Origin of the sequence: Vibrio sp. L3-7 (assembly GCF_963898195.1) — a bacterium.
Lineage (GTDB): Bacteria > Pseudomonadota > Gammaproteobacteria > Enterobacterales > Vibrionaceae > Vibrio > Vibrio echinoideorum.
In genome coordinates this window covers 173,014-288,356 of the sequence record NZ_CAWQUW010000034.1, presented here as the reverse complement: position 1 = coordinate 288,356, position 115,343 = coordinate 173,014, and the positions used below count along the sequence as shown (strand labels likewise).

Below are 115,343 nucleotides of genomic sequence, written 5' to 3'. Positions count from 1 at the left end.
ACCTGCCGCTTGCAAGGTGTCTTGCAATTCTTTTAGCGTGGCAGAGGTTTCTGATAGCAAAGCTTCACAGTTGTTGATCGCCTCTCGCCAATCCTTGTTTAGCAGGTCGGCAATTTGCTGTTTAACGGTTTGTTGCTGCTCATCCATAACACGTTGGTTAAGATCAATCTGGTCGAAAATTTCACCAACAGAGTATTTAAGCACGCCGTAAACGTTCTTTCTCCAATGTCCTGGCGTTCCGCCTTTCTGTGCTGCTTCAATGGCTTTGGCCATCTCGTCCGCAACCATAGAAAGCTGGATAGACAATTTTAATTTAGAGAACTGACGGTGACGTAAGTAATAATCGGAGATGCCAATCGCCAATGGTGATAAGCGATAAATGCTAGCACCATCGGTGATTTCACTCGTAAAGCGGCTAATGAGCTTCTGTTTAACCAGTTCATTGATAGCGTTATTCGCACGAAACGCAGACGCTTCGCCCGTATCTTCAAACAGTCGAGTGACGATGGTAAATGCATCATGCAATTCACCTTCGCCCAACTCTTCATCGAACCTTTCATTGCTTAACACTGCGATAGCAATCAAAAATGCTAAGCGCTCTGGTGGCAAGTTTAATGAAAAATCATGCTGCTTGACCCAGCCCACCAACTCATCAATTGGCTGCTCTTCGGCAGTTTGAGTCATTTCACTCATTGTGGTTCCTGTTACTGTTCTTCGTCATATCGAACGTATTAGATATGACGCCTATTTCTTTATGACGCGGGCTTCTTACTATTGCATAGCGCATGTTGTGGCTTCTTTTACCACATTCACTGCTGCTATTGCGCAGGTTTTTGAGCCCAAACGTGAATATAACGGCCTAGCGACAGATATGGCTCTTGGCGACATAGCTGTTTTTCTAGTTCCAATACATCTTCAAATTGGTAATCACCCATGTACTCCATATTACCTATGTAGTCACTGAATGAGCGAATGCCTGACTTACCACAGATTTCTAGACCAGCGTCTTCTATCCATTGATAAACCTCTTCAGGCTTCAAGCCTTTTTGTGGTTGCAGCTTAAACCGTTTTCGATGTGGCATCCCATTCAATACATGAGGAATGTTGCCACAAATCACATTTTTCAGGACTAATCCGTGATGGTTATAAAACATTATCGAGGCAATACCACCCGGTTTTACTTGTTCTAGTAATAAATCAAGCGCCTCTTTCGGATTCGCTAACCACTCCATCACAGCATGAAACATCACAAAGTCGACTTTATCATCGAGATGTTCTGCCACGTTTTGCACTGGAGAATGGATAAATCGATACTGATTTAACAAGCCCGCTTCGCTGATACTTTCTTCTGCTAGCTTCAACATTTCAGAGGAGAGGTCACACAGAGAAACGTTATGCCCAAGCGCCGCAATTTTTTGCGACATCTGCGCAAGGCCGCCTCCAGCATCAAGTACATGCAGCGGAGAAGTGAAGCGTTCAAATTTGCTCAAAGCTTGTTCTAAATCTTCCCATACGATGATCTGACGGATCTCTCCTTTGTCAGAGCCGTAAATGTTTTTTGCAAATTTGTGGGCAATATCGTCGAAATTACGGTCTTCAGTCACGGCTACTTGAGTTATTATGTCCTATCGTGCCTGCTATTCTGTCACAGGAATTTCAGGAATAAAGAGGCGATGTCTCTTTTTACTACTAAGTGATGTTTTTTCGGACTATTCGGATATGTTTGAGCTGAAAAAAGTAGTGTCTTCGTTACTGATGCCACTGCCAGCAATGTTAATTCTCGCTTTTCTGGGCTTAGCCCTAGTGATGTTTACTACCAAAAGGAAGACAGGTTGCCTAATTACCCTCTCAGCCCTGTGTGGTATTTTCCTAATCGCTTTCCAGCCAGTTTCTAGTCAACTTTTAATGCCAATGGAAAGGCAGCACACCGCTTTTTTACCCGTCGATGACACCATCGATTACGTTATGGTTCTTGGAAGTGGTCACGTCGTAGACGACCAAATCCCACCGACATCAGAACTAAGCCGAACTGGACTTATGCGTTTAAGTGAAGGTATTCGAATTTTGCGTCTTTACCCAGGTGCCAAACTTATTTTGTCAGGCTATGGCGCAGGCACTGAAGTCAGCAACGCAAGGATGATGGCTAAAGTGGCTCTAGCTCTTGGTGTAGCAAAGCCCGATATCATCCTGCTTGAAACTGCTAAAGATACGTGGGAAGAAGCACGACAAGCGGCAGCGTTTGTTAAGAATAAAAGAATGGTATTAGTGACATCGGCTAGCCATATGACGCGCGCACTCAATGAGTTCCATGCTGCAGGTATGAAGCCATTACCAGCACCAACAAACTACCTAGCACAAGAAGGGATTGTTGAACCTTGGAATAAGTACATGCCTAAAGCGCTCTATCTTGAGCAGACCGAACGTTATTGGCACGAAACGATGGGGTTAGTTTGGCAAAGTCTGCGCGATTGGCTAGACACAAGTAATGATAATGTTGAAGAGCCTATAGTCATCCCTGAACCTTCTATTTTAGAAGAAGACAATGATGCAGTTTCTGCGGCCTAGTATTAAATCGATATATCTTGATTTTCGAAGAATTAGTTCATAATCAAGAATGTGATAAGCAATAAAAAAGCCGAGACATAAACTGTGTCTCGGCTTTTTTACGCTTGCCACTCGTTGCTGATTAAAGCGCCCGAGGGAGGTTTAGTCACCAGCAAACATGTACCCTTCACCATGAACCGTCACAAAAATTTGTGGATTCTTAGGGTCAAACTCCATTTTTGCGCGCATACGACGAATGAGTACGTCGATCGTACGATCATTAGGCGCATCAACTCGGTGGCTAATCATGTTCAAAATACGCTCACGACTTAATACTTTATTAGGGTAAGAAGAGAGTGCGACTAGCAACTCATACTCAGCCTTAGTCAGTTTAACCGGCTCGCCATTTTTGCTTAGCGCACGACGAGGAATATCAAACGTCCATTCACCAAAACGAACAACAGACTCATCTTCTGTTTGTTCTACCGTTCCCGCCGCGGTTTTGCGAGCGGCAGCAATACGCCAAAGTAAGTTTTTAACTCGAACCAACAACTCGCGAAGTTCGAATGGTTTAGTAACATAATCATCTGCGCCCATTTCTAGGCCAACGATTTTGTCGATGCTATCCGTGCGTCCAGTAACTAAAATAATTCCAATGTCTGATTGACTGCGTAATTCGCGAGTTAGCATCAATCCATCTTCGCCTGGTAAGTTGATGTCCAGCATAATGAGATCAACGTTGTTTTCTTCCAACACCTTTCTCATTTGAGCGCCGCTTTCCGCTTCGCTCACTGTGTAACCTTCGTTCTGGAAATATCCAACCAGTTTACTGCGGGTTACCACATCATCTTCTACGACTAATACGTGATAGCTCATCTACACCACTTTTCTTATTTAATAGTTTCAGTGACTATTCTATTCATAACTAGTAACAATTCTAGTGGTACTGAAGATAAAAGCCAGAAACATGGATTTTTTTTGATACAAGACAATCTTAAACCTTGCTATTTATCGTCCATCGCAATTCAATATAGGCATTACTACTAACGAGTAACTTTGCGTTTCGCAAATAACCTTGTTATTCAGCCTTGGTGTGCTTATGCCCTAGTGACTTCAAGATGCTTATAAGTAACACCACAAGACTAAATCAGGATCTATGAAATGAAAGATACGAAAGCGTTCAACGAACAAAGAGCAGAAATATACTGGTGGCTATCAAGCTTATTTGCCAAAGAGCTAACTCAAGAAGAACTCGATCACTACCATTCTGTTGAAATTCGTTCTTTCCTTACTGGTTTAGGCGAAAATGAAACTCTGAAGCCTTCAATTGATAAGCTTGTAGACGCACTAAATCGTTTACAAACACGTGAAGATGCCCAACTGGAACTGTCTGCTGATTTCTGCGATCTTTTCTTAAAGACAGATAAACATGGTGCTCTGCCTTACGCTTCAATGTATATCGGCGAAACGGGTCTATTGAACGACAAGCCAGCTAAAGATATGGAAGACATCATGGCTAAGCACAACCTGGTCGTGAACAAAGATTTAAAAGAGCCCGCAGACCACATAGCTATCGAACTCGATTTCCTTGGCAACTTAATCATCCGTTCTAACGAAACTGAGCTTGAAGAAGAGTTAGAGAAATCGTTCGCCGTTCAACAACAGTTTGTCGAACAACAACTCCTTACTTGGGTGCCAAAGTTCAATGTGAAATGTCATGATGTTGACCAGTTTGGTTTCTACGCTTCCGTCTCGTCTTTGTTACTCGCATTTTGCAATTTAGACATTCAATATTTGGCGGGTGAATAAGCTAAGTGGATATCTAAGTAAATAAATTCAATAGAATGTGACAATTCACCCGGATTTCTGGGTGAATTTTATTGCGAGTCATTTCTAGTCAGTCTAAAATTGTGACCGCAAACGATAAAATATGAAACATTCACGAAATGCTATGCTTATTTAAGTTCAGAGCATTTCGGTGTTAAGACAGGCCGCTCAATAGCGGTTTTTTGTTTTTTAGCACTTTAGTACCCAAAGAGCCCTACAAATTTAAGCTCTTAGTTAAGTAGCTTAACGGCTACTTTATTCCGTACTTTGGGAAAGTAGCTTCTAATAGGATAAAACCATGGCCACTATTAAAGATGTCGCTCGCTTAGCAGGCGTATCAACAACCACCGTTTCTCACGTAATCAACAAAACACGTTTTGTTGCAGAAGCGACTCAAGAAAAAGTAAACAAAGCCGTAGACGAACTAAACTACGCGCCGAGTGCTGTTGCTCGTAGCTTAAAATGTAATACAACGCGCACTATCGGCATGCTAGTGACTCAATCAACCAACCTATTCTTCTCTGAAGTTATCGATGGTGTTGAGAGTTACTGTTACCGTCAAGGTTACACTTTGATCTTGTGTAACACTGGCGGTATCTATGAGAAGCAGCGCGACTACATTCGAATGCTTGCAGAGAAACGTGTAGATGGCATCTTGGTTATGTGTTCAGACCTAACTGAAGAATTAAGAGAGATGTTAGACCGTCACGCTGATATCCCTAAAGTTGTCATGGATTGGGGCCCTGAGACCTCTCAAGCCGATAAGATCATTGATAACTCTGAAGAAGGTGGCTACCTGGCAACCAAGTACCTTATTGAACGCGGTCATTCTAAGATTGCTTGCTTAAGTGGCCACTTAGACAAAGCAGCATGTGTAGAACGTATTGCAGGTTACAAACGTGCGTTGGGTGAAGCCAAAATAGCTACTGATGAGCGTCTAATCATTGAAGGCAACTTTGAGTGTGATACCGCTGTGATTGCTGCTGATCAAATTATTAAAATGGAAGATCGCCCTACAGCCGTATTCTGTTTTAACGACACCATGGCACTTGGCCTAATGAGTCGCTTACAACAACAAGGTATTCGTATCCCTGAAGATATTTCAGTGATTGGTTACGATAACATCGAGTTAGCTGAGTACTTCTCTCCACCATTGACCACGGTTCACCAACCGAAGCGTCGTGTTGGTAAGAATGCATTCGAAATTTTGTTAGAACGCATCAAAGACAAAGACCATGAAAAACGTGTATTCGAAATGCACCCTGAAATTGTTGAGCGAAGCACAGTTAAAACGTTAAATTAATTGATAAATTCAGTTTAGTTTAATCAAGCGCACCTTTAGGTGCGCTTTTTTTATCAACAACATCAATGAACCTGGTATCATACTGGAAAGATCATTAATTGAAGCGATATCACATTTTGAAATAACAAGTGTGAGCCTCATTCAACAAAAACTTTATTCTATTTAATCAGTCACGCACAGGGCAAACCACTCGAAAGAGTGAGACGCAAAGCTTCCGGCCTAAACCACTCGTTGGTATGGTAGCGGGGTTACCGATGGCAAAATGCAGTAGTTATTAATAATTTAGTAATTTACGGCTTATTGACAATTTAGTTGCAACATTTTGCTAATCTCTCGGACCTGCTTATTTGGTGGCGTAGTTCAAATACACCGAGATAAATAACATGGATAAACCGATACTAAAGGACTCGATGAAGTTATTTGAGTCCCTAGGAAAAATAAAATCACGCTCAATGTTTGGTGGCTTCGGTCTTTTTGCTGATGACACGATGTTTGCTCTGGTTGTAAATGACCAGTTGCACATACGAGCGGACAAATGCACAACAAAGCAATTCGAACAACAAGGGTTTCAACCTTACGTTTACAAGAAACGTGGTTTCCCCGTTGTTACTAAATATTTCGCTTTGCCTGAGGGCCTATGGCAGGATCAAGAGAAAATCTTAGAGCTTGCTACTACGTCTTTGGGTTTTGCTAAAGACGAAAAAGCTGAACAGTCTTCTGCTAAGCCAACTCGATTAAAAGACCTTCCTAACCTTCGACTCGCGACTGAGCGTATGTTGAAAAAGGCTGGGATAGATTCCGTAGAACGTTTATATGAATCTGGCTCTGTAAACGCGTTTAACGCCATCAAGGAATCTCATGCGTCCTCTGTTAGTATCGAGCTACTTTGGGCACTAGAAGGGGCTATCAATGGTACACATTGGTCTGTCATACCGCAGCAGCGTCGTGAAGAGCTTATCAGTCGCGTCAATTAACATTGTCAATTCAAACGATACATAACTAAGCCGCATTTTTGCGGCTTTTTTTATATCTGCTGAAAGTTAATCTATGCTTTACCTGTCTATCTATACTAATGGTATGCATTGAAAATTTGAGGAAGTATCAATGAGTAAGAAAATGATATTGGGTATTGTATTGGTCGTGACGATCATCTTGTTGGGCGTAAACTTCGGCCAATACCTCACACTTGAGAATGCAAAGGCTCAACAAGCCGTTTTAAATGAGTACATTGATAGCAACTTCATCGCTGCGGCTGCTATTTATTTCTCAGCTTACGTAATGATTACCGCTTTCTCGATTCCAGGCGCTGCTGTTGTGACACTCTTGGGTGCCGCGCTCTTTGGTTTTTGGAATAGTTTGCTTTTGGTGTCATTCGCCAGCGCCATCGGTGCAACTATTGCCTTTTTAAGTAGCCGCTACCTATTGCGCGACTGGATTCAAACCAAGTTTGGCGATAAGTTGGCAACCATAAATAAAGGTGTTGAAAAAGACGGGGCATTTTATTTATTTTCCCTACGTTTGATTCCTGTATTCCCATTTTTTCTCATCAACCTTTTGATGGGCTTAACACCGATGTCGATTAGCCGATATTACATTACGAGCCAAATAGGGATGCTGCCAGGTACTGCTGTTTTCTTGAATGCAGGTACTCAACTTGCAGAAATTGATTCACTGTCAGGTATCGTTTCCCCTTCCGTTTTACTTTCATTTGCCTTGCTAGGTATATTCCCAATTATTGCCAAGTGGTTGATGAACAAATTCCGTTCAACACCAGTTGTAGAATAAGGCGCTATCACAATGAAAATCTTTAGCGCATCAAATCCGACAGAAGCCCACATCATATGTGGGTTATTAGAAAGCGAGAATATTGCGTGTGAGGTCCGTGGAGAGGGTTTATTTGGCTTGAAAGGAGAAATCCCCTTCACAGAAGACACTGACCCTTACGTCTGGCTGTACGAGCCAGAATTGGCAAACAAAGCACGCACAGTTGTTAATGAATACCAAAAACAACAAGATTCCATTATCTATGAAGAATGGCGCTGTGGAGAATGCCACGAGGTAAACGAAGCCCAATTCGGTTCTTGCTGGCAGTGCGGTGCTGCCTCTCCTGAATAGAAGAGATTCAATAAAGGCTCAAATCAACTGGATCAGACACCTCCTCCAAACAAAAAATGGGAAGCTAAAATTAGCTTCCCATTTTTTTGGTAATCATGTTCTGTGGCAATAAAACTGAGATTTAATCATCAGCTATTAGCAACAAAATTTATCTCTCGGTCATTGAATTTGCTTTTGAATAAAGGCTATCGAACGTTGGTTAAACTCTTCAGGATTTTCCACGTTACATACGTGACCGCAATTGGCAATTTCGACCAGTTCACTCGACTCATGTGCTTCGACCATTTCTTTTACAGGCTTAATGAACATGTAGTCACGCTCTCCCATCAAGTACAGAGTCGGTATTGGTAGCTCTCTATCTTTAAAGTATTTCATCAATGGGTTTACATCTGCCGTTAAGATAAACCAGCGCTTGAACTCTTTCTGGCACAGTTTTTTGGCTTCACGTATAAACAGGTGACGAGACTCTTTTTGGCTTTTTTGCGGCATAACAACATAAGCAAAAAGGCTGTATAACCACATATAAGGGATTATGTGCTTACTCAAGTTACCCAGTTTTATTAACACTTGAGAGCGAGTGTTGAGCTTAGTGACAGCGCCGCCTAATACCATAGATCGTACACGCCCCGCCGCCAACTCTGCAACGTTACGTACAATAATCGTCCCTAAAGACATGCCGACGAAGTGCGCCGAACGAATTTTTAAGTGATCTAAAACTTTAAGAATATCGAGCGTTACCGATTTGAAAGTATAACGATTCGAGATCAGACCTTTAAGGATGTTATCTGACTTTCCATGCCCTCTTAAATCAATGAGAAGCAAATTGAAATGTTGTTTATACGCTTTGATCTGCTTGAACCAGATAGAGGAACTTCCTCCTGCGCCATGCACAAACACAACCCACTCGTCGCTCGTAGGGTGAGTAAATGTTTTATGAAATAATAAACTCTCAGACATACCTATCGCTTTAATTATTGAAATGGAGCTAGGCCTCATCACAAGGCGATGACTAAGGATATCACGCAATTAAGAACTTTAAGTGATAATAGTGTCAAACCTAACATTAGTCATGTGAATACCTACCCTCATTTTCTACCTGACTAAAATGAGTTTGCAAGTTTTGTCTTCGCAAACGTGATGTGAACAGACCAGAAAACAAAAAGGCACCCTAATATAAGAGTGCCTTCGAATGTTAATTATCGTTGTTGTTCATCAACACAACCGAGAAGCTAAAATGCCGTGTGGTACATCGTTAGGTACTCTTTGGCCGCGTCTTCCCAACTAAAATCTTGCTGCATCGCATAAAGCTGAACACGCTTAATTTCAGATGGATTTTGTGCATAAAGCAACAATGAGCGATGCAAGACAGCCAGTAACGCTTGTGGTGTCGGCTCTTCAAAAGCAAAACCAGTCGCTACCTCAGGATCTTGATCATAATCATTCACACTGTCTTTTAAGCCGCCCACAGAACGAACTATCGGTAAAGTACCGTAGGCCATGCTGTAGATTTGGTTTAAGCCGCAAGGTTCGAACTCAGAAGGCATTAAGAAAAAATCAGAACCCGCTTCAACCAAGTGTGCCAACTCATTGTTGTACGCTTCGACAAAAGAGAACTTATCTGAATGAAGTGCCGTTAACTCTTTCAGTTGACTCGCCAAAACTGGATCACCAGTACCGACAATCACAATCTGAAGATCGTTTTTCAAGAACTGTTCGATGATAGGCAGTAAGTAATGAACACCTTTTTGATTCGTTAGACGACAAACCATGCCATAGACCGCACAATCGGTGACGGGCAGTCCAACATCTTGTTGCAATTTTTGCTTACAAGCTGATTTACCACGAACCATGCTGTGTTTGGTTGCTTTATATTTGCGAGGAAGAGACGCATCTGTTTCTGGATTCCAAGCACCATAATCACAACCGTTAAGAATACCAAACAGGTCAGCCGACCGGTGTTGAAATTCAGCGGACATTCCGTGGCTACCGAGTTCAGTTTTCAGCTCGTTGGCATATGTTGGGCTTACAGCATTTACTTTATCTGCACACAACACACCCGCTTTTAGCATGGTGACGTGAGTATCACTCACCGCAGCTTCAGGTACGTTGTAGTTGTGCATTTCTGGCAGACACTGCAGTTCATCATAAGAGAACACACCTTTGAAAACCGCATTGTGAATAGAGATGACACTGCGTGTATGTTCAAAGAAATCGTGCTGTTGATAACGAGACTTAAGCAAGAAAGGTACGAAGCCGGTATGCCAGTCGTTCGCGTGAATGATATCCGGTTGGAAACCAAGCTTTGGTAACATATCCAAACAAGCTGCGCTAAAAAATGAAAAGCGCTCGCCGTTATCGGCGTAGGCTTGATTATTTTCTGCGTACATTTCTGGACGGTCGAAATACTGAGCACATTCAATACCAAAAACTTGAACGCCTTCCACACTCAACTTCTTAACTTGGTAAGCGGTATGAGGCCAATGATCGAGCTCCGTCGATAAAATGACGTCTGCCGAATCAATATTTGGAATGTTTCTATACGCGGGGATGGTCACTCGAACGTCCTGCTCGAGTGTTTGTAACGCTTTCGGCAGTGCCTTGGCTACATCAGCCAAGCCACCACTTTTAATCAAGCCTTCAACTTCAGACGCTACAAAAAGTACCGAGAGAGTCTTAGTAACCAACTCGCGCTCCTTTAGAAATAACAACTATACCATCGTCAGATACGTGGTAATGCTTCTTGTCTTCTGTCAGGTTTACACCAATTTGAGTGCCTGGTGCGATGTCTGCATCTTTATCAATGATAACGCGACGAAGTATACAACCCTCGCCCACCTTCACATCACCTAATAAAATACTCTCACTAATATCACATGCTGATGCGATATTACTGCGGAAGCCTAGTACACTCTTTTCAATACGCGAACCACGTACATAACTACCGCTACACACAAGGCTATCAATGATCTGAATTCGACCATTAGCCGAGTCAGTAAACGTAGCTGGTGGCAGTGGCGGATAGTAAGTGTGTAGAGGCCATTTACGGTTGTATAGCGAGAATGGTGCATCTTTCTTAAGAAGATCCATATGCGCTTGCCAGTAAGCATCAATCGTACCTACATCGCGCCAGTAAACTTCTTCTTTTTCACCTGTAATGCGGTTGGTGCTAAAATCATAAACAAACACATCACCACGTGGGAACATATTTGGAATAATGTCTTTTCCGAAGTCATGTGAAGATTCAGGCTTATCTGCATCTTCCGTTAGTTCAGCAAAAAGTTCCTTTGCTTCGAACACGTAGTTGCCCATTGAAACAAGCGCTGACTCTGGGTCTCCCGGAATCGACTTCGGATTTGCAGGTTTCTCTTCAAAGCCAATCATACGACCTTCAGCATCAACCTCAATAACACCGAAATCTGATGCTTCAGCAAGTGGCATGCGCAGGGCAGAAACTGTTAGAGCTGCTTTCTTCTCTTTATGGAAATCAAGCATCTGCTTGATGTCCATCTTATAAATATGGTCAGAACCAAAAATACAGACTTGATCAGGTTCTTCCAATTCCATAAAGCCCATGTTTTGGTAGATAGCATCTGCTGTGCCTTCATACCAACGCTTTCCTTTACGCATTTGCGCTGGAATTGGGTCGATAAACCGACCTGATAAGCCACTGATATTCCAACCTTTTTTCATATGATGAAACAGTGATTGTGACTTAAATTGTGTCAATACGTAGATCTTCATCAGATCAGCATTAACGAAGTTGTTCAAAGCGAAATCAATTAAGCGGTAACTACCACCGAAAGGAACCGAGGGTTTGCTGCGAGATTCAGTCAAAGGTCTTAAGCGAGAGCCTTCACCACCAGCAAGAATCATTCCCAATACACCAGCCATTTTATTCTCCATATATCTATAGCTTGTCGATGTCAGTACTCGTAGAGGTATCTTCCTCTGGGGGATGAGCACTAACACTTATTTCGGTACTTAACGAATATTCATTCACATACAGTGACAATATCCTAAGCCAAACGTTATTATGCGTGCACTATTCTTTGCACTTGGTTTTATATACGTTATCGACTTTTCGGCCGATTTCAATTTTTAATACGCCATTCTGTGTTATGCGGGCTGATTGCTTTCCTAAGACTTAAAGCAGCTCACACTACACCGTTCGGGTGAAACATTACATTAACACCCGCCACACATCAGGTATACAACTAAACACTGATCTTTGAGCTACAATATTTTAATTAAGTTACATTCTCGTTAAAGTTGCATAATAAGATATTATTAATTACATCCATTTATTTCGCATCGTGAATTTAATCAATTCTCACAAGCAACACACAACATCAATTGGTTGCATATTTAGTCATATTTTGAACAAAAAAAAGCAGCCTAATGGCTGCTTTTTCAATCAACGTGTTCCGTTACTTTTCTTTAGGCTTTTTACGCTTATCCGTAATTTCCCACTTACCGTCAATATACAAAGCGGTCCAACCTGAAGGTTTTCCATCGGCTTCAGTACGGACGTAATTCTCTTTTGTCTTACGGCTGAAACGTACTACCGCTGGCTTACCGTCCGGATCTGCAACTGGTGCAGATGCTAGGTATTGAAATTTAGGCGAAATACGGTCTTTAAAACGAACAAGCTCTTCCACTAGTGGCGCACGAGTTTCACGTGATTTAGGGAAGTTGCTTGCTGCCATAAACAGACCAGAAGCACCATCACGCAGCACAAAGTACGCATCTGAGTTTTCACATGGAAGTTCAGGGAAATGTACTGGATCTTCTTTTGGTGGAGCGACTTCACCGTTTTTCAGGATCTTACGAGTGTTTTTACAATCTTCACTCGTACAGTCCATGTATTTACCGAAACGACCGTTCTTCAGAACCATGTCAGAACCACATTTGTCACACTCAACAAGTGGACCATCGTAGCCTTTCACTTTGAATTCACCGTGTTCAACCACATAACCTTCACAGTTAGGATTGTTACCACACACGTGCATCTTACGCTTATCATCAATCAGATAAGCATCCATTGCCGTTTCACAAATAGGACAACGCTTTTTAGCTCGAAGTGCTGCTGTTTCAACGTCTTCTTCAAGAACGTTGATAATGCCTTCTTCATCACCAAGGTTAATTGTTGTCTTACAACGCTCTTTTGGTGGAAGCGCGTAACCAGAGCAACCTAGGAATACACCGGTTGATGCAGTACGAATACCCATTTTACGGCTACAAGTCGGACATTCAATATCGGTTTCCACGATATGGTTCGGCTTCATGCCACCAGCATCTTCGTCTAAATCTGCTTTTTCCAAATCGCCTGTGAAGTCTGTAAAGAAGTTATCTAACACACCCTTCCAGTTTGCTTCGCCTTCAGCAATTTGGTCTAACTTTTGCTCCATACGAGCAGTAAAGTCATAGTTCATTAGGTCATTGAAACTACCGTCTAGACGGTCAGTAACAATTTCACCCATCTTCTCAGCGTAGAAACGACGCTGTTCAACTTTCACATAACCACGATCTTGAATCGTCGAGATGATTGATGCGTAAGTTGAAGGACGACCAATACCACGCTTCTCTAGCTCTTTTACTAGCGCCGCTTCAGTGAAACGTGCCGGTGGCTTAGTGAAGTGTTGTTTAGGATCTAACGCGATTAGATCTAACTTATCGCCAATTTGTACTGCAGGAAGAATCGTGTCTTCATTCTTACCCATTGGGCGCTGAACACGAGTCCAACCATCAAATTTAAGAATTCGACCTTTCGCTTTTAGCGTGTATTCATCAGCTTTGACGCTTACCGTTGTTGAGTCGTATTGCGCTGGTGTCATTTGACAAGCAACAAATTGATTCCAAATCAGCGAGTAAAGCTTGTGTGCGTCTGCGTCCACGCCGTTTAGATCTTCCGACTTAACATCTACACTTGAAGGACGAATCGCTTCGTGGGCCTCTTGAGCGCCCTCCTTGCTGCCGTATACAAGCGCTTTAGGTGGTAAATATTGCTCACCAAACTCTGAACCAATGTACTCACGAGCGGCTTCTACAGCTTCTGAACTCAAGTTAGTCGAGTCAGTACGCATATAAGTGATGTAACCCGCTTCATACAGGCGTTGAGCCAGCATCATGGTTTTCTTTACGCCGTAACCAAGACGAGTGCTCGCCGCTTGTTGCAGCGTTGACGTGATGTAAGGTGCAGACGGCTTACTCTTCGTTGGGCGGTCTTCACGTTTACACACTTCATATTGAGCTTTTTCTAAAACATTAACGGCTGCTAGAGTTTGCGCTTCATTGTCTGGTCTAAACGCAACACCGTCTTTCTGTGCAACTTGCAGTCTGAAATCCGTTTTGTCGGTTGTTTTAGTATCAGCATGCACATCCCAGAATTCCTCAGGGATAAAAGCGTTGATCTCGCGCTCACGCTCAACAAGTAGTTTTACGGCTACTGATTGAACACGGCCAGCGGATAAGCCTCGCGCTACTTTTTTCCAAAGCAAAGGTGACACCATAAAGCCCACAACACGGTCCATGAAACGTCGTGCTTGTTGTGCGTTTACACCATCAATGTTCAGCTCACCTGGAGTTTCGAAAGCTTGTTGAATAGCATTCTTGGTGATTTCGTTAAAAACGACTCGTTTGTATCGCGTTTCATCGCCACCGATGATCTCACGAAGGTGCCATGCGATAGCTTCTCCTTCGCGATCCAAATCGGTTGCGAGATAAACATGGTCTGCGTTCTCAGCCAGTTTTTGCAATTCAGCAACGACTTTTTCTTTACCTGGTAGAATTTGGTAATTCGCTTCCCACTCTTGATATGGGTTAATGCCCATCTTTTTAATCAGAGCTTTGCGATCTTTTTCTTTCTTGATACGAGCTTTATCTTCTGGGCTCATATCCTTGGTTGAAACTGCAGTAGCCTTTTTGCCAGTACTTTGACCTGCCGTTGGCAAATCACGAACGTGACCTACACTCGACTTAACGACAAAGTCTTTACCAAGATATTTATTGATGGTTTTAGCCTTGGCCGGCGACTCCACTATAACTAGCGATTTACCCATATTGACTCTAACGTCCTTAATCACGATGCTTCAGCACCAACAATTTAACTTGTGGGCTTTTACGCATGATATTCTAAATTCATTGCTTCTTTTTTTACTATTGTGCGAGATTACTAGAAGATCAACCGCTTTTTTCAAAATTGGATCTGATCGGTCGACAAATCGACGACTCTGTAGATAAAAGGGGCACAATATAAAGAAGCTATAAAGTACTCACTAAGAATACTTGCAAGAGCCTGTTCATCAGGCATTACGTATAAACGCGGTCATACTAAGCTTGTCCACGAATCTAACGCGAGCCCCATTCAATTATTTTTGTCATAAATCACAAAATAAATTGTGGATATTTGAAAAGACTCTCTTAAATCGGTTGTGAAATCATTGAATTTCTAATGCCACACAATAAACTCAACGATATATTCAGTTATCAGAGATCGACTCATGACAAAGAAAGTAATAGCAGAATTTGATTTACTGCTAATCGCAAACCAAATTATCCAATCACATGATGACTACATTGAAGGCATGCGCGCAAACAGCGTAGTAGAGAAAGACGATGTGCTCATCTTCAAAGGTGAATACTTCTTAGACAGCAATGGATTGCCGACAGAAAACACAACCGCTGTATTTAACATGTTTAAATACTTAGCGCACCATCTTTCCAAAGAATTTTCGATTGAGCTATAACGAAAAAGCTTGCCATTTAGGCAAGCTTTTTTACTTCCTGTATCTCTATTGACTCAGCATTTTCAGCTTATCAAAGTAATCAGGGAAGGTCTTCGATGTACAACCAGGATCATTGATTGTCACCGGTGTATCACTTAGGGCGACCAAAGAAAAACACATTGCCATACGATGATCATCGTAAGTATCAATCGCCGCGTGTTTCAGTTCAGCAACAGGGTTAACAATGATGTAGTCTTCACCCTCTTCCACTTCAGCGCCCACTTTACGTAGCTCTGTAGCCATCGCTGCGAGACGATCGGTCTCTTTCACGCGCCAGTTGTAAACATTACGAATCGCCGTCGTGCCCTTAGCAAACAACGCAGTTGTAGCGATTGTCATTGCCGCATCAGGGATATGGTTATAGTCCATATCAATGCCTTTCAGCTCACCACAACGAGAGATAACGTAGTCGTCACCCCATTCAATTTCGGCACCCATTTTTTCAAGCGCATCTGCGAATTGGATATCACCTTGGATACTGTTTTTACCAATACCCGTTACCTTAATTTCACCACCTTTAATGGCAGCAGCAGCAAGGAAATACGAAGCAGATGATGCATCACCTTCGACTAAAAAGTCACCAGGTGCTGAATACGATTGTCCGGTAGGAATAACGAACTCTTGATAGTCGTTATTAATCACGTCCACGCCAAATTGTTTCATAATGTGTAGCGTAATATCGATGTATGGTTTAGAAACCAAATCACCTTCAATTTTAATAGTCACTTCGCCTTCAGCCAGAGGTGCTGCCATCAAAAATGCCGTTAAAAACTGACTAGAAATGGACCCATCGATAGAAACGGTACCACTTTTAAGGCCTGTACCTGTGATCTTCAACGGTGGGTAGTTTTCGTTTTCTAGGTATTCAACGTCAGCACCTGCTGCTCGTAACGCTGTAACCAAATGACCGATAGGGCGCTCTTTCATTCGAGGTTCACCAGTCAATACAAATTCACCACGACCTAAGCAAAGTGCAGCTGCAAGGGGACGCATCGCCGTGCCTGCGTTACCTAAGAAAAGCTCTAGGGCTTCATTACTTGAAAACGAACCACCAACACCAGTCACTTCACAAACTTTTTTATCTTCAGATAGCTGATAGTTAACACCCAATTGAGTCAGAGCATTCAACATATGGCGAATGTCATCACTATCGAGTAAATTTGTTAAACGAGTTGTTCCAGTTGAAAGTGCAGCCAAAAGAAGGGCACGGTTAGAAACACTTTTAGAGCCAGGTAGGTTAACTTCCCCGCTCACTTTTTGAATTGGTTGTAACGTAAGGCTTTCCATTAAATCTTATAGTCCTTGTACCACCCGAGGTCACTGGCGCGTATTTATTTTCGGGCGATTAATAATTCTTCGTACTTGCAGACTAACGAACTTTTCCAATGAACTCCAGAGCTAATCCCTTTGTTAAAGGCTATTAATTAGCCAATCGAACGCATTGATGTACTAGTATGCTAGATCGACACGAACGCCATCAGAAAAATAGAGAATCCGTACATCATCACCTCGGTTAAACAACATCGAATTATCGACGTCTTGGATGATATTAACCAACTTGTCATCTTTGGTTTTAACCAACAATTCAACAAGCTTGTATTCCACTCGGTATTGCGTATTACCTCGATTACGGGCAATCCCTGCGCCCGCTACAGCACCGACAGCCGTCGCGACTTCTTTACCGGTACCGCCACCAAACTGATTCCCTATCAAGCCGCCAATAGCCGCGCCCAACAAGGTTTCCCAACCATTCGCTTTAGACTCTACGATCTCTTGTTGGGTAATGTATCTGACCGTATCAATCTCACCATAAACGACCTCATTGACCGGTCGAGCTTGGTTTCTGTTATAAGCTGCATTTGCCAACATGGGCAAAACAAGTAAAATCCAAAGCAACTTCTTCATGGTAAAACTCCTAAAGACCTCTTGGTCAATGATTAATCGGTAACGCGGTACTTATGACTATATACCTAACTGAACTTGATACTACTAGTATAGAGTTTCCTTCGCCCTTCGACGCGCTTGATGAACCAAACGGTCTGCTCGCATTTGGTGGTGATTTATCGCCAATGCGAATTTTAAACGCTTACAGCCAAGGTATATTTCCATGGTATGGGCCAGGAGAGCCTATACTTTGGTGGAGCCCAGCACCCAGAGCAGTATTTGATCCTAAGACATTCAAACCATCAAAAAGTCTTAAAAAGTTTCAAAGAAAGCACAATTATCGAGTCAGTATCAACTATGCGACCGACAAAGTGATTGGTTATTGCTCATCATTGAGACCCGAAGAAGAAACTTGGTTAAACAGTGAAATGCAGTCAGCGTATCGCGAACTTGCTTCATTAGGATTCTGCCACTCCGTCGAGGTTTGGCAAGGCGACGAGCTTATCGGCGGCCTTTACGGCTTACAAAGAGGCCAAGTCTTTTGTGGTGAATCGATGTTCAGCCTGAAGACCAATGCCTCTAAAATTGCACTATGGTATTTTTGTAAACACTTTAAACAATTTGGCGGAAAGCTCGTCGATTGCCAAGTCATGAACCCTCACTTGAACTCGTTAGGCGCTATCGAAGTAAAAAGAGATGAGTTCCTTAGTGCTTTGAAAATACTTAAAGAAAATCAACTTGGCGATGGATGTTTTAAATCACAATGGCTAGAGGGAACGCCTTCATGAGTTCAGATTTACAACAAATCAGAATTGGATTGACCGATAACCATGCTTGCAGCTACCTGCCACACCTTCAAGAAAGAGTAGCGGTCACGCTTGATGAACACATGCACACTTCAGATAACTATGAAGTTCTGCTCGCAAACGGGTTTCGCCGCAGTGGAGCGACAATTTATAAGCCACATTGCGATAATTGCTCTGCGTGCCATGCTATTCGGCTCTCGATTCCCGAGGTCAAGTTTTCTAAAAGCCAACGCCGCGTCCTCAACAAAGCCAAAGCATTTCGCTGGGAACTGAAAGACGCGATGGATGATAACTGGTTTGATTTATATAGCCGTTACATAACCGCTCGTCACAGATCGGGAACCATGTATCCACCAAAAAAAGAAGAGTTCCTACAATTCTCTAAAAATGAATGGCTTGCTACAAAGTTCATGCACATCTATGATGATAGTCAGTTGGTCGGCATCGCTATCACTGATGTGATGTCTCACTGCACGAGCGCATTTTATACCTTCTTCGATCCTGATATCGACATCTCTATGGGAACACTCGGCGTTCTATTTCAGATCCAGCATGCCCAGAAAGAACAAAAACAATGGTTATATTTGGGTTATCAAATCGATGAATGCCCTGCGATGAACTATAAAGTACGATTTCAACGTCATCAAAGGCTAGTAAATCAGCGGTGGCAAGGGTAGAATACGCGACAACTTTACATATTTTGATTTTAACGGCACAATCAAGCCGTTGAAAACCGCCAAATTTCGAAAGAGGATTAGATGGCTAAAGAAGACGTAATCGAGTTGCAAGGCACTGTCCTTGATACTCTACCAAACACAATGTTCCGTGTTGAGCTTGAAAACGGTCACGTAGTGACAGCACACATCTCTGGTAAAATGCGCAAGAACTACATCCGTATTCTTACTGGTGATAAAGTAACTGTTGAGATGACTCCATACGACCTTTCTAAAGGCCGCATCGTCTTCCGTGCTCGTTAATTTTTAATTATCGAATACGATAAGAAGCGGAGCTTAATGCTCCGTTTTTTATCGCCAGAAGGAACATCAATACAGGGCTCATCTGTAGCTCTCAACACTTCCCTGTTTTACCCACCACTTATCTTCCGTAACAATGCCCTCATATACCTGATGACACTCCCGTTATAGCGACGTAAGCCTTCCTATTACCAGCTCCAAGTAAACACCTGATATCTTTCCCATGCTCTTTTAAATCTCCCCTTGCTTGTACCGTTACTCTTGTCTGTCTCGCGACTCCAGCTTTCTCGTAACTGTAGCTCTTTTATAACTACAGCTTTTCGTGTAACTACGACTTTTTTATGACAGCAGCTTGATGGCTTATCTCGTAGTCTCAGTTTTCAAGACACAGAGGTTTTCAATACTCCAAATAAAAAGTCTACATAAACAAAAAACGCACAACCGAAGTCGTGCGCTTTATTTTAGTTATGTGTCTTATTGAGAGCTAAACCGTAAAAATTAGGCCGTTAAGCAAGAGCGCTTAATGCATCACTTCTTCTTTAGCACCCACATAAACAAAGTCTAAGTCGTCTTTTTTCAGGGATACTTTAACCGTGCCGCCGTCCACTAAACTACCAAACAACAACTCGTTTGCCAGAGGCTTCTTAAGCTTATCTTGGATCACACGTCCCATAGGACGAGCGCCCATGGTCTTGTCATAGCCTCTCTCAGCTAACCAATTGCGAGCATCCTCAGAAACCTCTAGGGATACACCGCGAGCATCCAGTTGAACTTGAAGCTCAACAATAAACTTGTCGACAACTTGGCTAATCACACTAGGGTCTAGACTGTTGAACCAAATAATATTGTCAAGACGGTTACGGAATTCCGGAGTAAATACCTTCTTGATTTCGCCCATCGCATCTGGTGCATGATCTTGCTGGATCAGGCCGATCGATTTCTTCTCGGTTTCTGCAACACCTGCGTTGGTCGTCATCACCAAAATTACGTTACGGAAATCCGCTTTGCGACCGTTGTTGTCCGTTAACGTACCGTTATCCATTACCTGTAGTAACAGGTTAAAGATATCTGGGTGAGCTTTCTCAATTTCATCGAGCAAGACCACAGAGTGAGGGTTCTTGATCACGGCATCTGTCAACAAACCACCTTGATCATAACCAACATAACCCGGAGGAGCACCGATCAAGCGACTCACAGAGTGGCGTTCACCGTACTCAGACATATCAAAGCGTAGAAGCTCAATACCCATCAATTTAGAGAGCTGAACCGTAACCTCGGTTTTACCCACACCAGTAGGGCCAGCAAACAGGAATGAACCAACGGGTTTATTGTCTGCACCCAATCCAGCACGAGTTAGCTTAATCGCTTCGCTCAATACATCAATAGCAGGGTCTTGTCCGAATACCAACATTTTCATGCGGTCATCCAGTTTCTGCAGCGTATCTTTGTCTGAAGATGATACTGACTTCTCAGGAATACGAGCCATTTTCGCAACCATCGACTCAATATCAGCCACACCTACCGTTTTTTTACGACGGCTTGCTGGAGCCAAACGACTACGAGCGCCTGCTTCATCAATTACATCTATCGCCTTATCAGGAAGATGACGTTCATTAATGTATTTAGCTGACAGTTCCACAGCCGCACGCAACGCTTTATTGGTATAGCGAACTTCGTGGTGAGCTTCATATTTTGGCTTCAAGCCAATCAGAATCTTCGTCGTGTCATCTAATGATGGTTCAACAATATCGATTTTCTGGAAGCGACGAGCTAAAGCACGCTCCTTCTCAAAAATACTGCTGTACTCTTGGTATGTCGTTGAACCAATACAACGTAATTTACCACTGCTTAATAGTGGTTTAATTAGGTTTGCCGCATCAACCTGTCCACCAGACGCTGCACCAGCACCAATAATAGTGTGGATTTCATCAATGAATAAAATAGCGTCTTCTTCTTTCTCTAGTTGCTTAAGAATCGCTTTAAAACGCTTCTCAAAGTCACCACGATATTTAGTCCCAGCTAGAAGTGAACCAATATCTAAAGAATAAATTACACTGCTCTGGATGATTTCAGGTACTTGTCCTTCAACAATTCGCCATGCAAGACCTTCAGCGATTGCGGTTTTACCCACACCAGCTTCACCTACCAATAGAGGGTTGTTTTTACGACGACGACACAAAACTTGGACTGTACGTTCAAGCTCTTTGTCACGTCCGATAAGCGGGTCAATGTTACCTTGCTTCGCCACTTCATTAAGATTAGTAGCAAAATTTTCTAGACGATCTTCAGAGTTAGCTTCTTCAGCACTCTCTGCGCCACCAAATGAATCCGAAGGTGATGAGCCATCACCTTCGTTACTGGCTTTAGTAATACCATGAGAAATGAAGTTGACGATATCTAAGCGGCTAATGTCATTCTTCTTAAGTAAATATGCAGCGTGAGATTCTTGCTCACTGAAAATAGCGACAAGTACGTTTGCACCTGTTACTTCACTACGACCTGAAGATTGAACATGAAAAACAGCGCGCTGAAGCACTCGTTGGAAGCTCAGCGTAGGCTGCGTTTCACGAGTCTCATCGCTTTCTGGGATAAGTGGGGTTGTTTGATCGATAAAAATATCGAGTTCATTGCGGAGAGCATCGAGATCAGCCTGACAAGCTTGGAGCGCTTCCTTGGCCGCATCATTTTCTAATAATGCTAGTAGGAGGTGTTCGACAGTCATAAATTCATGTCGTTTGTCTCGGGCACGAGCAAATGCGCCATTTAAACTCGTCTCTAATTCTTTATTCAGCATAAGTACCTCCTAAGGGAACAACAGTGTTGTTCGAGCAATTTACACTTGCTCCATTGTACATAGTAGCGGATGCTCATTTTCCTTTGAGTACATCCTTACCTGCGCTACCTTTGTTTCCGCTATTTCAGCACTGTATGTGCCGCATATAGCTTTACCTTCATAATGAACCTTGAGCATCACTTCCGTTGCTTTTTCGATATCTAGTGAGAAAAACCGCTCTAGGATCTCGATTACAAAGTCCATAGGCGTGTAATCATCGTTATTCAATACAACGTTATACATAGCCGGTGGCTTTACTTTAGTTGTCTCTTTCTCCAGTAAATCTGAGCCTGGAGATGCCCATTCAAAGTTTCTGCTCATATCGCTTTGCTAAGGGTTACTTTTCGGAAGTCGTGAATGTTTAGTTAATTCAAATTTACCACATTCGCGCTTTGCGGTGTACTAAGAAACTGCACCAAGAAACAGTACCAAAAAATATTCCTCTATACTGAGCCTAATCCACCATTTCCATCGCTGCAAATAAAAGATCTCGATTAACAGGATTAACATATGTGATTGATTAAAAAGACACCGTAACTATTGATGTTAACGATAAGATCGCCGTTAAGTTACTATTTAGTTAATAGTTCAAAGGTAATCTCGAATGTGATTTGTTATTAAAATTGATCATTTTTATACCAATTTCCTATTGACTGTGCTCAATCATTAGCTACATTGGAGCTAAAAGGTTTTTATGAAACAACTTCGTAACACGATTTGAAAAATAGCAATACGCGTTAAAATCTAACAATAAGGAATAGTACGCAGGGTAGCGTTAATTTCCGTTAGCAATGTACGAGATTAAAAACTATCAACTGAAATTCTTTAGTTGGTAGGAATGATGTCGATAGCACTTGTACTAATTACAGTTAATAAATGAACAGAAGTGGCGCAAAAAAAGCTTGAGAGCAAGGCAAAATTTTTCGATAAGTAGATATTCTACAATCAAAAATTCTTACGACGTTATCGAGCCGTTTAATAAGCTAAGATGATCAGTTATTGACTATTATTGGTATGAAATCAATTGATATAACAACGTTAGTAACAAAATGCATGAGGGATGTATAGCATGGCTACAGGTACAGTAAAATGGTTTAACAATGCCAAAGGGTTTGGCTTTATTTGTCCAGAAGGTGAAGACGGCGATATTTTTGCACACTACTCCACCATACAAATGGAAGGTTATCGAACCTTGAAGGCAGGCCAGCAGGTCGACTATGAAGTAGAAAGTGGACCTAAAGGCTCACATGCCAGCTCCGTTGTTCCTGTAGAAGGTTGCGCCGCTAAATAGGCAATTACCAACATTACATTTACCTTAATTAGGCCTAGTTAAGGAACAACTTGGTAAAACAGAACATTAAGACCGCTCATTTACTCACTGTTATACAGGTTTGGATGAGCGGTTTTTTCGATCTATAACACTAACCATTTCATATGGAATACTCACATTAGCGAAGCTCAACCTCACAACGAGATAATCATCCATAAAAAAGACGCTTTAACGTTAAGCGTTAAAGCGTCTTAAATTTCACTTTAGCTAGTAAATACTAGAATTACGCATCAATAAGTGCGTTTAACGTAGCACTTGGACGCATTAGTGCTGACACAAGAGCATCATCAAGTAGGTAGTAACCACCTAAATCGCCTACTACGCCTTGTGCGCTGTTAAGCTCAGCAACAATAGCTTCTTCACTTTCAGCCAGTTGACTTGCAACACCAGCAAACTCAGCAGCAAGGTCAACGTCAGCCGTTTGCTCAGCAAGCGCTTTAGCCCAGTATGTTGCTAGGTAGTAATGGCTACCACGATTATCAAGCTCACCTACTCGGCGTGAAGGCGATTTGTTTTTATCTAGGAATTCACCCGTCGCTTTATCAAGCGCGTCAGCGAGAACTTGTGCCTTAGCATTGCCAGTGACTACGCTTAGGTGCTCTAGAGATGCCGCTAATGCCAAGAATTCACCTAAAGAATCCCAACGCAGGTGGTTTTCTTTCTCTACTTGTTGCACGTGTTTAGGAGCAGAACCGCCAGCACCTGTTTCAAACAGACCGCCACCGTTCATTAGTGGAACGATCGACAGCATTTTAGCTGACGTTCCAAGCTCTAGAATTGGGAACAAGTCTGTTAGATAGTCACGCAACACGTTACCTGTAACAGAAATAGTATCTAGACCTTCTTTAATACGAACCAGTGAGTACTGAGTTGCTTCGAGCGGTGCCAGAATCTTAATTTCTAGACCATTTGTATCATACTCAGGAAGGTAAGCTTCTACTTTCTTAATAAGTTGAGCATCATGCGCACGAGCCGCATCTAACCAAAACACAGCAGGGACACCCGCCGCACGCGCACGAGTAACAGCTAGCTTAACCCAGTCTTGAATCGGAGCATCTTTCACCTGACACATACGGAAGATATCGCCTTCCTCTACGTCTTGCTCAAGAAGCACAGAACCAGAAGCGTCAACCACTTGAACCTGACCAGCAGCTTCTAGGATGAAAGTCTTATCGTGAGACCCGTATTCTTCCGCTTTTTGAGCCATCAGGCCAACGTTTGGTACGCTACCCATAGTTGTAGGGTCGAAAGCACCGTTCTCTTTACAGAAATCAATAACCGCTTGGTAGATGCTTGCGTAGCTGCGATCTGGGATCATAGCTTTAGTATCTTTTTGCTTACCTTGTGGATCCCACATTTGACCTGAAGAACGCAGCATTGCAGGCATAGATGCATCAACAATGATATCGCTTGGTACGTGTAGGTTAGTAATGCCACGATCTGAGTCAACCATCGCTAGTGGAGGCTGAGTCTCGTACACCGCTTGTAGGTCAGCTTCAATCGCTTCTCTTTGCTCTTGAGGAAGCGCTGCAATCTTCGCGTATACATCACCGATGCCGTTGTTAACGTCAACACCTAGCTCGTCGAACAGTTGACCGTGTTTTGCAAATACATCTTTGTAGTAAACCTTAACCGCGTGACCAAAGATCACTGGGTCAGACACTTTCATCATCGTTGCTTTCATGTGAAGTGAAAGCAGTACACCTTGCTCTTTAGCCGATGCGATCTCTTTTTCAAAGAAGGCAACCAAAGCCGCTTTATTCATCACGGATGCATCAATGATTTCTTGATCTTGTAGAGCAAAAGCTGGCTTCAATGTTTTCTTAGCGCCATCTTTAGCTACAAACTCGATACTTACTTCAGTAGCACCGTCAATCGTTACTGACTTTTCGCTACCAAAGAAATCTTTATCATCCATACTTGAAACATGAGACTGAGAATCTGCAGACCAAGCACCCATTGAATGCGGGTTTTTCTTAGCGTAGTTTTTAACGGAAAGCGGCGCACGACGATCTGAATTACCTTCACGTAGAACCGGATTTACCGCACTACCTTTAATCTTGTCGTAAGTTGCTTTGATTGCTTTTTCTTCGTCAGTCTTGGCTTCTTCTGGGTAATTAGGAAGCGCGTAACCTTTTGACTGAAGTTCTTTGATCGTTGTTTGAAGCTGAGGTACAGATGCGGATACGTTTGGAAGCTTAATGATGTTTGCTTCTGGTGTCTTAGCCAATTCACCTAGTTCCGCTAATGCATCACCAATACGTTGCTCTTCATTCAGATGCTCAGGGAAGTTGGCAATAATGCGCCCTGCAAGTGAAATGTCGCGAGTATCAACGTTAATACCAGAAGAAGCTGTAAAAGATTGAATGATTGGCAGCAGAGAATAAGTTGCTAGCGCCGGAGCTTCGTCTGTAATGGTATAGATGATAGTTGGTTTTTCAGTAGGCATGAAATTTCCCTATAGTTCTTACAAGCTCATTTAAAGTAGTGAGCATGTTATAAATTGACCAGTAAGCCACTCAAAGAGTGAAAACTGCTTACTCGATAGTCGTACTCTATCTTATTTTTCATGCAATCGTGATGACAGCATGAACCAAATCCGTGAGTGCATTGTTTTAATAAAAGAGCCAGTTATAATAAAACACGAAGGTATAATTAAACAAATCAGACTTAAGAGTCCATCAACTTGTTCTATTTTGTGTCTTTTAGGCGCGCAAATGATAGCTCAATTCCGTTTCAGTGAAAACTTTTCGGCACACTTCGTTTACATTTTTGCAAGGTAGTTAACATGTCTACTCGCTCTCGAGGCGCATCTAGCTCAGACAAACCAGCTCGTTCTGGTACAACATTAAAACAAAACGGTAATAGACCGAGCCGCAGCAGTGATAAAAACAACACTGGCAATTCGTACAATAAACAGCATTCAAGTAAACACCGATACAAAGGGAAGCCTACTAACGCAAAACCCAAGGTATCACTTGAAGATCGCAAAGTGATTTTGTTCAACAAGCCTTTCGATACTCTCAGCCAATTCACTGATGGCGAAGGCAGGAAAACACTCGCCGACTTTATTCCAGTTAAAGATGTTTATGCAGCCGGACGACTTGACCGTGATAGTGAAGGGTTAATAGTCTTAACCAATGATGGCATCTTCCAAGCTAAATTGACTCAACCAAACTCAAAGTCACCAAAGACTTACTGGGTGCAGGTTGAAGGTGCACCTTCTGAGGAAGATTTAGATAAATTGAGAAAAGGCGTAGAACTAAAAGACGGCATGACGCTGCCTGCTCAGATTGAAGTGATGTCTGAACCTGAAGTGTGGGATAGAAACCCGCCAGTGCGCTTCAGAGCCGCGATACCAACAACTTGGTTAGCCATTACAATCATTGAAGGGCGTAACCGTCAGGTGAGACGAATGACAGCAAATATCGGCTTCCCTACCCTGCGCCTCATTCGCTATTCAATGGGCAACATGAATGTCGGTGAGCTTCAGCCTGGTGAGTGGAAAGAGATATAACTTAACCGTTCTCGCAAGGAAATAAATGGCTGCTAATTTAGCGGCCATTTTTATATGCTTTGATAAATTTAAGGCACAAAAAAGCCAGTCATAAGACTGGCTTTTATCAACGTTTAACAATTACTAATTAAGTAACTATTAGAAGCTGTAGAATGCAGCAGCGAATACGTAAGTCTCTTCGTCGTTGCCTTTACCAGCGTCGATGTCTTGAAGGATATCGATACCCATGTCTACGCGGTCGTTAAGCGTGTACATTGCTGCAACGTTTACGCGAGAGATATCTTTGTCAGCTTGGCCATCTTCAGTAGTAGAGTTAGCGTTGTAACCAGCGGCAAGAGTTAGTTGCTCAGTTACTGGGTAACCGGCAGATAGGTAGTAGCCAACTGTTTCTAGGTTAGTAGTGTTCTTAGTAGCTGTTTTGTCGTCTGAACCATCGTTGATCCAGAAGTTAACACCTAGGTCTAGCTCACCAATCTTAGAGTTACCAGATACAGAGTAAACTTGGTAATCAGCTTCGTCACGAGTTTCGTAGCCACCGTAAACATTTACAACTTCGCTTTCAAAACCAACGTAACCGTTCACGCCTTTATCAGCAGCAGAATGGTCATCATCAGTTTCAAAGTAAGAAACACCGTAAGCAAAACCAGAAGTTGCGCCTTGGAACTTAACTACGTTAAATGCGTCAGATGCGTCACCAGCAGAAGAACCAAACTCGTAAGTCATGTCGCCAGCGCCATCTACTTTATCAAGAGCAGTGTCGTTTTCCCAACCGAAAGATGCAACACCAACACCAGTGTCAAAACCTAACCATGCTTTATCAACGTCAGTACCGAAGTCATTCTTAACGCCGAAGCCATTGTCTTTTTCGTCAGTAGTCCAGTTAAGTTCGAAATCAGTTTCGAAGTAACCAAGGATACGGTTGTTTTTGTAGCTAACTGCTAGAGTAAGAGCTGTAGCCCAGTCATCGTAGATAGCGTTAGTTTTTGTATCGTAGTAACCACCCACACCGATTGCGCCAGAAACAGAGAACTGCTCTTTGTGCATAGGGTCAAATTCAAATGTTGGTTTTGAGTTTTCTAGACCTACGTTCGCGAAAGCTGAAGTTGAAGCTGCTGCGATAGTTAGTGCTAATAGAGTCTTTTTCATAATAAATCCACTGCCTTTTCTAAGAATGGGAGATCCTTGCCCGGTTCCCTATTATTTTTATGACTGGTCATTACCACTCTTTGTTGGTTAATCACCGTCACTAAATTTCGAGGTCTAGATTGCAAAAGATTATCCTGCGTGTCAAATAAACTAAAAATGCACCTAAAAAAAACACAAACAATTTAAAATCAAACACTTACATTTTTTTTCATCGTTTTACGAGCAGCTTATCCTTAGTTTTATCAGGAAATATAATAACTATAAAAAACAATAAAACAGAATATAAACCCAACAAGAACGCTAAAAACAACCTTTAAATAGAATTTAACACCTGTAGGTCAGTCTTTTTTAATATATATATTTCACAAGATAAATAAAATCGTTAAGTTCCTGATGGTTCAGTTTTTTTTTGTGAACGAGATCTACCTTTGATTCAAAAGCAAGCTATTTTGCCGTAAATGTACCGACTAGTGATATGTGCTACTATCCTCGCTCCGTTACGTAGGTCACAGTATGCTAACTACTAAAATTCAAAATTCTATTCGCACCAGTTATCAAAACCTCCAAGATCAGTTGGACAACTTTGTACCTCGACGTGCACAAAATTACCTTGTAGCCGAGATTGCGAAGACACTGTGTGGTCAGTACCACAAAAGTAATCGTATGATTGTTGCAGAAGCGGGGACTGGGATCGGAAAATCTCTTGCTTATTTAATGGCAACCATTCCCGTAGCGGTTTTAAATAATCGAAAAATTATCATTTCGACCGCGACTGTCGCATTACAAGAACAACTCGTGAATAAAGATCTTCCTTTATATAGAAGACTCACCGATAGAGAGTTCTCTTTTATATTAGCTAAAGGTAGACAACGTTATTGTTGCTCAGAGAAATTAGCAGCGGCTTGCGGAGTTGATGGTGGGCAAATGGCTATGTTTGAGTCTAAGCCAAAGAAGAAAGACGTCGAACAACTTCAAACCATGTACCGTAGTTTGGCTCAAGGTAAATGGGATGGCGACCGCGATTCATGGCCGAAACCAATCGACAACATGATTTGGCAAATGATCGTCAGTGATAAGCACAGCTGCAACAACAGTATGCCAAGTCATAGAGATTGCCCTTTCCAAAAAGCACGTTCAGAGCTAGATAAAGCAGACGTGATTATCGCCAATCACAGTTTAGTGATGGCTGATGCAGATCTAGGCGGCGGCGTCATACTGCCTGAACCAGAAAATAGCATCTATATATTCGATGAAGCTCACCATTTACCTCACGTAGCAAGAGACCACTCGTCTGCTGCTGCAAGTTTAAAAGGCGCCGCATCTTGGTTAGAGCGTTTGAATCAATCTATCAGCAAGCTTTCAGGGCTAGCCGATGAAAAACGCGTTCATCGATTTAGAAATCAACTGCAAGATACAGTGCAACAGCTAATCCCGACTCTAACCCAGCTAAGCAAACGGTTTGACGCAGCCCATTTTGAAGATGGACTTTACCGCTTTGAACACGGTGACCTTCCCGAATGGTTAGAGAATGAATCTAAAGACCTTAAACAACTGACTCAAAAGGCGAGTCAAGCCGTCGCGAAAATCGCAGATCTGATTGCAGAACGAGTTAAAGACGGAGAGCTTTCAGCAAAACTAGCTGAGCCTGCACTTGCAGAAATTGGCTTCTATATACAGAGAACCGAAAACCTTGCTCAAGTCTGGCGCTTAATGGCAGAGCCGAAACGAGAGAAAGGCGCACCTTTGGCTCGATGGCTTGAGTTAAACAAAGAAACTGAAGGCGATTTCGTTGTGAATGTCTCTCCGTTAGAAGTTGGCTGGCAACTTGATCAGCAGATTTGGAGCCGCTGTGTTGGGGCTGTACTCGTTTCAGCAACAATGAGAGCGCTCAACTCATTCAGTTTTTTCTGTCATCAAGCTGGTATTAGTCAAAAAGCAGAAGACGGTGTTCAATTTCTTGCTTTGGCATCTCCGTTTGATTATCAAAACCAAGCAGAGCTGATTGTTCCTGCAATGAAGTACGAACCTCAAGCACCTCAGTTTACAGAATATCTTATTGAAATTTTGCCTAAGGTATTAGAAGACAACAAAGCCAATCTCGTTCTATTCTCTTCTTATTGGCAAATGAACAAAGTTGCAGAAGCTTTAACAACAGATTTCGTTAAAAAATCATGGGCTTTACAGGTTCAAGGTGACACTTCACGCACTGAAATCCTAAAAAAACATAAAAAGCTAATAGAGCAAGGTAAAACAAGCGTCCTTTTTGGAACAGGGAGCTTTTCTGAAGGTCTAGATTTACCTGGGGAGCTTCTTGAAAACCTCGTCATTACTAAAATTCCTTTTGGTGTGCCAACCTCTCCTGTAGAGCAAGCACACTCTGAATATATTGAATCAAGAGGCGGGAATCCGTTCATGCAAATTACCGTTCCAGATGCGAGCAAAAAGCTTATTCAATCTGTCGGACGGTTACTGCGTAAAGAAAGAGATTCTGGTAAAGTCACGATCCTTGACCGGCGCATAGTTACGAAGCGATACGGTAAATCGTTGATCGACTCATTACCGCCTTTTAAAAGAACAATAGAATATTAATTTCGCCATCATATCGATGGTTTGGGGTCTATCATCATGGCTCCTCGCATTCACAACAATGCATGACTAGCCCAACGGAAATTCATGCGGCTGCCCTATCAGCATATAACGAGAACAATAACTATTTATGGAAATGATTGAACCAACCATGTTGGTTGTACTTGCTTTGGTTGCCTTTGCAGCCGGCTTTATTGATGCTGTCGCAGGTGGTGGAGGGATGTTAACCGTCCCCGCCTTGCTATCACTTGGCTTACCTCCGCATATTGCGCTTGGTACCAATAAGCTAGCCGCTACATTTGCTTCATCAACAGCGGCTCTTACGTATTACCGTAAGAAGTTGTTTAAGCCTGAATGCTGGATCAATGCATTTGTAGCAACCCTAATAGGCGCGACTATTGGTACATTGACCGTCGATGCAATCAGCACTGAATGGCTTGAAAAAGTGTTGCCGCTCATTATTTTAGCGGCGGCAGTCTATACCATTTTTCACAAGACACCAGAGGTGAGCCACAATGTGTCACCTAAACCATGTCCGGTGCTTAAGAGAAAACAAAAATTTCAAGGGTTCATACTAGGGTTCTATGATGGTGTCGCAGGCCCCGGAACGGGTGCCTTTTGGACAGTAAGCTCAATGGCATTGTACCGTTTAAACATCTTACTTGCGTCTGGCTTATCCAAGGCGATGAACTTTACTAGTAATTTAACGTCCTTGGTGACGTTTGCCATTCTAGGTCATATCGACTGGGTATTAGGTTTAACCATGGGTATTTGCTTGATGGCTGGCGCATTTGTTGGGGCTCACTCCGCAATTCGATTTGGTGCTACGTTTATACGACCTGTGTTTGTTACCGTGGTTAGTGTCCTTGCGATTAAATTGGCTTACGAAGCTTGGTTTGTAAATTTATAACCACAAAGTAAACGGGAGTAGAATGAATCAGTTTTCGAAGCTTAAAAACGTCATAGATACCTTAATAGGTCACTGCTCTCAGGTCGATAAAGGTCGAGGGGCTTACCATCAAGCATTATTCGATCGAACTTTATTTAAGTCTAGAGCGTTTATTTTGCTTCCCTATGCACTCGAAACTCAAGCTACCTACCACACTATTTTACGCGAACAAGCAACAAATCAGCTCATCGCACCCAGAGCAAACTATCTGACTGAAAAGTTAACTAACCAGATAGCAGCAATTCAAAGAGAGCTTGCCAATCATGATTTACGTCTAGACCGAAAAAGTAAGCTCGGGAAAAGCCTTAACGACTTATATAATGAACTCGCGCAGCACCAAGACTGGCAAAAGCGATTAGTCGATTTAGTACAGCTACGAAAGTTAACGTTTGATTCAGCTCCTCGCCACAGTAAAAAGAAAGCTGACGAAGCTTGGCAGTTAGCAAAAGAACGATTAGAACGCTGTGAAGATTCAATGAAAAACATTGAGAGACTGATTAACTTAGAGAACCCTAAGCGAAATGAGCACTGAAAACACATCATCACCATTAGATAACGCACCAGAAGAAGTTAAGTTGGCTGTAGACTTGATTTATCTACTCGAAAGCAACGAAATCGACCTAAAGGTTGCGTTAGAGGCAATTAAGATTGTCCAACAAGATTTACAATCCAAACTAGCATCTAGCATCTAGCATCTAGCATCTAGCATCTAGCATAAAATATACAGGATTCACATGTACCAACTTAGCTTTTCTATGCCCGAATTTCTTGAAAACTACTGGCATAAAAAACCAACCATCTTGAAAGGTGGATTCAAAAACTTCATCGACCCAATGTCTCCAGAAGAACTTGCTGGTTTATCGATGGAAGAAGAAGTCGATTCTCGCTTTGTCTCTAACCTTGACAATCAGTGGACAGCAGAACACGGTCCATTCACCGAAGAAAAGTTTGGTGAACTAACTGAAACCCATTGGCAATTGATCGTGCAAGCGGCGAACCATTGGCATCAAGGTGCTAATCAACTGACTCAAGCTTTCGAACAACTGCCAAACTGGCTGTTCGACGATCTAATGATCTGCTACTCAGCACCACAAGGCGGTGTAGGACCGCATATTGATCAATACGATGTATTCATCATTCAAGGTCAAGGTAAGCGACAATGGAAGGTTGGCGCGAAAGATGTAGGGCAATATAAAGAAACAGTACAAGCTTCAGCACTGCGTCAAATAGAAGGCTTTGAGCCAATCATTGATGAAACTTTGGAGCCAGGCGATATCCTTTATATCCCACCAGGTTTCCCACATGAAGGTAACACTTTAGAACCTTCAATGAGCTACTCTATTGGCTACCGCTCTCCTAAAGAACAAGAGCTAATCAGTAACTTCGCCGATTTTGTACTTGCTCATGATATGGGTGACGTCCATCTACATGACCCTGAATTCAAAACTCAAGATGGCTATGGCAAAATTCGTTCTTCTGATTTGAGTAATCTTACGGATATGCTGAAATCAGCACTAGAGCAACCAGAAACCATCAGCGAATTCATGGGGTGTTTACTCAGCCAATCACGCCACCAGCTTGATATCGTTGCACCAGAGCCATTATGGACAGAAGAAGAGATCGCCCAACACTTAGAGTCAGAAGGCGAGATCTGTCGAGTATCGGGCTTAAAATCGCTATACCATGAGAATGAAAGCAACACAGCTTACATCAATGGGGAAGTCGTTAAAGTTGAACAGGCTGATTCATCGCTACTAAACGTACTGTGTGATGACTCGGTGATTAACTCGGAAACCAATCTTACTCCTTCAGGTGTAACAGTTGTGACTGAGTTGGTAAACAAAGGTTACTGGTTTATCGAAGACTAACTTGGTTAATCGGTTTCGATGAATATCACCGAGCCCTTGAGCCTAATAGCCTAATAGCCTAATAGCCTTAGAAAAACAGAAAAGGGACAAATGAAATCTTCATTTGCCCCTTTTTCGATTCAACCGTTAGCTAAACTTAAATAGCAAAACCTTGAACAACTAGACCTTAAACTGATTAACCAATTTCTTTTGCTTTTGAGACAGTTGGTCAATTTCAGTACCTACTTGCTCAGAAGCTGCTGCTTGGTCCAAAATCTTCGCACTTAGATCACGTATGTTAACCACACTTTGATTCACTTCACCAGAAACCGAACGCTGCTCTTCAGCTGCTCTCACGATCTGACTGTTCATATCACTGATCGCCTCAATAGAAGTAAAGATCGAACCCAGATCTTCAACCGCTTTCTGAACGTGCAGCGCTGTATCATTCGCCAGTATGTTGCCTTCTTGTATTGCCTCAACAACGTCTTGCGTTCCAGCATGAACCTTATCGATCACAGCTCTAATTTCACCAACCGAGGACTGCGTACGACTCGCTAGGTTTCGAACTTCATCAGCAACCACAGCAAAACCTCGACCTTGTTCCCCTGCCCTCGCGGCTTCAATAGCAGCATTCAAGGCTAGTAAGTTGGTTTGCTCTGAGATCCCTTCGATAACACTTAAGATCTCAGTGATGTTTCCATTATTCTTCGCTAACTCTTCAACAATCGGAACCGCGCTCGACATACGTTCAACAAGCTTTCTCATTTCGCCGGCAGAAAGCTCAATAACTTGTTGCCCTTGTTGAGCTGAACGATTCGCTTCACACGCTGCATCAACGGCTATTTCTGCATTTTGTACTACTAATCCAGAAGTCTGAGTCATCTCTTCTGCGGCAGTCGCCACTAAATCAACTTCTTTAAATTGGGACTCGCTGCTTTCACGTGTACTTGACGCCGATGCCTTCGCTTGACTTGTCGTGCTTGCGACTTGCTCCGTTGTTTGGATCACTTCTTTAATCGTATGCTGAAGCTTATCTAAGAACAAGTTAAAGCCTTTAGATAGCTGACCAATTTCGTCTTTAGACTTAACTTCTAGACGCTGAGTTAAGTCACCCTCACCCGAAGCTATATCGTTAAGTCGCTCTACCACTTGTCGGATAGGCTTAACAATAGACAGTGAAGCAAACGCGATAATAGCTAAACCGAAAAGAATAAAGACGATACCTGCAATGACTTCTGTTTGGATGCCTTCGCTTACCTTCGTACTAATAATTGAATCCAATTTATTCGCATCGGCGACCACACTCTCTCGCGGGATCTCAAATAGCACACCCCACGTTTGGTTAGCAGCTACAACAGGAGCAAACGCGAGTAACCACTCACCATTCTCGCTCCATTGAGTCGTCACCTCACCACCAAAGATAAAGTCAGTCATCAAGTCGCCGTTTGTGTTTTCACTTTGGAAATTAGAACCAACAGCAATGCTTTTATCATCAGAAGCGATAACAGAACCGTCTAGGCTCACAACATAAGCCGCACCAGCGCCATTAAATAAGCTTTGATCAGATTGAGTCACAACATTGACCAAACCATCAAGCCTTAAATCGATCCCCAGGAAACCGATGGCAACATCATCAACCAAGATAGGCACTGAAATTGAAGAAGTAAGTAACGTTGTACCGCCACTGTTTACCACTCTTGGGGTACTGATACATGTTTGACCCGATGACAATGGGCAGTAAAAACGTTCACTGTTGCTGTCATCATTCAAGATAGCTTCTGAAATTACGTTCGAGAGAACATTCTCACCGTTGTCTGCTACTTTCCAATAAGGTGCAAAACGGCCTTTTTCATTGGATCCAACATAGTCAGCATCGACATAATTAGCATCTTCACCATCAAGTAAATCAGGCTGGAAAACTAAATATGCCCCTTGAATTGAATCGAAATTTAAAACTGAACGACGCACCATTTCATCTAATGCCGTACGTAACTCTTCACTTGGCGTAAAGTTTTCGTCTGCATTGTTCTTAAGAAACTGAGCACTAGACGCGAGCATCTCGGCGCGATAGATGGCTTCGTCGACATAACGCTGGGTTTCCTGTGCATTGAGCTGAGAAACTGACGCTAATAGTTGCTCGGTCTTATTGATAACCGATTCTGAACTTTGAGATTTTATGACTTGTTGATTACTCGTCGCGTTGTAGATCGAGAAACCAATAAGAGACAGTGAAGTAATGATTAGACAGCAGCCTGCAAGCAGGGTGATTTTCCACTGTACCGATAGTGAGCGCATTTAATATCCTTATTTAAGCCAAAAGACTTCCATAACCGTAACTACCACATTGAGATGAATTGAAGAGCACAATGTAAATAAGTTTGACGAATAGCTTAGCGGATAATTACAGCACAAATTGCACCCATATAAAACGAAAGTTTATATAAATGTTAATAAGCCGTGCCATTTGTCTTTTGTTTCTGTGATTTCAAATAATGTACTCATGCAATCATGGGTCATGTGGCTATTGACCTAGCACTTTGAGCATAGCCATAGCATCGACATTTCCAAGAAATCGAATCACCCTTTCCCTCTTTAAAACTCATCGATTCAGATTAGTTTTTATAATCCAAACTATAGATTTTTATCTTGATCAACTTCACACTTTTTGATTGCTAAGTCGCCATTCAAGCTCTAATATCTCGCGCCTAGATTCCCTGAATACTTTATTTGTTTGGCTCTCCTTAATGGAGCGCTAAGGCTTTTTACGTCTTTAATTTTTGGAGAGATACGCAAATGTCTGCCTCGTTTCCATTAGCGAAACTTACCTTTTTAATCGCAATTCTGACTGCCGTAGGTCAAATGACTCAAACGATGTACGTGCCTTCTATCGGTCATATGTCGGGTGAGTTCTTGGTTTCTGCGTCTTCACTTCAAGCCGTGATGGCGTGTTACCTGATCCCTTACGGTCTGTCACAATTTGTCTACGGCCCGCTTTCTGATCGCCTAGGTCGTAAACCCATCATCGTTGCTGGTTTGATCATCTATATCATCGGTACTTTGGTGGCATTATTCGCTCATGAATATGAATGGTTCTTAGCTGGTAGCTTTATCCAAGGTTTGGGCATCGGTTGTGGCGGTGCGATGTCTCGTACATTGACTCGCGACTGCTTTGAAGGCGCAGAGCTGCACCGTGCAAACAGTTTAATCAGCATGTGTGTAATTTTCTCACCATTGATGGCTCCTGTATTGGGTGGTTACCTAACAGAAGCTTTCGGCTGGCGTTCTAGCTACTTGTTCCTTGCGCTGTTTGGTATCGCTGTTGTGATCACCATGATGACGAGCATGATGGAAACACTACCAAAAGAGCGACGTAAACATGAATCGGTTGTAAACAGCTACAAATTCGTTCTTTCTGACAAACGTTTCCAAGGTTTCTTGCTGGTACTGGTCGCAACATTTGCTGGCGTAGCCGTATTTGAAGCAGCGGCAGGTGTACTGCTTGGCGGCGTACTTGGCTTACCTGCAACCACAGTAAGCTTGTTGTTTGTCTTACCCATTCCGGGCTACTTAGTGGGTGCTGGCTTATCTAGTTACATCGCACAACGTCGCTCTGAACGTCGGGCATTGAATTTTGGTCTAGTCGCGATCTTAGTAGGCTCAGCAGTGGTATTGATACCGGGTCTTTTTGGTCAAACGACAGCATTGACTTTGATTGGCGGTGCAACCATTTACTTCTTGGGTGCTGGCATCCTCTTTCCAGCAGCAACAACAGGGGCACTTTCGCCATTCCCATATCACGCTGGCACTGGAGGCGCGATCTTAGGTGGCATGCAGAACCTAGGTGCTGGCATCGCAACATTATTAGCATCGTTCTTCCCTGCTAAAGACCAGTTGCCACTCGGTTGTTTGATGATCGTAATGTCATTTATCGTCATGCTTGGTTTACGTTGGGTCAATCGTAAACATGACCACTCAAACGAAATGCCATTGGCTATCTAAAATAAGAATCTATTTCTGCCTAAACAAAGAAAAGGGATATGCTGAAAAGTGTGTCCCTTTTTGTTGCACGTTTTTCCTCTCACTCGTTAACCATTTCATTTAACATTACTTTGATTTTATGAAAACAATAACAGACACTTACGCTGAAAGTGCATATCCAGAATCCAATTATAAATAACATCACTGGAAGATAACCAAGGCACCGAGACTCCGATTACAAAGGATGCTGGCATTAAAACGAGTTAGGTGCACACTAAGGATATACAGATGCGTATCGCTTTAACCACATTAGCCGTATCAATAGCGCTTGTCGCCGGATGCAGCAATCAAGGAATATCAACCATGAACCACTACTCTCAATCACAACTCGTCGCTCAGCAAATCCAAGCACCCGTTGCTAAGAAAGTCCCTCATGCAATGACGATTCATGGTGACACTAGAATCGATGATTACTACTGGATGCGCGATGACGAACGCGAAGATCCAGAAATTTTGCAACACCTTGAGCAAGAGAATCAGTACACAGAGACCGTGTTGAAACACACTGAAGCATTACAAGAACAGTTATTTGAAGAGATCAAAGGGCGAATCGCGAAAGACGATAATTCGGTACCGGTTCGTAAAGGCCGCTACTACTATTCGAATGAAGTCACAGGTGACAACGAATACGAAGTTCACTTGCGTGCAAAAGACTTTGCAGGCACAGACAAGCAAGTCATCTTAGACGTTAACGCACTGGCAAAAGACCATGAATTCTTCAGTATTGGTGGCTTGACGATCAGCCCAAACGAAAACTTGTTGGCCTATGGAGAAGATACGCTGAGCCGCCGAGTTTACACAATAAAGATTAAAGACCTTACGACCGGTGAATATCTAACGGATGAAATTGAAGGTGCCTCGAGTTCAATTGCATGGCAAAACGACAACCAAGCCTTCTATTACATCAAGAAAGATCCGCAAACGCTGCTGGGTTACCAAGTTCTCCGCCATATCTTAGGCACAACTCAGACAAGCGATGAGCTAATCTACGAAGAAACCGACAGCGCTTACTACACATCCCTGAGCAAAAGCAAAGATGGTGAACAGGTCTACATTTGGCATTCGAGCACAGAAACCAGCGGTGTTTCAGTCATAGATGCCAGCAACCCAAACGCGAAAGCAGAACCTTTTTACCCAAAAGAAACGGGGATTGAGTACAGCATCGCTAAATTGGGTAACTGGCACTACATCTACACCAACTACCAAGCCGTCAACTTCCGTTTAATGAAAGTCACAACCGAAGACATGCACGACCGTTCAAAATGGGTCGATGTCATCCCAGCCGACGATAATACTCAACTTGTTGATTTCGAGTTGTTTGATGACCATCTTGTTTACGAGCAACGTGCAAATAGCTTATCTACAGTGAAAGTACGTCAACTATCAACGGGCAAAGAGTTCCCACTTGAATTTAACGATACCGCTTTTGCCGCTTACCTAACAGGTAACTATGAATTAGATAACTCAAAAGTTCGTGTTTATTACAGCAGCCTAACCACGCCGGGCACTTACTATGATTTCGACCTAAATACAGGTGAATCCGAGCTAATGAAGCAAACACCCGTATTAGGTGATTTCGAAGCGGATAATTACCAATCAGAGCGAATCATGGTAACGGCTCGCGATGGTAAGCAAGTACCTGTTTCTTTGGTTTATCGTAAAGATTTATTCAAGAAAGACGGCACTAACCCTATCTACCAATACGGCTACGGCTCTTACGGCCACACAATCGAACCAACCTTTGGATCGGCACGCCTCAGCTTACTTGATCGCGGATTCGTTTATGCTATCGCACATATTCGTGGTTCAGAAATGCTTGGTCGCCCTTGGTATGAAGATGGCAAGAAACTGACCAAACAAAACACGTTCAACGACTTTATTGATGTAACCAAAGGGCTTGTTGAAGAAGGTTACGGTGCTAAGGATAAAGTATTTGCGGTAGGCGGCTCAGCTGGCGGTCTATTGATGGGCGCAATCATCAACCAAGCACCAGAACTGTACCGTGGTATTGGTGCTCATGTTCCGTTTGTAGACGTGGTAACAACCATGCTTGATGAATCGATCCCTCTAACCACAAACGAATATGACGAATGGGGCAATCCGAACGATAAAACCTACTACGATTACATGCTGGGTTACTCGCCATACGACAACATTAAGGTACAAAACTACCCGAACATGCTGGTAACAACAGGTCTGCATGACTCACAGGTACAGTACTTTGAACCAATGAAGTGGGTGGCGAAACTGCGTGAAATGAAAACAGACAACAATGTACTGCTGTTCAAAACCGATATGGAAGCCGGTCACGGTGGTGCTTCTGGTCGATTTAAACGATTGAAAGAAGACGCACTTGAATACGCTTTCTTTTTAGACTTGCTAAAGACTCAATAGATTCCGCGTAACTGTAGGTATTCACACAATTTTACGTCGCCATTTAGTCACTACAAAATGGCGACAGAAATTATTAAGCATGGTTAAATACGATGAACCATGAAATCAACCAAATCAAAAAACCTTTAGAACAAACAGTGACAAAGGTTTCCGAGAGGTATAAAAACAAATGAAAGTAATTAGCTTCAACATCAATGGCCTTAGAGCCCGCCTTCACCAACTGCAAGCGATTATCGACAAACACCAACCTGACGTGATTGGTCTTCAAGAAATTAAAGTACACGATGAAGCCTTCCCGCTCGCTGATGTTGAAGCGATGGGTTACAAGGTTTACTTCCATGGCCAAAAAGCGCACTACGGTGTGGCTATGCTGTGTAAGCAAGAACCTATCTCTGTGCAGAAAGGTTTTCCTACAGACAATGAAGACCATCAAAAGCGTATGATCATGGCGACTTTTGAAGACGAAAACGGTGAAAAAGTTACCGTGCTCAATGGCTACTTCCCTCAAGGGGATAACATCAAGCACGAGACTAAATACCCATACAAGCGTCAGTTCTACAAAGACTTGATGACTTACCTAAATGACTACCACAACAAAGATGAACAAGTCATTGTGATGGGCGACATTAACATCAGCCCTATCGACGCAGACATCGGCATCGGTGAACCTAACGCGAAACGTTGGTTGAAAACCGGTAAGTGTTCTTTCCAACCAGAAGAGCGCGAATGGCTGAAAACATTGATGGATTGGGGATTTGTAGACAGCTTCCGTCTATTACACCCAGAAGTAAACGACCAGTACTCATGGTTTGATTACCGTTCTAAAGGTTTCGTGGACAACCGCGGCCTACGCATTGATGTAGTACTTGCGACTCAGAAACTTGCTGATAAATGTACTGAAGCAGGCATCGATTACGAACTGCGTGGCATTGAAAAGCCATCTGATCACGCACCAATTTGGTCAACGTTTAAATAGCTTAACGTAAACGAGTTTATCCATAAAAAACGGCGCTATAAAAGCGCCGTTTGTTTAAGTGAAATAGTTGTTACGTACTTATTAACTAAGTGGTCTTAGGTAAGCTAGGAAACGTTTCTCTGCGAATTTGAAAATCGCAATGATAATAAACGTTAACCCCATGTAGAACAGGCCTGCTGTTAAGAAAGACTCGAATGGAGCGTAGTAACGAGAGTTTACCAAACGTGCTGCACCAGTCAGATCCATAATCGTTACAATACCTGCAACTGCAGAGCCATGAAGCATAAAGATGACTTCATTACTATAAGCTGGCAATGCTCGACGCAAAGCACTTGGTAAAATGATGCGACGATAAGTCTTCGCTGTACTCATACCGTACGCTTTTGCCGCTTCAACTTCACCTTTAGGTAAACCGTTAATTGCACCACGAATGATCTCTGCTGTGTATGCAGACGTGTTGAGAATAAATGCAACCAATGCACAGAACCACGCGTTTTCCCATAGTGTGTCTTTCACTGGGAAGAACTGATCCATCCCGTAATAAATCAGGTACAACTGCACCAATAATGGTGTCCCACGGAAGAAATAAATGAATGACCAAGCTGGGGCATTAATCAGCATATTGGGACTGTTACGAGAAATAGCTAATGGTATGGCGACACATAGGCCAATAATCAAAGCTACGCAAACCATCCAAGCCGTTGTCCATAAACCACTAAGGTAAATTGGTAGGCTTTCAATAATCAATGAAAAGTCCATATCTACCTCGCGTGAATGCTGAATTTACGTTCAACAAGCTTAAGTAAGCCAGTCGAAACACTTGTAAAGAATAAGAAGATAAGTGCTACTGCCATATAAAACGTGAATGGCATTTTGGTTGAACCTGCTGCCAACGTGCTGACACGTACCATATCCTCTAATCCAATAATGGATACTAAAGCCGTCGTTTTGAGCAGTACTAACCAGTTGTTACCGAAACCTGGCAATGCGTGACGAATCATTTGTGGAAGTAGAATACGACGGAACGCTAAAACTGGACCCATGCCGTAAGCCTTGGCCGCTTCCATTTCACCGCTGTCAACAGCCATGATTGCACCACGGAATGTTTCAGCCATGTAAGCACCAAAAATAAAGCCAATCGTTAATACACCGGCAATAAACGGACTGACATCGATATAATCAGGTAAGTAAGCGGTCCATTCATGGTTAGGATCACTCGAAGTGAACCACTCATTGAGCCACTCATTGATGGAATACAAACTGTTGTTTAAAAGGATTTGTCCACCAAAGAAAATCAACATCATCAATACGAGGTCAGGGATGCCTCGAATAACGGTTGTGTAGAGGGTTGCAATAGCGCGAGCCCAGCGGTATGGCGCTAACTTTGCCAAGGCACCTAGCATACCAAGAACCATAGCTAAAATTAGCGATAGTAAAGCCACTTCAATTGTAAGCACCGCCCCTTTCAGGATCGAAGCTTCATATCCTAGTAAATCAAACATAATGAATTCCAACAGAACTGCGAAAAAGTTGGTAAGACAGGGAGAGAGGAACCTCTCCCTTAAGAATTGACGCTAGAGGTTACTTACCGTATACGTCGTAATTGAAGTATTTAGCAGCGATATCTTGGTAGATGCCTTTTTCACGTAGTGAAAGGATTGCAGCATCTAGCTGTTTAGTCAGATCTTTATCTTGCTTGCGTAGTGCAATACCAAAACCGTCACCGAACCATTTAGGATCCGTTAGTGATGGACCAACAAACTCGTAAGCTTCACCACCAGCTTTGTTTAGAACGCCTTCTTCAAGAGCAGACGCATCACCAAGTACAGCTACAACACGTCCGTTGGCTAGATCAAGGTAAGCTTCGTCAAATGAACCGTAACGAACGATCTCTACTGAATCACCGTAGTTATCTGTTAGGTATTTGTCGTGAGTTGTTGCACGCTGAACTGCAATTTTTTGACCACTTAGGTCATCAAAGTTAAGTCCTGCATCTTTTTTAGCGATGAATTTGTTTGGGATAAGTGCGTATTTACCAGTGAAATCGATTTTTTTCTTACGCTCTTCCGTGATAGACATTGCCGCAATGATCGCATCATATTTACGAGCAAGTAGAGAAGGAATAATACCGTCCCAGTCTTGTGCAACGATCTTACACTTCACCTGCATTTCAGTACAAAGCGCGTTAGCCATATCGACATCGAAGCCTTTTAGTGAACCGTCAGCTTCAGTCCAGCTGAATGGAGGGTAAGCACCTTCAATACCGAAGCGTACTGTTTTCCATTCTTTTGCTTGAGCTACGCCCGTTGCAGCAGTTGCAGCAAGTGCCGCGACTAATAACCACTTTTTCATATCCCTACTCCTGTGATTTAGGTTTTTATGTTTTGCTAGTTTTTAATATTGTGTTTGTTGTTACTGATTAATTGACTTGTTGTGTTTTATTGTTCACACCGTCGCTGTTTACCTTGGCGGCGGCATTTCAATTCTGATTCGCGCTAACGATTTATCTCTAAGTAAACCGATTAATAAATCGAAGAGATAAACTGTTTCAATCGCTCAGATTCAGGTTCCGTAAACAGTTTAGCTGGATCACCCTGCTCTTCCACTAGACCTTGATGCAAGAACATCACGTGGTTTGATACGTCACGAGCAAAAGCCATCTCATGTGTTACCACAAGCATGGTTCTTCCTTCTTCTGCTAGATCACGCATTACACCAAGAACTTCACCGACTAACTCTGGGTCAAGCGCCGATGTTGGCTCATCAAATAACATAACTTCCGGATCGACCGCTAACGCTCTTGCTATAGCTGCACGTTGTTGTTGTCCACCAGATAAGTGTCCTGGGTAGTAATCTTTGCGCTCGTACAGGCCTACTTTCTTCAGCAGTAACTCTGCATTTTCAATCGCTTGTGCTTTGGGCACACCTAATACGTGAACAGGTGCTTCGATAACATTTTCGAGAACGGTCAGATGAGACCATAAATTGAATCCCTGAAAAACCATTGCCAGACGAGAACGGATTCGCTGTACTTGTTTTTCATTGGTAGGAACAGAAACACCTTGGCGGTTGTTTTTCATTTGAATTAATTCACCATTAACCCAAATCTCGCCAGCAGTTGGTGTTTCTAAAAGGTTGATACATCTAAGGAAAGTACTTTTACCTGACCCTGAAGACCCGATAATCGATACTACATCGCCTTTGTGCGCAGAAAGTGAAATTCCCTTTAAAACTTCATTTTGACCAAACGTTTTGTGTAGATCCTTTATGTCCAGCGCCGGTACATCTTTCATGCGCTTTCTCTCCCAAGTTTGTGAAAATGCAAGGTACTCCGACCTTTTCATGCGATACAAATTAGCACCACACGGTTTAACATGCAACAAATTATTAACCTAATAATTTGGAATAAATAGCGATTCACTCTGACTTATTATGCAAAAGGTAGCGTTTTCACCTCAATTTAATGAATGAGTTCTATCAATAAGTCGTAATTACAACTCTTACATTGTTTAAATAAAGTTAATCAAAATGAGAGTCCCGTAGCTTGGTGTCTCACAAGAAAAACAAATTTTGTGAACTAAGAAACTCCGCTGACGAAAAATAGAGCGCTCATATGACCGAACAAACCGCACCGCAAGGTAGCGCTATTTTATTGGTTATAACGTTGTAAGAGTTTCACCCACAATCAACGGTAAGCAAGCAATAGTGAAATAACTCAATAAGCTTCGGACTTTGAACTCATGCTTTGGTAGCAAAGGCTCGAATAAGATAGATAAACGTCAGTTTGTGAAAACAAATTACACTTTTCATCAATGGTACGTTAATGAATCGCTGCGTTTTGTAGCTTTCTTTCACATACACTCATAAAGTGATCAAGATCAATCACCCTAAAGGGTAAGCTTGTTAGACTCCTCAACACAAAATAAGGCATTAAAAATGCCAAACATTTCTTTTAACTTAGCTGCATAAAGCACATCAAGACCGTGCAACATAATGTTAATGAGTTATAACTAAGAAATAACGCAATTACGCAATTACGCGAACTTATTTAATTCAATTTTAGAATTACTAACATAAAAATATGAGGAATCTATGTCAGACGTTGTCAATAATGCGAACTCTGAAGTAGAAGAGAAAAGCTATAAAGAGCTACACCGTCCTGCTTCTGAATTTGAGAGCCGCTCAGATTATTTAGATCACGAACTCCAAATCATGAAGCCTCGCCGCTTCGGTTTAAACCTTCCTGGTCGTGATTTCCGCTTTGAACTTGAAGATCTTGTTCCTGCACTTGCTGGTACCATTGGTATCATTGCAATGTACTCAGCAGTAATGATGTCTTGGGCCGATGGCCTAACTCAAGCTTGGGATCACGTAAACCTTGGAAAAGACTTCGCTATCGAAGTTGCTCGTGTAGAAATGCTTATCCCTGCACTGCTGTTCTGTATCCTTGCCTCTGGTTTCTTTAATCCTAAAGCAAACCTTGCTGGCAACCACGGCCCAATGATCCCCCTTATCGGTACCATCGCTCTCGCTGGTGCTCACCCTCTTGCATTGGCAATTCTTATCGGTGTCTTCGGTCTCATCCTAAGTTTCCTAAAAGGCGGCTCTAAACTTGTTAACCTCACTTCGGAAGGTACGGCAGGTGGCTTGCTTATATTCTTAGGCCTTACCGGTACCATGAGTCAAATAAACTCAATTCAAGCATGGGCGGTTGGTCTTCAATCTTCTACTGTTGAAGCGGGTAGCATGGGTTACGTTGGCCTTATCGTTCTTGCTATTACGATTGCTATCTACGCTTTCTTAGCAAAAGTGAACAAGCGTTGGTTGGCTATCCCAGTTTGTGCATTCACAGGTCTTGCTATTGCATTAGCATTGGGTGCAGGTTTCGATATCGTGTTCGAAACCAAAATGGGTATTCCAAACCTAAACCCAGTTTACTGGTGGGGTTCTACTTCAGAAGGTTGGATGCTTGGTTTACCAAACGTTGAACACTTCATTGCATCTCTACCATTCGCAATTCTTGCAGTAGCAATGTGGTCGCCAGATTTCCTAGGTCACCGCATCTTCCAAGAACTGAACTACCCTAAACGCTCTGAAAAAGTTCTGATGGACGTTGATGACACAATGACTATGTGTTCTGTTCGTCAAATGGTAGGTACTGCTGTAGGTGGTGGTAACATCACTTCTTCTTGGGGTACTTACATGATCCCAGCAGCAATCGCAAAACGTCCAATTCCTGGCGGCGCAATCTTGCTTGGTTCTCTATGTATTATTGTTGCAATCCTTGGTTTCCCAATGGATGTTGCAGTTTGGCCACCAGTAATGCGTGTTGCTCTACTTGTAGGTGTATCACTGCCTCTGCTTGAAGCTGGTATGCAAATGGTTAAGGATTCAAAAGATTCTCAAGCGGCTGGTATCTGTATCTTCGGTTCAGCAGTTGTTAACCCAGTATTAGCATGGGCACTCACTATGCTTCTTGATAACAATGGCTTTATTGGTGATAAAGAGCGTGCGAAGCGTCTATCATTTGTAGACAAGATTGTTATCCCAGTTGGCGTTTTAGTTATCTGTCTAGTAGCAATGCTTGCAGTTGGTATGCTAGAAAGTCAATATGGCCTAAAAGCTTGGCTATAATAGTCCTAACTACACAAAAGTAGTATTGAGACTAAAAAAAAGTTTGGGTGGCAACCCCTGCCACTCAAATTTTTTCAACTTTTTTTGGCATTTATTGATTTAGTTTAAGGTTTACAGAAATTTTTTAGCGTAATCTTGAATTCATAGAGTAAGACACCATATAGAAAGTAGTGACAATATATATAATCATATAAAGCTAATGTGCTCATACATATTGTTATTAATAAGAGTGTACTACCCTTACGAGGGGCGCTGGCTCAACAGTGTTAAAGTACGTATTTTTTCTACTAAAAAGGTAGGTATGTCATGGCAGAGCAATTTGCTAAAGCTTGGGAAGATTTTGCTGCAGGTGAGTGGCAAAGCGAAGTAAACGTTCGTGATTTCATTCAAAAGAACTACACGCCGTATGAAGGCGACGAGTCTTTCCTAGTTTCTGAAGGTACTGAAGCGACTAATACGCTTTGGGCTTCGGTAATGGAAGGTATCAAACAGGAAAACGCAACTAAAGCACCTGTAGATTTCGATACTTCTGTTATCTCTACCATCACTTCTCATGATGCGGGCTACATCGAAAAAGACCTTGAAACAATTGTTGGTCTACAAACTGAAAAACCTCTAAAACGTGCAATCATCCCTAACGGTGGTGTACGTATGGTTGAAGGTTCTTGTAAAGCATACGGTGAAACTCTTGACCCGATGGTTTCAAAAATCTATTCAGAATACCGCAAAACACACAACGCTGGTGTTTTCGATATTTACACGCCTGATATCCTAAAATGTCGTAAGTCTGGTGTTCTGACTGGTCTTCCAGATGCATACGGCCGTGGTCGTATCATTGGTGATTACCGTCGCGTAGCACTTTACGGTATTAATTTCCTAATGAAAGACAAAGCAGCTCAATTCGCTTCTTTACAAGAGCGTTTCGAGAACGGCGAAGATCTTTCTGCAACAATGCAACTTCGTGAAGAGATTTCTGAGCAACACCGCGCTCTAGGTCAAATCAAGCAGATGGCAGCGTCTTACGGCTTCGATATCTCTGAGCCAGCTCAAACTGCTCAAGAAGCTATCCAGTGGACTTACTTCGGCTACCTAGCTGCTGTTAAATCTCAAAACGGTGCTGCAATGTCTCTAGGTCGTACTTCGACTTTCCTAGACATCTACCTTGAGCGTGATATCGCTGCTGGTAAAATCACTGAAGACCAAGCTCAAGAAATGATTGATCATTTCGTAATGAAGCTACGTATGGTTCGTTTCCTACGTACTCCTGAATACGATGAGCTATTCTCTGGCGACCCAATCTGGGCAACAGAGTCTATGGGTGGTATGGGTATCGACGGTCGTACGCTAGTAACGCGTTCGAACTTCCGTTTCCTAAACTCTCTATACACAATGGGTCCATCTCCAGAGCCAAACATCACTGTTCTTTGGTCTGAGCAACTGCCTGACGGCTTCAAGCGTTTCTGTGCGAAGGTATCTATCGATACTTCTTCTATCCAGTACGAAAATGATGACCTAATGCGTCCTGACCTTGATTCTGATGATTACGCAATCGCTTGTTGTGTATCACCAATGATCGTTGGTAAGCAAATGCAGTTCTTCGGCGCTCGTGCTAACCTTGCAAAAACTATGCTTTACGCAATCAACGGCGGCGTTGATGAGAAGCTTAAAATGCAAGTTGGCCCAGTTGGCGACAAGATCACTGACGAAGTACTTAACTACGATGACGTAATGGGTCGCCTAGACACATTCATGGATTGGTTAGCTAAGCAATACGTGACTGCTCTAAACAGCATCCACTACATGCACGACAAATACAGCTACGAAGCGTCTCTAATGGCTCTTCATGACCGTGACGTTCGTCGTACTATGGCTTGTGGTATTGCTGGTCTATCTGTTGCAGCTGACTCACTGTCTGCAATCAAATTCGCGACTGTTAAACCAATCCGCGACGAAGATGGCATTGCAACTGACTTCGAAATCGAAGGCGATTACCCTAAATACGGTAACAACGACTCTCGTGTAGATGACATTGCTTGTGAACTAGTTTCTACGTTCATGAACAAGATCCGTAAGCTTAAGACTTACCGTAACTCTATCCCTACACAGTCAGTTCTTACTATCACGTCTAACGTGGTATACGGTAAGAAGACAGGTAACACTCCAGACGGTCGTCGTGCTGGCGCTCCTTTCGCTCCTGGTGCTAACCCAATGCACGGTCGTGATGAGAAAGGCGCTGTAGCTTCACTAACGTCTGTAGGTAAACTACCGTTTGCTGATGCACAAGATGGTATCTCTTACACGTTCTCTATCGTGCCAAACGCACTAGGTAAAGAACAAGACAGCCAACGTGCTAACCTTGCAGGCCTAATGGATGGTTACTTCCACCATGAAGCTGGCATTGAAGGTGGTCAACACCTTAACGTTAACGTTCTTAACCGCGAAACTCTTGAAGACGCAGTTAAGCACCCTGAGAAATACCCTCAGCTAACGATTCGTGTTTCTGGTTACGCTGTACGCTTTAACTCTCTGACTACAGAGCAGCAAGCTGACGTAATCGCACGTACATTTACTGAGTCTCTATAAGCCTAAACGCTTAAGCTGACCATTCAGTAATAATAATTAGCCTCGCCAATGTGCGGGGCTTTTTTATATCTGACATAAATCGAACTGACTTCACTAGTCTCCCAAAATGTTAGCTTGAGCAGAAAAAGCCTTCTTCTATTCACTTTTTTTCCACAAATTTGCGCAAACTACGATACTATCTCGGTTCATAATCTTAGAGTAACCGCTACATGAAATACCTTCGTTGTTTACCACTGATTCTCCTCTCTTTTTCATCATTGGCATCTGAACGTTCTACGTTAACTTTTGCGTTAGACAACGATGGCATCTTTGGTGTCGACCAAGACTATACCAATGGTTTATTTCTGGGTTACACATCATCAAGTATTACCCCATACGATTGGGTCAAACCATTAAGTCTTTCCTATTGGGGCGCAAGCTCTTTAGATAAGTGGGAGATCACCATTGGCCACAAAATGTATACGCCTTCTGATATTGAATTAGAAACGCCATCGGCCAATGATCGTCCATACGCAGGTTACCTGCACACTGAATTCAATTACATCAGCCTGCACCCACAACAAGCCCAGCGTTTTAACATCACCTTTGGTACAACAGGTGAGCGCGCACTTTCCGAAGATGCTCAAAAGCTGGTTCACTCGATCACTAAATCAGACGAGCCTATGGGTTGGGAATACCAAATAGATGATGAGTACGCGGGTAGCGTTGGCTATTTAAGCCATTTCAACCTAATGCGTAATCAATCTATTGCGAACACCGACTTTGAAATATCAAATATCTCAGAAGTTAATGTGGGTAACTTTAGAAGTGATATCCAAACGGGCTTTATGTTCCGTTGGGGTACTGATTTAGGTGGCAACTTTGGCGCGGCCAACATCACTACTGAAAACCCATTCAAACCGGGTATGATTGGCGCATCAAACAATGGCTGGTTTACTTACGCGGGTCTAGAAGGTCGTTACCGATTTAATGACCTGACGATCGAAGGCGACCGTTCTGGCGTTGATGAATACGCGAGAACAAATAACCAAGATCCGGCTATCTACGATGTCACTTTAGAGAACATTCAAGCGACAGCAGTACTTGGTATGGCTTGGTATAACCAATACGTTGGTGCATCCTTCGCACTAACAGCAAAAACACCTGATTACAAAGAAGCAAAAGAATCTGTCTATACCACTGGTGGCATTACAATGTTTGCTTTCTTCTAGCCATCAGCAAGGGCTTTCGTCCTTTCCCTTTCAAGTTTGATAAAGGCAATCATCTACACAGATGATTGCCTTTATTTTTAAAGACCTCGTTACCATTTGACCCTATTTTATGTACCGTTTTTGTAATAAAATAAACGGTATAAATTCCTCTACGAGAATAGCTCATGTCTACAACTGGTCGCATTCACTCATTCGAATCTTGTGGTACTGTCGATGGCCCTGGTATCCGCTTTATTGTGTTTCTTCAAGGCTGCTTAATGCGTTGTATGTACTGCCATAACCGCGATACATGGGATCTTCATGATGGAAAAGAAATTACGGTCGAAGAGATCATCAACGAAGCAAAATCGTACCGTCATTTCATGAAAGCCTCTGGTGGTGGTATTACCTGCTCTGGCGGCGAAGCAATGCTACAACCTGAATTTGTTCGCGATTTTTTCCGCGCAGCTCAAGCTGAAGGCATCCATACTTGCCTTGATACTAATGGCTACATCCGCAAGCACACAGAAGTCGTAGATGAAGTGTTAGAAGCATCTGATCTGGTCATGCTGGATCTCAAACACATGCGAGATGAGATACACCACGATTTCATTGGTGTATCAAATAGACGTACACTTGATTTTGCACGCTACCTGCACAAGATCGGGAAAAAAACGTGGATTCGTTACGTGATTGTTCCGGGTTACACCGATACGCCAGAAGATGCACACTTACTTGGTGAGTTCATCAAAGATATGGATAACATCGAAAAAGTAGAACTGCTTCCATACCACAAGCTTGGTGCTCATAAGTGGGAAGCGCTTGGCTTTGACTACCCTCTTGACGGGACAAACCCTCCAAGTAAAGAGAAGATGGACGAGATTGTTGCAGTACTTAGCCAATATCATCCAAACGTAAAATACTGATCCTTACCAACGTAAAATACACTTCCAAACGCCTCAATATTGATTGGGGCGTTTTCTTTTTTGTAACACAAACTCTCCTTTCACTTTTCTTTACAACTTTTGTTTATCAATTCAAAAAATCATATTAAATCCGTGTTGAGATCATGTTTCGACGCGTAGGAATGCTGTTACTCTTACTGCAACAAAAGAATATAATATTTAGTTTTTTAGTGAGGCTCCTCCCATGGAAATGACCAATGCTCAGCGTCTAATTCTATCAAATCAATACTACCTAATGTCTCAAATGAACCCTGAGAACTCTGCAAAATACCAACGTCTACAAACGATTGTAGAACGTGGTTACGAGCTCCAGATGCGTGAGCTTAATAAAGAGTTTGGTTGTTTGACTGAAGCAGAATGCCGCGAAATTATCGACATCATGGAAATGTACCATGCAATGCAAGAGTCGAACAAAATGCTAGCAGAACAAGAACGTTCTGAGGTTGATCAACGTCGTCTTCAGTTTCTTGGTTTTGATATTGCGTCTGAAGCGCAAATCGTACATTACGTGCGTTTCCTTGTTGATTCTGAAGGTCTTTACCCTCAGTTTGACAAAGCAGATCACCACTTCAATAGCCAAATGCCAATGCTAGAGAAATACCGTCGCATGCTTACAACATGGCGTAATTGCCCTCGTCAGTACCACCTATGTGCGACAGAGCTATCTCAAATCTTTAGTGCTTAAGCTTTGTGCTAACCACATAAGGTTTCAACGAAGAAAATTGATTTAGAAAGTCCATTTTTACAAAAAAGGGTTACTCATAATGAGTAACCCTTTTTCTTGCTCGATTCTTTTTGACTAGAAAACCTAAGCAACATCAAATAACCATGGTGATCTTCTCGAGTATAGGTTTTCCGTTACTCGAATCGTGAGTCAATAACGACTATTTTGAACAATTATCTCTACTATTCTCTACTTATTTACTAAGCGATTTTTTAATAACTAAGTACGTTATACGGTCTTTCATTTAAGACCAATTCATAAGGCTCAATTATCATCTAATGCACATAAATCCAGAGCGAGAATTGGAAAGCTTCCTAAAATCATAAAACAAACGTCTAGTCCCCTCGAATACAAAATAATTTCATTCTACTCACCTCAAGTTGCCCATTGCTTTCGCAACACTTTTCACACGCAAAATTGTAAATAAATACATAATTGTTAAGCAAAATTGTGTAAGCGGGTCTAACCTTAAATTGTAGGGAGAGCCTATTTTTAAATCGCTCGTCAGTTTTGACTGGTTAACAAGGGGAATGTGACTATGAGTATTTTTGACCACTATCAATCACGTTATGAAGCAGCCAAGGAAGAAGAGCTGACATTGCAAGAGTTCTTAGGGCTGTGTAAAGACGATAAAAGTGCTTACGCTAACGCTGCTGAGCGCTTACTACTGGCCATTGGAGAACCGGAGGTTATTGATACAGCTCAAGACCCCCATCTAAGTCGTATTTTCTCGAACCGTGTCATCTCACGCTACAGCGAATTTAAAGATTTCTACGGCATGGAAGATGCGATTGAACAAATTGTTTCTTACCTAAAACATGCTGCGCAAGGTTTAGAAGAACGTAAACAGATCCTTTACTTACTTGGCCCTGTGGGCGGTGGTAAATCTTCCCTTGCTGAAAAGTTAAAAGCTTTGATGCAAAAGCTGCCAATCTATGTTTTGTCTGCCGATGGTGAACGAAGCCCTGTAAATGATCACCCCTTCTGTTTATTTGATGTAACCGAAGATGGCGACCTTTTGAAACAAGAGTATGGAATAGAGAAACGCTACATACGCTCTATCATGTCACCTTGGGCGGCTAAACGCCTCCATGATTTCGGTGGTGACATATCTAAATTCAAAGTCATCAAACTACGCCCTTCGATTCTCGACCAAGTTGCGATCGCGAAGACAGAGCCGGGTGATGAAAACAACCAAGATATCTCTTCTCTTGTAGGTAAAGTAGATATTCGTAAACTTGAGCACTTCTCTCAAGATGATCCTGATGCCTACAGCTATTCTGGTGCGCTATGTAAAGCAAACCAAGGTGTGATGGAATTTGTAGAGATGTTTAAGGCACCAATTAAGGTGTTACACCCTCTACTAACTGCAACACAAGAAGGTAACTTCAACGGTACTGAAGGGCTTTCAGCACTACCGTTTGACGGTATGATCTTAGCTCACTCGAATGAGTCAGAGTGGCAAACCTTCCGTAACAACAAAAACAATGAAGCATTCCTCGACCGTGTCTACATTGTAAAAGTTCCTTACTGCCTGCGCGTTTCTGAAGAAGTTAAGATCTACAAAAAACTGCTTGAACACAGTGAACTATCCCATGCTCCTTGTTCACCAAGCACACTCGACCTGCTATCTCAATTCAGCATCCTGTCGAGACTAAAAGAACCTGAAAACTCTTCTCTTTTCTCAAAAATGCGAGTTTACGATGGTGAAACTTTAAAAGACACCGATCCAAAAGCGAAGAGCTATCAAGAGTACCGAGATTATGCCGGCGTTGACGAAGGTATGTCAGGGCTATCGACACGTTTCGCCTTTAAGATCCTGTCGCGTGTATTCAACTTCGATCAAGCTGAAGTGGCCGCTAACCCGGTTCACCTGTTCTACGTTATTGAACAACAAATTGAGCGTGAGCAGTTCCCTCAAGAAACCGCTGAGAAGTATCTTGAGTTCTTGAAAGGGTACCTAGTACCACGTTACGTCGAATTCATTGGTAAAGAAATTCAGACCGCTTATCTAGAGTCTTACTCCGAGTACGGACAAAATATCTTCGACCGTTATGTCACCTACGCTGACTTCTGGATTCAAGACCAAGAATACCGCGATCCAGAAACAGGCCAACTATTTGATCGTTCATCTCTGAATGCTGAGCTCGAGAAAATCGAAAAAACAGCCGGAATCAGTAACCCTAAAGATTTCCGAAACGAGATTGTGAACTTTGTACTTCGTGCCAAAGCCAACAATAACGGTCAAAATCCAGTTTGGACTAGCTACGAGAAACTACGTACTGTTATTGAGAAAAAAATGTTCTCCAACACAGAAGAGCTGCTTCCTGTTATTTCGTTCAATGCTAAAACCTCAACGGATGATCAGAAAAAACACGACGACTTTGTTGCTCGTATGATGGAAAAAGGCTACACCGAGAAACAAGTGAGACTGCTGTCCGAGTGGTACCTAAGAGTTCGTAAATCCTCATAAAGAAACTGTACTGAGCTGTTCAAGTGAGCAGCTCGTACAAACCAATAATTTTTATACCTTAATAAACCAATCGCTCTAATAAACGAATAACTTTTACACCCTAGAAAAAGTAGGATCGCGACATCAGATGAGAGGGAGTTCTTATGGCACAATTTATCGATCGGAGGCTCAATGGCAAAAATAAGAGTGCAGTAAACAGACAGCGCTTCTTAAGACGTCATAAAGAGCAAATCAAAGAATCTGTGGCCGATGCAGTCAACCGACGCTCAATCACCAATACCGAAACGGGTGAAGACGTTACCATTCCCCATAAAGACATCAAAGAGCCGAGCTTCCACCAAGGACAAGGCGGCGCAAGAGAACGCGTTCATCCAGGTAATGATCAGTTCATCACTGGTGACAAAATCGAACGCCCTAAAGGTGGTGGTCAAGGTGGAGGTTCAGGTCAAGGCGATGCTAGCCCTGATGGCGAAGGCCAAGATGAATTTACCTTCCAAATATCAAAAGATGAATATCTAGATATTCTCTTTGAAGATTTGGCACTTCCTAATCTGGAAAAAAATCAGGTCAACAAAATCACTGAGTGGAAGACGCACCGCTCCGGTTATCAGAGTGCAGGGATTCCATCCAATATCGCTATTGTACGTTCCCTACAGCAGTCTCTTGCACGAAGAACCGCGATGACAGCAGGGAAAAGACGCGAACTGAATCTACTGATGGAACAGCTTGACCAAATTCAAATGACAGAACCCGCTCAGCCATTTGAAGAGAGTCGATTAAAAGAAGAGATTGCCGAGTTACGTAAGAAAATCGAAAGCGTACCGTTCATTGACACCTTCGACTTACGCTATAAAAACTACGAGAAGCGCCCTATCCCATCTAGCCAAGCCGTGATGTTCTGTTTAATGGATGTGTCTGGCTCAATGGACCAAGCGACTAAGGATATCGCTAAGCGTTTTTATGTTCTTCTTTATCTGTTTCTCAACCGAACCTACGAAAACGTCGATGTGGTGTTTATTCGTCACCATACGCAAGCGAAAGAAGTCGATGAACATGAGTTCTTCTACTCCCAAGAAACCGGGGGCACTATCGTTTCCAGCGCTCTGAAGTTAATGAATGAAATTGTTGCTGATCGCTACCCTGCTGGTGAATGGAACATCTATGCAGCACAAGCCTCTGATGGTGATAACTGGGCCGACGATTCACCTCGTTGTAAGGAACTACTGGTTAAGAAACTTTTACCGACTTGCCAGTATTACTCGTATATAGAGATCACACGTCGATCTCACCAAACCCTTTGGCATGAATACGAAAAACTCGAAAGTAGCTTTGACAACTTCGCAATGAAAAACATCAAGACCGTGGAAGACATCTTCCCAGTGTTTAGAGAACTGTTCCAGAAAGAGACAGCATAAGGGGCTTGCCATGACAGCGAAATCAAACGTTGCAGAGAAATCAAATGCTGCAGATAGAGACAAGGCTGCACAAAAGAAACACGACAAGATGCTGCCTGACGGTCCTGACTGGACGTTTAACCTGTTAGAGCAATACCACGTTGAAATCAAACGTGTGGCGCAGCATTACCGTTTAGATACATATCCAAACCAAATTGAAGTGATTACCTCTGAACAAATGATGGATGCCTACTCCAGTATTGGTATGCCCATTAACTATAACCACTGGTCATTTGGTAAGAAGTTCATTCAAACCGAGCAAAACTACAAACACGGACAGATGGGACTGGCGTATGAAATCGTCATCAACTCAGATCCATGTATTGCTTATTTGATGGAAGAGAACACTGTAACTATGCAAGCGCTCGTTATGGCTCACGCTTGTTATGGCCACAACTCGTTCTTTAAAGGTAACTATCTATTCCAAACTTGGACAGACGCGAGTTCCATTATTGATTACCTACTGTTCGCTAAAAAATACATTGCGGACTGTGAAGAAAAATACGGTGTTTCCGAAGTCGAACAACTTCTTGATTCTTGTCACGCCCTAATGAATTACGGCGTAGACAGATACAAACGACCAGAGAAGATCTCCATTGCTGAAGAAACGGCGAGACAAGAAGAGCGTGAAGCTTATCTGCAATCGCAAGTAAATGAGCTTTGGAGAACCGTTCCCAAGAGTAAAACTAAAGAGGAAGCAATAAAGCATCGTTTCCCTAGTGAGCCTCAGGAAAACATCCTCTACTTTATTGAAAAAAATGCGCCATTACTTGAACCTTGGCAACGTGAATGCGTCCGTATCGTTCGCAAAGTAAGCCAATACTTCTATCCTCAAAAACAAACACAGGTAATGAATGAGGGGTGGGCTACCTTCTGGCATTACACCATTCTGAACCACCTTTATGATGAAGGTTTGGTGAGTGATAAGTTCATCTTAGAGTTTCTACACAGCCATACCAGCGTGGTCGCGCAACCCGCCTACAACAGCCCTTATTTCAGTGGGATAAACCCTTATGCGCTTGGCTTTGCGATGTTTAGAGACATACGACGTATCTGTGAAGAACCTACAGATGAAGACAAAGAGTGGTTCCCAGAGCTCGCCGGAAGTGATTGGTTAGAAGCCGTGCATTTTGCGATGCATAACTTCAAAGATGAAAGCTTCATCAGCCAATATCTTTCACCAAAGATCATTAGAGATTTTAGGTTATTTTCTGTGCTCGATGATGATCGTAAAAACACTATTGAAATCAGCGCTATCCATGATGACCCCGGCTACCGCCTGATTCGAGAAAAGCTTGCAGCGCAATACAACCTAAGTAACCTTGAGCCTAATATTCAGGTGTTTAATGTGGATGTTCGTGGTGATCGTTCAATGACTCTACAATATGTCCCTCATGACCGCATCCCGCTTGACAAAGGCTACGATGAAGTAATGAAACATCTCTACCGCTTATGGGGTTTTGATGTCATTTTGGAAGAACTTAAAGACACAGGTCATAGAGAAATCCTGACCACTTGCCCAAAACGCAATGATTATGGAGCAAAGATTTAATACCAACCACAGTAAGTCAGTGGTTGGTATAAGACTCCGCTCCCCCTACAACATAGTGGTCAAACCCGCTCGGAAGTGGAGCAATAAAAAAGCGCATAAGTCTGATGACTTATGCGCTTTCTTTTCTAAGGCTCGAGCGTCTTCAATAGACGCTAAGCATTAAAACTAGAACTCAATAAGCTTAAACAATCGGCTTTTGGCCGCGTTCAATCAGCTTCATCAACACGCTATCAGCAGATTTACCTGCAACGCCTGCTAACTTGTCCGAAAGCTTTTTCTTCTGTACGTAGTGAATCGCTAGAACTGTCTTGTCTTTGCATGCTTCTACAACTAGATCATCAGAAGTACGGATCTCATCCACCAGCCCAAGTTCATGTGCTTGTGTACCAAACCAGTGTTCACCCGTAGCAACCTTCTCAAGGTCCAGTGCAGGACGGTGATCACGAATGAAGTCTTTGAATAAGCCATGTGTCTCTTCTAGCTCTTCTTTAAACTTCTCGCGTGCTTTATCGCTGTTCTCACCAAACATAGTGAGCGTGCGTTTGTACTCACCCGCCGTTAGCTGTTCGAATTCAATATCATGCTTTTTCAGCAGTTTGTTGAAGTTGGGTAGTTGAGCAATAACGCCGATAGAACCAACGATAGCGAAAGGAGCAGATACAATTTTGTCTGCGATACAGGCCATCATATAACCGCCACTTGCTGCAACTTTGTCTACCGAAATAGTCAGAGGCAGATCTGCCGCTTTGATGCGATCAAGTTGAGAAGACGCCAAACCATAGCCGTGAACCATGCCGCCGCCAGATTCAAGCTTAAGCAACACTTCATCACCTTCGCGAGCTACAGCCAAGATTGCTGTCACTTCTTCACGTAACGAAGCCACTTCTTTAGCATCAATGCTGCCATTAAAATCGAGAACAAACAGATGCGGTTCACGCTTGCTATCAAGCTCACCCTCTTTTGCTGCTTTTTTCACTTCTTTACCACGTGATTTTACTTTCTCTTTTTCCGCTTTCTTTTCAGCTTTATCACGTGCTTTGATGAAAGCATCATCATGTAGATGATGCTCTAATTGTTCAATCGTCTGTTTATGGTGCTCAGATAGGTTCGTGATTTCCAGCTCACCTTTAATCGCGCTTGATTTTCCACCCACCGATTTAGCAATCACTAAAATTGCAATGATGGCGATTACAACGGTCGCAATCTTGGCTAAAAACAAGCCGTAGTCCAACAAAAATTCCAATGTCATATCCCCTAATGTATGAATTAGTGTATTGTAACCATCTTGTCACGATTACCAAGAATTTCTCATCATTCCTGCGGTTATCTGTGTGATAAAACATCAATGGAATGACGAACATAATAAAAGAAAGAAGGATAAGCACAGTGGATTACCCAATCTCTACAGATGCCCTCAAAGATAAAGTAATTTTGGTTACAGGTGCCGGTGCTGGTATTGGTCGCCAAGCAGCATTAAGCTTCGCCCAACATGGTGCAACAGTTATTTTGTTAGGCCGTAACGTAAAAAACCTCGAATTTATTTACGATGAAATTGAAAGTGCTGGTTACCCTCAGGCTGCGATTATTCCGCTAGACCTTAAAGGGGCAACCAAACAAAACTACATCGATATGGCTGAAACCATTGAATCACAATTCGGCCGTTTAGACGGTCTACTGCATAACGCCGGTGTGCTTGGCACTCTGAGTCCATTCGATCAAATCGATGAAGAAACGTTTGATGGCGTCATGCAAATCAACGTTAAAGCTGAATTTCTAATGACTCAAGCATTATTGCCTGTCATTAAAAAAGCGGAAGCAGGCCGTATCGTATTCACCTCTTCTACAGTTGGCCACTCTGGCCGTGCATTCTGGGGCACTTACGCGATTTCTAAGTTTGCGACAGAAGGCATGATGCAAATTTTAGCCGACGAGCTTGAAGACACCAACATCCGTGTTAACGCGATTAACCCAGGCGGCACTCAAACACGCATGCGTGCAAAAGCGTACCCAGGTGAAGATGCGAACAAGCTGAAAACGCCACTCGACATCATTCCACTGTACCTACACTTAATGAACCCAAGTGTGACAGACATTAATGGTCAATGTATCGACGCTCAACCTAAGTAGCTGATATTATGAGCAATAACAAGAAGTCGCTTTAATAGCGGCTTTTTTTGTATCTAAATCAACCATCTAATATTTAGTTCACCTGATTTTCGTCATTTCTCTTTGCATCTTTTTCATAGTTAAATATACTGTATATATATACAGGTATTTAACTATGCATAAACTAATAAAAAACTTACAAGACCGCCAGTTAATCTGGAAAGGGTTACAATCGACAACGCAAGGAAGTACCACTTCATCAGGTTATCCTCAATTGGATAAACAGCTTAATGGTGGCTTTCCAGCGCATGGTGTTATTGAGATTGAATCAAAACAAGGGATAGGCGAACTTCGCTTACTTACTCCTTATTTGTCTCAACATAACCCACAGAAACTGGCCATATTCATTAACCCGCCAGGGAAAATCTGTGCTGAATTTTTCAACAACCAAGGTATCCATTTAGAGAACATTCTCGTTATCCAACCTCAACGAGATCTCGATGCATTATGGGCCGCAGAACAGTGCCTAAAAAGCGGTGCTTGTCACTCTGTATTGCTATGGGGAGCCGATCTAGAGATACACCAAACCAAGCGACTGCAAGCAGCAAGCGAAACCGGTAAGTGCCTGCAATTTCACTTTAAGGCCACCAGCCATAATCAGTTATCCCTACCCGTTTCTCTAAGCATGAGACTGTCTGCTCACGCTCAGGGGCTAAAGGTTGAAGTCACGAAAAGAAAAGGCAGTTGGTCGTATGGCAACTTCGTTCTAGACATGAGTCAAAATTGGCCATTACTCACACAAAAAGTCATCCATGAAGATAATTCACATCGAGCTTTGTCGGATAACACGGTACTTGCTTTTCCTATTGCGAAACAGGGCTAACGTATGTTGTGGCTTTATCTGCATTTCCCATCGCTGCAATTGGATACCTTGTTTAACTCTAATGAATTGGGTTCGAACGAAGAATCACACGGTCAGCCTCTTATCATCGTAGATGAAAAAGATCATCGTGTACTGCAAGCCAATCACGCCGCGCTGCAATTGGGTATCACAATTGGAATGGGGCTAGGATCTGCGGCCGCGCTTTGCCACAATTTACACGTCCATCCTTACAGCGTTGAATTAGAGAAAAGTAAGCTGAAAGAGATTGCTCAATGGGCGTATCTGGTCACTTCCGACATGGCGTTGCTGCCACCCAATGGTTTATTGATTAAAGCCTCTAATATGCTGTCGCTTTATGATGGGCTAGCTAACTACTGGCATGAACTCAAAAGCCATTTAGAAACACTCAGCATCCAGTTCAGCTTCGCCACCGGTTATTCGCCGCTTTCCGCGATCCTTTTGGGCAAACAAGCAATCAACCAAGTAACGAACAATGTTGAGCAAATGAAAACTTGGGTCAATCAGCAAGCGTTGAGTTCCAGCGAGCTGCCAACTAAGCAAGTGGAACGACTGAACCGTGTCGGCATTAACTTAATAGAAGACCTATTAAAACTGCCCTTGCAAGATGTCGCACGGCGCTTTGATATCGACTTGGTGAACTATGTCGGTCGCCTTAATGGGCAGTTCAAGCACCCTATTGACTTCTATCATCCACCAGAGAACTTTCAACAATATTTGGAGCTGCTATTTGATATTGAAAACATCCTGTTTATCGAAAAGCCGCTACTGAAATTGTTGAATCAGCTCGAGTGCTTTTTGAAGTTACGTGACCGAGTGGCTTTCGAGTTAGCGCTGACTTTGCATCTAAGGGATAAAGACGACCATCATGTTTCTTTTTATTCCGCACAGGGCGATTACCTTGCCGCCAAGTGGGCGAACCTTACGCGTTTAACCCTAGAATCACTGAAGATCACGGCACCTGTTCAGGGGCTGACTCTATCCTTAATTCGTCATGGCGAACCGCAAATGGCCTACCGTGATCTTTTTGATGGCAATACAGGAACACTTGCCGCGTTAGATTTGCTCTCATTACTGCAAGCTAAGTTAGGGCAAGCCTGCATTCAAACACCGAAAATACAGCACGATCCAAGGCCAGAAAAAGCCAATCAGTACTCGCTTCCAACACTGAGTAAGTCTGTGGCAAAGAAGCAAACACCCCCAGAGTTCGAACAACAAACCACTGCTTTCAATATCAACCAACAGCGACTCAGGCCCAGTATTTTACTGCCAGAGCCCGAAGCCTTAACCGAAAGCGTCACCCTGTCTCAAGGTCCTGAGCGCATTGTTTCTGGCTGGTGGGATGGCGAGAAAATCATTCGTGACTACTTTATTGCTCACAGTAAAAACGGCCGATGGTTATGGGTCTTCAGAACGCCCGATAAACAATGGTTTTTGCACGGCTTATTTAGCTAGTTTGTAAGAAAGTAAGTAGTAAGTAAGTCAATTTAGTGGCTCATTCAATACAACTCACTGGCAATTTCAACGTCCCTTTTCAATCCTGTTCACTCGCCATAGTTAAGTGAGATTACGTTATGTCTCAGCAATACTCAGAGCTATTTTGCCAAAGCAATTACTCCTTTCTTGAAGGAGCTTCGCACGCGGAAGAGCTCGTTTTACAGGCCGACTTTTTACGTTACAAAGCGCTCGCTATCACTGACGAATGCTCAGTGGCGGGCATCGTTAAGGTTCACTCTGCGATCAAGCAGCATCAACTGTCGCTCAAGCAAATTGTCGGAAGTATGTTTTGGTTAAATGAAGAATGCCAAGTGGTATTGTTATGCCCAAATAGAACGGCCTATGCCGAGCTGTGCCGTATCATCACCAACGCGAGACGCCGTAGCAGCAAAGGACATTATCAACTCTCTGAGTGGGATATCATGTCAGCCAAGCACTGCTTCATTGTTTGGCTTCCTCAACAAAAAAATGAAGATGCACATTGGGGGCATTGGCTTTCCCAACATCATTCAGGCCGGCTGTGGATTGGCGTACAAAGACACCTAAAACAAACCGATCAGCAATACACCGACTATTGTGTCGAACTGTCACGCCATCACCACCTACCAATTACCGCTTGTGGTGGCGTGCTGATGCACAATGCTAATCGCTTACCGTTACAACACTCATTAACCGCAATAAGACATCAATGTCCAATAACAGAAGTGGGTAGTCACTTACTGGCCAATGCGGAGCGTTGTTTGAGGAGCATCAATAAGCTCTCTCACATTTTCAAACCAGAGTGGTTAGAAGAGAGCAGTCGAATTTCAGAGCTGTGCGATTTTGACTTAGACAGCTTACGTTACGAATACCCTAGCGAGCTCATTCCTCAAGGCGAAACACCTATGAGTTATTTGCATATGTTAGTCGAGAAAGGGAAACAAGCTCGCTTCCCGCGAGGCGTGCCTAACGACATTCAACAAATCATAGATAAAGAGATGGGGTTGATTGGTGAGCTCAACTACCCTTTCTTTTTTCTCACGATTCACGACATTGTCATGTTTGCCAAAAGCCAAGGTATTCTTTATCAAGGTCGAGGTTCTGCGGCCAATTCCGTGGTCTGTTACTGTCTAGAGATCACCTCTGTCGACCCAAGGCAGATTTCGGTACTATTTGAACGCTTCATCAGTAAAGAGCGCGATGAGCCGCCCGATATTGATGTCGATTTTGAACACGAACGCCGCGAAGAAGTGATTCAATACATCTATCAAAAATACGGAAGAGAACGCGCCGCGCTTGCCGCGACCGTCATTTCTTATCGCTTTAAAAGTGCGGTCAGAGATGTAGGCAAAGCGTTGGGGCTACAAGAAACCCAGCTTGATTACTTTATTAAGAACACAAATCGCAGAGACAAAAGCCTAGGTTGGCAAGCGCAGTTAACCCAATTAGGTCTTCAGCCTGACTCTTTAAAGGGTCAGCAGTTTATCCACTTGGTTAATGAAATTATCGGTTTTCCACGTCACTTATCTCAGCACGTCGGTGGCTTTGTCATATCCTCAGGGCCTTTGTATGAACTGGTTCCTGTCGAGAATACCGCGATGCACGACCGAACTATCATTCAATGGGATAAGGACGACTTGGAAACTCTGGGGCTGCTTAAAGTGGACGTACTCGCACTTGGAATGCTCTCTGCAATTCGTAAATGTTTCGACCTGATCCAGTCTATCCATGGACGATCACTGACCATTGCAGAGATCACTCGCCTTAAGGATGATCCTCAAGTTTACGACATGATTCAACGGGCAGACACGGTCGGGATATTCCAAATTGAGTCACGAGCGCAAATGAGCATGCTGCCAAGGCTTAAACCAACGGCCTATTACGACTTGGTGATTCAAATCGCTATCGTGCGTCCTGGGCCCATTCAAGGAGACATGGTACATCCGTTCCTAAAGCGTCGAGATGGTATTGAGCCCATCAGTTATCCATCCAAGGATGTTGAATCGGTATTGTCGCGCACCTTAGGGGTACCGATATTCCAAGAACAAGTGATTAAGCTCGCGATGGTCGCGGCAGGGTTTACGGGGGGAGAAGCCGATCAGCTCCGACGCGCTATGGCGGCTTGGAAAAAGAATGGCAACGTATTTAAGTTTAAAAACAAGCTCATCGAGGGGATGCAAAATCGCGGCTATGAGACAGAGTTTGCCGAACAAATCTTTAAACAAATATGTGGTTTCGGTGAATACGGTTTTCCAGAAAGCCATTCGGCCTCGTTCGCAGTATTAGCGTATTGCTCAGCTTGGTTGAAGTGTTACTACCCAGAATGTTTCTACGCGTCTTTGTTGAATAGCCAACCGATGGGGTTTTATAGCCCATCACAGTTGGTACAAGATGCGCAGCGGCATAATGTGGTAATCCTTCCTATATGTGTGAACGCTTCCCAAGATAATCACACGGTCGTCACTCATCAAAATGGATTGGCCATTCGCTTAGGATTACGACAAATCAAAGGGCTAAGCGAGCATGGTATTCAAAGCGTGCTCGCCAATCGCCCGCGTTCAGGTTACCGCCATCCAAGTCAGGTAAAGCAACTATCGATGAACAAAAAGGATATTGAACTGCTTGCATCGGCTAATACGCTGCACAATGTTTCAGGCGATCGATTTCAGACGCGCTGGGCGATTATGGATTCAGCCTCTGACTTACCCTTATTTAGCCATGTAAATGACTCTGCTGAGGATGTTTGCGCTGAATACACATTGCATCAGCCAAACGAGATGCAGGATCTACTCGAGGATTTTACCAGTGTGGGGATTTCCTTAAACAAGCACCCAATCACTTTGCTACAAGAAGCCAACCGATTAGGCCGCTTCACACATATGAAAGATTTAAAACAACAAAGACATAAATCCATGGTCACGGTTGTTGGGCTTGTTACTGGTAAGCAATCACCCGGCACTGCCGCAGGAGTTACCTTTGTCACGTTGGAAGATAACACAGGCAATATTAACGTTGTGGTATGGGGAGCCACTGCACGCGCACAGCAGCAAGCTTATCTGACAGCGAAGGCTTTAAAGGTACAAGGAGTCTTAGAGAAGGAAGGCGAAGTCGTGCATGTAATTGCGGGAAAGCTCATCGATATTACCGATGAAATTGTTGGCTTGAACACCAAGTCACGGGATTTTCATTAGCGATTCAAATAACCCTTTCATAAACACCAGAAAAGGAAAAGGGAGGCATCAGCCTCCCTTCAATTCAAATCGTTGAGTTATGACTCAACTTCAGCTTCCGTACGTCTTTTCTTAAATTCCCTATATAGTAATAAGCTCAAAGTCATTACAACTTTAGAAGTTAACCATATCATTAAGAGAAACTACCTTAGATTGTATGTGAAAAGTTACGCTAGTAGTTGAGCATATTTCGTTACGAGAAATATGCTCAATCAATATTAGCAAACGCTTTCCATAAGATCATTCAAAACAAACCGTACAGCAACATTAATTATAATAACTGACGCATTCTCTCTTGAGTTACTTCAACCAAGAGGTCAGGTTGGAATTTAGAAATAAAGCGGTTACACCCTACTTTCTCAACCATGGCTTCATTAAAACTTCCACTTAATGAAGTATTTAGCGTGATAAATAGATCATGCATTCTAGGGTCAGTGCGTACTTCGTGAGTCAGTTTATAACCATCCATCTCGGGCATTTCGGCATCAGTGATCATCAACAATATTTCTTGATTGATGTCTTTACCTTCATCACACCATCCTTTAAGTAAGGTTAGTGCTTCTAAGCCATCGCAACATTCGATAATGTTTAAACCAAGTTGCGATAAGGTGCCTTTAATCTGGTTACGTGCGGTTGAAGAGTCATCAACAATAAGCACGTTACGTCCAACCATTTCATTAGCTAACTGCTGATCTAAAACGCCCTCAGAGATAGACACATCGTAATCGATGATCTCAGCTAACACCTTCTCAACATCGATAATCTCGACGATTTTGTGCTGCTCTTCTTCTTGAATATGCGTGATAGCCGTCAGGTAGTTTGCACGACCCGTTGTCTTTGGCGGCGGTTGGATTTCAGTCCATGTTGTGTTCACAATATTACGAACTTGCCCAACTAAGAAACCTTGTACGGTTCGGTTGTATTCCGTAATGATCAAATTGCTTTCTTGAGACTCTGCACGTGATGGCGGAAAGCCAATCGCACTGCGCAAATCAATAACGGGAACGGATTCGCCACGCAAAGAAGCAACTCCGGTAATATGATGATGAGAGCCCGGTAAGCGAGTGAGTACTGGCACTTTTAAGACTTCTTTCACTTTAAATACGTTAATCGCAAATAGTTGACGACTATTTAAGCTGAATAACAAGAGTTCCAGGCGGTTTTCACCAACCAGTTTGGTTCTCTGATCAACTGAATTTAAAACGCCAGACATACAACACCTTAGTGACAAATAATAACTGTGGCTACAATAGCCTACTTCAATAGGTTAAAGCAAAGCGCCAATGCACAGAATACTTAAACTAAGTACAACAATTATTGTTATACAAAGTTTAAATACATGGAAAGGTTTAGGGTAGAGCGAGCAGAGGAGTAAAAGGGTTAACCTTCAATCACTTTCATTAAAAGCTGGCCATCATATAAGGCTTGTTTGATAAGCGCTGCACCTGGCATGGTCGCCTGCTTGTAGAATCGAGATTCCACCAACTCTAAATCTTGATGGTAAACCGACAAACTTTGCTCATCGATACACTTTTGAATCGCAGGGTATAACACGCTCTTTGCCTGATTGATAACACCACCAACCAAGATTTTCTCTGGGTTGAAAAGGTTAATTACAATCGCTATCGCGGCACCTAAGTAACGACCTAGCTGTTCAATCACCTCAACGGCTAGAGGATCTCCATCGGCAGCAGCAGCGCAAATCTGTTCAATAGTGACATCTTCAAACACCGTCAGCGTCGATGCTTCACCATTCGCCAGTCGCTCTTTCACTTGATCACGGATCGCCTGAGAACTCGCGACGGTTTCTAAGCAGCCTCGGTTACCACAATGACAAAGTTTGCCCTGCTTATCGATCTGGATATGCCCAAGTTCACCGATATTACCGTGGCGACCTTGCAACACTCGCCCGTCGAGAATGATCCCGGCACCTACACCATGGTGAATCGAGATAAGAACCGAATTATCGTTATCTTGTGAGTGACCAAACAACTTCTCTGCTAATGCCCAAGCTCGGGTATCATTAGCAATAAAGACAGGTAGACCCGTTTCTTTGTAAATCTCAGGACCCAACGCTAAATTTTTAACGTTGTAGTGAGGCATCTGCAACACAATACCTTGTTCAGAATTCACAAGACCCGGTAGGGTGATTGCGATACTCGTCACCCTGCCAAGCTGCTCAGCATAGGTTTGGAAAAACTCATCGATCTCATGAAGAAGGCGTGCAAGCACATCGTCTTGGTCTCGTTCGTGAATATCAATTTTAGTATCGATAAGCACGTCACCACCCAATTCATGAAGCGCGATCGTCAAATATCCGCGACCAAGACGCATCGACAGGAACTGCCAACCTTCGTTATTGGTTTGCAAACCGACGGCAGGACGCCCACGAGTCGTGGCTTCTTGAACCGTCGTTTCGTGAATGAGGTGAGCTTCAATGAGTTCACGGGTAATTTTGGTAATACTCGCAGGAGCCAACTCACTTTGCTTGGACAAATCGATACGAGAAATAGGACCTCTAAGGTCAATTAGTTTATATACACGACCAGCATTGACCTGTTTGATATGATCAATATGGCCCGGTTGAGCCATGTACATTTTACGCTCCAGAAATCATCAACAAGTTAATTTTTTTACTTTGCGAAGTAATTGTGAAGTCACTTGGTATATCGCCGTGACCAGTATCACGTATATACATGAATCTTTGTGTATCTAGTCAAATAGTTTGAGAAAAATTAACACACACATCGATAAATTGAGACTTAATTTTCAGAATAAAACATCGTCTTTTGGCTCTGAATTCAATAATTAGAGACAAATAAAGAAATATCTTCCTAGCTCCCAATAAATTATCAATTAATGCATATACTTAATTCAGTCTTTTGAAAGATTACTTGGCCTCACTCTAGGAGTATCCATGACAGCCGAATTAAGAAAAACGAAAATCGTCACAACGCTAGGCCCTTCTACTGATAAAGGTAACGTGCTTGAAGAAATCATCAAAGCCGGAGCTAATATCGTCCGTATGAACTTCTCTCACGGCACCAGCGAAGACCATATACAGCGCGCAGAAAAAGTCAGAGCGATAGCAAAAAGACTCGGTACTCAAATCGCCATTCTCGGTGACTTACAAGGTCCCAAGATTCGTGTGTCGACATTCAAAGATAACAAAATACAACTTGCCGTCGGTGACCAATTTACTCTCGACAGTAGCCTAAGTTTAGGTGAAGGCGATCAACACGCCGTCGGCCTTGATTACAAAGAATTACCTAACGACGTATCCGCTAACGACATCCTGTTACTTGACGATGGTCGTGTTCAACTGAAAGTCACCAAAGTAGAAGGCTGTCGCGTTCATACAGAAGTCATCATTGGCGGTCCGCTTTCAAATAATAAAGGCATCAACAAAAAAGGTGGTGGCCTTTCTGCTGAGGCGCTTACAGAAAAAGACAAGCGCGACATCATCACTGCAGCACAAATCAAAGTTGATTATTTAGCCGTTTCTTTCCCACGTAATGGCGAAGATATGCACTACGCTCGTCAGCTCGCACGAGAAGCAGGCTTAGAAGCTCATCTGGTTGCGAAAGTGGAGCGAGCAGAGACAGTCGCAACGGTTGAGAACATGGATGACATCATAATGGCATCAGATGTGGTCATGGTGGCTCGTGGTGACCTTGGAGTGGAAATTGGCGACCCTGAGTTGGTTGGAGTACAAAAACAGCTTATACGTCGTTCTAGAGCGCTTAACAGAACAGTGATCACTGCAACTCAAATGATGGAGTCGATGATCTCCGCGCCAATGCCAACTCGTGCAGAAGTGATGGACGTAGCCAACGCCGTGCTTGATGGAACGGACGCTGTAATGCTTTCAGGCGAAACAGCAGCAGGTGATTACCCAGTCGAAACCGTGAAGTCTATGGCGGAAGTGTGTATTGGTGCTGAAAAGATGGCGGGTATTAACAATCAGTCCAATTACCGAATTGACCGCACCTTTGTCACGGCTGAAGAAACGGTTTCTATGGCGACCATCTACTCTGCGAACCATATGGAAGGCATCAAAGGCGTAGTCACTCTCACCGAATCAGGACGCACTGCGTTGATGATGTCGCGTCTAAGTGCCGATATGCCTATCTACGCACTATCTCGTAACGAAGGTACGCTTAACCGTTGTACTCTGTACCGAGGCGTGACACCTATCTACTTTGAAACAGAAGCCGAAGACAGCTTTGACATCGCACTATCGACTCTTGCTTGCCTAAAAGAGAAAGGACACCTTAAGTTTGGTGACCTAGTGATCGTCACACAAGGGGATATTATGGATGTAGCAGGATCAACTAACTGCATGAGAATCTTGCCTGTCACTTAATTTCTGACTGCTAGGCTCTTATCTACACTTTAAGCTCTAAGTTTTAAGTTTTAAGCTCCTAGATTTAAGCATGAAGTTCAGCAAGCAAACAAAAAAGGGTTATCGAACCAAGTTCAATAACCCTTTTTTATATCTGAATATTGTTCGTTTAATTAACGACGCACCAACTTATCAACGTCGAGCATTACTTATCAGCGACACTGGTTGCCAATTGTGGCATGTATGAACTGCGAGCGTTTTCTGTGGCAATGTAAGTTTCTACAAATCGATAGCCTGCTTCTAAACCCAATTCGTAATCATACAGTAGATCTTCTTTGTCACTCATTAAGGAGTTCGATTTTAGCGGTTGGCTAGGGGCTATCTGAACCACAAACGCATCATCAGGAGGTGAATTAAGGAAGTCCTGAGTCAATGAGTAGGTTTGGTAGTGAACCATTAGCATATCAGCTAGCCCAGAATCAAATTTATCTCCAATCAAATGACTCAAGCGGTAAATATCATCAGCACCAAACAACCACCGACCACCGTTAAGAAGGTCTAAATGCACCCTATCGCGCTTCTGTTCTTTTGAGCTCAAGATTTGTTGATGGAAGAAAGAAGTCCAATCGGTTTTCCACTGATCCACTTTTTGTTGCCAATGACCTTGGACACTATCGAATGATTCACGAAACCATTCAAGTTCTTCTGCCGATATACGCTTTGGGGCTTTAGGTAACGTCTGTTTATTTTGAGCCTGAATCGACGTTTCATCACCTTGTTCAATCACGGGTTCCGTTCTAATTACTACGATTGAACGCGCCTGTCTTCGCCACGCCTCTTGAACTGGAATACAGGCAGATACACCACCATCCACATAAGCACCATCACCAATAAACACTTCATCGTTATAGAGACGAGGAATCGCACACGTTGCAATCATCACCTTGTACCAGTCTTCCCCTAGCAAGGGAAAATAATGATCGCGAAGATCTTTAGAGTCTGTTACCGCAGCAAAGAGTTGGCGATCGCCTAGGGTTTGTCTTCCCAAATCAAGATCGAGCTTGTATGGATAGGCCATGATTTGCTCCAAGGCCCACTCTAACCCCAAATTCTTTCGGTGTCGTATATAAGAAAAGAGATTAAAGAACTCTGGTGATGTGGTGAGGTCGAGAACAAAAGAACGACCTAAGCCTTTATCGCGACATAGATAAGCACACAAGTTGAGTGCACCCGCTGAAGTGCCAAAAAATTCGTCGAAGGGATCAAAATTAGAAAGAAGAAAGGCGTCTAACACTCCTGCAGTAAAAATACTTCTCTGTCCGCCACCTTGAGCGACCAGTGCTGTTTTCCCAGCAATAAACTTAGCGTAATAATCCAAGTCTATTGCTGTATCAATATTGGTTATAATCCCACTATTCATTCATTCTCTGAGTATGGAAACTCAGCCTCACGATAAATGGTATTAGCTACCAATCGCAATAAAGCCGAATGAAAGAATGATAGTGTAAATTAACACTGTTATTTGTAGAGCATTTTTCAGATTCTGGTCCATAGACACCTCTGGCTTATTATTAATTTGTCGAGTCTCTACTTAAGTATTATCAGGTGTGTGAAGTATCTTCAAGAATCGTCTAAATTAGTCGCACAATATTGATGTAACCATCACAATTAGTAAGTGTATGGATAAGGATATACTCATGAATAACAAAGCAAATATGATGGCGCTAATTACGCTTTTCTCAGTTTCAAGTGTGTATGCTTCACCGGAGATCATCATTACCCCTATGGTGGGTTATACCGGCGGTGGCAGTGTTGAAGACCAAGATGGTAAAACCTACGACATGCAAGGTTCGGAAAACTTCACCTTCGCGATTGAAACGCCGCTTGAAAAAGGACGTATCGGCCTTTTCTATTCCAACCAAAGCTCAGAGTTAGAATCGCTAGATCTTAGATCCTCAATCCAATACCTACATTTTCAAAGCAGTATTTACTACCCTGCTTCCTCTGTGTTGTCCGGATATCTAGGGCTAGGTCTAGGTGCCTCTTACGTTGATGTAGATTGGGCGAAAGACAAGTATGGGTTCTCTACCTCAATCTTTGGTGGCTTGGAATACAAATTTAGCGACCGCTTAGCATTAAACACCCAAGTACGCTGGCTAGGCACTGTTGTCGATAACGACACATCCGGAGTTTGTAACATACCGAACAATGGGCAAGACTGCATTATCCGTTTTGACACCGACTGGATGAACCAATTTCAAGCCAATGTCGGACTGAGTTTTACCTTCTAAGTCAAAAGCGCTTTTCGCCTCAAACGGCTTATCAAGCGAAACCACTTTCTGAGCGACATGATCTAACAGAAGATATGGATGTCTGATCAAACGAAAAAGCCAGCTCAACGCTGGCTTTTGACTGTAATTCGACTTTCAGTTCAGATTAGAACTTGTAGGTAACACCCAGGGCACCACCCACTTGCAACTCAACACCTTTATACATGTCTAGTTCAGGGTGAACTTGTGCGTAAGCATTCCAACCTTCGTAAAAATTCACTTTCACGCCTAATGGCAAGCGTAAGCCAAAATCGTCATTCCATTCAGCCCATGCGCCTGCACCTACATACCAACTCAAAGGCGCTTCAGTCTCAAATTGACCACGCTTAAAAATATAATCAAAAGCGGCGCCGTCATTACCAATCGTTGCACGATACTTCTGATCAAACTCCACAACGACACTTAAATCTTGATCAAGGGCTAAACCGACTTCCAAGTCTGGAGCTTCAGAAGCATTAGCCAATGAGGCACAGCTGCAACACATAAGGCCAATCAAGTAACGATGTTTCATAATATTCTCAAACTGTTTCAAAAAACGATAGGTTACTTGAATACCAAAGAGTGTTGTCATCATAACGTTAAACTCACTTTAGTATTTTTTAAACAGCAGAAAACAAAAAAGGAGGCCTTTCGGCCTCCTTTCAATTTATTGAATCAGTGAATTAACCGTTGTTACGGATCCACTCATCCATGTCTGTCTTAAGGTTGTCAGACTTAGTACCGAAGATAGCTTGTACGCCACCAGCTACAACAACAACACCGGCTGCACCTAGTTTCTTCAGTTTGTCTTGGTCAACAAGAGCTGTATCAGCTACTGCTACACGTAGACGAGTAATACAAGCGTCAAGACCAGTAATGTTAGCTTTACCGCCGAATGCAGCAACTAACTCACCAGCAAGCTCTGAACCAGTTGCAACGATCTCTTCTTCAGTTTCGTCTTCACGGCCTGGAGTTTTAAGGTCAAGTGCTTTAATCACAGTGCGGAATACGATGTAGTAAATTGCAGCGTAACCAATACCACATACAACCATTAGGCCCATCTTAGACGCGTTGCCAGATAGAACTAGGAAGTCGATTAGACCGTGTGAGAAAGATGTACCGTGTACAAAACCTAGAGTGTTCGCAAGAACGTATGCAGAACCAGCTAGTAGAGCGTGGATTGCGTACAGTACAGGAGCAACGAATAGGAATGAGAATTCGATTGGTTCAGTGATACCCGTTAGGAATGAAGTTAACGCAGCAGAAGCCATGATACCCATTACTTTAGCGCGGTTTTCAGGTTTAGCTGAATGTGCAATCGCGATTGCAGCAGCAGGTAGACCGAACATCTTGAACATGTAACCACCAGCTAGCTGACCGAAGCCATTGCCCGCTGCACGAGATGCGTCATCAGCAACTAGGTAACAAGTAAGAACACCGTTTTGAGTTTCACCAGCAGCGTTTACACAAGTACCAGCTTCAAAGAAGAAAGGTACGTTCCAAACGTGGTGAAGACCAAATGGAATCAGAGAACGCTCAACGATACCGTAGATACCAAACGCCACTTGTGGGTTTTGGTGAGCAGCCCAATCAGAGAACGCAGAGATAGCGCCGCCAACTGGTGGCCATACTACAGAAAGTAAGATTGCTAGACCAATCGCAGAGAAACCTGTGATGATTGGCACAGCACGCTTACCAGCGAAGAAGCCTAGGTACTCTGGTAGTTGAATACGGAAGAAACGATTGAATGCCCAAGCAGCAACACCACCGACTAGGATACCACCTAGTACACCAGTATCGATTTTATCAACGCCCATTACACCAGCCATTACGCCAAGTGTAGCAGTCATGATGCCGTAACCAACGATAGCAGCTAGACCAGCTACACCGTCGTTATTAGTAAAGCCAAGTGCAACACCTACTGCGAACAGCAGTGCCATTTGACCAAATACTGAACCACCCGCTTGTTCCATTAAGCTTGAAACAACTTCTGGAATGAAAGGAAGATCTGCCGCACCGACACCTAGCAAAATACCCGCAACTGGTAAAACTGATACTGGTAGCATCAGAGACTTACCAACTTTCTGCAGGCTAGCAAAAAGGTTCTTAAACATGTTTATGCTCCTGATAAAGATAAAATAATTATATGGGTCCTAACGGCACACCCCCGTAGCCTATAATGTTAGCACCCTGCGAAAATGTAACCATGTATTGCATTATATTTTCTGCCGCTAAATATATATTGATGGGGAACTAACTTTCTAGTCACTTACGAAATTTAGTTTCAAAACACGTCTTGGATCACATGTCAAATTTAGAAATGCAATGCTTTACACAGCCGTAATTAATTGAAAAATATAGATTTTTAAATCATAGCTTATTATTTTACTGGGTGAATAAAATAGGTGGTAATGTTATTTTTAGTAACAAAATTACAAATGTTGTAAATCACACTCTCAAGTTCAACATAATTAGTAAACATTAAAATAAAATGCATTTTTAGTGATCAAAAACACAAAAAGGGAGCTTTCGCTCCCTTTTACTGGCTAACTTAGATTTTCATCGCAAAAAAAGTTTTTGGTAATTTTTGGTTGTTTGTTCAGCAACCTCTTTCATTGACAGTCCTTTCAGCTGGGCAATATAGGCGGCAACTTCCACTACATAGGCTGGTTGGTTCTGTTTACCACGATAGGGAATCGGAGCAAGGTATGGGGAATCTGTCTCGATAAGTAAGCGATCTAGTGGCAAGTTTTTTACTACTTCTTTCAGTTCTGTGGCTTGCTTAAACGTCACAATACCCGAAATTGAAATGTAGAAACCTAATTCCATTGCAGCTTCAGCGAATGCTTGATCTTCAGTAAAGCAGTGAATCACACCACCACACTTGTCAGCACCGCCATCACGCAAAATCGATAGCGTATCTTCACGTGCATTACGTGTATGAATGATCAAAGGCTTATTAAGCTCAACGGCTAACTCTACATGTTGCTTAAATCGCAGCTGTTGTAACTCAGCCGTCTCAGGTTGATAGTGATAATCAAGGCCAGTTTCACCAATTGCTACGACCTTAGAATTGCTCGCGTACTCACGCATTCTTTCTAGACAGAAGTCACTGTCTACATCGAGAGGATGGACGCCACAAGAAGCTTTGACGTTATCAAACGGAGAGATCATCTCGAGCATGTTTTCAAACGAATCTAATGTCACACCAACAGAAAGCAGTTGGTTAACATTGGCTGCTTTCGCCTTGTTAACGACATCTTCTACACTTGTGTGTAAATCTTGGTAATCCAGTTTGTCTAAATGACAGTGAGAATCTACGAACATGTTTCCTCGCAAGTGGCAATCAGCCAATTCATTATGAGTAGCTCCGTATTGAGCCCAGGGTGTTGCTTTAACTGCTCAATCAATATCAACAGTTTATTCGATGCTGAGTAAGCACTTTGGTAAGACATCACCTCTAACAACGCTTTCGCGCTCGGTGTGATAGCTTGATTTTCTAAAGCAAAATGGAGTCTCTGTACATCAGAGAGTAGATGCCACAGCCAGCCAAGTTGAATTAAAGGGTCTTTGCTCAGCTCTGTCGAAAATTTCAATATATCAGGTTGAGTCCCCTTAATGATATTAACAAAACCATCGAGCACTTGGGACGATGTTTCAACACCACCTTGTTCAAACATCGCTTTGGCTTTTAAAGGCGCGTTATCATTGAGAGCTAAAATATACTGCGGTACCGCTTTACCCACTTCCCTATCTAACCATGTTGAACCAGCTTCTAGCTGCGGGCTTACCACATTAAATTGCTGACAACGGCTAAGGATAGTTGGCATTAAACGGTGACTGTTACGCGTCGAAAGAATGAAAATACAGTTACTCGAAGGTTCTTCTAATGTTTTCAAAAGTGCATTCGATGCCGATTCGTTCATTGCTTCAGCAGGATCAAGCAAGATGATACGTAAACCACCTAACTGTGATGACTGTTGAGCCCACTGGTTGCTAGCACGCACTTGGTCTACGGTTATCGATTTACCTTCTTTCTCTGGAGAGAGCACGTGAAAATCGGGGTGACTTCCCGACTTCATCAGTTCGCAGCTGTGACAAAAACCACAAGACTCACTTTCATAGTTGGTACACATTAATGCTGCTGTTAGTTGGTTAATCAGCGCATTAACGCCTAACCCTTCCGGCGCATTAACAATCACAGAATTAGGAAAACGCTCAGCATCGAGACTTTTTTTCCACTCACTCCATACCGGTGTGAGCCAAGAGTAAACTTCCGCCATGATTACCTACTGTTTGTCGAGCCAAGTACCAAGCGCTTGCTTAATATCAGCAGCCACTTGTTCGATCTCTTGTTGTGCATTAACCACAAGAACCGTATCGTCTTGTGTTGCAATTTCAAGGTAGCGCTCACGCGTGCGATCGAAAAATGAGATGTCCATCTTTTCAATTCTATCAAGCTCACCACGCCCTCTAGCACGTTCTAGTCCAACTCTAGGGTCTAGGTCCAAGTATAGAGTTAGATCAGGCTTAAAGCCGCCTAGCGTGGTTTCTTTCAGTGATTCCATAGTAGAGCGTGCGATCTGGCGACCACCACCTTGATAAGCTTGAGATGACATATCGTGTCGATCACCCAATACCCACTTACCATTACTTAATGCAGGCTTGATTACGTTTTCGACCAATTGAACGCGTGCTGCGTACATCAACAACAGCTCAGTCATATCTTGAAGCTTTTCGCCTTCGTGCTCTTCTTTAACCAACGAACGCATCTTTTCTGCCAAGACAGTGCCACCCGGTTCACGAGTATTGACGATGTCTTCAACACCAGAAGCTTTCAATGTCTCAACGATGGCATTGATTGCTGTGCTTTTTCCAGCACCTTCAAGTCCTTCGACCACGATAAATTTCGACTGATTCATAATTTGTTCTTTATTTGTTTTTTCTTAATTGTCTTAAGTAAGCTCGAACTGCACGGTTGTGTTCAGTCAAACTCTTTGAAAATACGTGACCACCGGTTCCACTCGCAACAAAATACAGGTAGTTACTCTTCTCTGGATTCAGTGCCGCGTTAATAGACGCTTTACCCGCCATTGCAATCGGCGTCGGTGGTAAACCACTCATTGTATAGGTGTTGTATGGCGTTGGAGTACGTAAGTCTTTCTTACGAATGTTGCCTTTGTAGCTATCACCCATACCGTAGATAACCGTTGGGTCAGTTTGCAGACGCATACGCTTGTTCAAGCGATTAACGAACACAGACGAAACACGCTCGCGTTCCGAAGCTACTGCGGTCTCTTTTTCGATGATAGACGCAAGAATCAACGCTTCGTATGGCGATTTAAGCGGCAGTTTATCAGCTCTATTTTCCCACTCATCATTCACCACATTCATTAGATCTCGGTGGGCGCGTTTCAACAAATCTAAATCCGTTGTGCCATAGGTATAGTGATACGTTTCCGCTAAGAAAAGACCTTCTAGCTTTTCATTTTCAATACCCAACTTTTCAGCGATCTCTTGTTCAGAGACACCATCCAACGTCTGCTGGATGAATTCGCTTTCTTGTAGCTGAACAAGCCATTCGTCAAAACGACTGCCTTCGACAAACGTAATAGTAAATTGGTGCTCTTTTCCTTCGACAAGTACTTGCAGGGCTTGCTCTAGCGTTAAACCCGGTTCGAGCAAGAACGTGCCTGCTTTTACGTCAACAAGCTCAGGATGTAACTTACGGATTAATTTCTCGTAAGGTGAAGCCTTGAATAACCCATCATCAATCAATTGAGCTAGAACACGATTGAAGCTACTGCCTGAAGCAACAGTGACGACCTGTGGCTTTTCTAATTGAATGACTTGTTTCAAGTTATCTTGAGCTTGGTTGTAAACATAGAACCCAGCAGCAGTGGTTGCGATTAGGCACAAGATAATAAAAATAAATAACTTTTTGATCACGAGTTTAGTTGTCCTTGAAGGCTACGAGTAACGGTTCCAATATCGAATTGGGTATCACTAATACGGGTAACGGGGGCAACCCCTACAATGGAGTTGGTCATGAAAACTTCATCAGCTTGCATGAGTTGAGATAAGCAATAGTCACTAATTGTAACGGAAAGTTCAGTTTGATTCAGCGCGGTTAACACTTGCTTACGCATAACCCCGGCTACGCCACTTTGCGTCAGTTGAGGCGTGTGAACAGTCTGACCTTTACGCCAAAAAAGATTAGCCATGGTGGTTTCAATTACATTACCCGAGATATCAAGAACCACGCCATCGACCTCACCAGCTTGATCCATTTCATCTTTCATCAAGATTTGCTCAAGGCGATTATTGTGCTTATGGCCAGCAAGTAAAGGGCTGAGTCCTAGAGCTTGACTACAAAGACCGAGTTCAACACCAAAATCTTGCCACACTAGGTAATGGTTAGGGTAATCAAACGTACTAACGGTTACCGTCGGCTTAGTAATATTCTTCGTACTGTAGCCACGTCCACCAGCCCCGCGGCTAATGTGCAGTTTGATCCCTGCTTTTACACCATGAAGCTTGTTTGTATCATTAAGCTTATTTGTACCATGAAGATTCTTTGGACCATAAAGATCGTTATCTTGGATATGTTGAAGCGCATTATCGAGCCAAAGGTTAACCACATCCCAATCAAGAGCAGGAATACGTAGCGCTTTAAGGCATTCATCGACACGATGTTGATGATCGTCAAAATGCGGAATCTGACTATCTCGGACAAGCATTGTCGTAAAACAGCCATCTCCGTACTGAAACGAACGATCCAAGATATCGATAGTTTGCTGGCTTTCTCCGTCAACCCAAAACATGTTTTTCTCCATAAAAAGAAACGGCTCAATGCTAAAGCATCAAGCCGTTTAAAAACAAGTCTAATTGTGACTATCTACGAGTGTTTATGTCTTTAATAAGATGATTAAATCTTTTTGAAGATCAAACAACCGTTTGTACCACCGAAACCGAATGAGTTACATGCAGCATATTCCATGTTGCTAACTTCACGCGCAGTATGAGGTACTAAGTCAATATCTAAGCCTTCTTCAGGATCATCTAGGTTGATTGTTGGTGGAACAATTTGGTCAACCAGAGACATAGCCGTGATAATAGCTTCAGCAGAACCTGCAGCACCTAAAAGGTGTCCAGTCATAGATTTCGTAGAAGAAACCAATACTTGCTTACAACCTGCTTCGCCAAGAGCACGTTTGATGCCCTTCACTTCCGCTACGTCACCTGCAGGAGTCGATGTACCGTGTGCATTAACATAACCGATTTGTTCACCAGTAATGCCGGCATCACGCATCGCAGCTTCCATAGCTAGTGCGCCACCGGAGCCATCTTCACTTGGAGATGTCATATGGTAAGCATCACCCGACATACCGAAGCCAACTAACTCACAGTAAATCTTAGCGCCACGAGCTTTCGCATGTTCGTACTCTTCTAGAACCATCATGCCTGCACCGTCACCAAGAACGAAGCCGTCACGGCCTTTGTCCCATGGACGAGAAGCTTTTTGAGGCTCATCGTTTCGAGTAGATAATGCTTTAGCTGCACCAAAACCGCCCATACCTAGAGGTGTAGATGCTTTTTCAGCACCACCCGCTAGCATTGCATCAGCATCGCCGTAAGCAATCATACGAGCCGCATGGCCAATGTTATGTAGGCCAGTCGTACATGCCGTAGAAATCGCGATGTTTGGACCACGTAGACCACGCATGATAGACAAATGACCCGAAATCATATTCACGATCGTCGACGGTACGAAGAACGGACTGATCTTACGAGGGCCTTTTTCAGTTAGAGCCTTGTGACCGGCTTCGATCAAACCAAGACCACCAATACCAGAACCGATAGCAACGCCTACACGTGGAGCGTTTTCTTCAGTAATAGTTAGGGCTGAATCATCTAAAGCTTGAATACCTGCTGCGACGCCGTATTGGATGAACAAGTCCATCTTACGAGCATCTTTTTTAGTCATATACTCTTCGCAGTTAAAGTCTTTAACTAGACCTGCAAAACGAGTTGAGAAATTGGTTGCATCAAAATGATCGATATTAACGATACCACTTTGACCAGCTAGCAGGGCTTTCCAAGAAGATTCTACAGTGTTGCCTACCGGCGACAACATACCCATGCCAGTGACAACTACACGACGCTTGGACACGATATTACACTCCGGGGATTGAGGTGATTTAAGATGAGGATAGATGAGTTAGATAAAACACAGGCGGTCGAGGTGACCGCCTGGGAGAGATTATTACTGAGCGCTAGTTACGTAATCGATAGCAGCTTGAACAGTAGTAATTTTCTCAGCTTCGTCATCTGGGATCTCAGTGTCGAATTCTTCTTCTAGAGCCATTACTAGCTCAACTGTGTCTAGAGAATCTGCACCTAGGTCATCAACGAAAGAAGCTTCGTTTTTAACTTCAGCTTCGTCTACACCTAGCTGTTCAACAATGATTTTCTTTACGCGTTCTTCGAGGTTGCTCATTTTTTCTTTTCCTTTACAGAGTTCGCTTTATGCGATGTTTTCCGTAGTTTATTCAATCTATTGAAAGTTGCAAGGTCAACTTTTCTGGTCAAACCACAATTTTCACGATTTTAACCGAAATTACGTATGATCTTGACTTAAATCATGCACAAATGTTGCACATAATTTACACCATGTACATACCGCCATTGACGTGAAGTGTTTCACCTGTGATATAAGCTGCCGCAGGTGACGCCAAAAATACCACAGCTTCAGCGATTTCGCGAGGGTCACCTAGTCGACCTGCCGGTACATTCGCCAAAGTTGCTGCACGTTGGTCATCATTTAGCGCTTTAGTCATGTCTGTTTCGATGAAACCAGGCGCTACAGTGTTCACTGTAATGCCACGAGACGCAACTTCACGAGCCATTGATTTAGTAAAACCAATTACGCCAGCTTTTGCAGCTGCGTAGTTAGCTTGACCAGCGTTACCCATAGTACCAACTACAGAACCAACGTTAACGATACGGCCTTGACGTTTCTTCATCATGCCACGCAATACAGCTTTAGACATGCGGAAGATAGGCGTTAGGTTAGTATCAATGATGTCATTCCATTCGTCGTCTTTCATACGCATAAGTAGGTTATCACGAGTGATACCTGCGTTGTTAACTAGAATGTCAATCGCACCAAATTCATCGTTGATGGTTTTCAGTGTAGCAGCAATTGAGTCTACGTCAGTTACATTAAGAGCAAGACCTTTACCGTTCTCGCCAAGATACTCACTGATTGCAGCAGCGCCGCCTTCAGAAGTAGCCGTACCGATAACTTTAGCACCACGCTCAACTAATAGTTCAGCGATTGCACGACCGATACCACGGCTTGCGCCTGTAACTAGTGCAACTTTGCCTTCTAAATTCATCATAACTTCTCTATTAAGTGTTTATTTACTTAGCAGCTTCTAGTGATGCAGTGTCATTAACCGCAGCAGCTGTCATAGTTTTTACGATTCGCTTCGTTAGGCCAGTAAGAACTTTACCAGGGCCTAATTCAAGTAGCTTTTCAACGCCTTGTTCGTTCATTGCTTGTACACCTTCAGTCCAACGAACTGGGCTGTAAAGCTGACGAACAAGTGCGCTTTTAATTTTTGCTGGGTCTGTTTCAGCAATAACATCAACGTTATTGATAACAGGCAGTGCTGGCGTATTGAACTCTAGAGCTTCAAGAGCAATCGCTAGCTTGTCTGCTGCAGGCTTCATAAGTGCACAGTGAGATGGCACGGAAACCGGTAAAGGAAGTGCACGCTTTGCGCCTGCTTCTTTACAAAGTGCACCAGCACGCTCGACTGCCGCATTATTACCCGCGATAACAACTTGACCAGGCGAGTTGAAGTTAACTGGAGACACAACTTCATCTTGCGCCGCTTCTTCACACGCTTTCGCAATCGCTTCATCATCTAGACCGATAATTGCGTACATTGCACCAACGCCCGCAGGAACTGCTTCTTGCATTAGTTGGCCACGTAGCTCAACCAGCTTGATCGCTTCTTTAAAGTCGATAACACCGGCACACACTAGCGCAGAGTATTCGCCTAGGCTGTGGCCTGCTAGGTTTACAGGCTGTTCTAGACCAAGCTCTTGCCATACACGCCAAATTGCAACAGACGCTGTTAGTAGAGCCGGTTGAGTGCGGAAAGTTTCATTTAGATTTTCTACTGGACCATCTTGAACCAATGCCCATAGATCGTAACCAAGTGCTTCTGAAGCTTCAGCAAATGTCTGTTTAACAACATCATACTGTTCGCCTAGGTCAGCAAGCATACCGATAGCTTGAGAGCCTTGGCCTGGGAATACGATAGCAAATTTGCTCATTGTAATTTTCCTTTAAGCAAAGCAAAAAATTGAATAAGGCACATAAGTTATGTGCCTTGTTTGTTGATTATCGCTTGAGGTTAGAATTTAACTAACGCAGAACCCCAAGTGAAGCCGCCACCAAAGGCTTCCAGTAGAAGCGTTTGGCCACGTTTAATTCGCCCGTCACGAACAGCCTCATCGAGTGCCGTTGGTACGGTAGCTGCAGACGTATTGCCGTGCTTATCAAGGGTAATCACCACTTGATCAAGCGACATTGTCAGCTTTTTAGCCGTTGCAGAGATAATACGGTAGTTGGCTTGGTGTGGAACTAACCAATCAAGCTCTGACTTATCCATGTTATTCGCCGCTAATGTGTCTTTAACTAGCTTAGAAAGCTGAGTTACCGCCACTTTAAAGACTTCATTACCCGCCATGTGCAGCCATTTGTCCGCATCACCGCCACGCTCTGGCACTTCTAAGCTTAGAAGCTCACCGTATTTACCGTCAGAGTAAATATGAGTAGACAAAATACCTGGCTCTTCGCTTGCGCCTACAACCACCGCGCCTGCTGCATCACCAAACAGGATGATAGTAGAGCGGTCAGTCGGATCACAGGTTTTTGACAGTGCATCAGCACCAATAACCAAAACGTTTTTACACATACCAGTCTTGATATGTTGATCAGCAACAGACAATGCGTAAACAAAGCCAGAACACGCTGCGGCCAAATCAAACGCAGGGCAGCCTTTGATACCAAGCTTACCTTGGACCTGACATGCCGAAGACGGGAATGTATGGCTACTGCTGGTTGTCGCAACGATGATTAAATCAATATCTTCTTTGTCGATTCCTGCCATTTCAATGGCATTCTCAGCAGCGTAAAACGCCATATCAGCAACGGTTTCGTTTTCCGCTGAAATACGACGCTCTTTAATACCAGTTCTAGCAACAATCCACTCATCGCTAGTCTCTACCATTTTCTCTAAATCTGCGTTAGTACGCACCTGAGATGGCAAGTAGCTGCCAGTACCTAAAATTTTGCTATACATGAAGACTAATAATGCCTCTCGAGTAAAACCGCTTCCAAACGATCGCTAATGCGGCTGGGGACTTGTCGTTTGACCTCGTGTACTGCTTCACCAATCGCGTTGACGACTGCAGACACATCAGCACTTCCATGACTTTTAATGACAATGCCGCGCAATCCTAACAAACTTGCGCCGTTATACTGGTCGGGGTTCAAGGTTTTTAATTCAGTAAATAGCTCAGAAAACCACATTCTGGCAATCCAACCCTTTATTGTTGAAGCCATCATGCGCGTTTTTAGCTTATCAATAAAGAGCTGAGCTGTACCTTCGCACGTTTTTAAGCAGACATTGCCCACAAAACCATCACATACGACGACATCAGCTGCATCTTGAAGTAATTGATTACCTTCAATATAGCCTATAAAGTTAACAGACTGAGTATTAGACAACATTTCAGCACATCGTTTAACAAGATCGTTGCCTTTAATTTCTTCCGCCCCGATATTCAAAATAGCGACACGGGGAGCACGACCTAAATGTTGTTCTGCTAATGCACTGCCCATCACGGCAAACTGAAAGAGTGAATCCGCATCACTAGAAACGTTCGCCCCTAAATCAAGCATCCATGTACGGTTACCTGACGCAGTAGGCAAAGCTGAAACCAATGCAGGTCTATCAATACCAGGAAGAAGTTTGAGTCTGAAACGAGATAAAGCCATCAGTGCACCAGTGTTACCACCACTCACACAAGCATCAGCCTGTGATTCGGCAACCAGATCGATAGCGACACGCATAGAGCTATCCTGACTATTACGTAAGGCTAGTGAAGGTTTTTCAGAATTGGAAATAACTCGGTCACAATGCTGGATACTCAAACGAGAATCAGGCATTCGGCCTAATGAAGATAATTGAGATGTGATCGCATTTCGATCACCTATGAGAATGACTTTTAGCTCTGGGAAATACGACAGTGCCTGCACGGCGGCAGGCACTGTTACACGAGGACCGAAGTCCCCGCCCATTGCATCAAGCGCAACGGTTAGATTTTGCAAAGGTCAACCTTACTTGTTGATAACCTTTTTGCCGCGGTAGAAACCTTCGGCAGTCACGTTGTGACGTAGGTGAGTTTCACCTGAAGTTGCGTCTACAGAAAGTGCAGCTGTAGTTAGTGCATCGTGTGAACGACGCATGCCACGCATTGAACGTGATTTCTTGCTCTTTTGTACGGCCATTGACCCTACTCCTATGTAAATTCTTAAAGATACTTAATAATAAGTTACTTCTTTAAGTTTTTTAAAACATCAAATGGATTCGGCTTTTTATCTTCCTCAATTTCTTTAGGAAGTTCACCAAACACCAAGTTATTTGAGTTAACGCTACATTTCGCATCGTCGTGCATTGCTATTTGAGGCAATCCAAGGATGAACTCGTCTTCAACTAATTGAATCAGGTCTAACTCACCGTACTCGTTCAGATCTACCAAATCGTACTCTTCCGGTGCTTCCTCTTCACTTTTCTCACTGTAAACAGGAGTATAAGTAAATTGGACATCGCACTCATGTGCGAAAACCTCATTACAACGTTGACACTCTAAATCGACTTCGACGTTAGCTTTACCAGAGATAACGACTAATCGTTGTTCATCAAGCTCAAATGACATTGAGACTTGCGCGTCACGTTTTACGCCTTCAGTTGTTTCGGTTAAACGCTTTAAAAGACTTACTTGAATGATACCATCCATACTAAGTCGTTTTTGAGCCGTTCTTGCCGGATCAACTGTACGCGGTATTTTTTCCTTTTGCATAGGGCGCGAATCTTATCTTCCAAATCATGTTTAGTCAAAGGAAATGGCAAAAAAAATGTACTTTCCTACCTTTCCTATTCAGAGCATTATGAATAGCAGGACAAGTTACGTTATCCTGAGATAAATGCTTCCGTGAATTGTAAATTAAAATGAGAAATTACCAACTAGTTTTAGCCTCTACATCCCCATTTAGGCAAGAGATCCTCAAAAAGCTACACTTAGACTTCGTCACAGCCAAGCCTGACTGCGATGAAACACCACTTCCAGAAGAGACACCTCAGCAGTTAGTGATGCGCTTGGCAGAAACTAAAGCTAAATCTTGTCTTGTCGATCAACCGAGCTTAGTGATTGGTTCTGATCAGGTTTGTGTCATTGAAGGAGAAATCATTGGTAAGCCACATACTCGTGAAAAAGCCATCGAGCAGTTGTCTCGCCAGAGCGGTAAGAGCATCACTTTCTATACAGGAGTAACCGTATGGAACAGCGAAAATAATAAAGCCGACACCCGTTTAGATACCTTCGTTGTCCACTTCCGTGATCTAACAGAGCAGAAAATCATTTCCTATGTAGAGAAAGAACAGCCGTATTACTGCGCAGGTAGCTTCAAATGTGAAGGTTTAGGCATTGCGCTATTCAAGCAAATGGAGGGTAAAGACCCAAATACGCTGATCGGCTTACCTCTGATCGTTCTGGTCGATATGTTAGAAGCGCAAGGAATGAGCGTACTATAACGGATACTCTCTCTTTGTTAGAGATTCCCTACTCCTTCCTTCGTCAGTCTAGGGAATGACGAAGATAGCTACATTATCCATCAGCTCATGATGTAAAACCTGACTTTAAAAAGTCGTCATCCTCAAGAGCTAGGAACGAGCGAGTTGGGGATCTTCTACAACAGATGAAAACAAAAAAGGTTGACGATATTCGTCAACCTTTATCATTTGCGGATAACTGATACTGAATCCTGAATCCTGAATCCTGAAAGAGTTATCTCTTTCGTATCTCGTATCTTCTTAAAGTTAGAGCTTACGTAAGCCAGTCAGTGCTTTTTCTAATCTTGCTTCCATTGGCGCTGAGATATCCATCTCCTCTTCACTACCCGGATGAGTAAACTTGATGTTTGCCGCGTGTAAGAACAAACGATCAAGACCAACCTTACCAGTGTAAGCATCGAATCGACGATCACCATAGCGATCATCCCACGCAATTGGATGACCAGTGTATTGTGCGTGCACACGAATTTGATGCGTACGACCAGTAATCGGGCTCGCTTGAACCAAAGTCGCATCTTGGAACCTTTCTAAAACCTTAAAGCGAGTTTCAGAAGCTTTACCGTTCGGGTTTACGCGAACAATACTATTTACTTCATTTTTCAATAAAGGTGCATTGACCACTTTACAGCTGTTTTTCCATTCGCCCATTACTAAAGCGAAGTAATATTTTTGAACCGTTTTTTCACGGAACTGTGCTTGAAGATGTCTTAGCGCTGAGCGCTTCTTAGCTACAAGCAAAATGCCAGACGTATCTCTATCAATACGGTGCACTAACTCAAGAAAACGAGCGTCAGGACGAAGTGCACGTAGCGCTTCGATTGCACCAAACTTAAGCCCACTACCTCCGTGAACGGCAGTACCCGACGGCTTATTAAGAATTAACATATGATCATCTTCATGAATGATACATTGTTCTAATTCCGAGACCTTGTTGAGTTTCGTGCTTGGCACGTTCTCTTCTGTTTTCTCTTCAATCGTTACTGGCGGAATACGAACTAAGTCACCTGCTTTTAGTTTGTATTCAGCCTTGATGCGTTTTTTGTTTACGCGGACTTCGCCTTTACGCACGATTCGATAAATCATGCTTTTCGGGATGGTTTTTAATTGGTTGCGTAAGAAGTTATCAATACGCTGACCAGCCATATCTTCGTCGATGTCGACAAACTGGACTTGGGTTCTAATTTCGCTCATGCAGCTATTGTATCACTGTCACTTTTGATAATTGACTTTTTCTTGGCACTATTCCGCACTAATTTATCCTTAATACTCTCGAATCCATCACTAAATCATATTCAAAACCCTATATTTCTTTGATTCTTCGAACAAAAAAGCATCAAGATTCCTGCAAATTAAAATATCAATTGATAAATTATTTATAGACAGTGAGTTAGAGCTATCAAAACCCAAACAAAAACTGTTTTTTTTACAGCATTCCGACAAAGCAGATTGCTGTGTTTACCGACCGCTGCTATAGTTCAGAGCTGCTATTAGTGGTTTGACTATTATTTATACAGCCAACCATTCATAAGCAAGTAAATGAGTAGATAACTCAGATTAGACAGTGCTGCAATCGGCGTAAGACACGGTCAACTGAGTTCCTTATCGCTCTACTCACGTACCTCATGTTGAGTATTCACCGCCACATCGCGGATCATAGGCCAACTCCCTATGATGACTGACGTGCCCCAGAGCATCCCTCTCCAGCCGGGAGGCTGCACCGATAAAGCCATGGGATCTGGCACCATGAGAAACGAAATAAAGCGATAAGAACAATGATGAAAATAAGAAAAGACAATGAGAATTTCTAAATGAAAAGAATGTTAATTAACGCAACTCAAAAAGAAGAGTTGCGTGTCGCTTTGGTTGATGGCCAGCGACTGTTCGATCTTGATATCGAAAGTCCAGGTCACGAATCAAAGAAAGCGAATATCTACAAAGGACGTATTACACGTATTGAACCAAGCCTAGAAGCGGCATTTGTTGATTACGGTGCAGAACGTCACGGTTTCCTCCCTCTTAAAGAAATTGCCCGCGAATACTTCCCTGAAGGTTATACATACCAAGGCCGTCCTAGCATTAAAGAAGTGCTAAGAGAAGGACAAGAAGTAATCGTACAAGTAGAGAAAGAAGAACGTGGTAGCAAAGGTGCTGCACTGACAACTTTCATCTCCTTGGCTGGTAGTTACTTAGTTCTTATGCCTAATAACCCTCGAGCTGGCGGTATTTCTCGTCGAATCGAAGGTGATGAACGCACTCAACTGAAAGCAGCATTAAGCACTCTTGAGCTTCCTCAAGGTATGGGCTTAATCGTGCGTACAGCGGGTGTTGGCAAAAGTGCAGAAGAGCTAGAGTGGGACTTGAATGTTCTATTGAATCACTGGGGCGCTATCAAGCAAGCTTCTGATTCAAATGCAGCGCCTTTCCTCATTCACCAAGAAAGTAACGTTATCGTTCGTGCGATTCGTGACTATCTACGTCGTGATATTGGCGAGATTCTAATCGACAGCAACACTATTTTTGAACGTGCACAAGCGCACATTCAATTAATACGCCCAGATTTCATGAATCGCGTTAAGAAATACGATGGTGAAGTGCCACTATTCAGCCATTACCAGATTGAAAGCCAGATCGAATCAGCTTTCCAACGTGAAGTTCGTCTTCCGTCTGGTGGTTCTATCGTGATCGACCCAACAGAAGCTCTAACTTCTATCGATATCAACTCTGCTCGTGCAACAAAAGGCAGCGATATTGAAGAAACAGCGCTAAACACTAACCTAGAAGCAGCCGATGAAATTGCACGTCAATTACGTCTACGTGACCTAGGTGGTCTTGTTGTTATCGACTTTATCGATATGACGCCGGTTCGCCACCAACGTGAAGTAGAAAGCCGTCTACGTGATGCCGTTCGTTTAGATCGTGCACGTGTTCAGATTGGTCGCATTTCTCGCTTTGGTCTTCTAGAGATGTCTCGTCAACGTTTGAGCCCATCACTAGCAGAAGCAAGCCACCACATTTGCCCTCGTTGTACAGGTACTGGTGTTGTTCGTGATAACGAATCTCTAGCACTTTCTGTTCTACGTTTGATTGAAGAAGAAGCTCTAAAAGACAACACAGCACAAGTACTTGCTGTTGTGCCTGTTCCAATCGCCTCTTACCTTCTGAACGAAAAACGTCGCTCAGTAAACCACATCGAGAAGAACCAAGAAGTTAAGATCACTGTTGTTCCTAACTCTGACATGGAAACGCCACACTTTGAGGTTATCCGTGTTCGTGAAGGTGAAGAGTTCGATCTACTCTCTTACTTGCTGCCTACCAAGCTAGAAGCTTTAAAAGAAGCAGAAAGCAAAGAACCAGCAGAACAGACTATTCGTCCTAAGAAGATCGAAGAGCCTGCTCTGAAAGGTTTCGCGGCTCCAGCTCAATCAGCACCGACTCCAGCTCCAGCTCCTAAAGCTGTTGAAGAGAAGAAAGTTGAACCAGCTGCAACGCAAGAACCTAGCCTAATTGGTCGTTTCTTCAAAGCTATTGGTAGCTTCCTATTTGGCTCTTCGACTCAAGAAGAGAAACAAGAAGAGAAGCAAGAAGAAGAGAAACCTAAGAACAACCGCAACAACGGTAACCGTCAACGCCGTGACCGTAACGATAATCGCCGTCGTAACCAACGTGGTGAACGTGGCGGTGAACGTGGCGAACAGCGTAATGAACAACGTGGTGAGCGTAGCGACAATCGTAACGAAACCCGTGACAACAAACGCCGTCGTAAACCTGTACGTGATGAGAAACCTGAAGAGCAAAAAGAAACAGCTCCACAGCAAACTCGTCAGCCTCGTAAGCCTAAGCAAGATCGTCGCAATAAGCCACGTGATGAGCAGAAGCAACAGGAAGAGCAAGTAGTACCATCGAAATTAGCAGAAGAAGGCCTACAGTTAGCTGCAGAAGCGCAAGCTGATAAGCCAGAAGCGCCGAAGGCTAAGCCTGAAGCTAAAGCTGTTAAGATCAAAGAGCGTCGTCAACGTCGTAAGCTGAACAAACTAGTTCGAGTTAAAGACCAGCAAGCTCAAGCAGAAACAGATACCAACGCAGACAGTTCTTTAAATGAACAGAAAGCGCCATCTGCGACTCAAGAACAAGCAGTAGCTAAAGATCAGTCAGTAGCACAAGAGCAGAAAGTTGCAGAACAAGTAGAAGCAACTCAAGCAAGCTCTGAGCAAACTGAACAGGAAGAGCCGAAACAACGTCGTAACCGTCGTTCTCCACGCCATCTACGTGCAAGTGGTCAACGTCGTCGTCGCGGTCGTGACCGTCGCCCTAACCCATTCCGCCTACGTAAAGGTGGTGTAGCTTCTCCTGAGATGGCTATGGGTAAAGTGATGCCTCGCTTCATTCCAAAACCTTACCACAATCAGACAAAACCTGAAGTGGCAGAAGTTCAAGTGGCTGTTGAAACTCAAGTTGCAGTAAATGCACAAGAGCAGAGCACAACTCAAGAGACTGCACCGCAAAGCAACGTAGCTATGACCGGTGGCTTTGCATGCCCTGAGCTTGCTATGGGTAAAGTGATTGTCCGTCGTGAAGACGCTGTTGCTGAAGCTCCTGCAATAGCTGAAGAAGCTCCTGCAGCAATTGAAACACCTGTGGTAGTTGAAACACCTGTAGTAGTTGAAACGCCTGCAGTAGTTGAAGCTCCTGCAGCAATTGAAACTCCGAAGGTAGAAACACCTGTAGCAAGCACTCCAGTTGAAACTGTTAAAGCAGAAGAAACCGTTGTTGAAGCACCAGTTGTGGAAACTGAAGCAGTTGAAGTTCCTAAAGCTGAAAGTGTAAAAGTTGAAGAGGCTCCTGTTGTAAAATCAGAAGCTCCTAAAGCAACACCAAAAGCAGCGGTAGCTAAGAAACGTGCGGGCTCACCAATGACTAAAGCTCCTGGTCCTCAAGAGATCAAAGAGATTCAAGTTGTTGCAGCTCCATTCCGTACTGAACGCTTTGTACCGAAAGGTGCAGGTAGCCAAGCAGCGTCTAACAAAGCTGGCGCAGGCATGACTAAGCCTCAATACTAATCGGTTTCTCGGATTAATCCGTAGGTAACCCCTAAGGGCCACTTCTTTATAAGTGGCCCTTTTTATATCTATTCTTCTGATAATTTATAATAGATATATTACTCAAAATGGGGTTCAACCTTGAACTTAGTCACATTTTTGGGTAGCATTCGCGCACTTATCTTTTCGACACTCCGCTATTGCCGCTCTTTTCCATCACCGTTTGGCTACGCAATACACCCGTGTCGGTAAATCCATCTTAAGCATAGCTGAGCAAACATGTTCGAATTCCCACAATTTTCAAAGCACTCTGTAAAGAATGATGTGCTTTCAGGTCTTACAGTAGCCTTAGCTCTGGTACCTGAAGCCGTAGCATTCGCCTTTGTTGCTGGCGTTGACCCAATGGTTGGTCTTTACGCAGCATTCATCGTAGGTTTAATCACTTCTGTCTTTGGCGGTCGTCCAGGTATGATTTCTGGTGCAACTGGCGCAATGGCTGTAGTAATGGTAAGCCTAGTAGCAACCCATGGCGTTCAATACCTATTTGCGGCCGTTATGTTAGCCGGCCTTCTGCAAATTGCAGCGGGTGTGTTCAAGCTGGGTAAATTTATCCGTATCGTTCCGCACCCAGTAATGATTGGCTTCGTGAACGGCTTAGCGATCGTTATCTTCTTAGCACAGCTTGGCCAATTTAAAGCGCCTGATGTAACGGGTGCATTAACTTGGTTACCAAGCGGTCAAATGACACTGATGTTAGGCCTAGTGGCACTGACAATGGGTATCATCCACTTCCTTCCTAAACTCACAACAGCAGTACCATCTTCGTTGGTTGCTATTGTGACGGTAACGGCTTTGGTTGTTGGCCTTGATCTTGAAACTCGTACGGTTGTCGATTTCTTGCGCACGATGTCTGGTGATGAAGCCGCGACACTAGCGGGCTCTCTACCAACGTTCTCGATTCCCGCAGTTCCATTTTCATTCGAAACACTGCAAATCATCCTGCCATACGCAATTATTCTGGCGGCTATCGGCCTGATCGAATCTCTACTAACACTAACGGTACTTGATGAGATGACGAACACTCGTGGTCAATCTAACCGTGAATGTGTTGGTCAAGGTATGGCTAACGTAACGTGTTCTGTATTTGGCGCGATGGGTGGTTGTGCGATGATCGGTCAATCGATGATCAACGTAAACTCAGGCGGTCGTGGTCGTCTTTCTGGTATCGTTGCTGCAGTAGCACTACTGATGTTCATCCTTTTCGGCTCTGCACTTATCGAGATGATTCCTCTAGCTGCGCTAGTGGGTGTAATGTTCATGGTTGTTATCGGTACATTTGAATGGGCAACCTTCAAACTGGCTCGCCGTGTTCCTAAGCAAGACTTCTTCGTTATCGTTCTTGTTACGGTTGTAACAGTACTAACCGACCTTGCTGTAGCTGTTGGTGTGGGTGTAGTTGCTTCTGCATTAATGTTCGCATGGCAACATGCTAAACACATCTATGCAGATACATCTGTAAACGCTGAAGGCTCAAAAGAGTACAAAGTTAACGGTCCAATCTTCTTTGGTTCAACGGCTAACTTCCTGGAGCTGTTTGATGCATACAACGATCCACAAGATGTTATCGTTGATTTCGCAAACTCACGCGTTACAGACCACTCAGCGATTGAAGCGATCGATACTATCGCTGACCGTTACGCGGTACTAGGTAAGACACTTCACCTTCGCCATCTAAGCAAAGACTGTGTTGCTATGCTGCACAAAGCCGGTAGTTTAGTTGAAGCGAACGTTGCAGAAGACCCAATCTACAAAGTGATGTCTAAGTAATCTTAGTCACTGTTTTAAGCTAGATTGAAGAGGCCGACATTAAATGTCGGCCTTTTTTATGTCTATCACCTAGGCTCTAAGCTCTAAGCTCTAAGCTCTAAGCTCTAAGCTCTAAGCAAGAGTATCCGAGCTAAATTGACTTCAAGATAGCTTCGCTAGACTCTTCGATTAAATCCAACACCAATTCAAAGCCATTTCCCACACCATAATACGGATCGGGAATTTCTTGATATTGTGACTCTCCAAAGCTTAAAAATAGCACAAGCTTGTATTGGAGATGAGTAGGACACTGGCTCATTAAATCGTCTAAATTTGCCTTATCAGCTGCCAGTATCAGGTCAAACTCTTCAAAGTCATTCATGACTACTTTACGAGAGGTTATCCCCTTAAAACTGTAGCCTCTTTTCTCTCCTGCAGACTTTGAGCGTGAATCGGGTGGATTGCCTTTATGGAACCCAATTGTCCCGGCAGAATCGACCACCACATCAACATCTAACTGCTGCGCTTTCTTTCTTAGCACCGCTTCACCTGTGGGTGAACGACAAATATTGCCCATACAAACAACGAGTATCTTTTTCATCCTTAATCACCTGTTCTTCCGATGGTTTTTGCTATCGTTAAGTTAGGCTATGATAGGTGCAATCACAACTTAAAAGGATTTGTTATGTCGACCGAAGACAACAAAGAACAACGCCACAAAGCAAGACAACAGAAAGTAAAAGAACAAGTCGATGCACGTGTCGCAGCAGCGCAAGAAGTGAAGGGCCTATTGCTGGTTATCACTGGCAATGGTAAAGGTAAATCAACATCCGGTTTTGGTACCATCACTCGTGCCGTCGGTCATGGTAAAAAATGCGCCGTTGCTCAATTTGTTAAAGGGACTTGGGATAACGGTGAAAAGAACGTTCTTCAAAAACTAGATGTAGAATTCCAAGTCATGGGTACTGGTTTTACATGGGAGACCCAAGATAAAACAAAAGATATTGAAGCCGCACAACGTATTTGGAAAGAATGCCAGCGCATGCTAGCGGATGAGTCAATTGATGTAATTCTATTTGATGAACTGACTTACATGGTGAGCTACGGTTATATCGAGTTAGATGAAGTGGTAGAAGCACTGAATAATCGTCCAAAGATGCAGTCTGTAATCATTACAGGCCGCGGCGCACACCGAACTTTAACTGAGATGGCAGATACCGTGTCTGAAGTTCGAAATGTGAAACACGCTTTTGAATCTGGTGTCAAAGCACTGCAAGGTGTCGACTGGTAATCTTCTTTAACTAGAGGTTCCCGACTCAGTAACTCTCCCCTATCTAAAATGACGACACTCGAAAGTTATCAGTCTAAGCTTGTAATTCCCTAGAACGAGGCACGAGCATCATAGGGAATCTCTCTTGATTATTATCAGCGCCCAAACAAAAGCGCCATTCCTACAACAGGAATGGCGCTTCTTTTATATGCGAGTTAAGTAAAGATTAATTAAAGAAACCTTTCAACAAACCATCAACCGCTTCTTTAGTCTTCTCGTCTTTGATCTTATCCGTTAGCTTATTCACACCACGGTCAATCTCTTTCTGCGCTTTCTGTTTCAACACATCATCAAAAACAAGGGCAAATTTCGGATCAGCCCACTGGCCAGTGATTTTGATTGGGATAGTCACATCTTTCAGGTCATCAATGTTTTTACCACCCTGACCTTCTAGCGAACCAACCACGGATGTTCTCACAAGGAAGTCGACCGTTTCGTTGATGAAGTTTGCTTTACCTTGACCTGTCACGCGTAGCAATGGTGACTGTGCTGTTAAGTCATTAGTTGAAACCCAACCTTTATCTACTTTCAGTGTCGCTTTCATTGCACTGAAATCAGTTTTTTGAGCCTCATTTTTACTTTCGACTTTTTCGCCTTTGATCTTAGCGTAGTTTTCTCGAATCAGTTGAGCAACGTTGATACCATTAACTGCACCATCTTCAAAGTTAATCACAATGGTACCGACTAGGTTTTTCTTGATGCCTGTTGGCGTTAAGCTCTTACCTTTAACGTTAACATCAATATTACCGGTACCTTCAAGCATATCGTTATCAGCGACATCAACCAATAATGGTTGAACCTTCACGCCCTTGATCTTCTTCTTAGCCGTGTAAGTCGCTGGTGTTTTACGGGCATCTAATCGTGCTGTCGCCGAAATAGAGCCATCATAAAGGTTCGATGTGAACGACGTTAATTCAGCAATACCACGGTTAACCGAGAATGCTGTTTTAACGTTCTGCATTTTCGCATTGCTCGCCTTGAACTTATCAATCGTGATGTCACCTTTGACATCTAGCGTTTTCAGTGCCGAAAGGTCAGGTTCCACTTCTTTCGCAGGATCGGAGTTACCAGCACTTGAGGTTGAGCCACTAGCAGAGTCTGAAGGCGCAGTGCTCGCCGTCTCAGTTGTTTTGCTTAAACCTAAGAACTCATCTAAATCGATATTAGGGCTATGGAGAGAGAAACGAACTTTTGGTATTTCAGATAAAGTCACATCTGCTTTACCGTCTAACGCAATAGTATTAGCCTGCAACTTCTCTAACACAAAGCTCAAGTGGTTCTTGTTAAGATCAAAGCTTAAATCAGACAGCATATCTACTTTCATTGGTGACTGAGGAAGCGTATCGCCTTTGAATGTTGAGTCTAACGTTAGCTTGTTCAGTGTTACTTTTGAAATCGCACTATCAACCGTTAGCTCACCGCCACCTTTAAGATCAAGATCAAGACCAGCAGCATTACCAATCACAGCGTAAGTTAGTTGGTTAACCTTATCGAACTCAAACGTATTCAAGCCAATCTTCGCCGACTCAATTGACGTTGCTGGATCATTGAACTTGGCATTAAGGTCAATATTGCGCAGGGCGTAACTTACGAAACCTTCCGCTAATTTAAACTCAGCACTACCTTCTGCAGAGAACTTCTGTTGATTGTTTTCGCCAGAGGCTGCAAAGGTTGCTGTTGTCCATGTATCAACGGCGAACTCAGATAAATTCAAAGACACATCGTATAACTTGGTAAATGAACCCGCTTGCTTGTCATCCATTTCAAACAATGCGTTTGAGACAGTGACGCCTGCAAGGTTTATCGTCCAACCTGATGCTTCTGCAGTGCTTTGCTCCTCAGGAGCAGGCGCTGATTCAGAGCTGGTATCTGGGGCAGGCTCAGACTCTTGAGGCGTTGAGGCTTGTGTTAACGCATCAATATTCTTACGACCATCTTTAAGCGTTTCTAAATAAAATTCGGCACCATCCAGAGTAACGTTGCCGATCTCCAATTGGTTACTAAATAGAGGAGTAACAGAAACATCGACACCAACGTTATCGACCTTAAATAGGTTCGGTTGGGTAAATCCTTCGGGGTTACGTAATTCAGTTTGACCAAGAGCAAAGCCAATAGATGGGAAAAATTGCCAGCTGATATCACCCTCGATCACGAGCTCTAGGCCTGTGTGTTTTTGGGCTTGTTCGACAATTAATGGCTTAAATTGGTTGGGATTCACTAACAGCACTAGTGCCAGAATTGCTGCAATAACAACAAACACTGGTACAGCTATGAAAATGAGTAGTTTCTTCATCCGCATATTCCTTGCTTAGATTCCAAAAGAAAGTGGCACTATAAAAGTGCCACTGATTCGGTAAAAAATAAAGCTAAGTGAGTCACTTAAGCAAAATTTTATTCGATTAAGACTTCAACAACTTCGCAATGTGCGCTTTTAACACATCAATCGCAATACGGTTTTTACCACCACGAGGAACGATGATGTCTGCATGTTGTTTTGAAGGCTCGATAAACTGCATGAACATTGGGCGTACTGTTTCTTGATATTGCTTGAGTACAGTGTCCATTGTACGACCACGCTCTTCTACGTCTCGCTTAACACGGCGTAATAGACAAATGTCTAACGGTGTATCCATAAACACACTTGCGTGCATTAGGCTACGTAGACGTGGGTCTGTTAATAGCAGGATACCTTCTAAAATGATCACTTTCTTAGGAGTAAGTGTAGTCGCTTCAGATGTACGTGTGTGTTCGGTGTAGCTGTATTCAGGAACTTCTACTGCGTTACCACTCATTAGCTGCTGTAGATGTTCACATAGAAGATCATGATCTAGTGCATTTGGGTGATCGTAGTTAGTTTTAACACGCTCTTCCATACTCAAGTGGCTTTGGTCGCTGTAATAGCAATCTTCCGTGATAACACCAATTTGATGGTCGCCTACTTTTTCGCGCAATTCATTATAAATTGTACTAGCAATCAGACTTTTTCCTGAAGCTGAAGCGCCAGCGATACCTACGATGACACATTGATTATTATCAGACATTAATTTTGCACCCGATATGGTTTGGTGGTGGGAAGAGATAAACCGCCTGATTATAGGGGCTAAACAACATAGATTCTAGTCGCCATTCTAGCTAATTGCAGTCAAATTGATGATATCAATGCATTTAATGAATACAATCGTTTGCTTTCAAATAACTTCCCTACAACTATTTGCACAACCCCAATGGTGATTAACCCAAATCCAAAAGCTTTTTAGCTAGCTCAGACCGCTATTTTCCAAATAACGTCAGCGATCATCACGGCCGAAGCATTATTTGTACGACTCTGAGATAGGCTCGCGCTATTCAACCATCGAAAAGTTAATCGCTTCCGGTCTCGCTTTTCCCGTCCAGAACATTTTTGCAGCGACATTTTCAGCAAGTTCTAGATAATGACGCGTGTGTTCGCTATCTGGACGGCGTATTACCGTCGGGCAACCTGCATCGATGTCTTTACGTACATCAATGTGAAGGGGAATTTGCGCCAAAATATCAAGGAAAAACTCTTCTGACATAGCCTCTGCGCCACCAGCGCCAAAGATATGCTCTTTCTCACCACAGTGGCTACAAATATGGTAACTCATGTTTTCGACTAAACCCGCCACAGGCACACTCACTTTATCAAACATCGCAACGCCTTTGCGCGCATCTGCTAATGCTAGATCTTGAGGAGTAGTCACCACTATTGCACCCGTCACTGGGATCTGTTGTGACAAGGTTAGTTGAATATCACCGGTACCCGGTGGCATGTCGATGACAAGATAATCTAACTCAGGCCATACTGTTTCGTTAACTAACTGACCCAGAGCCTTAGCCGCCATTGGACCACGCCAAATGGCAGCATCATCTTTCGACACAAGATAGCCGATAGAATGAGTAAAAATACCATGCGCCTCAATTGGCATCATCCACTTGTTATTTTGCACTTCGGGTTTTGCGTCTAGCTGACCAAGCATCATAGGCACAGATGGGCCGTAGATATCTGCATCTAATAATCCGACTTTTGAGCCAGACTTAGATAAAGCCAGAGCAAGATTTACAGATGTTGTGGATTTACCCACCCCGCCCTTTGCAGACGTTACTGCAATAATATTTTTCACGCCTTTCAATGGGGTAGCAACCGTGGTTTCTAACGCCGACGGCTTCACATATACTTCAAATTGGAAAGCACTCACCAGTTGCTGTTCAATTTGAGAGTGGATCCACTGTTCCAGTTCAACCGCGAGCTGATTGGCAGCAAAAGGCAAGGTAATAACAAATGATCCACGCGGATCAACCGATACAATATTTTGGTGTAGCGCCCACTCTGGTATGAGGATTGGTGACTCGAACTCATTCAACCATGAACAGAAATCTTGCTTTGAAGTAAAGTTACGCATTGCGGCTCCTTTTTTATTTATGCTATCACCAGCGAGAGAAAGACTGAACCCCTAAAAAACTAAGGGAATCCTGTGTCTGATACCTTGGCGTGACACACGTTATAAAGTAGTATTACCCATCAAATTTATACCTATCAATAAAAGCGAATATTAAGTATGGCAAACGATCCAAGAACTCTTGATCCAAGGAAACTACTGGTTACTTGTGCCCTTCCGTACGCTAACGGTTCGATTCACCTAGGTCACATGCTTGAGCACATCCAAGCCGACATCTGGGTTCGTTACCAACGCCTGCGTGGCAACACTGTAAACTTCATCTGTGCTGACGATGCTCATGGCACACCAATAATGCTTAAAGCACAACAGATGGGTATTACACCAGAAGAGATGATCGCTGCAGTAAGTGAAGAGCACCAAAAAGACTTCGCTGGCTTCGATATTAGCTTTGATAACTACCACAGCACACACAGTGAAGAGAACCGTGAACTGGCTTCTCATATCTACCTTGAACTTAAAAAGAACGGTTTTATCTCTAGCCGTACTATTTCTCAGCTTTTCGATCCTGAGAAAGAAATGTTCCTACCAGATCGTTTTGTAAAAGGTACTTGCCCTAAGTGTAAGTCAGAAGACCAATACGGTGATAACTGTGATAACTGTGGTGAGACATACAGCCCAACTGAACTGATTAATCCGAAATCAGCAGTATCTGGCGCAACTCCAGTAATGAAAGACTCTGAGCACTTCTTCTTTGACCTGCCTCAGTTCGAAAGCATGTTGAAAGAGTGGACTCGTTCAGGCTCTCTACAAAATGAAACTGCAAATAAAATGCAGGAATGGTTCGAGTCTGGCCTGCAACAGTGGGATATATCACGCGATGCACCTTACTTCGGCTTCGAGATCCCTGGTGAGAAAAACAAATTCTTCTACGTATGGCTAGACGCTCCTGTTGGCTACATGGCTTCTTTCAAGAACCTATGTGACAAGCGTGACGATCTAAACTTTGACGAATACTGGAAGAAAGATAGCACAACTGAGCTTTACCACTTCATCGGTAAAGACATCGTTTACTTCCACAGCCTATTCTGGCCTGCAATGCTAGAAGGCGCTGGTTTCCGTAAGCCAAACAACGTATTCGTACACGGCTACGTAACGGTGAACGGTGCGAAGATGTCTAAGTCGAAAGGCACATTCATCAAAGCAAGCACGTACTTAAACCACCTAGACCCTGAGTGTCTACGCTACTACTACGCTGCGAAACTAAACAGCCGTATTGATGACTTAGATCTTAACCTTGAAGACTTCACTCAACGTGTAAACGCTGACGTAGTAAACAAGATTGTTAACCTAGCTTCTCGTAATGCAGGCTTCATCACCAAGCGTTTTGAAGGCAAGCTTTCTGCTGAATTTTCGGAACCAGAGCTTTACAACGAATTCGTAGCAGCAGCTGAGCGTATCGGTCAACTGTACGAAACTCGCGAGTTTAGCCGTGCTATTCGTGAAGTAACGGCACTTGCTGACAAAGCAAACCAATACATCGACGAGAAAGCACCTTGGGTTCTTGCGAAAGAAGAAGGCAAAGAGAAAGAGCTTCAAGAAGTCTCTTCTGTTGGTATCAACCTATTCCGCGTACTAATGGCTTATCTGAAACCTGTAATGCCAGAGCTTGCGGCTCGCACAGAAGCTTTCCTAAACGAAGAGCTAACGTGGGAAGGCATTGCAACGCCACTAACTGATCACGAAATCACTAAGTTCAAAGCGCTATTTAGCCGTATTGATCCTAAGAAAGTGGAAGCCATGATCGAATCTTCTAAAGAAGACGCAGCCGTTGAAGCAGCAGCGAAAGAAAAAGCGGAAGCTGAAAAAGAACAAGCAAGCCAAACTGAGCTAGACAAAGAGCCAGTTGCAGAAGAGATTGAATTCGATGCATTTGCAGCGGTAGATATGCGCATTGCTCGTATCATCTCTTGTGAAGAAGTACCAAAAGCGAACAAACTGCTGAAGTTCCAACTGGACATCGGTGGTGAAACTCGCCAAGTGTTCTCTGGCATTAAATCAGCTTACAAACCTGAAGAGCTAGAAGGCAAACTAACGGTAATGGTAGCGAACCTAAAACCGCGTAAGATGAAGTTTGGTATGTCTGAAGGCATGATCCTAGCGGCAGGCCCTGGTGGCAGTGATCTATGGATTCTTGAGCCACACGAAGGTGCTCAACCTGGTATGCGTGTAATGTAATTCTGACCTTAGTCAGGTAACACAACATTCATAATGAAATCCCTGATGCACTTTTAACTTAAAAGAGTTAATAAGCATTAGGGATTTTTTATATCTACCGAAAAAATGCGTTCTCTGTTAGAGTCGCCGTCAACTATGCTATGTAGAGTGGAAATTGGCTTGTCGATGATAACAGGCTAAAACCAACACCTCTTTACTCTACAAACCCTTTTTAGGAATCCCCAGTGACTAACAACGAAATCTTGCGTCGTATTCAACACGCACTAAACCTTAAAAATGCACAGATCATTAAAGCTATCGAGCAAGCTGACGTGACCATTGCTCATGACCAAGTGATTAACTGGCTAAAAGACGACAACGACAAGTCATGCTCTACAATGAAAGATAAAGAGTTAGCGGTATTCCTAAATGGTTTCATCAACCTTAAGCGTGGCAAAAAAGAAGGTGTTCAGCCTAAACCTGAAGTTGCTCTGACCAACAACATGATTTTCATGAAGCTACGTATTGCGTTAAACATGAAAGCAGAAGATGTACTAGACGTATTAGAAGTCGTTGGTGTAAGCCTAAGTAAGTACGAAATTGGTGCTTACTTCCGCAAACCAGAGAACAAAAACTATAAAGTGTGCGAAGACCAACTATTGTGCGACTTTCTAAATGGTGTGCAGTTTACTAACCGTCCAGATTCGGAAGAGTTCTCAGGTTAATCAAAGCTTGGTTTTTGCTTAATGCTTAACAGTAAAGACCATTCAGGCTTACAACTGAAAAAATAAGCTTAATTAAACAAAAAAAAGCGGCGAGATAATCTGATTATCTCGCCGCTTTTTTCGTTTTATTTGCGTTACGTTACTGACTGAATAGATCTAACAATAGCTAGTTGAAAGCTTAACTGTCGTCTTCAGTAAAGTTAGTTGGCAACGTCGTTTTCATTTCATTCCAAACTTGCGCACTTGCAATACCGTAATTACGGATCACTAATGGCAAGTTTTCACGTTGGCCGCTCTCACATATAACGAACAACTCTTTATAGAAGTCCATAGCTAAACGTCGTGCTTCTGGGTTAGAGAAGTAGTAGCTACCCACTCGGTCATAAAGTTTACGTACACCGTTAAAAATCAGGCCGTAAATTTGGTTACCTGAATGGAATGCCAAACGTTGGAAAAGCATATAATCATAGAAGTTGAAGGTCTTCGCGATTAAGATCGTTTGGCGTTTCGCTTCGTCTTTTTCTACGTTTTCTTTAACAGCTTGTTTAATCTTGTCAGCATAAGGAGAAGATTCTAAAAATTCATCCCACGTTGGTGCCGCTAATAGAGCTTCACAAGATTCAATCACGTTAGTGATCGTGCGTTCAGAAGCTTCTTTGTTTGATTTAAAAGCATAGCGCATAAAGATCGGGCTGATATTAGTTCGAGCTGCAAGTAAGTCTTCTACCATTTTGCTCGCATTATCAACATCCAACGTCATCAACGTATCTAGGATATGAAGACCTGAGGTTTCCATAAACTGGTTAACTTTAGTTGGTTTACCGTGCTGGATTGTCAACCAACCATCACGAGCAAGGCGCTGAAGCACTTCACGAAGCGTGGTGCGTGTTACACCAATCAATTCAGAAAGCTCACGCTCTGCGGGTAAAATAGAGCCAGGAGCAAAACGGCCATTCCAAATACTTTCAATGATATACTTTTCTGCAAAGCCTGCCGGGCTCTTCGCCTTAATGACCATCTACACTTCAATCCAATTTAATTATTCTAATTTACTCATCATACCACTAGTCACTCCTAGCGGAAACACCCTCAAAAACTTTACTCACCCAAAACCACCAGTAGAGTTAAAGCTCTAAAGTGCAGCACACGTTTGCCCCTTAAGTTTAGAAAGCAAGCGACTATAAATCACCATTTCAACAAGTTGTTAACACAACAAATTTTCTTTAAAATCAATGAGATTAGTCATAATTTTAGAATTGCGAATTTGCAATGTTAAGTTGTAATAATCATATATAAACCGTCCTTATCATGTTAATTTCAATCATTTCGCTGAAATATTGATTCTAGTCGGTTTTTATCACATTTTAAGTGGTATGCTTGCGCTACTTTGATCGCGTTTCTCAACAAAAAATAGGTATTTTTAGAGCTACGGGGCTTTTCCTGTTGACTAAATGTTATCTAAGAGTAGAGTTGCGCTCAAAAATAAGCAGTGCTTGAGTTTCTAAGGGAGTGACTTGGCAAGACCACAGAACATTACATGGAATGTAGTTTTTCTAAGTCACTGTTAGTTATAGTTTTTAACAATTTTATAACTCGATTCTCAAAATGTTGTATTGCTTGTCTATTCATAATCAACATAAAAGAGTATTAACATGCCGATGTCTCTCGGAAACGCTTTTATCAAGAACTTCCTTGGTAAAGCTCCTGATTGGTATAAACTTGCCATCATTTCCTTTTTAATCATCAACCCGTTTGTTTTCTTCCTAGTTGACCCATTTGTTGCGGGTTGGCTATTGGTGGTTGAGTTTATTTTCACTCTCGCTATGGCTCTAAAATGCTACCCTCTTCAACCGGGTGGTTTATTAGCAATTCAAGCTGTCGCCATTGGCATGACCAAACCAGAAATGGTTTATCATGAGCTACAAGCAAACCTCCCTGTATTACTCTTATTAGTATTCATGGTTGCTGGCATATACTTCATGAAAGAACTGCTTTTGTTCATTTTCACGAAGATCCTGCTCGGTATCCAATCTAAAGTATTGCTTTCTGTTGCCTTTTGTATTGCAGCGGCCTTCTTGTCTGCCTTCCTAGATGCGCTAACAGTAATCGCCGTAGTGATTAGCGTTGCGGTTGGCTTCTATTCTATCTATCACAAAGTAGCATCAGGCAAAGGCACAACGTCTGCACACGATCATACTCATGATGAAGAGCTCTCTGAACTTACTCGTGATGACTTAGAAAACTACCGTGCTTTCTTGCGTTCATTGCTTATGCACGCAGGTGTTGGTACTGCACTAGGCGGTGTAATGACTATGGTAGGTGAGCCGCAAAACTTAGTGATTGCTAAACAAGCAGGCTGGGAGTTCGGTGAATTTATTATCCGCATGCTGCCAGTAACACTGCCAGTATTCATCTGCGGCATTATCACTTGTGCACTTGTGGAGAAATTCAAAGTATTTGGCTACGGTGCAGAACTGCCAAATAACGTTCGCCAAATCTTAGTTGAATTTGACAACAAAGAACGCGCAAATCGTACAAAACAAGACGTAGCAAAACTATGGGTTCAAAGTGCAATCGCAGTTTGGCTTATTGTCGGCCTTGCACTTCACGTCGCTGAAGTCGGCTTGATTGGTCTTTCAGTTATTATCTTAGCAACGGCGTTTACTGGTGTAATTGAAGAGCACTCGATGGGTAAAGCCTTTGAAGAAGCGCTACCATTTACTGCACTTCTTGCTATCTTTTTCGCGGTTGTTGCTGTAATCATTGACCAGGGACTATTTAAGCCAGTGATCGATGCGGTACTTCACGTTGAAGATAAAGGTGCACAGCTTGCATTATTCTATGTGGCCAACGGTATCTTATCGATGGTTTCGGATAACGTGTTCGTAGGTACGGTTTACATCAACGAAGTGAAAACTGCACTTGTTGAAGGCATCATCACTCGCGACCAATTCGATCTACTTGCTGTTGCGATAAACACAGGTACTAACCTACCTTCGGTTGCTACGCCAAACGGCCAGGCTGCATTCCTATTCCTATTAACATCAGCACTTGCTCCGCTAATTCGACTGTCTTACGGCCGTATGGTTATCATGGCCCTACCTTACACAATCGTCTTAGCACTTGTCGGCCTTGCAGGCATCGTGTTCTTCGTAGAGCCGATGACAGCGTGGTTCTACGATGCAGGCTGGATCATTCAGCGTACTGGTGAAGTTGTTGCTCCAGTGATCTCAGGTGGTCACTAAGCTGACTTTGTGTTGCAAAGGGCAATAAGTGTATCTAACTAATCAAAAATATTAGTTGATTAGGAAACTTATCCAAGATAAAGAGCTCTGAGTATTCAGGGCTTTTTTATTTTATAGACAGGATTAAATTCGTGAACTTTTTTGTAATGCTCAAAGACTTCTCTAAGGGACGTTTATCTTGGCTTTTACTGCTGGCTTTTATTGTATTTTTTGAAGCATGTGCTCTTTTCTTCCAGCATGTGATGATGCTTGGTCCTTGCGTGATGTGTATTTATGAACGCGTTGCCATGCTTGCTATTGGCGTCGCTGCTATAATTGGTGCTATTGCTCCGAATAACCCAGTATCACGTTGGTTAGGGCTCGCTGGTTGGGGGTTTGGTGCCTACAAAGGTTTGATGCTTGCGTTACAGCACGTTGATTATCAGTTCAACCCTTCTCCTTTCGCAACTTGTGACTTATTCGTGACCTTCCCTAGTTGGGCACCATTAAACCAATGGGCACCGTGGATGTTTGAAGCTTACGGTGACTGTAGCAAAGTTGTATGGCAACTCTTAGAGCTTTCGATGCCTCAATGGCTAGTGATTATCTTTGCCGGTAACTTAATTGCTTGCGGATTTATTGTTATTTCTCAATTTGCTAAATCAAAAAAAGACTAACAACTAACTTTTACAATTAGAACAAAAAAAGTCGACCATAAGGTCGACTTTTATCATTTAGATTTTGTTTATTCGCAATTCTACTCGTTAGCTATTAGCTTTTTTTACCGCAACATTGCTTAAACTTTTTACCACTTTCACATGGGCAAGGGTCGTTACGACCGATATCTTTAAATGGGTTAACACTCTGTGACTTATTACCCAACATCGCCTCGTCCGCAGCCAACGCTACTTCTGAAATCATCAGGTCAACCTGACCGACCAAATCTTCGAGTGATGGCGGATTTTCCAAACCGACAGCAATCATTTGCTGCTGAGTGTGTTCTTCATCAATCGCTAACATCAGTGTTGTCAGAAGCGCTTGTAACATACGCAAAGTGCCATCAGCCATCGTCACTGTTTGCCATTGCTCTTCAACTGTTGGCCAAACCATCATGAAACCTTCAGCAAAACCTGCGAATTGCTCATTAAAGTCGCCATCAGCAAACACGTCTGTCAGTAAATATTCATTACGCTGAATTAGGTTATGTTGACGATTAATTTGTTCAGTGGCCATTGAAACGAGCTCTTTACCTGCTTCAGGAGCAACGACAGCTAGCCACGCTTCTGGATCTAATGGCTTAGTCGCTAGGTTAGAAGCAAGGATTGCACCTTCGATAAATTGAGGCGTAATATCAGTGACTGATTCTGGTAGGTTTAATAATTGGTATGTCATGAAAGCTCTGGATATTGGGGCATTTTCGTTATTATAACGCCATCCCTCCCCAGATGTCGCCAACCACATCTCTCTGTTTTGAAATCAACAAGCATACGCAAACCATTGCTATTCAAATGTCATTAATATTTCACTTATTTCGCTTTGATAATCAGAGCCCTGGGTGTAAAAACCAGCTCAAGCATTCAGTTACATTTAGGCGTATTCAACATGAAATTAAAAGCACAAGGTTTTACATTACTCGAACTTGTTGTTGTGGTCGTTATTTTGGGCGTATTGGCAGTAACCGCTGCGCCTCGTTTTCTTGGTGTTCAGCGAGACGCTCATGAATCCTTAGCGCAAGGTGCGTTTTCTGCATTTAGAAACAGTATTGATATGTATCATTCACAGTGGCTTGTCGATGGTGAGCAAGGATTTGATCAGGTAGTGGATTATGGTGAAGGCGATGTGTACCCGTCGGAAACTGGTTTTCCAATTTCGGTTCTTGATACACCGCCAACAGAAGCGCCGAAAGTTGAAGGTGACCAATGTGTGGCACTTTGGAACTCTTTAATTGATTCCGATTTGGTCGCTCGCTCTCAATACGACACTGGCTTTATTCTCCCTTCGAATGAGGCCATTGTTAGTTGGTATACTGGAACACCTGAGTGTTATTACTACTATACTCCAAGCTTTACGACCTCTGAGCGTTTACCTATTCTCTATTACTCACCAATTACAGGAGAAGTAAGAATAACCAGAGAAATGGCGAATACCGCTCCCTAGTGACAAGCTAAGTAACACACCGTACAATCACGCCTCTTAATTTTCGGTACACCCAGTTTCGGTAGAACAATATGCGAGTAATACTTGGCCCAATGGAGGGCGTTCTAGATCACCTAATGCGTGAAATTCTCACAGAGATCAATGATTACGATCTCTGTGTCACAGAATTTGTACGTATCGTTGATCAACTTCTTCCTCCGCATGTATTCCACCGTATTTGCCCTGAGTTACATCAAGGCTCTCAAACCATGGCTGGTGTACCTATTCACCTTCAACTTTTGGGGCAACACCCAAATTGGATGGCTGAGAATGCCTTTCAAGCAGCCAACTTAGGCGCTAAAGGTATTGATATTAACTTTGGGTGTCCTGCGAAAGCAGTAAACAAAAGTAATGGTGGAGCTTCATTGCTAAAAGAGCCTGAACTCATCTATCAAGTGGTGAAAGCCTGCCGAGAAGCGGTACCTGCACATATTCCGGTATCCGCAAAAATTCGACTGGGCTGGGAACATCCTGAGGAGTGTTTTGAGATTGTCGATGCCATTGAACAAGCGAAAGCTAACGAACTGACTGTGCATGCGAGAACTAAAACAGGTGGTTACAAGGCTAGTGAAATCAAATGGGACTACATCAATCAAATAAGAGAGAAAACCTCTCTACCGTTGATTGCGAACGGTGAAATTTGGAACTATGAAGATGGTCAAGATTGCATTAAAGCAACAGGAGTCGATTCATTGATGGTCTGCCGCGGCGCTTTCAATATTCCAAACCTTGGTAATGTCGTTAAGCACAACCACCAGAAAATGCCGTGGGATAAAGTCATTGAACTTTTACTGCGCTATTCAGAGTTTCAAATTAAAGGGGATAAAGGCATGTACTACCCCAATAGAGTGAAACAATGGTTTGTCTATTTAAGCAAAGGCTACCCTGAAGCGAACGAACTATTTAAAGAAATTCGTACTTTCAAGAAAGCGCCACCCATTGTAGAGCGCCTACAACGTTACCAGGATCAGCGCTGCCAATCCGTTTAGCTCGCATGCACGTTTCCACTCGAAAAACGCGTTAACTCTTTCCTAATCCTAAAAAACGCTTATTCAATAGCGCGGTTAAAATACAAGACGGTCTTTACCCGTCGTTTTAGCCGCGTACAACTTTTCATCGGCGTACTTAAATATCTCTTCAAAGTTAAGCTGGCTTTGCTTTGTTTCAACAATACACACACCGCCAGACACCGTAAATCCATTCGGGACAATGTCGGCTGATTTCGCGCAAATCGCATTTTTTACACGTTGCAATGTCCTAATCATCGTTTCCCGGTCATCACCTTTCAGATAAACAACAAACTCTTCGCCGCCAAACCTTGCGGCAACGTCACTGCTTCGAATACTGCTACTTATCTGACGCGACATATAACGAATCACGTCATCGCCTTTATCATGGCCATAGGTATCGTTAATTGACTTAAAGTCATCAATATCAAACACCGTTAAGGTAAATAATTGATCATGCTCTACGCTGCGCCAAAACGCTTCTAAGCCACGTCGATTCAATAATCCTGTCATCGGGTCTTTGGCAGCAAGTTCTTTGAAATAACCGCGTTCAATATTGGAATTGACGTAGAAAAAGATAGTGACAGAGAACAGGTAAACGATAACAGCGACAATTAAACTGTCTTTTTCATAAATAAAGAAATGCTCTATTTCCTTTTCAAGATCAAAGTCATAGTACATTGCATGATGTGATGCGACACCTTCTAAGACGATCTCGCTATAAAAGGTTGAGGAGTCGCTTGGAACCGCCAAGGTTGTATCAATGATGTTCACTTTGCCGGCTAAATGTTGATTAGAAGCCCCCAGTAATTTGCCAGCGTCAATATCTACCGAGAGCATCCCTTGATGCACCCCTTGATTGAACACAGGAATTGTCATACTGATTATTCGATCAAGGGAGTCAAATCGGTATGCCGGCCCAGAGAGCGTCAATTGATCCGGATTATTGGCGGTTTTTTGCCAATATGGGCGACTTTTTATCGTAGAGAGCAGTTCCTTCCCTAGCCCTTTAGCGAAGTCTTCAGGTGACGAAATCACATAACCGCGGGTATCAATAAAATGCACACCATTGTGGTATTCATCAAGTTGAGACAAGAATGAAAGGATAGGTGCCAAGGCGATTTTCTCGGAAGCACTTTTGTAGCTATCACTGGTTTCAGAGCACAACGATTCTTCACCGACCAACATATAATCGATATCAACAGAAGGAATGTCGCCTGTTTTACCATCAGCGAGTAGTAGGACATCGATAGGCCAAATACGACAAAGACCATTGACCACCTGCTTATTATGGTCAAGAAAAAGTGGATTTCCGGATTTATAATAATTCGAGAAGCTGTAATCTAAAGCAGTGACAACTTTAGTGGTTCCAGCGAAAACCTCTTCGATACGATGAAACTCACTGTTGATGTCTTTTTTTACCGCATCAAAATGGTTCTTACCAATTAGGCCTAGCAGCATTAAAGCGATCACCGCTGGGAATCCGAAGATAAAACTAAGGCTAAAGTGCCTGTTTACTTTCATATAATGTGCTCTTAGCGCTCAACTATTTTCATTTATACCATTAATATTATGACATTAATCAACAGTCCTCTCGATGTAAAACAATGTAAATTGATATTAACGGTATGAGTAATGGTTAGATAACTGCTTAAAAATGAATAAAGTAGAGAGAAAATAGCATTTAGAGTAAATTTTTTTGTTCATTAAATGTATTAAAGCACTGTTAACAAAGTAACTTATAGATAGTCCGTCAATTGAAACCTAATGTTGTTCAACGACTGACTATTGCACGATCAATTACGGACTTTGGCAATGTCACTCCTAGCTCACGAGCCGCCTCAAGGTTCACGACCAGCTGAGAGCTCTGTGCGGTTTTGACACTCAGTTTCCCCGGTTTTTGCCCATTCAGAATTGCAGCGACATAATCTGCGGTTTGAATACCTACGTCATAATAGTCTAACCCAAGGCCCGCTATAGCGCCTTTTCCTACATAAGACGTCGCTCCGGCAACCACTGGCGTTCCAGCTCGGTTAGCAGCTTCTATAAGCCCTTCGATACCACTTGCAACAGTGTTATCTGTCAATGCGTAAATAACATCAGACTTCTTAGCAATGGATTCGGTTTTTGATTCTACATCATCGATGGTTAGCACTTTTTCAGTGTACAGAGTAAAACCAAAGTCTCGTGCAGACTTCTTTAATAGCCCAACTAACGCGACGGCATTTGCTTCAGCCGGATTATAAACAACCCCAATTGAGCTTGCCTGAGGAAGGAGCTCTTTAATAAGAGATACATGTTGAGAAATCGGAGACAAATCAGAAAGGCCGGTAACGTTTCGTCCCGGTTTATCCAAGTGTTTGACCAGTCTCGCACCAATTGGATCAGTAACCGCGGTAAACACAATAGGAATAGATCGCGTTGCAGAAACCAAAGCTTGCGAAGTAGGTGTCGCGATACCCACTAATACGTGGGGGTTTTCGCTGACTAACTCTCTGGCAATTTTTGCGGCTTGCGCCGGGCTACCATTAGCCATTTCATAAGAGAACTCTAAATTTTTACCCGCTTCATAGCCTTTAACTCTTAACCCTTCGATGAGTCCTAAGCGTGTCGCATTCAGATCTGGATGGTCAACAACTTGTGAAACCGACACTTTGGCGACGTTCGCCATTACATTGCCAGTCCATAGCAACAGCAGACAGCTTAAAACCGCTGCCAATATCTTTCTTACAGAACTCATTATCGCTCCCTAAATCAAGCTCTACTCGTTATTACTCGATCGAAGAGAACAACATCAAAAATCACTATTGACATTATTACCAGTAACTATTGATAACTTGAAGTGATATTTAACAAAAATACAACAAGGTTCGAATTATGTGGGGATAAGCGGGTTTGTTGGATTTAAAAGGTAAGAAACTCAATGAATACAAGATAAGCTCGGCAAATAAAGGCAAAGCTAAATGAATAAAGACTAAGTGAAGCGATTAGAAGAGAGGATCAAATCTGAGAACGAGCTATCGATGATGTATGACTGTTCTCAGACTAGAGGGAGATATAGGACGACCTTTTAGAACCAACGTTCCATTGAAGATTTGTCTAGCTGACGAAATGCGCGATTTAAAATGATCGCCAACTCTTTGTAACGAGGGCGTGGCTTCATTGGCTCTAATGCAAAACCCGTTTCGGTGATCTTTTCATGCAATTCACGGTACCAAGATACTAAGGCCGGCGGAAGCTGAGTTTTTGAACGATTACCTAACCACCACATACCTTGAAGCGGCAAGCTGATCGCAAACAATGCCATAACCACAGCCTGTGGCATCGCTTGGTAATTGTTAAAGACCATTTGCGTAAGGACGCTTATTGCAGCTATTGCGGGCATCACCTTAACACCAAAACGCGTCGCTTTGATGATGCGTTGCTCAGGGAAAATAGCGTTTAACTCTTTTCGAACAGGCCAGAGATCCATGTACTTTTGGCCATCTTTTAAACTGCTAGCTAAACCAACTCTATTACTCATATGAGTCTCCCATTAAAAAAAAGTTGAAATCATCAACTAAATACACAAAAATTTGACGAAAAATAATATTCTTTCAAATTTTTTTGTTATATTTGCACAATATCGCTATTATTTGCAGACCTCAATCTCATTGTTGCCCTTATTTACAATTTAAGCAACTTTGGGACGACTTCTGCAAGGAATGCAAAAGCCTCTTTTCTTAAAAGTGCGCTTTCACTTTAATACGGAAATTAACGTTTTTTTGACCAAGGTTAGTACGCAAGCAATGGTGCTTCGTCTATTCTTGAGATTAATTTTCATCCTTAACTGATTTCGATCAGAAAAATAAACAGGTAGTCATTAATGTCTAAGCTAGTTTTAGTTTTAAACTGTGGTAGTTCTTCTCTTAAATTTGCTGTTGTTGATGCAGAAACAGGTGCTGAGTACCTAACTGGTCTTGCTGAATGTCTTGGTCTTCCAGAAGCTCGTATGAAATGGAAACTTGACGGCAAGCACGAAGCACAACTAGGTGCGGGCGCAGCTCACGTAGAAGCACTATCTTTCATGGTAGAAACTATTCTTGCTTCTAAGCCTGAGCTTAAAGCTAACCTTGGCGCTATCGGTCACCGTATCGTTCACGGTGGCGAGCAGTTCACTTCTTCTGCACTTATCACTGATGAAGTTCTTAAGGGTATTCAAGACGCTGCAACTTTTGCACCTCTTCATAACCCAGCTCACCTTATCGGTATCGAAGCGGCTCAACAGAACTTCCCTGGTCTACAAAACGTTGCTGTTTTTGACACTGCATTCCACCAAACAATGCCTTCTGAGTCTTACCTATACGCTCTACCGTACAACCTGTACAAAGAACACGGCATCCGTCGTTACGGCATGCACGGTACTTCTCACCTATTCATCACACGTGAAGTTGCAGGCCTACTAAACAAGCCAGTTGAAGAAGTTAACATCATCAACTGTCACCTAGGTAACGGCGCTTCTGTATGTGCTATCAAGAACGGTCAATCTGTAGATACTTCTATGGGTCTTACTCCTCTTGAAGGTCTTGTAATGGGTACTCGTTGTGGTGACCTTGATCCTGCGATCATCTTCCACCTGCACGACGCTCTTGGTTACTCTGTTGAAGAAATCAACAACATGCTAACTAAAGAGTCTGGCCTAGCAGGTCTAACTGAAGTGACTTCTGACTGTCGTTTCGTTGAAGACAACTACGGTGAGAAAGAAGAAGCAACTCGTGCAATGGACGTGTTCTGTCACCGTCTAGCTAAGTACGTTGCTGGCTACACTGCTACTCTAGAAGGTCGCCTAGACGCAATCACTTTCACTGGCGGCATCGGCGAGAACTCTGGCCCAATCCGTGAAATGGTTCTTAACCGCCTAGGCATCTTCGGCATCGAAGTTGACAGCGAAGCTAACCTTAAAGCACGTTTCGGCGGCGAAGGTACTATCACTACAGCTAACAGCCGTATCCCTGCAATGGTTATCTCTACTAATGAAGAGCTAGTAATTGCTGAAGACACTGCGAAACTAGCAGGTCTTTAATTGATTTTCCTGACTAGCTTCACTCGAAGCTAGTCAGTTTTTCATATCAAGAAAATGGGGCTCAACTTCTATTCCTACCCCAATTTAAATATCGGTGGGAATAGCAGTTGAGCTTTTTTTATTTCCAATAGTTAAAGGTGTCCGTCAATGTCCCGTACTATTATGCTTATCCCTACAAGCGCTGGTGTTGGTCTTACTAGTGTTAGCATGGGTGTTCTTCGCGCTATGGAGCGTAAGGGCGTAAGTGTTTCTTTCTACAAGCCAATCGCTCAACCTCGTAGCGGTGGTAACCAACCAGATTTAACGTCTACTATCATTAGCACAAACAGCGACATTAAGATTGGTGAGCCAATCGCAATGACTAAAGCTGAAGCTTTGATCGGTAGCGAAAAAATGGACGAACTTCTTGAGTCAGTTGTTGAGCAATACAACAAAATCAATAAAGACGCAGAAGTAACGCTTATCGAAGGCTTAGTTCCTACTCGTAAGCACCCATTTGCAAACCAAGTAAACGCGGAAATCGCGAAAACACTTGGTGCGGAGATCGTATTCGTTGCGACCCCTGGTACATACAACCCTATTCAGCTTAAAGAGCACATCGAAGTAGCATGTTCTAACTTCGGCGGCACTAAAAACAAGAACATCAAAGGCGTGATCATTAACAAGCTTAATGCTCCTGTTGATGAAGCTGGCCGTACTCGTCCTGATCTATCTGAAATCTTTGACGATGCAGATAGCGCTCAGCAAGCGAACGTTGAAGTAATGCAAATCTTCAACTCTAGCCCTATCCGTGTTCTTGGCTGTGTGCCATGGAGCATCGACTTAATCGCAACTCGTGCGGTTGATATGGCTAAACACCTTAACGCTGAAATCGTTAATGAAGGTGAAATCTCAACTCGTCGTATTAAGAGCATCACTTTCTGTGCACGCTCTCTACCCCACATGATTGAGCACTTCAAACCAGGTTCACTACTGGTTACTTCAGCAGACCGTCCTGACGTTATCGTTGCTGCAGCTCTTGCTGCGAAAAACGGTGTTGAAATTGGCGCAATCCTACTGACTGGCGGTTACGACATTCCAGAAAGCATTGCTAACCTTTGTGCTCCAGCATTCGCTTCAGGTCTACCGATCTTCAAGGCTCAAGGTAACACTTGGCAGACGTCTCTTAACCTACAGAGCTTCAACCTAGAAGTACCTGCAGATGATAAAGAGCGTATCGAGTTCGTTAACGATCACGTTGCTAGCCACATCGATGGCCCTTGGATTGATTCTCTATCTGAAGGTACTCAAGGTATTCGTCGTCTAAGCCCACCAGCATTCCGTTACCAGTTAACTGAATTTGCTCGTAAAGCGGCTAAGCGCATCGTTCTTCCTGAAGGTGATGAGCCACGTACCGTTAAAGCAGCATCTATCTGTGCTGAGCGCGGCATCGCAACTTGTGTACTTCTTGGTAACCCTGAAGAAATTCGTCGCGTTGCTGCACAGCAAGGTGTTGAGCTAGGCGCTGGCGTTGAGATCATCGATTCTGCATCCGTTCGCGAAAACTACGTAGCTCGCCTAGTAGAACTTCGTGGCGCTAAAGGTATGACTGAAGTTGTAGCTCGTGAGAAGCTAGAAGATTCAGTATTCCTAGGCACTATGATGCTTGAAGCGGGTGAAGTTGACGGTCTAGTTTCTGGTGCAGTTCACACAACGGCGAACACAATCGTTCCTCCGTTCCAGATCATCAAGACGGCTCCTGATGCATCTATCGTATCTTCAATCTTCTTCATGCTTCTGCCTGATCAAGTGCTTGTATACGGTGACTGTGCGATCAACCCAGATCCAACAGCTGAACAGCTTGCTGAAATCGCTATCCAATCTGCAGATTCTGCTGCGGCATTCGGTATCGACCCACGTGTTGCTATGATCTCTTACTCTACTGGTGAATCTGGTAAAGGTGCAGACGTAGATAAAGTACGTGAAGCAACAAAACTTGCTCAAGCAAAACGTCCTGATCTAGTGATCGATGGTCCTCTACAGTACGACGCAGCAATCATGGAAAACGTAGCCGCTTCTAAAGCGCCTAACTCTCCAGTTGCAGGTAAAGCGACAGTATTCGTATTCCCAGATCTAAACACGGGTAACACGACTTACAAAGCTGTACAGCGTTCAGCTGACCTAGTATCAATCGGTCCAATGCTTCAAGGTATGCGTAAGCCAGTAAATGACTTGTCACGTGGCGCTCTAGTAGACGATATCGTTTACACAGTAGCTCTAACGGCTATCCAAGCGGATCAAGCAGAACAAGCTAAAGAGAAAGTAATTAACTAATCTTAATTCCCTTTTCTCTAATAAAAAAGACACGCTAAATTAGCGTGTCTTTTTGTATCTAGCATTCGGCTTCTGAATCTGACCGTGCAACAGCCAATTAGCTATGCGGTGGTCAATTAACTATGCGGTAGTCAATTCGCTATGCGGTGATCAATTAACCATGTAGCTAATGAGTTAACCATGCAGCCAATGATAAGCGCTTATATCAAGTCACGTTGATGCGGCGAATCAAGGCCAAGTTCTGGACCTTTGGGTACAACTTGTGTTGGATTGATGCCTGTAT

General features: G+C 43.1%; 95 protein-coding genes and 1 riboswitch (2 of these 96 only partly in view). Of the genes, 46 read left to right on the top strand and 49 right to left on the bottom strand.

Annotated features, from left to right (window positions below; translation table 11 throughout):
• Together mukF and cmoM are read right to left on the bottom strand one after the other, a co-directional pair.
• On the bottom strand, positions 1–693 hold the 5' portion of the coding sequence (gene mukF, locus AACW75_RS19305) for a chromosome partition protein MukF (RefSeq protein ID WP_017076448.1). Its footprint begins 645 nt before the window's first position; only the first 693 of its 1,338 coding nucleotides appear in the window; it begins with the start codon at positions 691–693; the stop codon falls past the left edge of the window.
• Between the two features lie 125 nt (positions 694–818).
• Complete coding sequence (gene cmoM, locus AACW75_RS19300) at positions 819–1,604, bottom strand: tRNA uridine 5-oxyacetic acid(34) methyltransferase CmoM (RefSeq protein WP_145570945.1); 786 nt, start codon at positions 1,602–1,604, stop codon at positions 819–821.
• A 115-nt stretch (positions 1,605–1,719) separates the two neighbouring features.
• Here cmoM and elyC point away from each other — a divergent pair, with 115 nt between their 5' ends.
• Positions 1,720–2,565 (top strand): envelope biogenesis factor ElyC, encoded by an 846-nt coding sequence (elyC, locus tag AACW75_RS19295; RefSeq protein WP_145570947.1) that lies wholly within the window; start codon positions 1,720–1,722, stop codon positions 2,563–2,565.
• Between the two features lie 141 nt (positions 2,566–2,706).
• On the opposite strand, the gene torR is transcribed toward elyC, so the two are convergent.
• Positions 2,707–3,420: a two-component system response regulator TorR gene (torR, locus tag AACW75_RS19290; RefSeq protein WP_017076451.1), complete on the bottom strand. Its 714-nt coding sequence runs from the start codon at positions 3,418–3,420 to the stop codon at positions 2,707–2,709.
• Positions 3,421–3,705: 285 nt separating this feature from the next.
• Here torR and torD point away from each other — a divergent pair, with 285 nt between their 5' ends.
• From torD to AACW75_RS19265, 5 genes are all read left to right on the top strand, one after another.
• Complete coding sequence (gene torD / locus AACW75_RS19285) at positions 3,706–4,353, top strand: molecular chaperone TorD (RefSeq protein WP_017076452.1); 648 nt, start codon at positions 3,706–3,708, stop codon at positions 4,351–4,353.
• Positions 4,354–4,669: 316 nt separating this feature from the next.
• Complete coding sequence (gene purR, locus AACW75_RS19280; RefSeq protein WP_017076453.1) at positions 4,670–5,674, top strand: HTH-type transcriptional repressor PurR; 1,005 nt, start codon at positions 4,670–4,672, stop codon at positions 5,672–5,674.
• Between the two features lie 170 nt (positions 5,675–5,844).
• Positions 5,845–5,930, top strand: a riboswitch (cyclic di-GMP riboswitch).
• Positions 5,931–6,057: 127 nt separating this feature from the next.
• Complete coding sequence (locus AACW75_RS19275; RefSeq protein WP_017076454.1) at positions 6,058–6,648, top strand: TfoX/Sxy family DNA transformation protein; 591 nt, start codon at positions 6,058–6,060, stop codon at positions 6,646–6,648.
• 130 nt (positions 6,649–6,778) lie between these two features.
• The gene (locus AACW75_RS19270) at positions 6,779–7,459 is read left to right on the top strand and encodes a TVP38/TMEM64 family protein (protein ID WP_029225251.1); all 681 of its coding nucleotides are present in this window, start codon (positions 6,779–6,781) and stop codon (positions 7,457–7,459) included.
• A 12-nt stretch (positions 7,460–7,471) separates the two neighbouring features.
• Complete coding sequence (locus AACW75_RS19265) at positions 7,472–7,789, top strand: putative signal transducing protein (RefSeq protein WP_145570949.1); 318 nt, start codon at positions 7,472–7,474, stop codon at positions 7,787–7,789.
• Between the two features lie 159 nt (positions 7,790–7,948).
• Here the strand turns inward: AACW75_RS19265 and AACW75_RS19260 are convergent, their stop codons facing one another.
• From AACW75_RS19260 to topA, 4 genes are all read right to left on the bottom strand, one after another.
• Positions 7,949–8,746, bottom strand: a complete 798-nt coding sequence (locus AACW75_RS19260) for an alpha/beta fold hydrolase (RefSeq protein WP_017076456.1) — start codon at positions 8,744–8,746, stop codon at positions 7,949–7,951.
• A gap of 272 nt (positions 8,747–9,018) precedes the next feature.
• Complete coding sequence (gene glgA, locus AACW75_RS19255) at positions 9,019–10,473, bottom strand: glycogen synthase GlgA (RefSeq protein ID WP_145570967.1); 1,455 nt, start codon at positions 10,471–10,473, stop codon at positions 9,019–9,021.
• Positions 10,463–11,692, bottom strand: a complete 1,230-nt coding sequence (gene glgC / locus AACW75_RS19250; RefSeq protein ID WP_081324443.1) for a glucose-1-phosphate adenylyltransferase — start codon at positions 11,690–11,692, stop codon at positions 10,463–10,465. The genes glgA and glgC overlap by 11 nt, the downstream gene beginning before the upstream one ends.
• 524 nt (positions 11,693–12,216) lie before the next feature.
• On the bottom strand, positions 12,217–14,847 hold the full coding sequence (topA, locus tag AACW75_RS19245) for a type I DNA topoisomerase (RefSeq protein WP_145565068.1): 2,631 nt from the start codon (positions 14,845–14,847) through the stop codon (positions 12,217–12,219).
• Between the two features lie 441 nt (positions 14,848–15,288).
• On the opposite strand from topA, the gene AACW75_RS19240 reads away from it, so the two are divergent.
• Positions 15,289–15,534: a YciN family protein gene (locus AACW75_RS19240; protein ID WP_017076460.1), complete on the top strand. Its 246-nt coding sequence runs from the start codon at positions 15,289–15,291 to the stop codon at positions 15,532–15,534.
• A 45-nt stretch (positions 15,535–15,579) separates the two neighbouring features.
• Here the strand turns inward: AACW75_RS19240 and aroA are convergent, their stop codons facing one another.
• Both aroA and AACW75_RS19230 read right to left on the bottom strand, forming a co-directional pair.
• A complete protein-coding gene (gene aroA, locus AACW75_RS19235; RefSeq protein WP_017076461.1) occupies positions 15,580–16,860 on the bottom strand; it encodes a 3-phosphoshikimate 1-carboxyvinyltransferase in 1,281 nt (426 codons plus the stop codon).
• 162 nt (positions 16,861–17,022) lie between these two features.
• On the bottom strand, positions 17,023–17,478 hold the full coding sequence (locus AACW75_RS19230; RefSeq protein WP_017076462.1) for an outer membrane lipoprotein: 456 nt from the start codon (positions 17,476–17,478) through the stop codon (positions 17,023–17,025).
• A gap of 53 nt (positions 17,479–17,531) precedes the next feature.
• On the opposite strand from AACW75_RS19230, the gene aat reads away from it, so the two are divergent.
• The 3 genes from aat to infA all read left to right on the top strand — a co-directional run bounded on the left by aat (position 17,532) and on the right by infA (position 19,240).
• Positions 17,532–18,245, top strand: a complete 714-nt coding sequence (aat, locus tag AACW75_RS19225) for a leucyl/phenylalanyl-tRNA--protein transferase (RefSeq protein WP_102557370.1) — start codon at positions 17,532–17,534, stop codon at positions 18,243–18,245.
• Positions 18,242–18,940, top strand: a complete 699-nt coding sequence (locus AACW75_RS19220; RefSeq protein WP_102552827.1) for an arginyltransferase — start codon at positions 18,242–18,244, stop codon at positions 18,938–18,940. Before aat ends, AACW75_RS19220 begins: the two co-directional genes overlap by 4 nt.
• An 81-nt stretch (positions 18,941–19,021) precedes the next feature.
• Positions 19,022–19,240: a translation initiation factor IF-1 gene (gene infA / locus AACW75_RS19215; protein ID WP_005600159.1), complete on the top strand. Its 219-nt coding sequence runs from the start codon at positions 19,022–19,024 to the stop codon at positions 19,238–19,240.
• Between the two features lie 517 nt (positions 19,241–19,757).
• Here the strand turns inward: infA and clpA are convergent.
• Complete coding sequence (gene clpA / locus AACW75_RS19210; protein ID WP_017076465.1) at positions 19,758–22,031, bottom strand: ATP-dependent Clp protease ATP-binding subunit ClpA; 2,274 nt, start codon at positions 22,029–22,031, stop codon at positions 19,758–19,760.
• 39 nt (positions 22,032–22,070) lie between these two features.
• Positions 22,071–22,391, bottom strand: a complete 321-nt coding sequence (gene clpS, locus AACW75_RS19205; protein ID WP_017076466.1) for an ATP-dependent Clp protease adapter ClpS — start codon at positions 22,389–22,391, stop codon at positions 22,071–22,073.
• A 748-nt stretch (positions 22,392–23,139) separates the two neighbouring features.
• On the opposite strand from clpS, the gene cspD reads away from it, so the two are divergent.
• Positions 23,140–23,361, top strand: a complete 222-nt coding sequence (gene cspD / locus AACW75_RS19200) for a cold shock domain-containing protein CspD (protein WP_017076467.1) — start codon at positions 23,140–23,142, stop codon at positions 23,359–23,361.
• Between the two features lie 262 nt (positions 23,362–23,623).
• Here the strand turns inward: cspD and AACW75_RS19195 are convergent, their stop codons facing one another.
• Positions 23,624–25,849: an NADP-dependent isocitrate dehydrogenase gene (locus AACW75_RS19195; protein ID WP_145570975.1), complete on the bottom strand. Its 2,226-nt coding sequence runs from the start codon at positions 25,847–25,849 to the stop codon at positions 23,624–23,626.
• Between the two features lie 339 nt (positions 25,850–26,188).
• Here AACW75_RS19195 and AACW75_RS19190 point away from each other — a divergent pair, with 339 nt between their 5' ends.
• Positions 26,189–26,917, top strand: a complete 729-nt coding sequence (locus AACW75_RS19190) for a pseudouridine synthase (RefSeq protein ID WP_145570977.1) — start codon at positions 26,189–26,191, stop codon at positions 26,915–26,917.
• A gap of 138 nt (positions 26,918–27,055) precedes the next feature.
• On the opposite strand, the gene AACW75_RS19185 is transcribed toward AACW75_RS19190, so the two are convergent.
• On the bottom strand, positions 27,056–28,063 hold the full coding sequence (locus AACW75_RS19185; protein WP_102452724.1) for a porin: 1,008 nt from the start codon (positions 28,061–28,063) through the stop codon (positions 27,056–27,058).
• A 513-nt stretch (positions 28,064–28,576) separates the two neighbouring features.
• On the opposite strand from AACW75_RS19185, the gene dinG reads away from it, so the two are divergent.
• The 5 genes from dinG to AACW75_RS19160 all read left to right on the top strand — a co-directional run bounded on the left by dinG (position 28,577) and on the right by AACW75_RS19160 (position 33,466).
• Positions 28,577–30,652 carry an ATP-dependent DNA helicase DinG gene (gene dinG / locus AACW75_RS19180; RefSeq protein ID WP_145570979.1) on the top strand — a complete coding sequence of 692 codons (2,076 nt, stop codon included), beginning with the start codon at positions 28,577–28,579 and terminating at the stop codon, positions 30,650–30,652.
• A 127-nt stretch (positions 30,653–30,779) separates the two neighbouring features.
• Positions 30,780–31,559 carry a sulfite exporter TauE/SafE family protein gene (locus tag AACW75_RS19175; protein ID WP_017076472.1) on the top strand — a complete coding sequence of 260 codons (780 nt, stop codon included), beginning with the start codon at positions 30,780–30,782 and terminating at the stop codon, positions 31,557–31,559.
• 22 nt (positions 31,560–31,581) lie between these two features.
• Positions 31,582–32,130, top strand: coding sequence for a primosomal replication protein (locus tag AACW75_RS19170; protein WP_145570981.1), 549 nt, complete (start codon positions 31,582–31,584; stop codon positions 32,128–32,130).
• Positions 32,120–32,290: a pleiotropic regulatory protein RsmS gene (gene rsmS, locus AACW75_RS19165; protein ID WP_017076474.1), complete on the top strand. Its 171-nt coding sequence runs from the start codon at positions 32,120–32,122 to the stop codon at positions 32,288–32,290. The genes AACW75_RS19170 and rsmS overlap by 11 nt, the downstream gene beginning before the upstream one ends.
• Before the next feature lie 42 nt (positions 32,291–32,332).
• A complete protein-coding gene (locus tag AACW75_RS19160) occupies positions 32,333–33,466 on the top strand; it encodes a ribosomal protein uL16 3-hydroxylase (RefSeq protein WP_145570983.1) in 1,134 nt (377 codons plus the stop codon).
• Between the two features lie 159 nt (positions 33,467–33,625).
• Here the strand turns inward: AACW75_RS19160 and AACW75_RS19155 are convergent, their stop codons facing one another.
• Positions 33,626–35,743, bottom strand: coding sequence for a methyl-accepting chemotaxis protein (locus AACW75_RS19155; RefSeq protein WP_145570985.1), 2,118 nt, complete (start codon positions 35,741–35,743; stop codon positions 33,626–33,628).
• Between the two features lie 498 nt (positions 35,744–36,241).
• Between AACW75_RS19155 and emrD the strand changes: the two genes are divergently transcribed.
• The 3 genes from emrD (at position 36,242) to xthA (ending at position 40,856) form a co-directional block, all read left to right on the top strand.
• Positions 36,242–37,447, top strand: coding sequence for a multidrug efflux MFS transporter EmrD (emrD, locus tag AACW75_RS19150; protein ID WP_145570987.1), 1,206 nt, complete (start codon positions 36,242–36,244; stop codon positions 37,445–37,447).
• Positions 37,448–37,789: 342 nt separating this feature from the next.
• The gene (locus AACW75_RS19145; RefSeq protein ID WP_237297502.1) at positions 37,790–39,880 is read left to right on the top strand and encodes a S9 family peptidase; all 2,091 of its coding nucleotides are present in this window, start codon (positions 37,790–37,792) and stop codon (positions 39,878–39,880) included.
• Between the two features lie 169 nt (positions 39,881–40,049).
• Positions 40,050–40,856, top strand: coding sequence for an exodeoxyribonuclease III (xthA, locus tag AACW75_RS19140; protein WP_017076717.1), 807 nt, complete (start codon positions 40,050–40,052; stop codon positions 40,854–40,856).
• 81 nt (positions 40,857–40,937) lie between these two features.
• Here xthA and AACW75_RS19135 read toward each other — a convergent pair whose 3' ends face one another.
• From AACW75_RS19135 to AACW75_RS19120, 4 genes are all read right to left on the bottom strand, one after another.
• The gene (locus AACW75_RS19135; RefSeq protein WP_017076716.1) at positions 40,938–41,615 is read right to left on the bottom strand and encodes an ABC transporter permease; all 678 of its coding nucleotides are present in this window, start codon (positions 41,613–41,615) and stop codon (positions 40,938–40,940) included.
• Positions 41,616–41,617: 2 nt separating this feature from the next.
• Positions 41,618–42,358 carry an ABC transporter permease gene (locus AACW75_RS19130; RefSeq protein WP_017076715.1) on the bottom strand — a complete coding sequence of 247 codons (741 nt, stop codon included), beginning with the start codon at positions 42,356–42,358 and terminating at the stop codon, positions 41,618–41,620.
• A 79-nt stretch (positions 42,359–42,437) separates the two neighbouring features.
• Entirely contained in the window at positions 42,438–43,208 is a 771-nt protein-coding gene (locus AACW75_RS19125) for an ABC transporter substrate-binding protein (RefSeq protein ID WP_017076714.1), read from the bottom strand.
• Positions 43,209–43,378: 170 nt separating this feature from the next.
• On the bottom strand, positions 43,379–44,149 hold the full coding sequence (locus AACW75_RS19120) for an ABC transporter ATP-binding protein (RefSeq protein ID WP_017076713.1): 771 nt from the start codon (positions 44,147–44,149) through the stop codon (positions 43,379–43,381).
• Positions 44,150–44,948: 799 nt separating this feature from the next.
• Here AACW75_RS19120 and AACW75_RS19115 point away from each other — a divergent pair.
• The 8 genes from AACW75_RS19115 to AACW75_RS19080 all read left to right on the top strand — a co-directional run bounded on the left by AACW75_RS19115 (position 44,949) and on the right by AACW75_RS19080 (position 57,431).
• Complete coding sequence (locus tag AACW75_RS19115; protein ID WP_017076712.1) at positions 44,949–46,490, top strand: DUF3360 family protein; 1,542 nt, start codon at positions 44,949–44,951, stop codon at positions 46,488–46,490.
• Positions 46,491–46,796: 306 nt separating this feature from the next.
• Positions 46,797–49,073, top strand: a complete 2,277-nt coding sequence (gene pflB / locus AACW75_RS19110; protein WP_017076711.1) for a formate C-acetyltransferase — start codon at positions 46,797–46,799, stop codon at positions 49,071–49,073.
• A gap of 209 nt (positions 49,074–49,282) precedes the next feature.
• Positions 49,283–50,284 (top strand): lipid A deacylase LpxR family protein, encoded by a 1,002-nt coding sequence (locus tag AACW75_RS19105; protein ID WP_135454551.1) that lies wholly within the window; start codon positions 49,283–49,285, stop codon positions 50,282–50,284.
• 164 nt (positions 50,285–50,448) lie between these two features.
• The gene (gene pflA / locus AACW75_RS19100; protein WP_017076709.1) at positions 50,449–51,189 is read left to right on the top strand and encodes a pyruvate formate lyase 1-activating protein; all 741 of its coding nucleotides are present in this window, start codon (positions 50,449–50,451) and stop codon (positions 51,187–51,189) included.
• Positions 51,190–51,412: 223 nt separating this feature from the next.
• Positions 51,413–51,913 (top strand): YfbU family protein, encoded by a 501-nt coding sequence (locus AACW75_RS19095; RefSeq protein ID WP_017076708.1) that lies wholly within the window; start codon positions 51,413–51,415, stop codon positions 51,911–51,913.
• A 577-nt stretch (positions 51,914–52,490) separates the two neighbouring features.
• Positions 52,491–54,425 carry a PrkA family serine protein kinase gene (locus AACW75_RS19090; protein ID WP_029225287.1) on the top strand — a complete coding sequence of 645 codons (1,935 nt, stop codon included), beginning with the start codon at positions 52,491–52,493 and terminating at the stop codon, positions 54,423–54,425.
• Positions 54,426–54,568: 143 nt separating this feature from the next.
• Positions 54,569–55,840 (top strand): YeaH/YhbH family protein, encoded by a 1,272-nt coding sequence (locus AACW75_RS19085; protein WP_017076706.1) that lies wholly within the window; start codon positions 54,569–54,571, stop codon positions 55,838–55,840.
• A gap of 10 nt (positions 55,841–55,850) precedes the next feature.
• Entirely contained in the window at positions 55,851–57,431 is a 1,581-nt protein-coding gene (locus tag AACW75_RS19080; RefSeq protein ID WP_017076705.1) for a SpoVR family protein, read from the top strand.
• Positions 57,432–57,612: 181 nt separating this feature from the next.
• Here the strand turns inward: AACW75_RS19080 and sohB are convergent, their stop codons facing one another.
• Entirely contained in the window at positions 57,613–58,680 is a 1,068-nt protein-coding gene (sohB, locus tag AACW75_RS19075; RefSeq protein ID WP_186437197.1) for a protease SohB, read from the bottom strand.
• 137 nt (positions 58,681–58,817) lie between these two features.
• On the opposite strand from sohB, the gene AACW75_RS19070 reads away from it, so the two are divergent.
• From AACW75_RS19070 to AACW75_RS19055, 4 genes are all read left to right on the top strand, one after another.
• A complete protein-coding gene (locus AACW75_RS19070) occupies positions 58,818–59,558 on the top strand; it encodes a YciK family oxidoreductase (protein WP_004736577.1) in 741 nt (246 codons plus the stop codon).
• Positions 59,559–59,712: 154 nt separating this feature from the next.
• Complete coding sequence (gene imuA / locus AACW75_RS19065; RefSeq protein WP_237297499.1) at positions 59,713–60,420, top strand: translesion DNA synthesis-associated protein ImuA; 708 nt, start codon at positions 59,713–59,715, stop codon at positions 60,418–60,420.
• Positions 60,421–60,423: 3 nt separating this feature from the next.
• On the top strand, positions 60,424–61,893 hold the full coding sequence (locus AACW75_RS19060; RefSeq protein ID WP_237297498.1) for a Y-family DNA polymerase: 1,470 nt from the start codon (positions 60,424–60,426) through the stop codon (positions 61,891–61,893).
• A gap of 119 nt (positions 61,894–62,012) precedes the next feature.
• The gene (locus tag AACW75_RS19055; RefSeq protein ID WP_145570997.1) at positions 62,013–65,105 is read left to right on the top strand and encodes an error-prone DNA polymerase; all 3,093 of its coding nucleotides are present in this window, start codon (positions 62,013–62,015) and stop codon (positions 65,103–65,105) included.
• A 310-nt stretch (positions 65,106–65,415) separates the two neighbouring features.
• On the opposite strand, the gene AACW75_RS19050 is transcribed toward AACW75_RS19055, so the two are convergent.
• A complete protein-coding gene (locus AACW75_RS19050) occupies positions 65,416–66,357 on the bottom strand; it encodes a chemotaxis protein CheV (protein ID WP_017076699.1) in 942 nt (313 codons plus the stop codon).
• Between the two features lie 167 nt (positions 66,358–66,524).
• Positions 66,525–67,742, bottom strand: coding sequence for a sugar metabolism global transcriptional regulator Mlc (mlc, locus tag AACW75_RS19045; RefSeq protein ID WP_102554340.1), 1,218 nt, complete (start codon positions 67,740–67,742; stop codon positions 66,525–66,527).
• A 319-nt stretch (positions 67,743–68,061) separates the two neighbouring features.
• On the opposite strand from mlc, the gene pyk reads away from it, so the two are divergent.
• Positions 68,062–69,510 (top strand): pyruvate kinase, encoded by a 1,449-nt coding sequence (gene pyk, locus AACW75_RS19040; RefSeq protein WP_017076697.1) that lies wholly within the window; start codon positions 68,062–68,064, stop codon positions 69,508–69,510.
• Between the two features lie 184 nt (positions 69,511–69,694).
• Here pyk and AACW75_RS19035 read toward each other — a convergent pair whose 3' ends face one another.
• Together AACW75_RS19035 and cydH are read right to left on the bottom strand one after the other, a co-directional pair.
• Complete coding sequence (locus AACW75_RS19035; protein WP_017076696.1) at positions 69,695–70,909, bottom strand: patatin-like phospholipase family protein; 1,215 nt, start codon at positions 70,907–70,909, stop codon at positions 69,695–69,697.
• Positions 70,910–70,951: 42 nt separating this feature from the next.
• Positions 70,952–71,041, bottom strand: coding sequence for a cytochrome bd-I oxidase subunit CydH (gene cydH, locus AACW75_RS26595; protein ID WP_102554343.1), 90 nt, complete (start codon positions 71,039–71,041; stop codon positions 70,952–70,954).
• Positions 71,042–71,186: 145 nt separating this feature from the next.
• Here cydH and AACW75_RS19030 point away from each other — a divergent pair, with 145 nt between their 5' ends.
• On the top strand, positions 71,187–71,780 hold the full coding sequence (locus tag AACW75_RS19030) for an outer membrane beta-barrel protein (protein ID WP_029225284.1): 594 nt from the start codon (positions 71,187–71,189) through the stop codon (positions 71,778–71,780).
• A gap of 145 nt (positions 71,781–71,925) precedes the next feature.
• On the opposite strand, the gene AACW75_RS19025 is transcribed toward AACW75_RS19030, so the two are convergent.
• The 15 genes from AACW75_RS19025 to yceD all read right to left on the bottom strand — a co-directional run bounded on the left by AACW75_RS19025 (position 71,926) and on the right by yceD (position 84,962).
• The gene (locus AACW75_RS19025) at positions 71,926–72,330 is read right to left on the bottom strand and encodes a hypothetical protein (RefSeq protein WP_029225283.1); all 405 of its coding nucleotides are present in this window, start codon (positions 72,328–72,330) and stop codon (positions 71,926–71,928) included.
• A 151-nt stretch (positions 72,331–72,481) separates the two neighbouring features.
• Entirely contained in the window at positions 72,482–73,912 is a 1,431-nt protein-coding gene (gene ptsG, locus AACW75_RS19020; RefSeq protein ID WP_017076693.1) for a PTS glucose transporter subunit IIBC, read from the bottom strand.
• Between the two features lie 445 nt (positions 73,913–74,357).
• The gene (locus AACW75_RS19015; RefSeq protein ID WP_017076692.1) at positions 74,358–75,125 is read right to left on the bottom strand and encodes a TatD family hydrolase; all 768 of its coding nucleotides are present in this window, start codon (positions 75,123–75,125) and stop codon (positions 74,358–74,360) included.
• On the bottom strand, positions 75,116–76,081 hold the full coding sequence (locus AACW75_RS19010) for a DNA polymerase III subunit delta' (RefSeq protein WP_237297497.1): 966 nt from the start codon (positions 76,079–76,081) through the stop codon (positions 75,116–75,118). Before AACW75_RS19010 ends, AACW75_RS19015 begins: the two co-directional genes overlap by 10 nt.
• A 6-nt stretch (positions 76,082–76,087) precedes the next feature.
• Positions 76,088–76,720, bottom strand: coding sequence for a dTMP kinase (tmk, locus tag AACW75_RS19005; RefSeq protein WP_135454533.1), 633 nt, complete (start codon positions 76,718–76,720; stop codon positions 76,088–76,090).
• Positions 76,721–76,730: 10 nt separating this feature from the next.
• Entirely contained in the window at positions 76,731–77,747 is a 1,017-nt protein-coding gene (gene mltG / locus AACW75_RS19000; protein WP_017076689.1) for an endolytic transglycosylase MltG, read from the bottom strand.
• Positions 77,744–78,622, bottom strand: coding sequence for an aminodeoxychorismate lyase (gene pabC / locus AACW75_RS18995; protein WP_237297496.1), 879 nt, complete (start codon positions 78,620–78,622; stop codon positions 77,744–77,746). Before pabC ends, mltG begins: the two co-directional genes overlap by 4 nt.
• Positions 78,623–78,726: 104 nt before the next feature.
• Positions 78,727–79,971 (bottom strand): beta-ketoacyl-ACP synthase II, encoded by a 1,245-nt coding sequence (gene fabF / locus AACW75_RS18990; protein ID WP_017076687.1) that lies wholly within the window; start codon positions 79,969–79,971, stop codon positions 78,727–78,729.
• Positions 79,972–80,064: 93 nt separating this feature from the next.
• Positions 80,065–80,298: an acyl carrier protein gene (acpP, locus tag AACW75_RS18985; protein WP_012603569.1), complete on the bottom strand. Its 234-nt coding sequence runs from the start codon at positions 80,296–80,298 to the stop codon at positions 80,065–80,067.
• Positions 80,299–80,464: 166 nt separating this feature from the next.
• A complete protein-coding gene (gene fabG, locus AACW75_RS18980; protein ID WP_010437280.1) occupies positions 80,465–81,199 on the bottom strand; it encodes a 3-oxoacyl-ACP reductase FabG in 735 nt (244 codons plus the stop codon).
• Positions 81,200–81,224: 25 nt separating this feature from the next.
• On the bottom strand, positions 81,225–82,148 hold the full coding sequence (fabD, locus tag AACW75_RS18975) for an ACP S-malonyltransferase (RefSeq protein ID WP_237297495.1): 924 nt from the start codon (positions 82,146–82,148) through the stop codon (positions 81,225–81,227).
• 80 nt (positions 82,149–82,228) lie between these two features.
• Positions 82,229–83,179 (bottom strand): beta-ketoacyl-ACP synthase III, encoded by a 951-nt coding sequence (locus tag AACW75_RS18970; RefSeq protein ID WP_010437276.1) that lies wholly within the window; start codon positions 83,177–83,179, stop codon positions 82,229–82,231.
• A gap of 5 nt (positions 83,180–83,184) precedes the next feature.
• Complete coding sequence (gene plsX, locus AACW75_RS18965) at positions 83,185–84,210, bottom strand: phosphate acyltransferase PlsX (RefSeq protein WP_237297494.1); 1,026 nt, start codon at positions 84,208–84,210, stop codon at positions 83,185–83,187.
• A gap of 9 nt (positions 84,211–84,219) precedes the next feature.
• Positions 84,220–84,390 (bottom strand): 50S ribosomal protein L32, encoded by a 171-nt coding sequence (rpmF, locus tag AACW75_RS18960; protein WP_004737376.1) that lies wholly within the window; start codon positions 84,388–84,390, stop codon positions 84,220–84,222.
• 44 nt (positions 84,391–84,434) lie between these two features.
• Positions 84,435–84,962, bottom strand: coding sequence for a 23S rRNA accumulation protein YceD (gene yceD / locus AACW75_RS18955; RefSeq protein WP_017076684.1), 528 nt, complete (start codon positions 84,960–84,962; stop codon positions 84,435–84,437).
• A gap of 149 nt (positions 84,963–85,111) precedes the next feature.
• Here yceD and AACW75_RS18950 point away from each other — a divergent pair, with 149 nt between their 5' ends.
• Entirely contained in the window at positions 85,112–85,693 is a 582-nt protein-coding gene (locus tag AACW75_RS18950) for a Maf family protein (RefSeq protein WP_237297493.1), read from the top strand.
• A 285-nt stretch (positions 85,694–85,978) separates the two neighbouring features.
• On the opposite strand, the gene rluC is transcribed toward AACW75_RS18950, so the two are convergent.
• Entirely contained in the window at positions 85,979–86,923 is a 945-nt protein-coding gene (rluC, locus tag AACW75_RS18945; protein WP_237297492.1) for a 23S rRNA pseudouridine(955/2504/2580) synthase RluC, read from the bottom strand.
• A gap of 617 nt (positions 86,924–87,540) precedes the next feature.
• Between rluC and rne the strand changes: the two genes are divergently transcribed.
• Together rne and AACW75_RS18935 are read left to right on the top strand one after the other, a co-directional pair.
• The gene (gene rne, locus AACW75_RS18940) at positions 87,541–90,789 is read left to right on the top strand and encodes a ribonuclease E (protein ID WP_145571000.1); all 3,249 of its coding nucleotides are present in this window, start codon (positions 87,541–87,543) and stop codon (positions 90,787–90,789) included.
• A 258-nt stretch (positions 90,790–91,047) separates the two neighbouring features.
• Positions 91,048–92,595 carry a SulP family inorganic anion transporter gene (locus AACW75_RS18935; RefSeq protein WP_102554354.1) on the top strand — a complete coding sequence of 516 codons (1,548 nt, stop codon included), beginning with the start codon at positions 91,048–91,050 and terminating at the stop codon, positions 92,593–92,595.
• A gap of 130 nt (positions 92,596–92,725) precedes the next feature.
• On the opposite strand, the gene AACW75_RS18930 is transcribed toward AACW75_RS18935, so the two are convergent.
• Positions 92,726–93,175, bottom strand: coding sequence for a low molecular weight protein-tyrosine-phosphatase (locus AACW75_RS18930; RefSeq protein ID WP_145571002.1), 450 nt, complete (start codon positions 93,173–93,175; stop codon positions 92,726–92,728).
• Positions 93,176–93,259: 84 nt separating this feature from the next.
• Here AACW75_RS18930 and cobO point away from each other — a divergent pair, with 84 nt between their 5' ends.
• Positions 93,260–93,865 (top strand): cob(I)yrinic acid a,c-diamide adenosyltransferase, encoded by a 606-nt coding sequence (gene cobO, locus AACW75_RS18925; protein WP_029224603.1) that lies wholly within the window; start codon positions 93,260–93,262, stop codon positions 93,863–93,865.
• Between the two features lie 205 nt (positions 93,866–94,070).
• On the opposite strand, the gene AACW75_RS18920 is transcribed toward cobO, so the two are convergent.
• From AACW75_RS18920 to apbC, 3 genes are all read right to left on the bottom strand, one after another.
• The gene (locus tag AACW75_RS18920) at positions 94,071–96,197 is read right to left on the bottom strand and encodes an AsmA family protein (protein WP_145571004.1); all 2,127 of its coding nucleotides are present in this window, start codon (positions 96,195–96,197) and stop codon (positions 94,071–94,073) included.
• A 106-nt stretch (positions 96,198–96,303) separates the two neighbouring features.
• Complete coding sequence (udk, locus tag AACW75_RS18915) at positions 96,304–96,945, bottom strand: uridine kinase (RefSeq protein ID WP_017076676.1); 642 nt, start codon at positions 96,943–96,945, stop codon at positions 96,304–96,306.
• A gap of 300 nt (positions 96,946–97,245) precedes the next feature.
• A complete protein-coding gene (gene apbC / locus AACW75_RS18910; RefSeq protein WP_145571005.1) occupies positions 97,246–98,322 on the bottom strand; it encodes an iron-sulfur cluster carrier protein ApbC in 1,077 nt (358 codons plus the stop codon).
• A gap of 156 nt (positions 98,323–98,478) precedes the next feature.
• Here apbC and metG point away from each other — a divergent pair, with 156 nt between their 5' ends.
• Positions 98,479–100,554, top strand: a complete 2,076-nt coding sequence (metG, locus tag AACW75_RS18905; RefSeq protein WP_145571007.1) for a methionine--tRNA ligase — start codon at positions 98,479–98,481, stop codon at positions 100,552–100,554.
• Between the two features lie 224 nt (positions 100,555–100,778).
• On the top strand, positions 100,779–101,258 hold the full coding sequence (locus tag AACW75_RS18900) for a YehS family protein (protein WP_102554361.1): 480 nt from the start codon (positions 100,779–100,781) through the stop codon (positions 101,256–101,258).
• Between the two features lie 178 nt (positions 101,259–101,436).
• Here AACW75_RS18900 and fadR read toward each other — a convergent pair whose 3' ends face one another.
• The gene (gene fadR / locus AACW75_RS18895) at positions 101,437–102,276 is read right to left on the bottom strand and encodes a fatty acid metabolism transcriptional regulator FadR (RefSeq protein ID WP_017076672.1); all 840 of its coding nucleotides are present in this window, start codon (positions 102,274–102,276) and stop codon (positions 101,437–101,439) included.
• A 634-nt stretch (positions 102,277–102,910) separates the two neighbouring features.
• Between fadR and nhaB the strand changes: the two genes are divergently transcribed.
• Both nhaB and dsbB read left to right on the top strand, forming a co-directional pair.
• Entirely contained in the window at positions 102,911–104,503 is a 1,593-nt protein-coding gene (gene nhaB, locus AACW75_RS18890; RefSeq protein ID WP_237297491.1) for a Na(+)/H(+) antiporter NhaB, read from the top strand.
• 146 nt (positions 104,504–104,649) lie between these two features.
• On the top strand, positions 104,650–105,159 hold the full coding sequence (dsbB, locus tag AACW75_RS18885; RefSeq protein ID WP_032497988.1) for a disulfide bond formation protein DsbB: 510 nt from the start codon (positions 104,650–104,652) through the stop codon (positions 105,157–105,159).
• A 94-nt stretch (positions 105,160–105,253) separates the two neighbouring features.
• Here the strand turns inward: dsbB and AACW75_RS18880 are convergent, their stop codons facing one another.
• On the bottom strand, positions 105,254–105,874 hold the full coding sequence (locus AACW75_RS18880) for a YecA family protein (protein WP_017076669.1): 621 nt from the start codon (positions 105,872–105,874) through the stop codon (positions 105,254–105,256).
• Positions 105,875–106,084: 210 nt separating this feature from the next.
• Here AACW75_RS18880 and AACW75_RS18875 point away from each other — a divergent pair, with 210 nt between their 5' ends.
• Positions 106,085–106,639: a prepilin-type N-terminal cleavage/methylation domain-containing protein gene (locus AACW75_RS18875; RefSeq protein ID WP_145571011.1), complete on the top strand. Its 555-nt coding sequence runs from the start codon at positions 106,085–106,087 to the stop codon at positions 106,637–106,639.
• 71 nt (positions 106,640–106,710) lie between these two features.
• Positions 106,711–107,667 carry a tRNA dihydrouridine(16) synthase DusC gene (gene dusC, locus AACW75_RS18870; RefSeq protein WP_145571013.1) on the top strand — a complete coding sequence of 319 codons (957 nt, stop codon included), beginning with the start codon at positions 106,711–106,713 and terminating at the stop codon, positions 107,665–107,667.
• 75 nt (positions 107,668–107,742) lie between these two features.
• Here the strand turns inward: dusC and AACW75_RS18865 are convergent, their stop codons facing one another.
• The 3 genes from AACW75_RS18865 to yfbV all read right to left on the bottom strand — a co-directional run bounded on the left by AACW75_RS18865 (position 107,743) and on the right by yfbV (position 111,208).
• Complete coding sequence (locus AACW75_RS18865) at positions 107,743–109,209, bottom strand: sensor domain-containing diguanylate cyclase (RefSeq protein WP_145571014.1); 1,467 nt, start codon at positions 109,207–109,209, stop codon at positions 107,743–107,745.
• Positions 109,210–109,459: 250 nt separating this feature from the next.
• Entirely contained in the window at positions 109,460–110,425 is a 966-nt protein-coding gene (locus AACW75_RS18860; RefSeq protein ID WP_135454508.1) for an ABC transporter substrate-binding protein, read from the bottom strand.
• Between the two features lie 330 nt (positions 110,426–110,755).
• Complete coding sequence (yfbV, locus tag AACW75_RS18855; protein ID WP_017076664.1) at positions 110,756–111,208, bottom strand: terminus macrodomain insulation protein YfbV; 453 nt, start codon at positions 111,206–111,208, stop codon at positions 110,756–110,758.
• A gap of 342 nt (positions 111,209–111,550) precedes the next feature.
• Here yfbV and AACW75_RS18850 point away from each other — a divergent pair, with 342 nt between their 5' ends.
• Both AACW75_RS18850 and pta read left to right on the top strand, forming a co-directional pair.
• Positions 111,551–112,747, top strand: a complete 1,197-nt coding sequence (locus AACW75_RS18850; RefSeq protein WP_145571016.1) for an acetate kinase — start codon at positions 111,551–111,553, stop codon at positions 112,745–112,747.
• Positions 112,748–112,894: 147 nt separating this feature from the next.
• Complete coding sequence (gene pta, locus AACW75_RS18845; RefSeq protein ID WP_017076663.1) at positions 112,895–115,060, top strand: phosphate acetyltransferase; 2,166 nt, start codon at positions 112,895–112,897, stop codon at positions 115,058–115,060.
• A gap of 200 nt (positions 115,061–115,260) precedes the next feature.
• On the opposite strand, the gene AACW75_RS18840 is transcribed toward pta, so the two are convergent.
• Positions 115,261–115,343 carry the final stretch of a glutathione S-transferase family protein gene (locus AACW75_RS18840; protein WP_135454506.1) on the bottom strand. The gene runs 862 nt beyond the window's last position, so 83 of the gene's 945 nt are visible here — the last part of the coding sequence; the start codon falls outside the window, past its right edge; its stop codon occupies positions 115,261–115,263.

Excerpts from the sequence above, each read along its gene's own strand:
- pta (WP_017076663.1), top strand. The coding sequence starts at position 112,895 with ATGTCCCGTACTATTATGCTTATCCCTACAAGCGCTGGTGTTGGTCTT.
- torR (WP_017076451.1), bottom strand. The coding sequence starts at position 3,420 with ATGAGCTATCACGTATTAGTCGTAGAAGATGATGTGGTAACCCGCAGT.
- dinG (WP_145570979.1), top strand. The coding sequence starts at position 28,577 with ATGCTAACTACTAAAATTCAAAATTCTATTCGCACCAGTTATCAAAAC.
- fabD (WP_237297495.1), bottom strand. The coding sequence starts at position 82,148 with ATGAGCAAATTTGCTATCGTATTCCCAGGCCAAGGCTCTCAAGCTATC.
- AACW75_RS19115 (WP_017076712.1), top strand. The coding sequence starts at position 44,949 with ATGTCAGACGTTGTCAATAATGCGAACTCTGAAGTAGAAGAGAAAAGC.
- glgC (WP_081324443.1), bottom strand. The coding sequence starts at position 11,692 with ATGGAGAATAAAATGGCTGGTGTATTGGGAATGATTCTTGCTGGTGGT.
- pabC (WP_237297496.1), bottom strand. The coding sequence starts at position 78,622 with ATGTTTTGGGTTGACGGAGAAAGCCAGCAAACTATCGATATCTTGGAT.
- clpS (WP_017076466.1), bottom strand. The coding sequence starts at position 22,391 with ATGAGCAGAAACTTTGAATGGGCATCTCCAGGCTCAGATTTACTGGAG.
- emrD (WP_145570987.1), top strand. The coding sequence starts at position 36,242 with ATGTCTGCCTCGTTTCCATTAGCGAAACTTACCTTTTTAATCGCAATT.
- clpA (WP_017076465.1), bottom strand. The coding sequence starts at position 22,031 with ATGCTGAATAAAGAATTAGAGACGAGTTTAAATGGCGCATTTGCTCGT.
- AACW75_RS19185 (WP_102452724.1), bottom strand. The coding sequence starts at position 28,063 with ATGAAAAAGACTCTATTAGCACTAACTATCGCAGCAGCTTCAACTTCA.
- AACW75_RS19025 (WP_029225283.1), bottom strand. The coding sequence starts at position 72,330 with ATGAAACATCGTTACTTGATTGGCCTTATGTGTTGCAGCTGTGCCTCA.
- tmk (WP_135454533.1), bottom strand. The coding sequence starts at position 76,720 with ATGAATCAGTCGAAATTTATCGTGGTCGAAGGACTTGAAGGTGCTGGA.
- cobO (WP_029224603.1), top strand. The coding sequence starts at position 93,260 with ATGTCGACCGAAGACAACAAAGAACAACGCCACAAAGCAAGACAACAG.
- AACW75_RS19050 (WP_017076699.1), bottom strand. The coding sequence starts at position 66,357 with ATGTCTGGCGTTTTAAATTCAGTTGATCAGAGAACCAAACTGGTTGGT.
- AACW75_RS19260 (WP_017076456.1), bottom strand. The coding sequence starts at position 8,746 with ATGTCTGAGAGTTTATTATTTCATAAAACATTTACTCACCCTACGAGC.
- pyk (WP_017076697.1), top strand. The coding sequence starts at position 68,062 with ATGACAGCCGAATTAAGAAAAACGAAAATCGTCACAACGCTAGGCCCT.
- AACW75_RS19015 (WP_017076692.1), bottom strand. The coding sequence starts at position 75,125 with ATGTTCGTAGATTCTCACTGTCATTTAGACAAACTGGATTACCAAGAT.
- cspD (WP_017076467.1), top strand. The coding sequence starts at position 23,140 with ATGGCTACAGGTACAGTAAAATGGTTTAACAATGCCAAAGGGTTTGGC.
- AACW75_RS19240 (WP_017076460.1), top strand. The coding sequence starts at position 15,289 with ATGACAAAGAAAGTAATAGCAGAATTTGATTTACTGCTAATCGCAAAC.
- AACW75_RS19095 (WP_017076708.1), top strand. The coding sequence starts at position 51,413 with ATGGAAATGACCAATGCTCAGCGTCTAATTCTATCAAATCAATACTAC.
- AACW75_RS19120 (WP_017076713.1), bottom strand. The coding sequence starts at position 44,149 with ATGAAAGATGTACCGGCGCTGGACATAAAGGATCTACACAAAACGTTT.
- AACW75_RS19090 (WP_029225287.1), top strand. The coding sequence starts at position 52,491 with ATGAGTATTTTTGACCACTATCAATCACGTTATGAAGCAGCCAAGGAA.
- topA (WP_145565068.1), bottom strand. The coding sequence starts at position 14,847 with ATGGGTAAATCGCTAGTTATAGTGGAGTCGCCGGCCAAGGCTAAAACC.
- AACW75_RS18880 (WP_017076669.1), bottom strand. The coding sequence starts at position 105,874 with ATGACATACCAATTATTAAACCTACCAGAATCAGTCACTGATATTACG.
- AACW75_RS18850 (WP_145571016.1), top strand. The coding sequence starts at position 111,551 with ATGTCTAAGCTAGTTTTAGTTTTAAACTGTGGTAGTTCTTCTCTTAAA.
- AACW75_RS19220 (WP_102552827.1), top strand. The coding sequence starts at position 18,242 with ATGAGTTCAGATTTACAACAAATCAGAATTGGATTGACCGATAACCAT.
- AACW75_RS19055 (WP_145570997.1), top strand. The coding sequence starts at position 62,013 with ATGTCTCAGCAATACTCAGAGCTATTTTGCCAAAGCAATTACTCCTTT.
- AACW75_RS19160 (WP_145570983.1), top strand. The coding sequence starts at position 32,333 with ATGTACCAACTTAGCTTTTCTATGCCCGAATTTCTTGAAAACTACTGG.
- AACW75_RS18950 (WP_237297493.1), top strand. The coding sequence starts at position 85,112 with ATGAGAAATTACCAACTAGTTTTAGCCTCTACATCCCCATTTAGGCAA.
- AACW75_RS19105 (WP_135454551.1), top strand. The coding sequence starts at position 49,283 with ATGAAATACCTTCGTTGTTTACCACTGATTCTCCTCTCTTTTTCATCA.
- pflA (WP_017076709.1), top strand. The coding sequence starts at position 50,449 with ATGTCTACAACTGGTCGCATTCACTCATTCGAATCTTGTGGTACTGTC.
- cydH (WP_102554343.1), bottom strand. The coding sequence starts at position 71,041 with ATGGACCAGAATCTGAAAAATGCTCTACAAATAACAGTGTTAATTTAC.
- AACW75_RS19010 (WP_237297497.1), bottom strand. The coding sequence starts at position 76,081 with ATGGCGGAAGTTTACTCTTGGCTCACACCGGTATGGAGTGAGTGGAAA.
- aroA (WP_017076461.1), bottom strand. The coding sequence starts at position 16,860 with ATGGAAAGCCTTACGTTACAACCAATTCAAAAAGTGAGCGGGGAAGTT.
- rne (WP_145571000.1), top strand. The coding sequence starts at position 87,541 with ATGAAAAGAATGTTAATTAACGCAACTCAAAAAGAAGAGTTGCGTGTC.
- ptsG (WP_017076693.1), bottom strand. The coding sequence starts at position 73,912 with ATGTTTAAGAACCTTTTTGCTAGCCTGCAGAAAGTTGGTAAGTCTCTG.
- dsbB (WP_032497988.1), top strand. The coding sequence starts at position 104,650 with ATGCTCAAAGACTTCTCTAAGGGACGTTTATCTTGGCTTTTACTGCTG.
- pflB (WP_017076711.1), top strand. The coding sequence starts at position 46,797 with ATGGCAGAGCAATTTGCTAAAGCTTGGGAAGATTTTGCTGCAGGTGAG.
- AACW75_RS19170 (WP_145570981.1), top strand. The coding sequence starts at position 31,582 with ATGAATCAGTTTTCGAAGCTTAAAAACGTCATAGATACCTTAATAGGT.
- torD (WP_017076452.1), top strand. The coding sequence starts at position 3,706 with ATGAAAGATACGAAAGCGTTCAACGAACAAAGAGCAGAAATATACTGG.
- AACW75_RS19085 (WP_017076706.1), top strand. The coding sequence starts at position 54,569 with ATGGCACAATTTATCGATCGGAGGCTCAATGGCAAAAATAAGAGTGCA.
- AACW75_RS19175 (WP_017076472.1), top strand. The coding sequence starts at position 30,780 with ATGGAAATGATTGAACCAACCATGTTGGTTGTACTTGCTTTGGTTGCC.
- AACW75_RS19060 (WP_237297498.1), top strand. The coding sequence starts at position 60,424 with ATGTTGTGGCTTTATCTGCATTTCCCATCGCTGCAATTGGATACCTTG.
- AACW75_RS19265 (WP_145570949.1), top strand. The coding sequence starts at position 7,472 with ATGAAAATCTTTAGCGCATCAAATCCGACAGAAGCCCACATCATATGT.
- AACW75_RS18935 (WP_102554354.1), top strand. The coding sequence starts at position 91,048 with ATGTTCGAATTCCCACAATTTTCAAAGCACTCTGTAAAGAATGATGTG.
- purR (WP_017076453.1), top strand. The coding sequence starts at position 4,670 with ATGGCCACTATTAAAGATGTCGCTCGCTTAGCAGGCGTATCAACAACC.
- AACW75_RS19125 (WP_017076714.1), bottom strand. The coding sequence starts at position 43,208 with ATGAAAAAGTGGTTATTAGTCGCGGCACTTGCTGCAACTGCTGCAACG.
- AACW75_RS19190 (WP_145570977.1), top strand. The coding sequence starts at position 26,189 with ATGTCTACTCGCTCTCGAGGCGCATCTAGCTCAGACAAACCAGCTCGT.
- AACW75_RS19275 (WP_017076454.1), top strand. The coding sequence starts at position 6,058 with ATGGATAAACCGATACTAAAGGACTCGATGAAGTTATTTGAGTCCCTA.
- elyC (WP_145570947.1), top strand. The coding sequence starts at position 1,720 with ATGTTTGAGCTGAAAAAAGTAGTGTCTTCGTTACTGATGCCACTGCCA.
- AACW75_RS18930 (WP_145571002.1), bottom strand. The coding sequence starts at position 93,175 with ATGAAAAAGATACTCGTTGTTTGTATGGGCAATATTTGTCGTTCACCC.
- nhaB (WP_237297491.1), top strand. The coding sequence starts at position 102,911 with ATGCCGATGTCTCTCGGAAACGCTTTTATCAAGAACTTCCTTGGTAAA.
- AACW75_RS19080 (WP_017076705.1), top strand. The coding sequence starts at position 55,851 with ATGACAGCGAAATCAAACGTTGCAGAGAAATCAAATGCTGCAGATAGA.
- yfbV (WP_017076664.1), bottom strand. The coding sequence starts at position 111,208 with ATGAGTAATAGAGTTGGTTTAGCTAGCAGTTTAAAAGATGGCCAAAAG.
- AACW75_RS19130 (WP_017076715.1), bottom strand. The coding sequence starts at position 42,358 with ATGTTTGATTTACTAGGATATGAAGCTTCGATCCTGAAAGGGGCGGTG.
- rsmS (WP_017076474.1), top strand. The coding sequence starts at position 32,120 with ATGAGCACTGAAAACACATCATCACCATTAGATAACGCACCAGAAGAA.
- AACW75_RS18860 (WP_135454508.1), bottom strand. The coding sequence starts at position 110,425 with ATGAGTTCTGTAAGAAAGATATTGGCAGCGGTTTTAAGCTGTCTGCTG.
- acpP (WP_012603569.1), bottom strand. The coding sequence starts at position 80,298 with ATGAGCAACCTCGAAGAACGCGTAAAGAAAATCATTGTTGAACAGCTA.
- AACW75_RS19230 (WP_017076462.1), bottom strand. The coding sequence starts at position 17,478 with ATGAAGAAGTTGCTTTGGATTTTACTTGTTTTGCCCATGTTGGCAAAT.
- xthA (WP_017076717.1), top strand. The coding sequence starts at position 40,050 with ATGAAAGTAATTAGCTTCAACATCAATGGCCTTAGAGCCCGCCTTCAC.
- dusC (WP_145571013.1), top strand. The coding sequence starts at position 106,711 with ATGCGAGTAATACTTGGCCCAATGGAGGGCGTTCTAGATCACCTAATG.
- AACW75_RS18920 (WP_145571004.1), bottom strand. The coding sequence starts at position 96,197 with ATGAAGAAACTACTCATTTTCATAGCTGTACCAGTGTTTGTTGTTATT.
- rluC (WP_237297492.1), bottom strand. The coding sequence starts at position 86,923 with ATGAGCGAAATTAGAACCCAAGTCCAGTTTGTCGACATCGACGAAGAT.
- AACW75_RS19270 (WP_029225251.1), top strand. The coding sequence starts at position 6,779 with ATGAGTAAGAAAATGATATTGGGTATTGTATTGGTCGTGACGATCATC.
- mlc (WP_102554340.1), bottom strand. The coding sequence starts at position 67,742 with ATGTACATGGCTCAACCGGGCCATATTGATCATATCAAACAGGTCAAT.
- fadR (WP_017076672.1), bottom strand. The coding sequence starts at position 102,276 with ATGGTCATTAAGGCGAAGAGCCCGGCAGGCTTTGCAGAAAAGTATATC.
- AACW75_RS19195 (WP_145570975.1), bottom strand. The coding sequence starts at position 25,849 with ATGCCTACTGAAAAACCAACTATCATCTATACCATTACAGACGAAGCT.
- metG (WP_145571007.1), top strand. The coding sequence starts at position 98,479 with ATGGCAAACGATCCAAGAACTCTTGATCCAAGGAAACTACTGGTTACT.
- AACW75_RS19035 (WP_017076696.1), bottom strand. The coding sequence starts at position 70,909 with ATGAATAGTGGGATTATAACCAATATTGATACAGCAATAGACTTGGAT.
- AACW75_RS18970 (WP_010437276.1), bottom strand. The coding sequence starts at position 83,179 with ATGTATAGCAAAATTTTAGGTACTGGCAGCTACTTGCCATCTCAGGTG.
- udk (WP_017076676.1), bottom strand. The coding sequence starts at position 96,945 with ATGTCTGATAATAATCAATGTGTCATCGTAGGTATCGCTGGCGCTTCA.
- fabG (WP_010437280.1), bottom strand. The coding sequence starts at position 81,199 with ATGAATTTAGAAGGCAAAGTTGCACTAGTTACAGGCGCAAGCCGTGGT.
- sohB (WP_186437197.1), bottom strand. The coding sequence starts at position 58,680 with ATGACATTGGAATTTTTGTTGGACTACGGCTTGTTTTTAGCCAAGATT.
- AACW75_RS18875 (WP_145571011.1), top strand. The coding sequence starts at position 106,085 with ATGAAATTAAAAGCACAAGGTTTTACATTACTCGAACTTGTTGTTGTG.
- imuA (WP_237297499.1), top strand. The coding sequence starts at position 59,713 with ATGCATAAACTAATAAAAAACTTACAAGACCGCCAGTTAATCTGGAAA.
- AACW75_RS19155 (WP_145570985.1), bottom strand. The coding sequence starts at position 35,743 with ATGCGCTCACTATCGGTACAGTGGAAAATCACCCTGCTTGCAGGCTGC.
- AACW75_RS19145 (WP_237297502.1), top strand. The coding sequence starts at position 37,790 with ATGAACCACTACTCTCAATCACAACTCGTCGCTCAGCAAATCCAAGCA.
- AACW75_RS19135 (WP_017076716.1), bottom strand. The coding sequence starts at position 41,615 with ATGGACTTTTCATTGATTATTGAAAGCCTACCAATTTACCTTAGTGGT.
- rpmF (WP_004737376.1), bottom strand. The coding sequence starts at position 84,390 with ATGGCCGTACAAAAGAGCAAGAAATCACGTTCAATGCGTGGCATGCGT.
- AACW75_RS19030 (WP_029225284.1), top strand. The coding sequence starts at position 71,187 with ATGAATAACAAAGCAAATATGATGGCGCTAATTACGCTTTTCTCAGTT.
- aat (WP_102557370.1), top strand. The coding sequence starts at position 17,532 with ATGACTATATACCTAACTGAACTTGATACTACTAGTATAGAGTTTCCT.
- yceD (WP_017076684.1), bottom strand. The coding sequence starts at position 84,962 with ATGCAAAAGGAAAAAATACCGCGTACAGTTGATCCGGCAAGAACGGCT.
- infA (WP_005600159.1), top strand. The coding sequence starts at position 19,022 with ATGGCTAAAGAAGACGTAATCGAGTTGCAAGGCACTGTCCTTGATACT.
- AACW75_RS18865 (WP_145571014.1), bottom strand. The coding sequence starts at position 109,209 with ATGAAAGTAAACAGGCACTTTAGCCTTAGTTTTATCTTCGGATTCCCA.
- apbC (WP_145571005.1), bottom strand. The coding sequence starts at position 98,322 with ATGCGTAACTTTACTTCAAAGCAAGATTTCTGTTCATGGTTGAATGAG.